Origin of the sequence: Cytobacillus sp. OWB-43, assembly GCF_034651445.1 — a bacterium.
Taxonomy (GTDB): domain Bacteria; phylum Bacillota; class Bacilli; order Bacillales; family Cytobacillaceae; genus Cytobacillus; species Cytobacillus kochii.
The window spans coordinates 361,940-477,282 of the sequence record NZ_JAYEFF010000003.1; the positions used below are offsets into that span (position 1 = coordinate 361,940).

Sequence of the window (115,343 nt, forward strand, 5' to 3'; positions counted from 1 at the left end):
CGGATTGGCGGGTGTCATTATATATGGTTGTGTGCGAGATACAGCAGATATAGCATCAATGGATATTGGTGTATTAGCAATTGGTAGTAGTCCATTAAAAAGTAGAAAAGCTGGCAAAGGAGATAGGGATACGATCGTGACATTTGGGGGGCTTGATTGGTTGCCAGACGAATATGTATACGCTGATGAAGATGGTGTCATTGTTTCAGAAAAGCCATTGTTATAAAAGGGAATAATAAAAATAATCCTTGGTCTTGCCCCTTTCAAGTAGTCAACATAAAAAAACAAATCAAAGAACGCGTGTCGATAATATTCAATAGGCACGCGTTTCTTTATCTCCTTTTGTAATCGTAATAGTAAATGTAATCCTCGGGTAGTTTGTCTCCTGCCTCCCAATTACTTATATACAGCTATGCGGTTTTTTTAGGGTGAGGTGAAAAGAGTGATTCTATACAGCCTTCCTTTGCGTGAGTGGCTGCTCTTAATTTTGTAAATCCCCCTAATCGGCAGCTGAATAGCTTTAAGTTATATTCAAAGCCTTGATTTGAACGAAGAACAGCTAATGTAAGTTAAATCATTTCTGTTGGATAGCTTTCGAATGATGAGTGGTATGTTCATTGCCGTCATTAATCTGTGTAATTAAGCACCCACATTCATTTAAATCGGCAGGGGACGGCTGTTTTAGGTTTCTTTGGCATAGAAAAAATCCTCCAAGTAGTATTCTAATCTTCATGGAATCATGAAGGTTTTTTATCTACTTGAAGGGGACATGAACATTCGTTATTTAAGAATTTAGGCTGTCACTTTTAATCCCCAGAGGGTATAAAATAAGGTCGGATAATAATTCTCCGTTTTAAGTATCTCCGTTTGCACGTATTTCTTTTGGTAATATCTTTGAAGCGTTGGGAACATGGCGTGGTGAAGTCTCAATTTCGTCTGAAGATTTGATTACAACAATCATTTGACCACCATAAACGTGTGCGCTTATAAGTAAAGGAAACTCATAAGGGTTTGTAAAGGTAAAGTCTGGTCCATACCAACTTACTGTTGCGTCTCTTCCTTTTGGTACATAAGGGACTCTTTTGCTATGGGAGAATCTCTCGCCAATTTCAACACCGGCACGATCGACGGCATTAAATAGTGTAGAAGAGACCTGGCATATCCCGCCACCAATATCTTCAGATAGTTCCCCTCTTACAATTACGGGCGCACGTAGGTATCCTTTATCCTTCGTTCTTCTCCCAACAACCTCATTAAAAGAAAATGTTTCTTCAGGAAAAATGACATAATTATTAATAGCCTCAGTAGCTAATGAAATATTATGAGAGCGATTTTGATTATTGCTATTAAAGTAAGTGACATACTGTCCAATTGTTTTCACATTGATTTGACTGATTAAGTCTTTATCCACTCTTGCTGGTACAGATATAAGAGGAAGCTGGATAGTTGAGACTCCTTTGGAGAAATAATAACGAAAAAATTGATTCTTGAATTCTTTACGGTATAAACGCTTTCCTTCAATTTCTGAGATAATCATATTTCCTTTAATATAGGCGTCTTTAGGGGCAATAAATGTTTTTTTATCGAGATCTTCCATAAATGTCTCGAATTTTTTCATTTCAATAAATGGCAAATTGGACTGTGGAATAGCAAAGTCCTCTCTCTGTATTTGTGTAATTACTTTATCTTCTTTTTTAATTGTGAATATGGAATCATCATTGATAGGTGAAATCATTAACAAAAATGAAAGCAACCAAGAATGAGACATTGTCACACCTCCCAATTGTAGTATGAACTTAAATTAGTTTTACATGTATAGAATAAAATGGACTCAGCTCTCGTTCAGACTTAAGTCTTAGAGCAAAATCAAGCTGTGGCACGTTATGTACGATCTTATAAATAGGTAAGATAAATAGTGAAAGGAGGATGAGAAATGAAAAAATTTCTTTTAATCATAGCAGGTGGAATTGCGGCAATAGTTGTATTGGCGAATTTAGGTTCACTTATCGCATTAGCGATTACAGCTGCATTACTTTATTTAGTATTTAAACAATTTATCAAAACAGATGGTTGGGAAAAAGTAGCTTGGGGTACTGTAGGTGTCGTTTTACTATTGTTCTCTATCAGTAATATCCCAGCAATTTTAGCTGTTCTAGCTCTTTATGTCATTTACCTGATTTATAAAAATTGGAATAAAGAAAAGCCAAAAACAAGACAAAGTGATGATCCATTTGTGAACTTTGAGAAGCAATGGTCCGATCTTCATAAATAAGCTTTGAAACAATAGGAGGAGACAATATGGTAAATCTATTAACAAGAATTAAAAACACGATTGTAACAGATATCAATGAGGTGCTCGACAAAAAGGAAAGTAAAAATCCAATAGCGTTATTAAATCAGTATTTGAGGCAAAGTGAGCAAGAAACAGAAAAAGTGAAAAAATATATCGAAAGACAATTTAAGCTGAGAGAAGAATTTCGTAAAGAACTTGCCCATGCCATGGATATGGCTACTAAAAGAAAAGGACAGGCGGAAGTTGCTGAACGAGCGGGTGAAGAGGAGCTAGCAACATTTGCGAAGACAGAAGCACAGTACTTTTCTGAAAGAGCAGATAAATTACAAACGATGGTGGCAGAAGCATCAGAGGAGCTTGGAAAGTTAGAAAGACAGTATGAAGAAATGAAGCATAAACTAAAGGATATGCAAATTCGCCGGATGCAATTAATGGGGAGAGAAAATGTAACCCGTGCCCAAGTAAAAATGAATAAAGTATTAGGAGAAGAACACTCCCACCAAACTGCTTATGATAAGTTTAATGATATGGAGAAATATATTTCAGAGTTAGAACAAAAAGTGCAAAATCAATACTTCCATAATCATATTGATAAAAAAATTGCTGATTTAGAATTGAAAATGAAAAAGGATGATTCCTTGCAGTCATAAAAACATGGTATGCTAAAGATAATTGACCGAGAAACAAGCATTGAAAGGCGTAAGGCCGACTTGCGCCTTTTTAAACAACATGATTAGGAGGGATGTCACATGTTTGAAAAATGGAATGAGGACTATAAAATGTGGATATTCATTGCCTTGGCAATGATTATTTTAGAAATGTTCTTTTTTAATCATGGGCTGATCTTCTCAATTATCATTGAAATTGGTATGATCTATATTGGTCGTAAATGGATGCCGAAGACTAGGGGCAAGGTCCTTTTTTGGCTAGGGATTTTACTTTTTGCGATTACTATTTTTAATATGATGGCATTCAAGTTGTTAATCCTTGCACTTATTGTTCATTTTGGTTATCAATTTTACTTAACGAAAAAGAAACCAAAGAAGGTTCAGCCTAGAGCAGAACAGCGGAAAGCAGATGAGCGAAAAGAGGCTGTGGTTCAGAAGAAGAACTTATTAACGAATAAAATCAGTGGGCATCAAAATACTTCTGAAGAGGTATATGAATGGGGAGATATAAATATCCAATGTGGCTTAGGGGATACTGAAATTGATTTGAGCTATACGGTATTACCTAATCAAGAGAATATCATATTTATCAAAAACCTTATTGGAAATGTACGCATATATATTCCTTATGATGTAGAGGTGTCAATCAATCATTCTGTTATTGTTGGCTCTAGCCAAATTTTCGATTTGGTAGAGAAAAGAGCTTTTAACCGCAATTATATTTTTGAGACGGAAAATTATAACCAAACTGAACAAAAGGTGAAAATCGTCACCTCTTTAATTGTGGGTGATATAGAGGTGAAGCGCTCATGAATATGGCTCAACGTCAGATCTTATATGGAGTGCTTCTTTCATTACTATTACTTATCAGCATGATGTTGTCGTTTTATTTTGTTTTCCCTATTCGCCTGATTGATTTCTGGCATTTTAAAGTAGTTGATATTCCCTTTGCATTGTTTGCACCAATGATAAGCATCTTATTAGGTGTTTTTTATGGGTTATTATCTGGTTATAGATGGCAGAAGCAACTGAAAGAGATGGAAGGCTGGCTTCATGAGGTAGAAGAAGGAAGAGTACTCACGGTTAATCATGAGGAAGTAAGTGCTGATGTTCAAAACATATATCAAAGAATGATTAAAATACAGAAGCAAATATCAGAACAGGCAAAGTATACGCAACGGCTCGCAAATGAAAAAGCGAAAGATATTGATAATCGTATGCAAGAAATTATATATGAAGAAAGAAATCGTTTGGCAAGAGAATTACACGATTCAGTCAGTCAACAGTTATTTGCTGCATCTATGTTAATGTCAGCGATTATGGAACAAACAGAGGAAAAATCGGCCAATGAGGTTAAGCAATTGCAGTTAGTAGAAGGGATGATTCACCAATCCCAGCTAGAAATGCGTGCTTTATTGCTTCACCTACGCCCTGTTGCCTTAAAAGGAAAAAAGCTAATAGAAGGTATCGAGGAACTGCTGCTTGAGTTAAAACAAAAAGTCACAATGAATATCAAATGGAGAGCAGAGGACTTTTATTTAGATAAAGGGATTGAGGATCACCTTTTTCGCATTCTACAAGAATCTGTTTCCAATACTTTGCGTCATGCAAAAGCAGACACCTTAGATGTATTACTTATTCAACGTGACGGATTTGCTATTCTACGTATTATTGATGATGGCATCGGTTTTAATGTAGATAAGGCAAAAGCAGGTTCATACGGTATTCAAAATATGTATGAAAGAGCACTAGAGATTGGTGGTACATTAAAAATGATCAGCCTTCCTAATAAAGGAACAAGATTAGAAGTAAAAGTACCAATTATTGAAGGTGGAGGGGGCGATGAAAAATGATACGCGTATTATTTGTAGATGACCATGAGATGGTGAGGATTGGTGTGACCGCTTATTTATCAGCTCAACCTGATATAGAAGTAATTGGCGAGGCGGATAACGGTAAACAAGCGATCGAGCTGGCAATGGAATTACGACCTGATATTATTCTAATGGATCTAGTGATGAAAGAAATGGATGGGATTGAAGCGACAAAGCAAATTGTTGAGCAATGGCCAGAAGCAAAAATAATAATTGTAACGAGCTTCTTAGATGATGAAAAGGTTTATCCAGCACTTGAGGCAGGAGCTACTAGCTATATGTTAAAAACATCAAAAGCAAGTGAAATTGCTCACGCGATTCGCAGAACACAACAAGGAGAATCTGTTTTAGAACCTGAGGTCACTGGAAAAATGATGTTAAAGATGAGAGGAAAAAAAGAACAACCTCTCCATGAAGAATTAACCAGTAGAGAAATGGAAATTCTACTTCATATGACGCAAGGAAAAACTAATCAAGAGATTGCTGATGAACTATACATTGCTTTAAAAACGGTTAAAACACATGTAAGTAATATCTTAAGTAAACTTGATGTCCAAGATCGCACTCAAGCCGTAATCTATGCATTTAAGAATCATATAGTGAAAGAATAGTTTAGAGAGAGTTTTGTGATGAAGCTCTCTTTTTTTGGTCTTAACCTGATTGGTGTAGAGATGCATTTATCTTAACTCTAAGTCAAATGTTGATGTCCTTTTAGTCAATTAATAAAGGGAAAGGGATATTGAGCTAGCTTTTGCACTGCTATTTACTGGGGATTTTTAATAGGATAGTTAACTTAGAAAATTTTACTCAGAATAAACGAGCAAGGGTACTTAACCAAGCCTACATTCATAACAGTGAGTAGATTATCATGATATTTATAAATTTGAAAGTAGCCAATGTAGATGGGTATATTAGCCTTTTCCCACAGCACAGAAAATCAAAAAATCGATAAAATATATGTTTGAAAATGATTGTTATTTTAGAATATTTCATTTAAACTAGTAGTAACTGAATGGAAAAAGGAGGTGTAGAAGAGATGAGAGGAACTGTTTTAACGCGTGGAAAATGGCTTGAACATTTAACTATTTTCTGTGCAATTTTTGGCGCAATGACTGCTAACGGGATACGTCTGTCCTTTTATAACAATTGCATAGCTAAAATAAGCAGTGAAACATCTCTTTACACCCGTCAAAGAGCACAATCATAATACTGAATATTTTCTTGTATGGATACAGGTGAGTATTTATATTTAAATGAGAAAAGGGTCACAGGAGAAGTTTATTCTCTGTGGCCCTTCTTTTCATTTAATCAAATTTCTGTCTAGCTCATGTTGCTTACGGTGGTAGGAAAAAATGAGCTTTAACGCTGACAAGTGACGAAATGAGCTATTCTTAATATGGAGGAAAATGAAATGATAACGAGCGGACAAAATATAACGAAATTGTACGGTGGTGATACAGTCTTCACTAATATTAGTTTTGACATACGGAACCACTCGCGAGTAGGTATTGTTGGGAGAAATGGTAGTGGAAAGTCTACGTTATTAAAAATCATGGCTGGGGTAGAACAACCTGACCAAGGTCAAATACATTGGCGTAAACATATTGTGATTGGCTATTTACATCAAATACCAGAATATAATGAATCAGTTATTGCTTTGGATGTAGTGGAGGAAGCCTTTTCTAATTTACTTGGGGTAAAAAGAAAACTAACAGATATGGAACAAAAATTAGCTCAATCACACACCTCGAATGGGGTTGAACAACTACTCAATGAATATGGGAAGTTACAAGATTATTTTATGAATGACGGCGGCTATGAAATAGAAGGAAAAATAAAAGTAGTCATTAATGGACTTGGTATAGAAACATTAATGGAGAAAAAGTTTCAAATGCTTAGTGGTGGAGAGAAAACAAAAGTTTGCTTAGCCAAAGAGCTACTTAAGAAACCAGATTTATTATTATTGGATGAACCGACAAATCATCTTGATCTCCAAGCTGTTGATTGGTTAACAAGTTTTATTAAAGATTATGAGGGGACAATTGTTATGGTTTCACATGATCGGTACTTTCTCGATCAAACTGTGAAGATGATTATGGATTTAGAAGATGAAGAATTAACGAATTATCATACCAATTATTCTGATTATGTAAAAGAAAAGGAAAGTCGACTATTACAGGAATTTCAAAAGTATGAAGATCAACAGAAGAAAATAAAAAAGATGAAAGAATCGATAAAAAGGTTAAGAGAGTGGGCAAATCAAGCCAACCCACCTAATGCCGGGCTCCATAAAAAAGCAAGTAGTATGGAAAAGGCACTAAATCGGATGGAAAAGATAAAAAAACCCGTTTCTCATCGCAAACTACATTTGCATTTGGCAGCAGAAGAGAGAAGTGGGAAAGACACGTTAGTTATAGAAAATATGACAAAGTCTTTTAGTGGAGAGATTGTGTTAGAAAGTATTGACATGCATTTACGTTTTCAAGATCGTGCAGTGCTTGTTGGAGAAAACGGCAGCGGTAAAACTACATTAATAAAATTAATTTTACAACGTTTACTTCCAGATGAAGGAGAAGTGCGAGTAGGTAGTAATTGTAAAATTGGCTACTTAGCTCAACAAATATTTACAGAGAGAGAAAACCAAGAAAAAACCGTACTACAATTGTCAAGGAAATACATGCTGTAGCGGAGGGAGAAGCGAGAGGGATTCTCGCAAATTTTCTTTTCTATGGTTATGCCGTTCATAAGAAGGTGAAACAGTTAAGTGGTGGTGAGCGCATGCGACTGCGTTTAGCACAACTCATGTATCAAAATGTGAATTTTCTTATCCTTGATGAACCCACAAATCATCTCGATATTGAATCGAGAGAAGTACTTGAACAGGCACTGCAGGAATTTCAAGGAACCATTTTAGCTGTTTCTCATGATCGTTATTTCATCGAGCTATTATTCAACCAAACGTATATATTGAATCAGAGAAGGCTTTCCTATTTTAATGGTTCATTCACATATGCATGGGAAAAGTGGTGCAACCAAATTCAACAGTTGGCACCTCCAATTAAGGGAGCGATAAAAAAGGTTGAAAGGGAAAGTACAGTAAAACAAAATATTCATCAAACAGATGATATAGAAGAGGAATTGGAAAAGCTAGAAGAAAGATTACAGATAATAGAAAGAAAGATGATGACTGGTGAAGCCTTGAGCATGTTGCAAGACTTACAATATGAGAAGGAACAATGTCAAATAGAACTGGATTACTTATATAAGAAGTGGTCAGCATCTTTATTGGAAGAATAGATAGAAAGGTCGGTACTATCTGTGCCAGTTATACATGGGTAGCATGCAAGCTGAAGATTGGAAATCAGACTGACTATACCTGTGTATATGGATAAAAATCAGCAAAAAGTGTTGACGTAAGAAACATCGCCACACATCCATTGTCCATTTATGGTGTGTAGGCAGTTGATGGATTAGCAAACAGAATATCACATTAAAAAGGGTTGTCCAAAAAGTCACTTCTTCGACTTTTGAGCAACCCTTTTACTCTTTTCAAAGCCTTCGTATAGGACAAAGATACTAAAAATGAAGTGTTCAATTTACAGAATTATCCATGAGGTTTCTTACCCTTTTTCTTCATTAATATTTGATGAAAGACAAAAATATCCCTTCTCTAGCAAATGCAAGTGAACCGCCCCTGCAGTGGCTATATCGACTTTATCTACCATTCATTGTTCCATATGTATGTCCCTTTTTTAGGTTAGAAAAAAACAAAAATAGAGTGAAGTGATCAGCAAACAAATATTCAACTAGGTTAATAATTTTAAGGGTTGTCTCATAGGATAGAAGAGATTATTTATTTGTGGGAACAAAAAGGAGAGGCGAAATGAACAAGTTCTTCAAGGGATTGCTTTTATTAATTCTAGCGGCTTTTGCAGGTGAATGTATTGAATTTCTGATTAATATGGTGCTTGCTAGGCAGTTAGGTGAACATGGTTTAGGGCTTTATATGTCTATTCTTCCAACCATTTTTTTGATTGTTTTATTAGCTAGTTTTGAAATGCCTGTTTCCATCTCTAAATTTATTGCAGAAAAGGATAGAAAATATCACTATAGTATGCTCAATCATGTGATTAGAATGACGGTTATCTTTTCACTTATATTAATCCCGTTAGCATCAGCGATTCTCCCATTTATTACTGTTTTTGATGATTATCATCCACTATTAAGGTGGATGGCTATTATTCTCATACCGATTATTTCATTTTCTTCTATTGCTAGAGGTTATTTTATGGGCAACGAACAAATGGGGAAGATTGCTTCTGCCAATTTTTTGAGAAAATTCATTCAGCTTTCATTGCTGGTATTACTTTTTCATTTGTTTCGCTTTGAAACGGAAACGGCAGTTTTTATAGCTGTTTGTACATTTGTTGGCAGTGAAATAGCGATTTTTGCTTACTTCATTCATTTATTTGTCATCCAGTATCAAAGGATGAAGAAATTGCCGTTTGAGCCGATGTCTGGTATGAGTGTGTGGAAAAACTTGATGGGGGTGTCTATCCCTACAACAGGTCTACGGATATTTCATGCTTTAACCCATGCGATCCAACCATTTTTAATAAAAGCAGCATTGCTAAAGTCTGGAATCAGTACGGATATTGCCACTGAACATTTTGGGATGGTTGCAGGTGTAGCAATGACAATTGGAATGTTTCCCGCTTTTATTGCTCATTCCTTTATGGTTATGCTCATTCCTACTGTTTCAAGAGCATATGCTGAAGAGAAGCATAATTACTTACGGCGGTTACTTCAACAAGTATTTTTTATCACCTTCTTGTATGGCGTTCCTTCTGTTACCATTTTTTATTTCTTTGCCGAACCTTTAACTAGTACATTTTTCCATTCGATAGAAGCAAGTATATATGTGCAATTACTGTGGCCATTCTTTCTGTTACACTTTTTTATTTTCCCTATGCAAGCATTTCTTATCGGTTTGGGGCTTATGAAAGATGCCTTTTATCATGCTGTGTGGTCAACACTTATATCTTTTGTTGCGATGTATGTATTTGGTTCGATGGAAAGTCTGCAAATGCATGGCGTAATTTTAGGCATAAATATGGGAGCCATTTTATTAATGTTCATGCATTACATGACGATATGTAAGAAGATTGGTGTTACTTGGTTTCTTACAAAACAAACAAGTTTTTCTTAAAAAAATAAAAAACACTGTAGGGGAAGAAGATCTATCATTCGTCTATTAGGGTAAGAAAAGAAATAAAGGAGGAAAGGGTAATAGACCCAGATGAAGTATGGAAGCAACAATTAACTACACATTCGAAAATTATGTGAGCGAGTATGCTCAATCATTATACAGATACATTTATTCTTTAATTAAACATCCCCAAAGAGCGGAGGATTTACTCCAAGAAGCCTTAATTTCAGCTTATTTAGCTTTCCCTTCCTTGAAAGAAGAAACAAATATTAAAAATTGGCTATATAAAATTGCATTAAACAAATGTAGGGATCAATGGAGAAAACAACAAAGTGAACGACAATTTTTAGAAGAGAGGCTACCTGCTCTATATGAGGAAGCCAAATCTCCAGGGGCCGATGAATTGTTTGTTAAAAAAAGTAATCGAGAAGAAGTAGAGAGGATTATCTTTTGTCTACCTGAAAAATATAAAGAACCACTATATCTTTATTACTTCGAACAAATGTCATTAAAGGAAATAAGTGAAGCAACAAAGCTACCTCTCTCGACAATTAAGACAAGGTTGAGGAGGGGGAAGGCAAAACTTCACCCAATGATTGTAGAAGAAAAATAACCTAAGGAGAAATCCCTAGGTTATTTTTCTTCTTGTTGATTATTATAATAATTAACGGAAGTCATAGCACCTTCACTGACCATTTCATTATCGCGGGTGTCTTGTGGATCGGGATGTCCGGCTTTCATTTCATATTGATTCTCACTATTAGTTGGAAGATAACTTTTCATTTTATGTGTGAGTGTCTGTAACTTTTCACGATTTTCCTTCTTAGCAAGTAATAGTAAACTTGTTACGCCAACTCCTGCAATAATAAAGTTCTTTGGACGAGATTTCATATTAACTCCTCCTTCATTTTATGGAAAGTTTATTTCTTGCATGTATTATAATTACCCGTTTTATTTATATATAAACATATGGTTTTGTTATGTTCATTTTCAGGGAATGTTAAAGTAGGAGGGTGAGAATGAATGGATACAAAAGAGATGAATAATTGGCGATGGCTTAATTTTTTTGAACCAGAAGCAAACAAACATCTAGAATTCCCTTTTTATAAAGAAGAGATAGAAATGTGGATTGAGCATATTTCCTCGCAAGAATCAAATCATCTCCATTTGCGTTCAACGGAAGGGAAAAGCTACATTTGTGGATCGCTCATTTATGAACAAAAGCTTAATCAACAAAATGAATATAAACTTCTCCATTATTTTCTAACAGAACATGTATTGATAACGAGTGAATTTGAACAGGATAGTCATATTAATGATGATATGATGGAAGCTGAAAATGCAGTTGCTGGTTTCTCTATTCTTTTAGCTGAGATATTAAAGAATAGTATTAAAAGAATTGATGATTTTGAGCTGAAATTAAACGATTTACTTTGGGAAATCAAACAAAAGAACAGTATTGATCGATTAGAAGAAATTTTTCAGTTAAGGCATGAAGTGTTAGTTTGGAAAAACTTTATGATTCCAATTATAGAATTATCGTTTGGTTTGGAAGAAGCATTTTCAAGAGAAATTGTTGAGACAAAGCATTATAAAAATATGAGAAAAAGATTAGAGAGAGGAAGTATGTTAACGAAAGAGTATATTGAAGAAATTGATCATCTTGTACATTTTGAAGAAATGGTATCCTCCCATAGGGGAAATGAAGTCATAAAAACTTTAACAGTTATTACGACACTATTTACACCAATTAGTGCATGGGGAGCTCTTTGGGGTATGAATTTCACATTTATGCCGGAATTAGATGAGAAATGGGGTTACGCAGGTGCATTAATCGTTATTATTCTATCTACTGTAGCTGTTTATATGTTGCTGGTGAAAAAAGGATGGACAGGGGACACACTCAGGCCAAAAAAGAAGAATTCATTTTTTAAATAACGGTAATGAGGTATGATATATAAAGGTATCCTTTGATACTTTTATGAAGGGAGAAAATAGTGTGAGTGAATCAAAGTTTTGTAAAGAATCATATGTTGTAAAAACAAGTATTGTTCAACCACCAGATACAAATGGACATGGGACGCTGTTTGGTGGGAAGTTAATGGCTTATATAGATGATATTGCTGGGATTGCAGCTATGAGGCATTCAAGAAAAGCGGTTGTAACAGCGTCAACTGATTCAGTTGATTTTTTACATCCTATTTACGCTGGTAATGCGGTTTGTTTAGAAGCATTTGTTACATATACAGGCAGGTCCTCAATGGAGATATTTGTAAAGGTTATTTCAGAAGATCTCTTAACAGGAGATAGAAATATTTGTGCACTATCTTTCCTTACAATGGTAGCACTTGGTGAAGATGGGAAACCAGCACCGATTCCTAAAATTGTACCAGTGACTGACGAAGAAATGAGTTTATATGAAAGTGCAAAAGAAAGAGCGGAACATAGAAAGCGTAGAAGGAAGGATAGCGAAAAAAGGGCACAAAGCTTTGGAACAGAACTACCGTGGAGAGAATAGATTCCTTTCTTTAGTGTAATAACACGGGTTATATGAATGAGTACTAAAAATAGCTTGCCAATTGGCGAGTTATTTTTTATTTGAAAAGAACTTCCTCATGTAAAATAAGAAAAATGAATAATTATTCATTTTAGGCAGGAAGATTCATTTACCACATAGAATATTAATAAAGTTACTGCGATGAAATGAAAGATTTCGAGGACAATTAGATACTGAAATCATTACCGCTATACTGTAATCCTATTGAAAAATCATGTGAATTTTAGAGTAACGAATTTCTTTCTATTTTATGTTTGCATTTCCATGTCCTTGCTACAGCTTAAGGTATTTTATTGATAAAAGGGAGGCTTAACATGTCTGTATTACTTGAACTTGAAGAAATGACGGATAAAATGAATAATCAACCAGAGTATATTGTAAATGAAAAAAATAGAGTGTTTCAAGTGGATTTAAAAGAAAGTGGCCCCATTCAAATTGTTTTATGCGATGGAAAGGTAAGTGTAATTGAAGGGGAAGCTGACGATCCTGCGGTTAAATTAAGAATGAGTGATAGTCACTTTTCTAGTCTATTAAAAGGTGATTTAAACACGACGGTAGCGTTTATGACAGGTGGTTTAAAGGTTGAAGGTAATGTTGGGTTAGCATTGAAGCTTCAGGAAATATTAAAAAAATATCAATCTTTATAAGAGGTAATGTTTAAGGCAGGCGTTCAAGTAAACACCTGCCTCAAACTCATTTTAATTGTAAGACCATATGAATTTCATCATAATAATGTCCGACCACTTTTAAAGCACGAGGTTCATGAGCATATGAGCGAAATCCTAGTTTTTTGTATAATTTTATTGCAGGTTGATTATCAGCCATGACAGTTAAATGTAATTGTTCAATAGTCGTACTACCTTGTGCTTTTTCTATGACCGTGTTCATTAATTGTTTTGCCATCCCAAGCCCTCTAAATTCCTCTCGTACAAATAAACCAACGATATGTGCTTTATGGCGCATTTTTAATTTACTTTCATATAACAAAGTGATGATGCCGCCTAATTTACCTTCATGAAAAGCACCGTAAGTGATTGCTTGACTAGAGAGCAATTTCTTTTCGATATCTAGTATTGATTGCTGTACTTCTTCTTCAAAACTAGAGGCAAAACTTTCTGGATGTTCTTTAAGTCCAATGAGACGTATTTGTTTGAAACTTTCGGCATGTTCTTTATGTAAAGGTATGACTTTCATTTTATTCTCCTCAACGTTTATAAAAATTATGATAGAGCTCGTTTCTTTAAATGAAAATTAGGGTACTAATAATAACAGCAACTTACGGGATGGGGCATGGTAATGAAAGGTAGAAGAAGAGTAGAGTTTTTATTTGTATTCATTCTGATGGTTACATTATATATCGGACTTTTTATGGCAACAAGTATAATGACTACGATAATGTGCCTTGTATTTTATAGTTTGGCAATATTAGTGATATGCTATTCCATTATGCTGGAAGATCGAACCCCACAGCATACATTATTATGGATGTATGTAATCGTATTCTTTCCGGTGTTTGGATATTTATTTTATTTATTTTCAGGGCAATTATATATGAAAGGGTATTTATTTAAAAGTAAACGTAGCAGAGATAGAGATGAATGGAAACGCTTAATGCATAGAGAAGAAGAACAAGACATATCATTCCTCCAAGATGGCCAGCTTCGATTTGCGGAATTTGCTAATCATTCATCATTAACTCCGATAAGTACGAAGTCTAAAGCAACCATTTTAAAAAACGGTGATGAAACTTTTTTTGAAATTAAGAGAAGGCTGTTACAGGCAAAAAAATTCATTCATATGGAATATTACATTTTTCGTTCTGATCGCTTAGGAAAAGAAATAATGAAGATATTGATGGATAAAGCCAAGCAAGGAGTAGAGGTGTTATTTATTTACGATGCAGCTGGGAGCTTAACACTGCATGCGGAAGATATCAACCAGATGTTAGATGCTGGCATCCGAGTAAAACCATTCTCGCCTTTAAAGTATGGTTTTTTTAATCAGAAATTTAATTTTAGAAATCACCGTAAGATTATCATCATTGATGGAGAAATCGGCTTTACGGGTGGATTGAATGTTGGAAATGAATATTTGGGTGAAGATAAGCAAATTGGATTTTGGCGAGATACCCATCTTTTATTAAAGGGTGAAGCTGTCTATATACTACACACGATATTTTTATTAGATTGGGAATATGTTGCTAATGAAGAGGTGTTGGATAAATATCGTAATGATAGGAAGCCTATACATAAAAAAGATGATGTGGTAGACGGAGCGCTTCAGGTCGTTGCCAGTGGACCAGATACGCAACAGGGTATTATGGGGGATTTTTATTATTCGATGATTTCGTCTGCTGATTATTCCATTTGGATTGCTACCCCTTACTTTGTACCAGATGAAGCCATTCGTACGGCATTAAGAGTAGCTGCGGCAAAAGGGATTGAAGTGAGAATTCTCGTCCCTGAAATCAATGATAGTTTTTTTACGCAATATGCTAGCCGTTCTTATTTTTCTGAACTTCTTCGCTATGGAGTAGAGATCTATTCATATAAAAAAGGTTTTCTTCATCAAAAAATAATTATTATTGATGGGAATTTAGCCAGTATTGGTACTGCTAATATGGATATGAGAAGTTTCCATTTGAACTTCGAGGTGAATGTTTTTCTTTACGGGACAAGTTCTATTAGAGATTTAGTTGCTCATTATGAAGATGATATGAAAGATAGTTTTAAAATAAGTCCGGTACAGTTTTACAAAAGAGGATTATTAGAAAGAACAAAAGAGTCATTTGCGAGATTATTTTCTGGTGTACTTTAATTCGGAACATTGTTTTGAACTGTTCGTAATCATATGAAAGAATCGGAAGCTGGTTCTTAAATGCAAAAAGAAGAGCATCCATTCTTTCTTTGCTTTTGATATTAAGTTTAACTGGCTAGAATACAGTTAAGATTTATTTGAGAAGTTACATAGGGGAGTAGGTATCAGCTCGAATTGAAACAATAAATAGTAACATTTTTAACGTTGCTAAAATGGTTTCTTTACTTTTAAGCAAATTATTATCGTTTTCACTAACAATCCAATAGAATGGAGATATTAAATATTGGGGGTTCGCCATTGGAACTTATAGCTAGTCTTACTTATATAAAAGTTGTGCGTAAAATTGATTGGAATGTCCAAAAGTATGAGGAAATAGAAAGTGAAATCAAACTTTTCGATGAGAAAATTATATGGAGTGAAGACGAAATAGATATCCAAGCTGTTTTTGATATTTCATTTAGAGAATCGAAAAAAAAGCTAGGTACATTGTATTTACATACTAATCGTGGTGTATATCCTTTTTATATGAAAGATGTACCTAAGCATTTTATAGAGCAATATCGAAATCTAATTAAAAAATAACTAAGATTGGATTCCTCTTCATACAATCCTTGTTCCTTATTAGAGATTATTCCTTCATTTACCTATTTTAAAAATGTCCACGAGAATACTAACGTTTTCACTTATCAATAAACTACCCTTTATTTAACTCTGCGTCCATGACCAATCGTTTTCTATAGCTAATCTTTGAAAGAAACAGTCCAAGTTCATATAGTCCAATTAATGGAAAGAGTACAAGTATTTGTGAGAAAAAGTCTGGTGGCGTAATGAGTGCAGAAACGACAGCAAGCACCACATATGCGTATTTTCTTACTGACTTTAGCATTTCAGGGGATACGACCCCGATATTTGTGAGAAAAACTAGTAATAATGGAACTTCAAATAGAAATCCAAACGGAATAGTAGAAATCAATAAAAATGAGAAATATTCTCGAGCAGTAATCATCATAGAAAAATTACTTTCGCCAAGGTGCATGAGAAAGCCATAAATGGTTGGGAATACAATGAATAAACCAAATGATAAGCCAATGGCGAAACTACAAATAATTCCTGGAATGAACATGATCGAGATTTTTGCTTCTTTATCATTCAATGCAGGTCTAATAAATAGCCATGCTTGAAACGCAATGAAGGGAAGGGAAATGCCGAGGCTAATGCTACCGGCAATCCCTGTGTATAGTCTAATTACATCTAATGGCCCTAGCATGACGAGATCATAGTCATTAGCTAGAATGGGAATAAGGTGGTTAATAAACACTAAGCAAAGGATAAAACAAAAGGTAAAGAAGACAATCGATCGAATGAGCACTTTTCTTAAATCAGTTAAATGCTCCACTAGTGTTTGGTCATTATTCTCCATCTTTACGCCTCCATCACAGATGTTATTTAGATTCCTCTTCATTTTTAGCAGCCACTGTTAATGTTTCCTTGTCGCTATCGTCCATAATTTCTCTTGTCGATCTTTTAAATTCAGCTAATGTTTTTCCGAAAGCTGAGCCAATTTCAGGTAGTTTTTTTGGTCCAAATATAATCAAGGTGATGACAAGGATAATGATTAAACCTGGTATTCCGATATTTGTTAAACCCATTACAAATCAACCCCTTTCCTACTAATTAGGCGAGCATGCCACCTTCTTTGCTATATTTGAGGATACCTTCTGCTGCTCTGAATGCGAGTGCACCGACAGTTGCCGTTGGGTTATAGCCCCCATTATGTGCAAAAGCAGAGGCACCTACAACAAATACATTCTCAGCATCCCACATTTGCAGATAATTATTAACAGCAGATGTTTCCGGTTCAGCGCCCATAATAACACCACCTGTATTATGAGTTGTTTGATATGGCACAATATCATAACTTTCAAGATTCGAACGTTCATTTACTTTATCTGCGCCCATTTCAAGCATAATTTGATCTGCAATTTTGCCGATATAGTTATAAAGCTCTTTATCTTGTTTTGTAAAGTCGTAAGTTAAGCGAAGCAATGGTAAACCATAAGCGTCTTTGTACGTCGGATCAAGGTCCATAAAGTTATGTTGTACAGGCATGGAAGCCCCTTGTGTTCCAATATTGAGTGATCTTGTAAAATACTTGATAGATTGTGCTTTAAACTCAGCTCCCCAGTTTGGTGTACCAGATGGAACGGTATTTGAGCCAATCGGTCGTTTACCTGATTGATTAATGGAGATAGAGCCACCATGGATAAAGTTTAGATCTGAGTGATCGAAGTTATCACCATTATAATCATCAATTGTTGCACCTAATGCTCCTGCCCCCATGAAAGTGTTAAAGCGTTCTTCTTCAAAAAAGCCTGTAGAGCCAGGGAGAATCTGATAACAATAGTTCTTACCAATCACACCAGTCCCGTTTTCCGGGTTATAGGCTTTGCCTATTTTTGAATGTAGAAGTAGTTTCGTATTATTCATGACATAGCTCGTAAGAACGACTGTATCAGCCGGTTGAATGAATTCTTCTTTCGTTAATACATCTACGAATTTCACACCTGTTGCTTTTCCACCTTCATGTATGATTTCAGTTACATTAGCAAAATTGCGTATATCTACATTGCCTGTTTCCATAGCATAAGGAATGACGGCAACAGTTGGGTCTGCCTTTGCACCGTATTCGCAACCAAAACGTTCACAAAATGCGCAATATTGACAGTTAGCAATCTTTGCACCGTACATGTTCTCATATGGTTCACTTAAATTAGCTGAAGGCATATGGTATGGATGCATACCTAATGAGGTTGTTGCATCTTTAAACCGTTTGGTTAATGGTGTCTCTTTCATCGGTGGTGTTGGATATGGATTGGATCGTTCCGGTCCAAAATGAGCCTCTTCACCACTAATACCAGCGACCTTCTCATATTTATCAAAATATGGTTCCAATTCGTCGTATGTAATGCCCCAATCCTGAATTTGTAATCCTTTGATTTTACTTTCACCATATTTTTCAATTGTTTTTGATCGTATTTCAAAATCATAAGGCAAAAAACGGAAGGATTGGCCGTTCCAATGAACACCAGAACCACCAGAACCCTCACCTAATAGGAAAGAACCAAGTTGACGCATGGGAAGGGCCCTTTCCTTTTGGTTATTACGGAAAGTTAAACTTTCCTTTGATAAATCTTGCATTAATTCATAACGAATAGCATAACGAAGCTCATCGTGTACGACATAATAATCTTTCAAGCCTCTTTCTTTACCTCGTTCTAATCCAACAACCTTTAATCCTTCCTTACCAAGCTCGGCAGCAATAATGCTACCAGCCCAGCCCATACCGACGATGACGACATCGGTTTTAGGTAATTTTTCAGCCATTGTATTTCCTCCTATTCAATCCACTTATTTTGTATAAGAATGTAGGGCTTGTGGTTCAATTTCCATAAATTCATCTGATTCAATTTTGTCGTAATAACTCATTTGATGCCCAGGATAGTTTTTCATTTTCCAGCCTTCCATATTAATATTTCCTCCATATGCAGGGTCAGCATATACACCTTCAATCGTGGCTGCTCTGAGAATATTAAAAAAGGTTTTGGATGTTACTCCTTTGAGCTCAACCTCATCATTTTGGAAGGAAGTTAAGATAGCATCTTGTTGTTCGCCTTCCAAGTCAGGGAAATTCTTATCGTGTTTTTCATTAGCCACTTTTTGCAGTGCCTTTATCCCGGTATCAAATACTTCATGTCTCTTAAGAGGGGATTGATAACCTTGGAAGTTAGAGCCTGGAAAGAATGGTCCTTGCATATATTCACGAGCATTGTTCCCCCAAGAACCAGCGAGCGAGTGATCTATATAATAGGCAACGCCTAATTCATCAGCTCCTGGACCGTTATCATCACTTGGGAAAATTCTTTCAGAAGCAGCGACTAAAACGGCAAACATTTCAGGGTTTGTAAAATAAAGAGGTGCTTGTAGATAGCTGGTTCCTTGATGTTCCCCTTGTGTATTTGTACCTTCTTGCTCATCATTCATATTGGCACCAATGAGCCCACCGATAATTCCTCCACCGACAAGTCCACCTGCTACGTATCCAGAGTTTCTAATAAAGCGTCTTCTTGACATTTTCTTTTCAGAGTGTTGTTCTGCCATTGGAAAAAAACCTCCTTTTTTCGTATTATGTTTATAAAGTGTTCCGATTATCCAGATTTATTCATTTTTGGGCATAAAAAAAACGACAGAAAGTAATCTGTCATTGTCGTTCTTCGTTTTTATAATGTTACTTGTTATTTTCTATCTTTCAGTAAACCAATTAGTCTAAGTAAGTTTAAGAAGAGATTAATAAAATCTAAATACAAATTCAAAGTGTAAGTAGGGATTTGACTTTTTTTAATACCGTATTTTTTCAAACGGTTAAAGTCATATAGAATATAGCCACTGAATATGAGAACACCTATAAATGAATATATGAGTAGTGAAGTGTCATCTAATGGCCAAAAGATTCGAATGATAGCAATAATGATAAAGGCAAGTAATGCAATTGATAATATACCGCCTAAAAAACTAAAATCTTTCTTTGTAATAGTGGCATAGCTCGCAATAAAAATAAAAATGATAGTTGTTGCTATGAGTGTCATTAGTATCGTTTGCATACCTATTGAAGACACATATTGATGTAGAATTGGATAAATAGACAAGCCAGATATAAAGGTAAATAAGAATAAGAAAAAGTAGGAAATCCCCTTTTTTCGTCTAAGAAAAAAAGCGATGATTAACATAATTACTTCAATTATCTTGATCGGTAGAAAATACTGGCTTGGAACAACTGTACCAAGAAAGACCCCAATAGTGGCAATAGCAAGAGAAATCATAAAAATAATAATAACACGACGAAAATATTGTTTTTGAATAGATGATGGCATTGGACCACTTCTTTCTATATAAGATTAGCTGTGTGAATAGATGCATGAGCATTTATGTGGCAAATAGGAAAAAGAACAAATGATATGATGAGATGTCTATCATTTGTTCTTTTTGCCACTCATATAAATATTCCTAGATTTTATTTAGGACTCATGATTTTGTTTTTTTGTTATATCAAGTGAGTTCTGCTCTTGTTTTTGCAACAAGTCACGAATTTCGATTAGTAATTCTTCTTTTGCATCTTTTTCTGGCGGTTCAGGCGTACTCTCTTCTTCTTTCTTCCTAATTCTTTTATTCATAAATTGGACAAAAAGAAAAATGGAAAAAGCGACAATCAAAAAGTCGAAAACGGTTTGAATAAATTGTCCATATAGTATAACAGATTCCCCAAATGGAGGGGAATAAGAGAGTTTTGTGAAATCGACTCCACCGATAAAGATTCCAAGAATAGGCATAATCAGATCATTCACTAGAGAAGTAACAATTTTTCCAAAAGCTGCCCCTATAATGACCCCGATTGCCAGGTCTAACACATTTCCTTTCATAGCAAATTTCTTAAATTCTTGTAACATAGCAAAAAATCCCTCCAAATCAAAAAGTAGTTCTTATGTTGAATTCTTTAAGAAACATTGTATATAAATATTTAAACATAGTAAACGGGAGAAATCAGGACATTAAGTTTACTTTACGATTATTTATTCTGTTTGTAGTATTGTTTCAGATTTGTTACAATTTAGAATGTCAATAAAGAAATGTATGATAGCTTAAAAATAGAATTGACGACTAGTCTTTCATAAAAAGGACTTTACTTAGAATATTAAGCACTTGGCAAGGGCCAAGTGATTTTTGTTGATAGGGAGATTTAAATGAAGAAATATTTATATATATTAATGTTAACTACTCTCATGTCTGGTTGCATGAATGAGTCAAAGGTGAATAAACAAGAAATGGAGCCAAGTTCAACTGTTGCTCATGAAGCGGATGAAGTAGAAAAACAACAGGTGGCAGTCCTTGAAGAAAATGCCATTTACGAAACAACAATGGTGGATGGGGAAAAAAGTTATGAAGTATATATTTCCTCAAATCAAGATGATAGCAATCAATATTCATTTTTTGTTGCTGAAGAGAACGGCAAAATGGCATATAGCCAAGAGCTTGCCTATGAGAAATTCAATAAAAATAATATCTATTCACTGAATACAAATAAACAAACTCTTATTATATTATCACTTGAAAAGAGTGAGGAAGTATCGTCACTTCGAGTTATTTCAATGGACCAAGGGATATTAAGAGAGGTACCGATTGAAGGTGGAGAATTGCTTAACTTAACAGATAGAAAACTTAAATCCTTAAGTCAAAATGTCCTTCAATCGGCCTATCCGGTTAATCAAAATGAATCGATTTTTCTCAGCTGGGAATTACAAAATGATCCATTAGTCCTTTCACTCCATGATGAAGCAACGGTAACTGAAGATTCTGGTGCTTATCAATCATTATTAGATCAGTCTTGGATGGATATTTGGAGCGAGACGGAAGAAGTGTTTTATCCTTATGAAAATATTGAGTTGACTAAAGAAGTAATTGAAAGAGCGAAAATGGGTATACCTATGGGTGGCCCTTATCCAATTGGTACGAACATAGAAGACATTAAAAAATCTAACCCTTATTACATTCAAGAGGGAATACTTCATGGTCAACAGTATTTAATGTATCCAGAAACAATCTACTACTATAACAGAGAAGATGGGGCTGTATCTACAGTTGCCATCCCAGGGGAAAGATTACAATCTTCATTAGCAGATCTCAAGAAGTTATTAGGAGATCCAGTTAGACAAGAAGAGGAGAACGGTTTAATCTATTCTGAATTTCTTGCTGATAAATATGTTCTTAAAACCTATACGGATGAATCAGGAGAGATCAAGCAAATCTCATTAAGTAAGCAATAAAACATTATATTTTGATCATAGGTAGGCTGCGAAATTTTTAAAAACAAGATAGTAGCAGCCTATTTGTGCTGCCTAAATTCAAAGGATTCTGGCATGGTAAGTCACTCAGAAAGAATAAAGAGAGTGAGCGCTTTGTAAAATGGATTAGCAAGTCATTTAGAGAGAAAAGAGAGAGTGAGCGCTTCGCAAAAAGAGTTTGCAGGTCACTCAGCAAGAAAATAAGAACGGAGCGCTTTGAAAAATGGATTAGCAAGTCACTCAGAGAGAAAAGAGAGAGTGAGCGCTTAGTAAGAGGAGTTAGCAGGTCACTCAGCAAGAAAACAAGAACTGAGCGCCACGCAAAAGGGAACAGCAAGTCACTCAGAGAGAAAGCAGAGAGTGAGCGCTTTGTAAAGGGATTAGCAAGTCACCCAAAGAGAAAGCAGAGCATGAGCGCTTCGCAAAAAGAGTTAGCAGGTCACTCAGCAAGAAAACTAAAACTGAGTGCTTTGCAAAAGGAGTATGCAGGTCACTCAGCAAGAAAATAAGAACTGAGCGCCACGCAAAAGGGATTAGCAAGTCACTCAGAGAGAAACTAGAGCATGAGCGCTTCGCAAAAGGAGTTAGCAGGTCACTCAGCAAGAAAACAAGAACTGAGCGCCACGCAAAAGGGATTAGCAAGTCACTCAGAGAGAAAGCAGAGAGTGACCGCTTCGCAAAAAGAGTTTGCGGATCACCCAGCAAGGAAACTAGAACTGAGCGCTTCGCAAAAGGGATTAGCAAGTCACTCAGAGAGAAAAGAGAGAGTGAGCGCTTAGTAAAAGGAGTTTGCAGGTGACTCAGCAAGAAAACAAGAACTGAGCGCCGCGCAAAAGGGAACAGCAAGTCACTCAGAAAGAAACCAGAACATGAGCGCTTCGCAAAAGGGATTAGCAAGTCACCCAGAGAGAAACTAGAGTGTGAGCGCTTTGCAAAAGGAGTTTGCAGATCACTCAGAAAGAAAACAAGAACTGAGCGCCGCACAAAAGGGATTAGCAAGTCACTCAGAGAGAAAGCAGAGAGTGAGTGCTTTGCAAAAGGAGTATGCAGGTCACTCAGCAAGAAAATAAGAACTGAGCGCCACGCAAAAGGGATTAGCAAGTCACTCAGAGAGAAACCAGAGCATGAGCGCTCCGCAATAATCTGTTCCTCAAAAAGCAATATTACTTAGAGTAGTAGGAATAACAATAAAGTATGATTCACAAAAAACAGAATGCTCAGGGGGCGTGCTTGCTCATTCACAAAAGATATTGTATCCCCAAAAAATCACGAAAAGTAGACCCAAACGCTAGCGTTTGGGTCTGAAGAGTGCACACGCAATATTTCTTTGTTAAAATGCCCAATCTCCTTTACGGAATACAGGCTCAGTTGTACCATCTTCAAGGATACCGTCAATATCCATTTCAGAGGAACCGACCATAAAGTCTACATGGGTGATACTTTCGTTTAATCCGTTTGTTTCTAGCTCTTCACTATTCATTTTTTTGCCACCTTCTACACAGAAGGCGTAGGCGCTGCCGATAGCGAGGTGATTCGATGCATTTTCATCAAATAATGTGTTATAGAAAAGAAGGTTTGATTGAGAAATTGGTGATTGAAATGGTACAAGCGCGACTTCACCAAGATAATGAGAGCCCTCATCTGTCTCAACTAGTTGTTTTAAAATAGCTTCGCCTTCCTCAGCTTTATAATCAACTATTCTTCCATCTTTAAAAGTAATGGAGAAGCGGTCAATAATGTTACCACCATAACTAAGTGGTTTTGTGCTTGCGACAGTGCCATTTACACCATATTTATGTGGCACTGTGAACACTTCCTCTGTTGGCATGTTTGCCATGAATTCATGACCGTTTTCATTGACGCTTCCAGCACCAACCCATAAATGTTTTTCTGGTAATTCAATCGTCAAATCTGTTCCTGGTGCGGTGTAATGTAATTTTTTATAACGTTTTTCGTTTAAGTATTCTACTTTTTCATGTAATGTTTGATCATGATCTTTCCATGCTTGGATAGGATCATCTAAATCAGTTCGTGTTGCTTTAAAGATAGCATCCCATAGTAAGTTGACTCGTTCCTCTTCTTTTGCGTCAGGGAACACCATATTCGCCCAAGCTTGAGAAGGTGCGGATATTACTGTCCAACTTACTTTATCTGTTTGCACAGCTTTACGATATTTTGCTAATGCTTGACCTGATGCCCTTTGGAATGTGCTGATTTTCTCAGGGTCAATTCCTTTCAGTAAGTCAGGGCTAGAAGAGACAATCGCAATAAAAGCTGCTCCGTTTTCTGCTAATTCTTCCGTTTCACGCGCACGCCATTTCGGATACTCTTTAAAGGAATCAATCGGTGCTAATTCATACTTTGTACGAGAAACAATATCATCATTCCAGTTCACAATAACTTGATCAGCACCAGCTTCATAAGCATTTTTTACAATTTTTCGAACCAATTGGGCAGAATCAATAGAAGTATTGATGACTAATGATTGACCTTTTTGAATATTGACACCCACTCTAACTGCTAATTCTGCATATTTGTCGAGCTTTTCTTCAAAAGTACTCATACTATGTACACTCCCTTTGTCAAAAACTTCTTACTTATTGTAACTTTTCTATAGGAAAAAAGAAACTTTTTATCTTTATGACAAGATAGAGGGAAGAACTACACGGTTTACATGGTAAAACATAAGCAAGAAGTTGTTCATGATATAACAAAAAAACTGCCAAAACAGCAAGATTCTTACTGGATTGACAGTGTATGTTTACTCTTTATCTTCCATTGCTTGTTTTAACAAGTCACCAAGGCTCGTACCGAATTGATCATTTTTAGCAGAGTATTTCTGAACAAGCTTTCTTTCTTCACGTTTATTGACTTTTTGTTTCTTATCTGCCGCTTTTTCAACCACATTACATTTGCGACATTGGAAGTATGTGCCAGCTTTCCCGTTGTGAACTTCCATCTTTTTATGACATTGAGGACAACGACGATTAGAAAGCTTTGGATCTTTTCTTTTTCTGAAGTTACAATCCAGACTCGAACAAACGAGGATTTTCCCATCTTTCGTATTCCGTTCTTTTAAGAAAGAGCCGCATTCAGGACATTTCGATCCGGTTAAGTTATGGGCGCGGTAAGATTTATCACTTTTCTTTACTTCGGATACTATTTGCTTCGTTTGTTGTCTAATTTTCTTTAGAAAGTCATCACGTTTTGCTTTTCCATGTGCGATGGCTTCAAGTTCTTTTTCCCACTTAGCTGTTAATGCTGGGGATGTTAATTCATCATTTACAAGATCCATTAACTGCTTCCCTTTTTGGGTGGAATGAAAGCGCCCGTTATGTCTTTCTACTACTTCTGATGAGATAAGTCTTTCGATAATTTCGGCACGCGTTGCAGGTGTACCTAAACCAAATTTTTCCATCCCTTGTAACAGATCGGCTTCACTTAAGCGAGCAGGGGGCTCTGTTAATTTTTTTATCGTCTCGACTGTATGAACTTGCAGCTGTTTCCCTTGTTGTAACTGATTCAACGCAGTCTTTGAATTTTGTTCATTCGTAGATGAATGGAGCGTTTTAAACCCTAAGTCAATGATATGGGTTTCTTTAGCTACGAACGTTTCACCAGCTATATCTAACTTTAATAGTACACTTTCATATTGATATGGCGGATAAAATAAAGCAAGGAATCGCTTAGCAATGATATCAAATAATTTTTTCTCATCTGTTGATAAATCACTGAGATGTACTCTTTGTTCCGTTGGTATGATAGCATGATGATCCGTCACTTTACTATTATTAAATACCTTTTTGGCTAGTACCTTACTCTTTTTCGCAAGCAAAGGTTTTACTTCTGTACTATAAGAACCAGCAATTGCCTCTAATCTTTCCATCATTGTACTTTCCATATCGCTTGTTAAATAACGAGAGTCTGTACGTGGATACGTTACGATTTTATGTTGTTCGTATAATTTTTGCAGTACAGATGATGTTTTTTTAGCTGAGAAGCCGAATTTTTTATTGGCATCGCGTTGTAGCTCAGTTAAATCATATGGAAGTGGTTGTGCTTCACTTCTTTCTTTCCGAGTAATCGATTGCACTGTTGCTTTTGCTTTTGCTGTTTGTTTTTTAATCGTTTCAGCTTGATCACTATTAAAGATTCGTTTCTCACCATTGTTTTCCCATTCTGTTTCTAATACGCCCACTTTTGCATGAATCATCCAATAATCCTGTGGGGTGAATTTCTGGATTTGTTTCTCACGATCCATAATAAGGGAAAGCGTTGGAGTTTGCACTCTACCAGCAGAAAGAGGTTCTTGATACTTCGTTGTTAATGCACGTGAAATATTTAATCCGATGAGCCAATCTGCTTCAGCTCTGCAAACAGCAGAATCATATAAATTTAAAAAGTCTTTCCCTGGTTTAAGGTTTTTAAATCCTTGTTGTATTGCTCGATCGGTGACAGATGAGATCCAGAGGCGGTGGATTGGCTTTTTCCATTTAATCTTCTCTAAAATCCATCTAGCAACTAACTCACCTTCACGCCCAGCATCGGTTGCGATAATAAAGTCTCCTACATCATTTCGCTTGGAAAGATGCTCGACCGTTTTAAATTGATGACTTGTTTGCTTCATTACCTTGATGCCCATTTTATCAGGAATAATTGGCAGGTCTTCTAGTTTCCATTGTTTGTATTTGCTATCGTAATGTTCGGGCATCTTGAGTTCTATTAAGTGACCAAGCGCCCATGTAACAATATAATGCTTGCCTTCTATATAGTTTTTATGCGACTGATTGCATCCTAATACTCTGGCTATTTCTCTGCCGACACTTGGTTTTTCGGCTAATACTAATGATTTCATATTTTCTCCCTTCCAAAAAAAACAATCTCCTAAACTAAAGGGTCGTTAATTATTATAGCGGAAAATGGAATGAATTTATATGGGTTGCTCTAGTGCTTTATTTTGCTAACATGGTAACCAGGTAGAATATGGTAAAAATCAATTGACATGAGTAAGCACCGCTTTATAATATAGATATAAGACAGATCAAATAGGTGAAGTATCATGAACGTAAATAAGAATAATTTTATTTTAATAAAAAGACCCAAGTATCATTTCGGTGATACTCGGGTCTTTTCTTTATTTTGCTAATGTGATAAGGAGGTAATAAGATGATTGAATTAACAGGGGAACACCTGACGATAGAGCAAGTGAAAGCGGTGGTCTTTCACGGAGAAGAAGTTAATATTGCCCGTATGAGTATAGAAAATGTAGAAAGAAGTCATATGGCTGTAAAGAGAATAGTTGCGGAAGGTAAAACTGTATATGGGATTACGACTGGTTTCGGAAAGTTTAGTGATGTTCATATTGATCGCAAACATGTAGAGGAGTTGCAGATCCATTTAATACGCTCTCATGCATGTGGAGTGGGTGAGGAGTTCTCAGAGGAGGTCTCTCGGGCAATGTTATTGTTAAGGGCTAATGCGCTTATAAAAGGGCATTCAGGGGTTCGTCTTGCATTAATTAATAGACTACTTACTTACCTTAATCAACGTATTCATCCTGTCGTTCCTCAGCAAGGATCCTTAGGTGCGAGTGGTGATTTAGCACCACTATCCCATTTAGCACTTACACTAGTTGGTGAAGGTGAAGTCTTTTTCAATGGACAAAAACAAAAGAGCGCAGAAGTACTACAGGCATGTGATCTTACTCCGCTGACTTTAGAAGCAAAAGAAGGTCTTGCGTTGATTAACGGTACGCAAGCTATGACCGCTCAAGGAGTTATCGCCTATATTGAAGCAGAAAACTTAGCTTTTGAAAGCGAAAAGATTGCAGCTATATCGGTAGAAGCATTAAATGGAATAATCGATGCATTTGATCATAAAGTACATGAAGCTCGTGGTTATCCTGAACAAATCGCAACAGCAAAACGAATGAGGTCATACTTAAGTGGTAGTAAGTTAACTACTGTTCAAGGAGAAATGAGGGTCCAGGATGCCTACTCTATAAGATGTATTCCGCAAGTGCACGGTGCTACTTGGCAAGCACTTAACTATGTGAAAGAAAAGCTCGAAATTGAAATGAATGCTGCAACAGATAACCCTTTAATCTTTGATGATGGAGAAAAAGTAATTTCAGGCGGGAATTTTCATGGTCAACCAATTGCGTTAGCTATGGATTTTTTGAAAATTGCGGTTGCTGAGTTAGCGAATATATCTGAAAGAAGAATAGAAAGGTTAGTTAATCCACAACTCAATCAATTGCCCGCTTTTCTTAGCCCAGAACCGGGGCTGCAATCAGGTGCCATGATTATGCAATATTGTGCAGCTTCACTCGTGTCAGAGAACAAGACACTGGCTCATCCTGCTAGTGTTGATTCTATTCCTTCTTCTGCTAATCAAGAGGATCACGTAAGTATGGGAACGATTGGTGCAAGGCATGCCTATCAAATCATAAAAAATGTAAATAAAGTTATCGCAATTGAATTGATTTGTGCTATGCAAGCGGTTGAATTTAAGGGAATAGATAAAATGGCTAATCATACCCGCTCACTATATGAACAAGGTCGAACAATTGTACCAACAATTAACCAGGATCGTATTTTTTCTAACGATATCGAAAATTGCACAGAGTGGCTAAAAATTAAAGCTTATCATTAACTTTTTTTATAAAAAAGGCTGTAAGCCCTAAGGTTACAGCCTAATAAAAATATTAACGGTTTTCACTTTGTTCAATGCGATTTTTAAAGGCTTCTTGAACGACTAAAAACTCCTCGTCTTCTTGAGCTTCAGTTGATTTTTCTTTTTGATATTGTTCATTAAACGCACCTGGATGCTGTTTGTTCTTATGATTAAAATGTTTACCTCTTGACATAGTGAATCGCTCCTTTCCATTTTATATTTCCCTTCATTCGTTAGGGATATGTAACTGCATGGAGTATAATAAGATGAAGATGAGGTGATAATTTAATGGATTTATTCTCAATTTTAGCAGAAGAGAAAATCAAACAAGCGCAAAGACAGGGAGAGTTTGCTCATTTAAAAGGGCATGGTAAGCCTTTACCGAAAGATGAACTAAGCGGGGTACCAGAATCTCTAAGAATGTCTTATAAAATAATGAAAAATGCAGGATATACAACAAAAGAAATTGATCTTAGGAAAGAGATGCTAACAATTGAACAATTAATTGCAAGTTGTGAGAATGAAGAGAAAGAAGGAGAACTAAAAAAAGAGCTGAATGAAAAGAGGTTAAAATTTCAAGCATTGTTATCAGAAAGAAAAGTGGCAACAAACACACAAATTTTCAAAAATTATGAACAGAAAATCGAAAACAAGCTTTTTAAATAACCATACAAAAATGATGCTATTCATTCATTTTTGTGTGGTTTTTTTATGTATATAAACACAAAAAGACAAATAGGATAAAAGACCTTATTAAGTTACTTCAATTACATAGAAATATGTCGAAATAAAACAAAGAAACCAGTATCTGATAAAAAAGTAATGAGTAAAAAGTTTTGAAGTAAGTATTTTTTGAAGTAGGTGTGATAAGGATGGATAAAACAACTTGGATAGGTGTCATATTAGGAATTATTGCAGTTGTGTTAGGTATGTTTCTAAAAGGAGTAGGACTGGGTGTATTAGTAAATCCCGCTGCCGTTATGATTATTATCGTTGGAACAGTAGCGTCTGTTTTAATCGCTTTTCCAGTCTCTGAAGTGAAAAGAATACCTAAAATAATGAGCGTCATATTCAAAGAAAGAGAGACATTACCGATGTCTCAAATTATTAGCCAATTTGCTGATTGGGCTCAGCTTGCACGAAAAGAGGGGTTGTTATCATTAGAAGTAAGAATAAATGAAATCAATGATCCCTTTTTGAAGAATGGTTTATCACTAGCAGTGGATGGACAGAGTGCCGATTATATTAGAGACGTATTAAATGAAGAAATTGATGCAATGGAAGAGCGCCATCAATCGGCAGCGCAAATATTTTCTCAAGCAGGAACATATGCCCCCTCACTAGGTGTATTAGGTGCAGTAATTGGATTAATTGCGGCATTAGGAAATATGAGCGATATTAACGCTTTAGGTGAAGCAATAAGTGCTGCATTTGTGGCAACGATGTTAGGTATCTTTACGGGATATGTATTGTGGCATCCATTCGCAAATAAGTTAAAGAGGAAATCTAAAATAGAAGCTAAACATAAGAGGATGATGATAGAGGGGATTTTATCTATTTTGGAGGGAGAATCTCCACGTGTGATTGAACAAAAACTATCTTCCTACTTACCAGGAAAAGAAAGAAAAGAATTTCTAGATGAAGGAAGCAAAGAATCATGACTAGAAGGAAGAAGAAGAGTCACGAAGATGAGCATGTTGATGAATCCTGGTTACTGCCTTATGCGGATTTACTTACATTATTAGTTGCTTTATTTATCGTCTTATTTGCTTCTAGTGCAATCGATGTTCAAAAGTTCCAAAAAATGTCCACAGCTTTTAATGAAGTTTTTTCTGGAGGTAATGGTGTAATTGATTTTCCTAGCCCAATGCCAGAAGGAAGTATGGCCCCTCAAAAAAAAGAAAGTGTGTCAGCTAGTCAATTGTCTGGTCTATCTGATGAAGAACAAGATACTGAGGAACTTAAAAAGTTAAAAGCCAAAGTTGATCACTATATTATAAGTAATGATATTACTGATAAGTTTGAAACGGAGCTTACAACTGAAGGCCTGCTTGTGACGATTCGAGATAATGTATTATTCTCTTCAGGTAGTGCAGAAGTGAGAACTAGAGATATACAAACAGCAGAAGAAATCTCTGATCTACTTGTGATGAACCCTCCAAGAAATATTATTATTAGTGGCCATACGGATAATATACCGATACGAAATGCTAATTTTGAGTCAAACTGGGAACTAAGTGTAATGAGAGCTGTCAATTTCATGAAAGTGCTTTTACATAATCCAGAGCTTAATCCTGAATGGTTTAGCGCCAAAGGGTTTGGTGAATATAAACCTAAAGAATCGAATGAAACGGTTACGGGAAGAGAAAGAAATCGTAGAGTAGAAATTTTAATACTTCCGAGAGAACTGACAACCAACAGATAAACTTTGAGAAAGTTTATCTGTTTTTTTATGAGAAATAGTATAGCTATAATTAGAATTTGCAGAAATATCAAACTATTGTTTATAATATAGACAAATGTTCTCAGGAGGGGGAGCCATTGAATGAAAAAGAGCAGCAAATTTTAAATTCCATAAAAGATAATCCTTATATTTCACAGTCTGAGCTAGCAGACAGCTTAAGCATTTCTCGTTCTACCGTCGCAGGCTATATTTCCTCTCTTACAAAAAATGGCTATATATTAGGTAGGGCTTATATTTTACCAAAGCAACCATCTATTTTATGTGTGGGCGCTGCCAATATTGATAGAAAATTGCAAGCTGTGGACGGCTTAGAGGAAGGGACATCGAATTCTGCGAAAACTGAACAATCAGGAGGAGGGGTAGCAAGGAATATCGCGGAGAATTTGGCTAGACTTGAAATGTCCGTTTCTTTATTATCTGCTATTGGTGAAGATCACGAAGGTATATGGTTGTTAGATCGCCTAAAGCCACTAGTAGATACAACACCTTCGATAATTATACCTACTTGCCGAACAGGAACTTATACAGCAGTGTTGGATAAAAAGGGAGAAATGAAATTAGCATTATCTGATATGGGAATTAACGATGACCTCGATGTGGAGATAATTGAATCACGATGGGGGTATTTTACTTTGGCTAAAATGGTTGTTCTAGATACGAATTTCCCAAGTGTTATATTGACAAGAGTAATAGAAAAATGTAAACAATTCAACACACCATTATGTATTACAACAGTATCTACATCGAAAATAAAAAGACTCCCTGCTCAACTATTAGGTGTGAGTTTTCTTATTGCCAATAAAGATGAGGCAAGTTTGCTTTCAGGAGTAAAACTTACAAGTGAAGGAGATTACTTTAAAGCATGTGAAATCATTTTAGCAAAAGGTGTAGAAAGAGTGATAATAACGAGAGGGGAAAATGGCCTTGTTTTCGCCACACAAGATGGAGAGGCAGGAGCTATTATGCCCCCTTTTGTTCATGTCGTTGATGTAACAGGTGCTGGAGATGCCTTAGCATCAGGAATTATTTATGCACATCATAAAGGAATGCATATAGAAGATGCTTGTAAAATAGGAATTATCTGTGCAAGTGTAACGCTTACAAGTAAGGAAACGGTTCATCCACAATTAAACCCAAAGAAACTACAACATGCCTTTCAAGAATATTTTTAGAGGAGTTGTTACAAATGAGAAAAGATTGGTTAGATTACTCTGATGAGGTGATCGAAGCAAAAAAACAGTTAAAACCAATTGTCGCACTAGAATCAACAATCATCTCTCACGGTATGCCTTACCCTCAAAATGTACAAACAGCCAAAGAAGTTGAAATGATTATCAGGGAGAATGGGGCAATCCCAGCAACCATTGCTATTATAGAAGGTAGAATTAAAATCGGACTATCAGACGCAGAACTTGAACTACTTGCAACGAACGATTCAATTATGAAAGTTAGCAGAAGAGATTTTCCCTATGTCATTGCAGCGAAGAAACATGGAGCGACAACTGTTGCTGCCACGATGATTTGTGCAGAACTAGCTGGGATTGAAGTTTTTGTAACAGGTGGTATTGGTGGTGTCCACAGAGGGGCAAGTGAAACAATGGATATATCAGCCGATTTGCAGGAATTAGCAAAGACAAATGTCGCTGTCGTTTGTGCCGGTGCTAAATCGATTCTGGATATTAAATTAACAGCTGAATATCTAGAAACATATGGTGTCCCAATCATCGGTTACCGTACAGATAAGATACCCGCTTTTTATACGAGAAAGAGCCCGTATAATGTCAATATTCGTGTAGATGAGATAAAAGAGATTGCTGAAATGATGAAGGTAAAGTGGGGACTAGGCTTAAATGGAGGGCTAGTTATTGCTAATCCAATACCAGAAGCAGATGCTATGAATGAACTGGAAATGAATGAGATGATTGATCAAGCTCTTGTTCATGCAGAAGAAGAAGGTATCTCAGGGAAAGAGATAACACCATTCCTCTTATCTATGATTAAAGAATTAACCGGTGGTAAGAGCTTGGCAGCCAATATTGCATTAGTTAAGCATAATGCCGAAATTGGGGCAAAACTTGCTATGCAATTATAATTCAAGATATAAAAGTATCCAATTTTAAAAATCAAAGAGGAAGCTGAACATCAATCAAACTTTTAAAGGAGGAATTGATGTTCGGTTTTTTTATTTGTAGGTATTTTTTGACTCAAAAGTTCCGATTTTTTCCTCTATTCTACAAGTTTCATTATACACTTGTCGTTTTTTGATTGAAAATGAAGAAAAAAATTAGCAGATTTTAGAATGAACTAGTAGTAAAATGTAAATATCTACAATAGTCTGAAAATAAAGCGGGATTTATTGCAAAATAGGACTAATTGAGAATATGCTTCAAGTCTAAAGGGGGATTTAATTTGGAAAGGTCTTTAGTTATAGAAACACTAGATGAAGAATGGCTTGCCCTTATTGAAGAAGCAAAACAATTAGGTTTAAATAAAGAAGAGGTGAGAATTTTTCTACAAGCTAAAGAAGAGGAATAACATGACATTGAGGCCTCCGAATTAATGAGCTTACAAGATTATGGTTAAAATGGAATAAAAAAAATATAAGAAGAAAAAAACCTCCGATAAACGCGAAGATTATCGGAGGTTTCATTCATATCTCTTTTTATCTTTATAGATTCGTTTGTAAGCTTGTCTTATTTATTTCTAGTCTTCCACTTATTAAAGTCGAGAAACTCCCGAAATTCTTCTTTTGAAACCCCAGATTCCATCGCTTCTTTGACTATATTTATCCAATCAGTATCTAATTCTTCTTTATTAATTTGATCATGGATAAGGTGATCAACAGGTACATTGAGTACAGCTGCGATTTTTTCGAGGAATTGAATGGAAGGGTTCGTTTGTAAATTTCTCTCTAATGAGCTTAAGTAGGATTTAGCTACTCCTGCTTGATCTGCAAGCTCTGATAAAGACATTTTTTTCTCTTGTCTTAATGCTTTGACTCGATTACCAATCATCACGTTCACCCTATCTATCTTTGTTGTTAACAGTATCATATCAAAAAAAGAGAATCCAACCGCTTATGTCCGTAAATTGTAATCGCTTAGTCTTTTAATTGTAATAAAAAATTTTTAATCATTACATTACGGAGCTGCCGATATAAATGAGACTGTATAAACTGAATAGATTGAATTCTTACCGTTCTAAAAGAATTTTAACAGAAAATAAATATCAAGTATAGTTGTAGGGCATGTTTTCTTTAATATATTAATTAACATACATATATGTTTTAAGGGAAGACTTTCAGGGAACGGACATAATATAACCAACAATTTAAACCATAAAGGAGAGATAGTAAATGAGTAAAAAAATTGCTTGTCTAATTACCGATATGTTTGAGGATTCTGAGTATACAGAACCAGCAAAAAGTTATAAGGAAGCAGGACATGAGGTTATTACAATTGAATCAGAGGCTGGTAAAGTCGTAAAAGGGAAGCAAGGAAATGATCAAGTGACGATTGATAAAAGTATAGATGATGTGAACGCAGATGAGTTTGATGCTCTCTTTATTCCAGGTGGATTTTCTCCGGATATGTTAAGAGCAGATGATCGCTTTGTTCAATTTACGAAAAAGATGATGGATGCGAAAAAACCTGTTTTTGCTATTTGTCATGGACCACAATTATTAATTTCTGCTAAAACATTAGAAGGTAGAGGAGCTACAGGCTATAAATCCATTCATGTAGATATGGAATATGCAGGAGCTAAACTTCAGGACAAAGAAGTAGTGGTTTGTCAGGATCAACTTGTGACGAGCCGCACACCTGATGATATTCCTGCCTTTACAAGAGAGTCTTTAAAATTACTCTGATAATTTAAGAAAAGCAATCGTTGCATGATTTTTGTAAAACTTTTCATTCAGCGCTAATATTAATAAGTAGAGTATAATAACTTTTAATATAACAGTGACTGAAAGAAGGTTTTGCTATTGATCGTGTTGAAATCACCTAGAGAGATTGAAAAGATGCATGAAGCAGGTAAGGTACTTGCTGAATGTCATAAAGAGATTGCCATGAGAATTAAACCGGGTATAACTACATGGGAAATTGAAGAATTTGTTGATGCCTATCTGAAGAAAATAGGGGCTACACCTGAGCAAAAGGGCTATCGCGGGTATGAGTATGCTACTTGTGCCAGCATTAATGATGAAATTTGTCACGGATTTCCGAGGAGGGAACCATTAAAATCAGGCGACATTGTAACGATTGATATGGTGGTCAATTATAATGGAGCTCTTGCAGATTCAGCTTGGACGTACGGCGTTGGAGAAGTGAGTGAAAAGGTATCTACCCTATTAGATGTCACAAAGGAATCATTATATAAAGGAATTGAGCAGGTGAAGATAGGCAACCGAATTGGAGATATTGGTTATGCGATTCAACAGTTTGTTGAAGAGAAAGGATTTTCGGTAGTAAGGGAATTTATTGGTCATGGGATAGGGGCAAGCATCCACGAAAAACCGGATGTTCCTCATTTTGGCCTCCCTCATAAAGGACCGAGAATAAAAGAAGGTATGGTATTCACCATTGAACCAATGGTGAATACTGGAATGCATCATATGAAGATGGATCAAAATGGCTGGACTGCGCGAACAGTTGATGGTGGTTTATCAGCTCAATATGAACATACAATTGCAGCCGGTAAAGATGGAATCACGATTTTAACTGAGCAATAAAACAAAAAGCAGCTGCAAATCATGCAGCTGCTTATAATAAGGACTTATTTATTCTTGCGCAAGTTTCCTAATTCTTCAGCGATTGCTTGCATTTCATTAGGACTGAAATGATTTTTTTTCATCACTAAATCGTAAATATCTTTTAGTTCTTCGTACATTTCTTCGTCAAAATGAGAAGATTTAATGGCGCCAATATTTAATACTTTTAGTTTTTCCTTGATTTTTTCGATCATATAATCGACATTTTCAGTTGATTTCTGTGATAAATTCACTTGATTTCCCCCCATAATACATCAGTAGTATAATCTTTCCATGGTTAAAGTGAAAAGTCAACCATTGATAGGTGCAAAGCTTGCATGTTTTTAGAGAAAAAAAGAAAATAAAGTATAGGTAGATTAAAAAGAATAAAGGAGTGAGGAAAATGGGAAAATCATTGTTTTGGAAAGGTGTTGTCCTTGGAGCGGTAGCGGGCGGTGCGCTCACGATGCTAGACCGTGATACAAGAGAAAATGCAAAATCTAAATGCAGAGAAACGACAGAAAGTGCAAAATATTACATAAAAAATCCCGATGAAGCCGTTCAACAAGTGAAAGGTGTCTCTTTAAAAGTTAGAACAGCAGCCCAGCAGATCGGTGAAGATGTGGCTTTCTTAACGACCACAATTGAGGATATTAAAACAAAGGCAATTGAAACAAGAGAAGCCTTAAATGACCCTAAAAGTGAAGTAGAGGTTTCAGAAGCGACGTTAGAAGGGAATGTTAGGAATAACTAACAAGGTTTGGGGGATCGCTGATGAAACAAGTCACTACTTTTGGAAAGGAACTATGGGAGCAAATAGATAAGGATGATGTTTTCGGCGTAGCTGCACAATTGGCCTACTTCTTTCTCCTATCACTTTTTCCATTATTAATTGTTTTGATATCATTGCTGCCTTATTTACCGATTACTCAAGAGGATATATTTGCTATCGTTAGAGATTTCGCACCAAAAGAAATTATGTCATTATTGGAAGACAATTTGAGTGCCGTCACAACGAAAAATGGGGCTCTGTTATCAATTGGTATTATCGGTACATTGTGGTCCGCGTCCGCCGCGATAAATGGCATTATGAGGGCTTTTAATAAGGCGTATGATGTCGTTGAAAGTCGATCATTTATTGTTGCAAGAGGCATTGCTATGCTTTTAACTATTTCTATGGTTTTTGTTTTCTTAGTAGCATTATTATTACCTGTGTTTGGGAGACAAATTGGTCTATTTATCTTTGATGCATTTGGATTGACTGAGCAATTTTTGAGCATATGGAATGCACTTAGATGGCTGGCGAGTCCGCTTATCATCTTTATTATCTTTAGTGGACTGTACTGGTTTGCTCCTAATAAGCGTTTAACGAATGTGACAGTTATCCCAGGTTCACTTTTTGCTACAATTGGCTGGATTCTATCTTCCTATGCGTTTTCATATTATGTGAGTAATTTTGGAAATTACTCGGCCACATATGGGAGTATTGGTGGAATCATTATATTAATGATTTGGTTTTATTTAACGGGTATTATTATTATGATTGGTGGAGAAATAAACGCATTGTTAAATAAATACAGCAAAGTGAAAAACACATAGTAAAAGTTACCTGATTGTAAGGTGCATCAATGGACAACCTAGGCTTAAGGAGGGTGATTACATTGACTGCAAATAAAGATGGTAACACAAAACAAAAAGGTAAAAATAAACCTAAACAAAAAACATCTAGTTCGGCTAATAAGCAAAACGGCTATCATTAAATAAAGAAGCAGCTATCCATTCACACACTTGGATAGCTGCTTTCTTTTAGTTCTTCAACAACCTTAAGCTATTTAATATCACTAAAATGGTTGAGCCTTCGTGACCGATTACACCGTAAGGAAGATCTAATATCTGTAGAAAATTAGAGCAAATTAACAGCATAATAACTGATATAGAGAAAACAATATTTTGTTTAATAATGGTGTTCATGCGTTTGGATAGGGCAATTGCATGAGCGATTTTAGGAAGATCGTTTTTCATTAAAACAATATCTGCTGTTTCTAATGCGACATCGGTTCCTTCACCCATGGCAATCCCAACATTTGCAGTCGCAAGTGCAGGCGCATCGTTAATTCCATCTCCAACCATTGCTACTTGTTGATACTGATTTCTTAATTCCTTAACATGATCCACTTTTTTTTCTGGCAAACATTCTGCAATAAAGTCTTCTACATTTGCTTCAGTAGAAATGGCTTGAGCGGTTGATTGGCTATCGCCTGTTAACATGATGGTGTATATACCTTGATCATTTAATTGTTTAACCGCAGCTTTCGTTTCTTGACGAACTTGATCCTTTAATGCGATTAATCCACACACCTCATGATCGCGTTCAAATAAAACGATCGTTTTACCATTCGAAGCTAATGTTTCTTGCTGTTCTTTTAATTCTGGCGCAAGTTCGTTATTGTTCAAAATAAATGATGGTTTACCAATTTTCCAAGTGACGCCGTTAATCACTGCTTTAATGCCCCATCCTGGTACATCTTCGATTGATTCGGGCTCTATAAGGGGAGAGCTCTGCTCTTCTTTTGTATACGAGACGATGGCAGTAGCAAGTGGATGGTTTGCATGGTTTTCAATTGATCCAACAATGCGTAAATAATCATCACGATGCTGAGTGTGTAGTGTAATAAAATCTGTTACTTCTGGGCGTCCTTTAGTTAAAGTACCTGTTTTATCAAACGCAATGGCTTTAATATGGCCTAAGTTCTCTAAATGTACCCCGCCTTTAAATAAAATTCCCTGTCTTGCTCCATTTGAAATCGCAGACAATGTAGCCGGCATAATAGAGGCGACAAGTGCACAAGGTGAGGCGACTACTAGGAGAATCATGGCACGGTAAAATGTTTCGTTCCAACTCCATCCAAGTAAGAAGTGTGGGAGAAATAGCATGAGTGCGACGGTCAGTAGTACAATTTTTACATATTTCCCTTCGAAATTCTCTATAAATAACTGACTAGGGGACTTTTCACTTTGTGCTGATTGGACCAGTTGAATGATCTTTTGAAAAAGAGTTTCATCCGCTTTTTTTGTGATTTCTACTTTAATGGCTCCATTCATATTGACGGTGCCGGCATACACTTCTTCAGATAACCCTTTTGTTACCGGAATCGATTCACCAGTAATCGTTGCTTCATCTATAGTTGTTTGTCCGTAGACAATGATTCCATCAGAGGGAACGCGTTCCCCTGGTTTAACTAGAATTTTATCTCCGATTTGTAGTGTAGAAACGTGAACAAGTTCTTCACCATCCTCATGAATTAATAAAGCTTCTTCAGGTTGCAACTCCATAAGGCTAGAAATTTCTTTTTTACTTTTATTCATTGTATATGTTTCTAGTGCGCCACTCATTGCAAAGATAAAAATAAGAATGGCACCTTCAATCCAATAGCCAATGATTGCGGAGCCGATTGCGGCAAAGATCATCAGCATTTCAACGTTTAATTCCTTATTAGCAATCGTTTCTTCAATACCTTCTTTTGCCTTCGCAAAACCTCCGATTATAAAAGATAAGATAAAGATAGTGATAGAAGTTGTTTCATAGCCTCCTTTACTAAGTAACCAACCGATAAGAATAAAAACACCTGAAGTAATTGCGGCTATAAGCTCGATATGTGGTAGTAACTTTTCGAATAATTGACTAGATGATTGCGATTGTTTTTGTACTAGGACATTTCCTTCCATATTTTCATTTCCTCCATTCTCATTGAGAAGAATAATCAACATCATTACCCTTAAAAACGACGAAAGCTGCCACCATATAGGTGACAGCAGAAAAAGTGCCGAATTGATAATATTTAATTGCTTTAATTTTACATTATATTGTAACTTTTGAAAAGGGTTATTCTCTATATTAGACGTTTTTTAACATAATTTAACTGTGAAACAATTGCTTGCTCATCTTATGGCGACCAAAATAAGCGATAATCGTAAAATTGATGAGCATCATCCCACTAATAACGGCGAAAAAGCTTAGTGATTGTATATATTGAATAAATAAACCGCCTGCGTAGGGTCCAATAAGACTGCCTAAGCTAAAGGCAACACCACAAAGAAGATTTCCGGTAGGTAAAAGCTGAGTGGGAGTTAAATCTGTCATATAACTAATTCCCAATGAAAAAGTACTTCCTACAGCCATCCCTGCTAAAAACAGTAGCAACATTAGAATGTTGACATTCTGTTCAAATATCGCAGCAGAAGAGAAAAGAATAAAGCCACAGAATAAAATAATCATTAAAATATTTCTTCGTCCATAGCGGTCACTTAACATCCCTAAAGGCAACTGAAAAATAATCGCTCCGACAGCAAATGAGGTAAGTAATAACGAAACTGATGAGACTTCTATTCCCATGCGCACAGCATAAACAGGGAAGCTCCCATTTATTGACGATTCTAAGAATCCGTAACTAAATGGTGGGATAAAGGCAATCCAAGCATAAGTAGATACATCGTAAAAACGATGGAAAGTCCCTTTTAGTGATTGAACAGCGATTGTATGCTGTGGTTGCTCATTATCAAGAAAGAACACAAACCCCCATGCAATAAAACAAAAGAGGGAAGAAATAATAAATGGAAGAGATTCACTTATATGAACTAATGGTGTCATTAGTGGTCCAACAGCAAACCCAATCCCAAAGAATAATCCGTAGATGGAAATATTTCTCCCTCGATTGCGTTCAGGAGAAAATGACGTTATCCATGTTTGTGTTGAAAAATGGAGGGCGTGGTCGCCGATTCCAATCAATAACCTTAAAATAAACCAAAACCAAAAACTCTTCCATAGTGGAAATAATAAGAGGGAAGTAGCTACTAGAAGTCCCCCGATAATAATGACTGGTTTATATCCATATTTTCTTAGGGGATATTCCATGAAAGGTGAAATAAGTAATATACCAATATATAAACCTGCTGCATTTAAGCCATTTAAACTTGAAGATACACCATCACCTTCAAAAATAATAGCGATGAGCGGTAATAGCATTCCTTGACTAAAACCTGATATCGCAACAATGAATACTAAAATCCAAAACCTTACTCTTAGTTTTTTGTCCATAAAATAACCTCAATAAATGAAAATAATAAATCTTCTACCACAATAGATATTATATGTGAAAGATAAAATTGACAAGAGAATAATCATAATCTTTTCATAACAATCCTTAAAAATGTTTATCTTAAGAAAAGTAAAGCGATTTTTTTTGAGGAGGATGGGATGAATAAAGTATTTGCTATACTCGTATTTATTGGCGTACCGTTATCCGTAATAGGAAGTCTTCTACATTGGTCAAGTACATTGATGTTCATTATTTATTGTGTTGCTATCATTGCCTTAGCTAGTTTTATGGGACGATCGACAGAAAGTTTGAGTATTATTGCTGGTCCTAGAATAGGTGGATTGTTAAATGCGACATTCGGCAATGCGGTTGAATTAATTATTGCGATTTTTGCATTAAAAGAGGGATTAATTGGTGTTGTTTTAGCATCATTAACAGGAAGTGTATTAGGTAACTTATTATTAGTAGCCGGTCTTTCCTTTTTTATTGGAGGTATAAAGTTTAAAAGGCAAAGCTTTAATATCCATGATGCACGCCATAATGCGGGCTTACTCATCTTTGCAGTCATTGTGGCTTTCGTTATTCCTGAAATATTTTCAATGTCAATGAATGAAGAAAAGACGATGATCTTTAGTATTGGAATTAGCATCATCCTGATGGCTTTATACTTAGCCGCATTATTCTTTAAATTAGTTACACATAGAGGTGTGTATAATAAAGGAGATGAAGACGGAAAGAAGAAAGTGGAGGAAGTACCAGAATGGAGCAAAGGAAAATCCATTTTAGTATTAGCTCTTGCTACATTAGCTGTAGCCTATATTTCTGAAAATCTTGTTCACACCTTTGAGGAAGTAGGGAAGACATTTGGTTGGTCGGAATTGTTTATCGGCGTCATTATCGTTGCAATTGTAGGGAATGCCGCAGAACATGCTTCCGCTATTATTATGGCTGCGAAAAATAAAATGGATATTGCCGTAGAGATTGCCGTTGGTTCTACTTTACAAGTAGCTATGTTTGTCGCGCCCATACTTGTCCTTATCTCGTTACTTTTCCCTGTAGCGATGCCGCTCGTATTTACAGTACCAGAATTAATCACGATGGTATCAGCTGTTTTTCTAATGGTGGTTATCTCCAACGATGGTGAGTCTAATTGGTTTGAGGGTGGCACCCTTCTAGCAGCTTATTTCATCATCGGTATAGGATTTTATTTACTATAATAAAAAAACGACTCCTAGGTTAGCCGGGAGTCGTTTTGAAATATTTCGAATAAAAAGGAAGCGCTTGCAATTTTATTTTTAACTCATTAAGTATTTAATCGAGGACTGCTAGTGTGCATTCGCTTGAATTCATTAACCACTCCTTTATGGTGTTTGTTCATAAATAAAGCGAATCGTAATGAAGCTGCCCTCCTTTCGAGTGAGTGTATAAATAGTATAAAATATATAAAGACTTTTGTAAATATTCAAAACATTACAAAAATGTTACTTTTTTATTTTCCTTTATGGATAATATTCACATCATACGAAAAAACTAATGCATATAAGTTTGAAAGGAGTAAGAGAAATGAAGAAATGGCTATATGCTTTAGTATTGATGACCATTGGGGTGACATCCTTTCAATCAGCGATATCTGCTGAAGGAAAAATAGAAACAAAGGGGGAGACGATAGAGATACCAAGTTCTGTTCTAAATGTAGAAAAGGACAATACGTATCCAAACCCTGCTCAAGATTTACCAACATTACAGCCGAGTGAATTAACACAAGAATTAATGGAGACATCAAGAGTAAAAATAGATAACCCTGAATTAATACGTATGTTAAATGAAACAACAGTAAATAGTACACCTTTTGCCATCGGATACCGTGCGATTGTTTATTTAGGTCAATGGCCACTCAATTATCAATCACAAGAAACATCACCTAATTGGGAGTTTCAAAAGATCAATACGAACTATTTTGATAATCGCGGGGGAGATGCGGTCTATCAAATGAATTATGTTCAAGAAATGCAAAAGGTAGTGAAAGGTGGACTTACATCTAAGGTTCCACATGCGCAAGATGTTAAAAAGATGATGTTGTTGAAGGCAACAGAAAAAAGTGGATTACCCTTATCCTTTGAAACGGTTGTAGGGGCAGGAACGAAAAAAGATCATAAATATCATGTTGCAATCAACCGTCTGGGCTACCTATATGCATACGCACCTGCTATTAATGAAAAAGGGAAAGTTACTTATGGTGAAGTTTATATAATGTTGAAAGGAAGCAAAAAAACCTTAGTAGTGAAAAATATCACTTCTCAAGGAATTGGCGCATGGATTCCAATACAGGATCATGTCTCATTTGGCTTTATTGTTTCGGAACGACCACGTTAAATAGAAAAGTGCGCCATTTATATTGGCGCACTTTTCTATTTTTTAACTGAGATATTTGCTTTTTTAGTTTGGAAGTCTATTTCAGGGTAATAACTGTCTTTTACTAACACATTTGGCCCTAAACATCTTGCTTCACTACAATGGCAATTTAAAGACTTAGCAAGCTTTGTTTCCATCCACTTATCGAAAACAGATGGCAGTCCATCTGTCTGTATATTCCCTAAAGGAGGTGTATCACCAAAGTCCGTTACAATTACATCACCTGTAAAAATATTTACATTTAGTCTTGAACGACCATCAGGATCATTTCTGACAGTGACATTCTGTTCATTATGAAGACGTTGTAATAAAGCTAAGTCTTCTTCATTATTGCTGCATGGATAAAACGGCAATGTTCCAAACAACATCCAAGTATCTTTGTCTCGAATATCCAGGAGGTGATGGATTGCTTGGCGCATTTCTTTTAATGATAAAGTTTCGAGAGTAGATGCAAAATCTGAAGGGTACATTGGATGAACTTCATGACGTTGACAATGCATTTCTTCGGTTATTTGCTTATGGATTTTCTCTAAATAGGGTAATGTTCTTTTATTTAACATTGTTTCAGCAGAGACCATTACACCAGCTTGTACGAGTTCTTTACTATTCTCGATCATACGATCAAAGAGTACCTGTCTTTGCTTTATGGATGGTTTTCTTTCCATCATAGCAAAACCACCCTCAATAAATTCTTCTTCGGTACCCCAGTTATGAGAAATATGTAAAACATCTAAATAAGGGATAATGCTATCATATTTACCTCTATCTAATGTGAGGTTAGAATTAATTTGTGTTCGAATACCTCGTTCGTGAGCATACTTAAAAAGAGGAATCACATAGTTATTAACTGATTTCTTCGATAGCATCGGTTCGCCTCCCGTTATAGAGAGTGAACGCAATTGTGGGATTTCCTCTAAACGTTTGATTAATAAATCAACAGGAAGTCCATCAGGATCTTTTGGCTGCAGAGTATACCCAACAGCACAATGCTCACAACGCATATTGCATAAAACCGTAGTTGTAAATTCAATATTGGATAAGGTTAATTTTCCATAATCATCGATATCCATATAAGCTTCCCAAGGGTCATAACTTGGTGAAATTGGTAACGTTTGAGATATCATTTAAAAAACTCCTTTAAGTAAATCTGTAGTCATTATTCATCTAACGTAAGCTTCTGTCAACCTTTAATGAAAAATAAACCTTTATTGCAGCTCTATTGCATTTCATGTAGGATTAAAGTTGTGTAGAGAAAGGAGCGAATACTGTGGGCAATTCAATTACTGATAAAGACAATCAAGTAGCTTTCTTAAAGCAACGTCTTCATATGTTTATGGACGTATTAGATGCGATAGAACCTGAAAACACGGAGTTAGAGGATGTTGATCGTCTCATCGAAATGATCGATGATCTTGAATCTAAAGTAAGGGAATTTAATCATAGAGATTAAAAAGAAGTGGTGAAACCCTATGAAAAAAATTGGGTTTCACCATTTTTTTGTTTCTACAGTTGGTCTTTTCTTGACTAAAGAATGAGTATATAATGGTATACGATAATGATTCTAATTTTTCGCAAAAGAAATTGATCGGTCGCAAAGGGAAAGGGGAACTTTGAGAAATGAATATGGAGCAATTCCAAAAAAGTATGTACGACTTAATTGTAGAAACTTCGACGAATTTACCAAAGGATGTTCGTCGGGCAATTAAGGCAGCAAAAGAAAGAGAAAGTGCTGGTACGAGATCAGCGATGAGTCTGGCAACAATTACAAATAATATCTCTATGGCAGATGATAACGTATCGCCAATCTGTCAAGATACAGGATTACCGACATTTAAAATCAAAACACCAGTTGGCGTTAATCAACTAAAGATTAAAGAAGCAATTAAGAATGCTATTGCAGAAGCAACAAATGATAGTAAATTGAGACCTAACTCTGTTGATTCCTTAACAGGTGCTAATAGTGGAGATAATTTAGGTGGTGGCACACCAGTTATTAAATTTGATCAGTGGGAAGAAGAATATATAGACGTTCGCTTAATTCTAAAAGGCGGCGGTTGTGAAAATAAAAATATACAATATAGTTTGCCTGCAGAACTAGATGGTTTAGGAAGAGCTGGACGCGATTTAGATGGTATACGTAAATGTATAATGCATTCGGTTTATCAAGCACAAGGACAGGGATGTAGTGCAGGGTTTATAGGTGTAGGGATTGGCGGAGATCGTTCATCTGGTTATGATTTAGCAAAGGAACAACTGTTCCGTTCTGTAGATGATGTAAATCCAAATGAAGATTTACGAAAACTGGAGGAATATGTTCTTAAAAATGCAAACGAGCTTGGAATTGGGACAATGGGATTCGGAGGAGAAACGACTTTATTAGGATGTAAAGTTGGTGTGATGAATCGTATTCCTGCTAGCTTTTTCGTATCTGTAGCCTATAATTGCTGGGCATATCGTAGACTTGGGGTAAAAGTAAATCCTGACACAGGTGAAATTAATGAATGGCACTATCAAGATGGTGAAAAAATTAATTTTGCTGACGAAGCAGCGCAAGAAACAGCTGCAACAGCAGAAGCTGAACAAGAAACAAAAGTTGTTACGCTTCAAGCTCCAATAACAGAGGAACAAATCCGTAAACTTAAAGTTGGCGATGTTGTTCAAATCAATGGTCGGATGTATACAGGTCGTGATGCGATCCATCATCATTTAATGGAGAACGATGCCCCTGTAGATTTAAATGGACAAGTAATATATCATTGTGGACCAGTAATGATGAAAGATGATCAAGAAAAATGGCATGTAAAAGCAGCAGGTCCAACTACAAGTATTCGTGAAGAACCATATCAAGGAGATATTATGAAGAAATTCGGTATTCGCGCCGTGATTGGAAAAGGCGGTATGGGACCGAAAACATTAAAAGCGCTAGAAGATCATGGTGGAGTATACTTAAATGCAATTGGTGGAGCAGCGCAATATTATGCTGATTGTATTAAAGAAGTAGAAGGCGTTGATTTAATGAACTTCGGTATTCCAGAAGCCATGTGGCACCTACGTGTAGAAGGATTCACAGCAGTGGTTACAATGGATTCTCACGGAAATAGTCTTCATAGAGATGTAGACAAATCCTCGTTAGAGAAGCTAGCGAAATTTAAAGAACGTGTATTTTAATTTGTTTTTGAGACACCAACATATAGTGGTGTCTCTTTTTTTATGTGAATAATTATTTTGGAAACTTTTAGCGCTCGTAATTTATTGTTGCTAGCAAAGAATAAGAAAAAAAGAAGGAGAAGCGCTATGAAAAAATTGATGATATTAGTAAGTAGCTTTCTGTTTATCTGTTCAATCCCTGTCTCAGCAAGTGAATTCAGCCATGCTCCTATCCATTGGGGAATTAAAAAAGCACAGAATGAATCACCGGCGGAAGCGGGAAAAATGCTTGATAATCTTCTAACAAAGCATCAATCTGTTTATAAGGGAGATCCGACTAAAAAAGAAATTTATCTTACTTTTGATAATGGGTATGAAAATGGGTATACGGATAAAATTCTTGATGTGCTTAAAAAAGAAAAAGTACCTGCGACATTCTTTATTACGGGTCATTATATTCATACGGCACCAGATTTAGTAAAAAGGATGGCAAGGGACGGACATATAATCGGCAACCATTCTTGGACTCACCCAGATATGACAAGGATCAGTCGCGATAAATATAAACAAGAATTAGAAAAAGTGAGAGCTGAGACAGAAAAGTTAACAGGTGTTAAACATATGTCCTATTTAAGACCACCTCGTGGTATTTTTAACGAACAAGGATTGGCTTACGCAAATGAATTAGGCTATACCCATATCTTTTGGTCTCTAGCCTTTGTTGATTGGAAAACAGATCAACAAAAAGGCTGGAAATACTCCTATGACAACATTATGAGGCAGATTCATCCAGGAAGCATATTATTATTACACACAGTATCAAAAGATAATGCAGATGCTTTGCAACAAGCAATTGTGGATTTAAAAAAACGAGGATATGAATTCAAATCGTTAGACGATCTCATGTGGAGCCAAGCCTTGGATAGCTCTTACTTATATTAACAGTCACCACCTACAATGAACTTCATTGTAGGTGTTTTGATTTATAAAGAAAGAAAAATGGCAAACAGAGTGCCAACGGGATTAATAAGGGTGAAAAGGGAAACGGTGAGCAAACAACGAGTCTCTGGATAAGCCATGAAAAAGAGGAAAACAAAGCAAATAGAAAGTGCCCTGGATTTAAAAGCCATGAAAAAGGGGAAAACAAAGCAAATAGTGAACTTCTTGAATCTTGAATCTATAAGCCATGAAAAAGAGGGAAACAAAGCAAACAGAAAGCGCTCCGGATCTATGAGCCGTGAAAAAGAGAAAAACAATGCTAATAAAGTTCCATCAAAATTTATAAGCAACATAAATAATAGATGCAGTATTCATCATTTATTAAGAAGTAAAAATCCCCATTAAATCATTGTAAAATTCTTGTTATAATTATAAATAAGAACAGATATTCGTCTTGATAGAAGACAGTTGAAAAAGCTCATAAAAAGATCCTTAGTATAATACGAGAAAAAACAGTGAAGGATGAACGGTGAATGGAGATAATAAAAGAAATAGGTGGACCCTATAATTTTGATGCTGTTTTAAGTCGCTTATCAAGTGACCCGCTTATTTGGGTGAATCGAGACAAGAGAATGTTAAAGGTACCCCTTAAGTTACAAAATGAATCCGTCGTCGTTACAATCACAGGCTTGGGTACAACGAACAAACCTAAATTTCTAATGACAGGATTAAATGAAGTAACAAAAGAAGAAGCGTTGGTTAGATTAACAGATATTTTTCGGTGGAATATTCCCTTAGCAGATGTTCATCAACATTTTTTAAAAACGGATTTGCGCCATGTTTTTCTCGCTCATTATGGAACACCTTTTGTGTTAGATTTTGATTTATTTGGTTCGCTCCTCAAATGTATTGTTCATCAACAATTGAATATGAAATTTGCTTATACGCTTACAATGAGGTTTGTGCATAAGTTTGGTTATGAGAAAGATGGTGCTTGGTTTTATCCTGATCCTGAAACAGTAGCTAATGTAACAATTGAAGATTTAAGGGCATTACAATTCAGTGGTAGGAAAGCAGAGTATGTTATTGGGATTGCTAAAGAGTTATCAGAAAAGCAATTATCTTTATTGCAACTAAAAGAACTGTCAGATCGTGAAATTCATGATAAACTGATTAAATTAAAAGGCGTAGGTCCATGGACAGTGCAGAATTTTTTGATGTTTGGTTTAGGGAGAGATAATCTTTATCCAATGGCAGATATTGGCTTGCAAAATGCGTTAAAAAAGCTTTATCAATTAGAGCAGAAGCCTTCCTACGAACAAATGGAATTATATGCAAAAGACTGGACGCCTTATTTAAGCTATGCCACCTATTATTTATGGCGTAGTATCGAATAACTGTGGAGTGATTATTTTTGAATAAACAAACGAATCGTAAAAAAGAAACTGCCGTTCAGTTAAAACTCAAGCAACGGTTTCCTTTAACAATCAAAAGGTTAGGTATTAACGGAGAGGGTGTCGGATATTTCAAAAAGAAAGTGGTCTTTGTTCCTGGTGCCCTGCCTGATGAAGAGGTTGTGGTAGAAGTCACAAATGTTCAACCGAAATTTTCAGAAGCAAAGATAAAAAAAGTTAGGAAACCTTCTCCCTACCGAGTAGAGGCACCTTGTCCGTTATTTGGTGAGTGTGGCGGATGTCAGTTACAACATCTTCGCTATGATCGCCAGTTAATAGAAAAAAGGGATATGGTTATTCAATCACTTGAGAGACATACCAAAATAGATCCAAGCACCATTCAAATAAAACAAACAATCGGAATGGAGGACCCTTGGAGATACCGGAATAAAAGCCAATTTCAAGTAGGGATGAAGCAAGGTGAAGTGATTGCAGGATTATATAGCATGAATTCACATCAGCTTATTGATATTGATGAATGCATCGTGCAGAAGCCAGAAACAATATCTGTTACAAATACGATGAAGCGTATTCTTCAAGATTTAAACATTAGTGCTTATAATGAACGCACGCGCAAAGGTGATATCCGTACAATTGTGACGAGAGTGGGTGTGAAAACTGGGGAAGTGCAAGTTGTGCTCATTACAAGACAAAAAGAGCTTCCAAAGTCTTCACTAATAGTAGAAGAAGCTACCAAGCGGATTCCGAATTTACGTTCGATTATTCAAAATGTCAATGGCCAAAAAACATCTCTCATTTTTGGGGATGAAACCATACCACTTGCGGGTGAAACGTTTATATATGAAATGCTAGGGGATATCCAATTTGAATTATCTGCACGTACTTTTTTTCAACTCAATCCAGAGCAAACCGTCAAATTGTATAATGAAGTCAAAAAAGCAGCAAATCTAACTGGTAAAGAAACGATTGTTGATGCGTACTGCGGAGTAGGAACAATTGGATTATGGTTGGCAGATCAAGCAAAAGAAATACGTGGAATGGATATTATAAAAGAATCAATCACAGATGCAAAGAGAAATGCAGCTAAACATGGAGTGAAGCATGCTAAATATGTAACGGGTAAGGCTGAAGAATGGTTACCTAAATGGGTGAAAGAAGGCTTTCGTCCAGATGTTATCGTTGTCGATCCCCCAAGAACAGGTTTGGATCAAGCATTATTAAAAACAATCCAACAAGTCAAACCTAAAAAATTGGTTTACGTGTCTTGTAACCCATCTACACTGGCAAAAGACATCGATTTTCTCCACCGTCAATATAAAGTAAAAAGCATACAGCCGGTAGACATGTTTCCCCAAACGGCACACGTGGAATGTGTCGTCTTATTAACCTTGATATAACAGAGTGATTGGCAAGGAATTGATGTGATTAATCGCGTTTTAACTACGTCAGAATGACCACATCAACTTCTTGCTTTTTTAGTGTGTAGCGACCGTATATTAACTTATTACAATTTTAATACTTCATCAAACTGTGCAATTCTTACCTGCATGTCATGAGTAATTATGATTAAACATGTCTAATGGTCATATACGAGAGCCAGAACCAGAGCCAGAACCAGAGCCAGAGCCAGAACCAGAGCCAGAACCAGAGCCAGAACCAGAGCCAGAGCCAGAACCAGAGCCAGAGCCAGAACCAGAGCCAGAACCAGAGCCAGAGCCAGAGCCAGAACGGTTATCATTAGCTTTTGATCCTGGGTTTCTACTTAGGAATTCCTCATTTCCAGCGTCTTTTGCCTCATTTAGAAGCTTTTTTACGTCTTCTTTTCCCATCTATAAAAACCACCTTTCATTATAATCCTTAATATTTAAGGTAGTTTATTTTATGAAAAAATTTTTCATTGGTTCTAAACTTCCAATTAATTAATGATCATTTGCATTATTTTTTTCATATGATAATGGGTAAAGTGAGGGAGGCGAGGATATAAGATGCAGACGAATACTGTACCTACATTAAGTATTTCTATGCAACCAGAACTGATGGAATTTTTAGAAAAAAATATTTGGCATGATGAATTAATTCCTTCTCAATTAGTTATAAACAATCATTCATTTGATATCGGTATTAGTTATAGAGGAAATCATACACGTAAATTAAGAAAAAAATCTTACAAAATTGATTTTGGAACATATAATGAGGAGTTTCTTGGACGTGAAATTCACATTAATGCAGAGTATTGCGATCCTTCTTTCATTCGAAATAAGCTATCTTTTGATTTTTTTAAGAAGATTGGGATCAATTCACCTGATTGCAGGTATGTTTTAATTGAGATAAATGGAAGGTCCTCAGGAATTTACTTACAGCTTGAATCTGTTGATGATTACTTTTTACAAAAAAGACAACTTTCATATGGGCCTATTTATTACGCAACGAATCATCAAACTAATTTTTCTTTGTTAACCACGAAAGGTGAGCCTAAATCTTCATTAATTTCAGGGTATTTGCGTAAAATTGGGAATGTTGAGGACGATTCTGATTTAGAAAAGCTAATAATAAAAGTCAATACGATACCACGTAATGAGTTTGGCAAAGAAATAGTAAAGTACTTGGATGTCAAAAAATATTTAATTTGGCTGTGTGGTGTGATTTGCACACAAAACTACGATGCTTTCATTCAAAATTATGCCCTTTATCGAAATGGAGAATCAGGATTGTATGAGATGATCCCATGGGATTTTGATGCAACATTTGGAAGGGATTGGAATGGAGGGGTTATGAAGTTTAATCGAGTTCCTATCGAAGGTTTTAATACACTCACGGCAAGACTTCTTGATGTAAAGGAATTTCGTGTTCAATACCGCATTCTTCTAGAAGAGATATTAGAGAATTACTTTTCAGTTTCGGAATTTGAACCAAGAATTATCAATCTTCATAAATTATTGCGTCCCTATATAGCATTAGATCCATATAAAAAGGATGCTATCGATTTATTTGATAAAGAACAAGAATTTATCCTGCAATTTATTTTAAATCGCAATCAGTATCTTAGAGATCATCTTAAAGATCTGGAATAAAGGGAAAATATTATTTCATGCCTAGACTCTCAGTATTTTAGATGGGAGTCATATTAGTGTGCAAAGGTAGTTAATAAACAGGGTATGAAAGTTCCCATGGAGTCAAAGTCGAGCATGTCTCGTCGTGTTATGCAGGATTTGAACGCAGCCCTGGACAAATCCTCTGTCTGAGATAAGAGGTATATTGTTGAACTAGTTTGCAAAACAAAACAAGGTTGAGATCAGGCTGCGGAATCTCTAAATATTTTGTTAAGTTCATTCGTTTTGTAGTACACCAATAAGGTATGATGGGACATTTAATTGCAGGATAACTCGAGCAATTCAAACAAGGACTATTCATCCTCTTTTTTAGAATTGCTCATTAATTTTTGAATAAGGTTTAAATATCCTTTATCCGTACCGATGTCATAGCGTTTTGCAGATACTTCCACACCGTAGCACTTTTCTAACTTTAATAATTTTTGGATTGCATCCGTTAGTTGAACTTCACCTCCAACTCCTTTACCTCCTTTTTCTAAATATGAAAAAATAGATGGTTCAAAAATGTATCTCCCACTTACGGCTAACTTAGATGGGGGAGTGGAGCGAGGCTTTTCTACAATATCAGAAATTTCATAGGTATTATCTTGCAAATCAATCGCTTTCACTACCCCGTAGTTTTTTAATAACTTTTCATTCAATTTTTCCAGAGCTATTACTGTAGATTGATAATTTTCGTATACGTCTAAAAGCTCTCGTAAAGCGGGCTGGCCACTTTGTAGAAATATATCATCAGGAAGAAGAACAGCAAAGGGATCTTTACTTGCAAATCTTTTACCTAAGAGTATTGCTGTACCTAGTCCATCTGCAAAGGGTTGGCGTACATATTGAATAGAAATAGCGGGCCCGACAATTTTATTCAATAAATGCTGTTTTCCTGTCTTTTCTAAAAAGGCTTCATATTCTAGAGATCGGTCAAAATAATCTAAAATCATATTTTTATTACGGGATACCACTATTAAGATTTCTTCAATTCCTGATTCAATGGCTTCTTCAATAATATATTGTATGGCTGGTTTACCTGCGATCGGGAACATTTCTTTTGGAAGCACCTTTGTTATTGGCAAATTTCTTGTACCGAAACCTGCAGCAGGAATGATTGCTTTTTTTACTGTCTTCATCATAACCTCTCCTCTTCACTTTCTATATATTAATCTAATATATTTTACTTGGTAATTTGTCCAATAAGAAAAGGTACTTAACCATATAGTTTTTGTTTTTTTACCATTTTCATCTTAAATATTTTTCCCACTTTCACGTTTTGTTTGAAGCTAAATAAGATAATGATAAATTGAATGTTTTTAACATGAGCAAGTAAGGATGATAATGGTGAAAATATGTGTCATTGGTACAGGGTATGTTGGTTTAACAACTGGTGCTGTGTTGGCAGACTTAGGTCATGAGCTTTACTGTGTTGATAAGAATAAATTGATAATAGAAAAATTAATTGAGGGAGAAATCCCTATTTATGAACCAGGATTAAAGGAACTGATTGTTCGAAATAAAAAAAGAGGTCTTCTTCATTTTTCAACGGATATCCAGCGTGTGATAAAAGAATGCCCAATTCTTTACATCACAGTCGGTACTCCTACAAAAGAAGATGGGAGTCAAAATCTAACTGCGATTAACGAAGTCATTGACACCTTGGTACAGACGATAACCTCTCATAAAACAATCATTATTAAAAGTACGGTACTACCAGGTACCAATGAATGGATTCATCAAACATTAATAGAAAAAGGGATCGACTCGCGTATGTTCGACGTTGTATCCAATCCAGAGTTTCTTAGAGAAGGAAATGCTGTATTTGATATGATGAACCCAGATAAAATTGTTGTGGGTGGAAAAAGCCCTCAATCTATTAAAATAATTCAAACTCTCTATGAGAAGTTACAAGCACCTTATATTATTACTTCATTAACAGGAGCAGAGATGATTAAATATGCCAATAATGCCTTGTTGGCAACAAAAATCTCATTCATTAATGAAATCGCCCGTATTTGCGACGCCTATAATGTGGAAGTAACGCATATTGCAAAAGCGCTAGGGACAGACAATAGAATTGGTCCCTATTTTTTGAATGCAGGATTAGGTTATGGTGGGTCTTGTTTTCCAAAGGATATTCGGGCATTAGAATACGCTGCCAAACGGAGAAATGTTAATCCTGAGATGTTAAGGGCCGTTCAAAATGTGAATGACTCTCAAATTGATTTGTATATTGATAAATTAACAAATCAATTAACAAACTTGGATGGGAAAAAAATAACCGTTTGGGGCTTAGCTTTTAAGCCCGACACAGATGATATACGTGAATCAAGGTCATTATTATTAATTGAGAAATTATTGGAAAGAGGGACAGAGGTCCACGCCTATGATCCTATTGTCAATTCTTTTGAACCTGCCATTACCATTCATCATGATATGTATGAAGCTATTAAAGGAGCAGATGCATTAATTATTGCAACAGAATGGAACCAGTTTAAAACCGTAGACTGGAAAAAGGTAAATGAGTTAATGAAGGGAAATATTTTAGTGGATGGACGGAATATCATTGACCCTAAAGTCGTAAGAAAACATCAACTTCAATATATTGGGGTGGCTAGACAATGAGGATTATCGTAACAGGAGCCGCTGGGTTTATCGGTTCTCATTTATGTGAGAGGTTATTAAGAGAAGAAGAGAATGTTGTTATTGGCATTGATGGTTTTATAGACCCATCCAAGAAGTCAATTAAACTAAGAAATATAGAAAATCTGTTGATTCATCCACGTTTTCAATTTATAAATAAGAATTTACTAGGCATTGATTGGAGTGAAATTCTTGCCAAAGATGATGTGATATATCATTTAGCTGCTGTGCCTGGTGTTCGTTCAAGCTGGGGTAACAATTTCAAGTTGTATGAGGAAAATAATATTCTTGTCACCCAACGGCTATTAGAGGCTTGTAAGAATGTCTCTTTAAAGAAGTTTATTTACGCCTCCACCTCTTCTGTATATGGAGAAAAGGTTGGTATGGTTTCAGAAGATTGCCCACTTTCACCACTTTCTCCTTATGGTGTAACGAAGCTAACAGGAGAGTATTTATGTAAGGTATACAGTGAAAATGATGGTCTTCCAATAACTATTCTTCGATACTTTACTGTTTATGGACCTAGACAACGGTCTGACATGGCATTTCATCGATTTATCGAATGCATTTTAACGAATAAACCTATTCCAATATACGGTGATGGCAAACAAACACGTGATTTTACGTTTGTAGAAGATTGTGTAGAAGGAACTTTTGCTGCTCTTTATGCAGAGGATACCCTTGGAGAGACAATTAATATTGGTGGTAAAGAACGGAAATCTATATTGGATGTCATTGAAATATTAGAAGATTTAACAGGGAAAAAAGCAACCGTGGAATTTATTGGAGAACCGCGCGGGGAACCGCGACATACTTGGGCAGATATTTCAAAGGCATTGAAGATTCTGCAATATAAGCCAGCTGTGCCGTTAAAAGAAGGGCTTCTCCGAGAAATAAATGATTTAAAGATTATTTATAAGGAGGAAGAGTAATGAGGCTTGCTTTAATTTGTACAGAAAAACTCCCTTCTCCTGCTATAAAGGGAGGTGCAATTCAAATGATGATTGACGGTGTAGTTCCTTTTCTCAGTAAAGAAAATAACTTAACTATTTTCTCTGTCACCGATCCATCTCTACCTGATTATGAAGTACGTAACGAAGTGCAATACATTCGGTTACCATCTGAAAGTTATGAAATTGATATTGCTAAAATACTTACTGAAAAAAGGTTTGACATTATTCATGTTTTTAACCGTCCATTAAATATTCCTCTCTATAAAAAAGCTTCCCCTTCAAGTCAGTTTGTTTTAGGACTTCATAATGATATGCTTTCTGAAAAAAAGGTATCACTGGAGAATGGAAAGGAAATTGTAAACTCTGTTGAAAGGATTGTTACAGTTAGTGAATATATAAAACAAACTGTGGTGGAGAGGTTTCCAGAAGCAGAATCAAAAACAAAAGTAGTTTACTCAGGAGTAGATCTAGTAGAATATCCTCCAGTCTGGTCAGAGAAAGGAAAACAAATTAGAGAAGAATATCGACAAAAATACAATATTGGAGATAAAAAGGTCATATTATTTGTTGGAAGACTCACTAAAAATAAAGGACCTCATCTTCTAATATCCGCCTTTAAAGCTATTGCTAAAAGATACCCTCATACTTTACTTGTGATTGCTGGGGGAAAGTGGTTTAGTGATGATGGAATAAATAACTATATTCGTTATTTGAAGAAACTAGCCGAACCGTTAGGTGACAAAGTTATTTTCACAAATTTTATTCCTGCAAGTGAAATTTCTAACATCTTTTTAATGAGTGATATTTTCTGTTGTTCTTCCCAATGGCAAGAACCCTTAGCTCGGGTTCACTATGAAGCTTTTGCTGCTGGTATCCCTATAATATCAACAAATAGGGGAGGAAATGCAGAGATAGTTTCTCATAAAGAAACGGGTTATTTAATTGAAAAGTATGATCAAGCTAGTGAATTTGCAAAAGGAATTAATTTCTATTTAAAGAACCCGGATACTATTAATAGCATTACCCGAAATGCAAGAGAATTAGTGGAATCTAATTTTCAATTTCATCATGTTGCTAGCCGGTTAACCAACGTTTATTCTGAGTTGATTCCAAAACAAAACAATGATCATTATCGTAAAATGTTTCGGTCGCCACTCTTTCGATTCTAATCGATTAACAAAAAAGAGGGTGAGTAAGGTTGCTAGCTAACCTTTTGCTCACCTTTTTTATTGTTAGTAAACATGATGTTAATAATGACAGTTAAAAACAAAATTTTGCGACCGATAAAAACTGTTGGTGTGTAGGTGATCAGGTGATTTTAAGCATCATTCGTCGGTCATATTCTAGCAAGCCTTCTTGTACATAAGCAATAACTTTTAAAGAATATCATTTCTAAATCTAAAGGCAAACTGACTTTTCATTGTGTTTAATCTTTAAACAGTAGGACCCTTATTCCTAATTTTATCTTGTTACAGTCACTTTACCATATCAGAAGTTTTCCTTATTTCTATTTAAATAAAGCCGTTGAAATTTTATGATTGTAAAATTTCAACGGCTTCGTCATTTTCGAGGAAGTTTCTCTACCTCAACGTTGATTCAGTCTAAGATTCAATAGTTGCTTGCTTTATTAGCTAATATTTCTTTATTAATCCATGGTATCGAAGCAGTAGTAATCTTTTTAATTGGCTGCTTTTGTTTTGGTCGGATTGGTTTTTTCTCTATAGGCGAAATCTTCTCAGCTACAGCTTTTTTGGTTAACAGTTGTTCTTCTTTCTCGCCATTCATGTTAGAAGTACTACTAATGTCAACGTTATTTTTAATTTTATAATCAATCCCGCTCCACACTTGGGAAATATCGTCGATGACTCGATTCCAATTATGATTTTTTTCTACAAAGCTACGACCATATTGACCCATTTCTCTACAGAGAGAAGGACTGGAAAGTAATTTGGATAAATGAGCTACAAATTCTCGAGGGTCATCTGCTTGCTCAACGATAAACCCATTTTTTCCAATCTCGATTATTTCAGGGTTTCCTCCACGAGCAGTTGTCACAATGGGTAACCCAGCCGCCATTGCTTCATAATGTACTCGTGCTAACGGCTCTTCCCATTGAGAAGGACAAACGAATATATCAGCAGTAGCAAACCAGTCTTGAATTTCATCAGGGTGAACAAAGCCAGTAGTTATAACAGGTATAGGAAGGCGTTCTGCAATCGCTTTAATATAAGCAATGTAATCGGTCATTCTATTATCACTAAAGCCTTTACTTCCCATTAAAACCAAGGCCGCATTAGGATGCTTTTTAGCCAAATCTAGCATGGATCGTAAAAGTATATCTGCTCCCTTGTTCACTGAAAGTCGTCCAGCAAATAAAATTACCTTTTTCGATTCTAGTTTGTGTTTTTGACGCATGGAAGCTCTAATCCTTTGACCCTTGACAGAATACGTTGGAACAAATCGCTCTAAATCCACTCCTGAATAAATTGTTTGAATTTTAGGTTGGGCATCGGGGTAAAGCTTTACTATTTCATTACCAATATAATTACTAATGGTAATAATTTTATCTAATTGATCAATTGCTTTCTGGGCTTCTTCAGTATCTATTTTTTCCCTCTTGAACATATCATTGTGCATGCTTAATATGAGTCGTGAGTTTGGTGCCACTTCTCGTATTGGTAATACTAAACGGGGGCGGTTAAAAATGTGAATTAAGTCAAAAGTATTGTTTTTAAGATAATCTACAACACCTTCCCTGTAAGTCTCCAATAATCCTCCTGGAACCCTTACATAATGAACACCATCTTTTATTTCTTTATCGGGTAATGTGTCATCGTTTCTTCCGATTATTGTAATAGAATGGTTTTTACTTAAGTTTGGAATAGCTCCAGCGATGAATGTTTGTATTGCTCCTCCTTTTACCGGTGGAACTGGAAGTTTTTCTGTACAGACTATTAGCACTTTCATTTCCTTTTTCCCCCTCTCCATTCTTTACGTAATTGCTCAAGAATTGGCCATTTGGTCTTATCGATTTCAACGATTCGCTGGACAATAGCATCCAAATCGCTATTTAATGCTATGGTTGGTTCGAATAGCATATCTTTTACATTTTTATAATATAAATTTGGTAATGAGAAATCGATCAAGAGAATCTCAAACAACTCGTCAGTGATAGGGTTAGCTTCATTGTACGCTTCTAGCATTCCTACTATCCAATCAATATCCCACCTTCCTAGATCATCCATAGAACCAGATATGAGTTTGCGTAAATCACGAATAGGCAAATCATAGGCTACACCATCAAGGTCGATAATCCACATACCTCCAGGTCCCATTTGTCCATTCGACCATCCATAATCCTGATGGACTAATCCCCATTCTTTATTTCCCTTTGCGACCAACTGTTGATAAGAGGATTGCTCCAGCATAGTCAATGCCTTTTTTGCTTGCTCCTCAAACATATCAACTGTACTTAAGATCGTCTTACTCGTGGGCATTTCTGAATATAAGTTAGCTACATTTTTAAACCAAGATATTTTTCTCACTACTTTTTTATATGCATTTGGCCATCGTAAAAGTCTTGAAGCATTCTCTGCTCCTTTAGGAGGAACATACCCTTTGGAAAGTTGATGGAACTCTCCAATAGCGTTACTCAATAGCTTTGCTCCTTCAATATCGGCAGATACTTGATATAGAGGTTCAATCCAATCGGCAACAAACCAGATTTTCCCTCCCATTTCCACTATATTGCTACCCGATTTTGTCTTTACAATCGGTGGTATTCTAGCCTTTTTTTCATTAACTAAATATTCCTGTGCACCAATGCTAAATAAACTCCTGGAGGGTTTCCGATGGAGTATTTTTAAACTTTTGGGTCCTATGTTCGTATTGATCTTCCATATAAGTCCACCCTTATCTGCCTTTGTTGTAATAACTTCCATGCTACTCACATTAAAATTGTATTGTTTAATCACTTGTTGAGCCATTTCTTCAATAAATGGTGGCACATATAAATCAGCTAATGTCTCATCTAAATCCCATGGTGTAATAAGCTGCTCCAAACTAGTCATTCCTTTCCTTGGGTAATTTGTCTTTACATCCTATTCACTCAGGTGAAAATAGGTTGGACATTTGTCCATATGAAAATGAAAAATAATGTGTATAAGCCCATGTAATAAAAGTGGAATCAAGAAGGTATTTATTTTAAAGTTTGAATTACTTTCAATTTAACTTGTTCAATTGGAATAAATTTTAAAAAAAGTGTAACGAGTGAAGTAAAAGGGAGCATATGTAATAAGCAATATGGAGAAATTTGGTGATAAGTGGCTATGAACAGAATTTCTTTGTGTGGGATGTGATAAAACACCCATACATTAACGTTAAATGCTTTAGTAAGTTAAGAGTTGTCAAGGATATGTCAGAAGGAGTTATGATACACTTCTTACTTTAAAAATTATGTAACAAAAGAGCATCGGTGTTTTTTATTTAAAACATTGATGCTCTTTTGTTTTTTTATATTTGTAATTATTTTTCCATTATTATCAGTATATTGATAGTTATGTAAGATGTTTTAACATGAGATTTAATAAAAAATATACTGTTATTTTCTTTTGTTAAATAATAAAAAGTTATGGAAAAACAGATATCTATTAAAAATTAATGAGTATAAAGATTTACTAATAAAACTTTATTCTAAATATATTTAATTTATAAAAAATTTAGTCTTTTCATACAATTTCTTATCCACTATAATAAATGACAAGAAAACACTGCGACAACAGTGTTTTCTATTCGAAACAAAAATTCCGTAGTTGGTTTGGTTTAAAAGGTCTGAAAATTTTGAATAAGGGGGAAGGGTAAATGAAGAAAAACAAAAGGGCGTTATTGGCTATTATGTTAGTTCTAAGTATGCTTCTAGCAGCTTGTGGGAGTGGTGGTGGACAAGCGTCAGGAGATGGTGAAGGTGAGTCAATTAAATTAGGTTTTACACTTGCTTTAACAGGCAATTTTGCTTTTATGGGTGAAGGGGTGAAAGAAGGGGTAGAGCTTTTCTTCGAAGAGAATGATTACAAAATTGGTGATAGACCGGTGGAATTATTTTTCGAGGATGATGCTGGAGATCCTCAAAAAGCCTTGAAGAACTATCAACAACTAACTCTGAATCAGGAAGTGGATTTCCTTGGAGGAGGTACAATTGGTAGTATTTCATATGCACTCACAGAAGCTGCTGAAAAAGATAAGCGTGTCCCAATTATTAATGTAGTCGGTTCAGGTAATAGCTTATCATGGGGAGACAAAAGTGATTATGTTTGGCGAATTGGTTTTTCCTCTCTCAATTATGCAGGCACATTAGGGGTTGATATGGCTGAAAATATTGGTAAAAAAGCAGTCGTTATTGCTTCTGACTATGTGGCTGGACATGAACAGGCGACTGACTTTTCTGCGAATTTTAAAGAGCATGGGGGAGAAGTGTTAGATATTCTTTGGGCACCTTCGGGTACTAGTGACTTTTCTTCTTATATTAATCAAATTAAACAGCATGATGCTGATGCTGTATTTATGTTTATACCAGGTGCGGACGGTCCGAGATTTGTGCAACAATTTAAGGAATTTGGATTAGCTAAGAATTACGCTCTTGTCGATGGTGGTTCTGTTTTGAATGCCCCATCAACAGTTGAAGCAGTTGGTGATGCAGTAGTTAATGGTTATACACTGTCTCATTATCATGTGGGTTTAGAAAATGAGTTAAACAAAAAGTTCGTTGATGATTATACCAAGAAGTATGATAAAGTGCCCGACAACTATGTTATTAACGGCTATGATACGGCCAAAGTGATGTCAGAATCAATTCAAAAAGCTGGTAGTACAGAAGTTGGCGATATTATTGAAACTTTAAAAGCTGGTTTGTCATTTGATAGCCCTCGTGGACCAATTGAGTTAGATCCAAAAACGAATCACCCAATCCAAAATCACTATATTTTAAAAGGTGCCGAGAAAGATGGAGAAATCGTCTTTGAACTCGTTCGTACGTATGAAAAAGTGCAAATGCCGGCAGAAGATCCTGGATACGAGAAAGCAAAATAAGATTTAAGAGGGACTCTTTACCTGTAAAAGAGTTGTAAGGGGAAAGGCATGATACTCCATCAATGCCTTTTCCAAAAAATATACAGAGGAAGTTATTTCTTCGTAGTTATTTATTCTGAAGGGAGTCGAACAAGTGGAATTTTTTATTGCTAACACCGTTTCAGGATTGGCGTATGCCATGTTGTTATTTTTAATGGCTGCAGGTCTCTCCATTATCTTTGGTTTAATGAAGATTATGAACCTTGCCCATGGATCTTTTTTTATACTCGCAGGATATGTTGCTTATTCGTTTTCTAGGAGCGGAATGAATTTTTGGTTATCGATGGTTTTGGCAGTCATTGTGATTTCCATTTTTGCTCTAATTATTGAAAAATTACTTATATCGAGAGTGCATGGAAGTGAAACTGATCAGGTGTTGCTAACTGTTGGTCTCGTTTTTGTACTCGGTGATTTAGCGTTATGGATTTGGGGAGGTAATTTTCTCTCTATCCCAGTACCAGCACTCTTTGACTATTCACTAGATTTTGTGGGAATGACATTCCCTGCTTATCGTCTATTTGTCATTGCTATGGGAATTCTGTTTGCTTTCGTTCTTTGGTATTTTGAGGCAAAGACAAGAGTAGGAATGATTGTGCGAGCAGGTGTAGATGATATGGAAATGGTATCAGCACTTGGGTTTAATGTGAAAATCATTTTTTCAGGGGTGTTTATCTTTGGTGCTGCTTTGGCTGCTTTCGGGGGTGTGTTAAGTGGACCTATACTTGGAATGTACCCGATGATGGAATGGGAGATTCTTGTTAATTCAATGATTGTCGTCATTATTGGTGGTTTAGGCAGTTGGAAAGGTGCTTTTATTGCTTCAATGATTGTTGGGTTTGTCGATATTTTCGGAAGAATTTATATGCCTACGTTTGCGATGGCTTTATCTTCATATTAATGGTTGCAATTTTAATGGTTAAACCAACAGGTTTATTCGGAAGGGTGGAATCATGAAAAAAGCATTATTATCAACTATTCTTTTGCTTATCACTGTTTTAATTCTGCCTCACATCATTTCTCCATTTATGGTGTATTTATCAACAGAAATTCTTGTTTTCGCTATTTTTGCAATGAGTTTGGGTCTGATTATGGGTTTTGGAGGAATGCCATCATTAGGACATTGTGCACTATTCGGTTTAGGTGCTTACACCGTTGCTATTTTGAGTGAATATACAGCAAATATCTATTTACTTTTAGGTGCAGCTATACTAATTTCACTTTGTTTCTCACTCGTTACAGGTTATATTGCTATTCGTAATAAAGGGGTATTCTTCTTAATGATTACCTTAGCTTTTACTCAAGTCTTATTTTTAATTACTTCAAGAATGAAGTTCTGGGGTGGAAATGATGGCTATAGTGCAAGTTTGACAGCTAATTTTGGTTTTGGAGAGATTACTTCTAATATCGGTTTATTTTACATGATGGGATTTTTCTTTGTTCTTACTTATTTTCTCTTGAAACTTTTTGTTAATGCCCCAGCAGGCAAAGTGCTAAAAGGCATGATGGAGAATGAAGGCAGAATGATTGCTCTAGGCTATAACCCGAAGACTTATAAAATGTTTGCTTATTTAATTGCCGGTAGTATGGCAGGTTTAGCTGGAGGCTTATACATTTATAAAACACAATTTGTTTCTCCGGCACTGTTCAGTGTGCATATGGGTGCAGAAGTAATGATCATGGTTTTTATTGGTGGTATGGGTACGATTTTTGGTCCGGCATTAGGTGCTGGGGCATTTGTTTTCCTACAAAACTATATTAGTACGATGACAGATCGCTGGCCGCTTATCTTAGGATTATTATTCATAGCAATTGTTCTCCTAAAAAGAGGAGGGATATTGCATCTTCTCCAGTTTGTTGCGACATTTGGCTTAAAGTTATTTAAATCATCTCGGAATGCTCCTGTAGATAAACATGTTAAAGGAAAGGAGCAAGCAAGCTGATGACATTATTGAAAATTGAAGACTTAAATAAATCATTTAAGGCATTGCATATCTTAAAAGGTGTCAATATCGAAGTAAATAAGGGAGAACGTCATGTGATTATAGGCCCCAATGGAGCTGGTAAAACAACTTTATTTAATTGTATTTATGGTACATTGCCATTATCTTCAGGAAAAGTTTATTTAGCGGGCAAGCGTATTGATCATATTCCTTCCTTTAAAAGAACCGAGAAGGGGATGGGGAGAACTTTTCAGAAGAATAATCTTTTTGAGGAATTAACAGTTGAAGAGAATGTACGTTTAGCGATTATGGGGAAAAAGAAATATCGACTCAATATGTTTAAGCCTATGCAAAATTATAATGATTTAGCAGAAGAGTGTCATAGATTACTAGAAGAGTGGGAAATGACAGAGCGCCGTACTGTATTGGTCAAAGAACTTTCCTATGGTGAACAACGTTTATTAGAAATTATTTTATCATTGAGTACAAATCCGGAAATTATACTCTTGGATGAACCGACCTCAGGAATGTCGCCAACAGAAACAAGTAGATTTGTTAAACTAATCAAAAAAATACCTGATCATATTACTTTGGTTATTATTGAACATGATATGGAAGTTGTGTTTAGTTTGGCTAATAAAATCACTGTCCTTCACCATGGGACAGCGATGATGACGGCTAGCCCTGAAGAAATTCGAGGAAATCAAATGATCCAAGAAATTTACTTTGGTGGAGGAGCGTTGAGTCATGATTGAGCTAAAGGAAGTACATTCATATTATGGTCATAGCCATATATTACACGGTGTTAATTTACAGGTGAAGAAGGGTCAGTGTGTTGCACTTCTTGGTAGAAATGGTGCTGGCAAAACAACAACGATTCATTCTATCGCTGGGCTAGTTGTTCCTAAGGAAGGCACCATCCAGTTTAAGGATAAAGAGCTTGTTGGTAGAACACCAAATCATATTTCTAAAGCTGGTGTTGGTCTTGTCCCTCAAGGGAGACGGGTTTTCCCCTCTTTAACGGTGAAAGAAAATTTGTTAATAGCTGAAAGAAAAAGTATATCTAGTGAAAAACAATGGACAATTGAAGAAGTTTATCAATTATTTCCGATATTAAAAGAACGTGAAGAGAATATGGGCAATGAATTATCAGGTGGGCAACAACAAATGCTAGCCATTGGCCGTGCGCTCTTACTTAATCCAGATTTCTTGTTAATGGACGAGCCATCTGAAGGACTTGCACCTGTTATTATTGAACAAATTAAAAATATCATTTTAGATGTCAAGAAAACAGGATTATCCATGCTAATCGTAGAACAAAATATTGATTTAGCCTGTTGTGTGGCAGATGAAGTGATTATTTTAAACAAGGGAGAAGTCGTTTGGCAAGGGCTTCCTGCTGAGCTATTGCATAATGATGAATTATTAAAAGTCCATTTAGGTGTATAAAGTACCGATGTATAATGAAATGGATTAAGTGTATCGAATCAATCACGAACAGTTCACATTTGAACTGTTTCGTGATTATTTTTATACTGTTTCAAATTACCTCCTACCTTATTTGAGCTTTTTACAATCGAAAATGTTCTCTCGTTTTAAAAGGACCTTTGAATAGAAAGTTGAATTTGATGGGTATTTATATTTATGAAAGAATATGGAATTATTTCAAAAACAACCGATATTAATAGTATAATTTACCTATTAAATCATTCGGGGGAAGCATTCATGAGTTTGTTTAAAAAAAGAACGAGTAAAAAGTTAAATGAAGAGGTTGAAGAAGGAAAGGGTGTATTGGACCTTGGTGACGCATCTAAGTTCACACGACAAATGGAATTAATTCATTTAAGTGAAACTGATTTAGGTCTCATAAACAAGATGCAGCCAATCATTCAAACGCACAGTGAACAATTAGTTAATCAATTCTATGATAATATTTACAAAGAGCAATCACTTATTGAAATTATTGAAGATTATAGTACGGTAGAGCGTTTAAAAGGAACATTGAGGGTACATATTGAAGAAATGTTTGCCGGTATAATAAATGAAGAGTATGTGGCGAAGCGGTTACGGATTGCCCATGTACATGTGAAAATAGGCTTACAAACAAAATGGTATATGTCTGCTTTCCAAGGATTATTATTATCGATTATCCAGCTTGTAGAAAAGATGGAACTTACTTCGCGTGATTGCTGTCTTCTAATTGCTGCCGTAACGAAAATTTTTAGCTTTGAACAACAGCTGGTCTTAGAGGCTTATGATACAGAAATAGAGACTTTAAAAGCAAGAGAAGAAGATAAGAAACAAGAAATAAGGGGAAATGTAGCAACAGAAACAGAAACCCTTGCAGCCATTTCTGAGGAAACTAACGCATCTTTCCAAGAATTAATTGCTCAAGCAGAAGAAGTAGTCGAGCATGCTGAGAAGGGGCAAGATTTTTCTCTAAAAGCGAAGGAGTATGCTGAAAACGGCAAGCAATTTATCAATGAACAAGGTGAATTAATGTTGACGATTGTCGACTCTGTTGCAGAAATTAAACAAGATGTTAAAAGTTTATTGTATGTAATGGATGAAATGCATGAAATTACTACAATTGTAACGGATATATCGAGTCAGACGAATTTATTATCCCTCAATGCTGCTATTGAGGCCGCTAGAGCAGGCGAACATGGACGTGGGTTTTCGGTAGTGGCAGAGGAAGTGAGAAAACTTTCGGATCAAACAAGATCGTCTGTAGAAAATGTCTCACAATTAATCGCTAATACAAATGGACAAATCGATAAATTAAGTGAATCACTTCAAGAAGTAAGTAATACAGTCCAAAACGGTCAATCTCATATGAAGGCGACAGAAGAACATTTTGAATATATTGTTGGTACAATGAAAGATACGATGCAACAGAATCAAAAGATTATGGAAGAAATCGATGGAATTGTTAACGTAGTCCATCTTTTAGGAAAAGGGTTTGAAGAGGTAGCGTTTACAGCAGAGAATTTAACCTCAATTGCTCAAGATATGTGATGATTAGAAAGAATCTTTAATGGGTAAATGAAAAGGTATGCTAAATTTTTTATAAAAATGAGGACAGAAGTGTTGTTCAATCCAGTCTAACTTTTTATCTTAAACTGTACAACACTTTCTATCAATAGAATCTGCTCAGCTATTTGGTCCTTTGTCTTTCTTTGATGTTTGGGTGTTTTTTGTAGGAGTTTTTTTAAATAGTATAAATCACGAAGAAAAAGAAGTTGTTCCGCTGTTGTTAACATGATCAACACTCCTATTTATTTCTGTCCTACTTATTTACCCATTTGTGTAAAAATCAAACAAAATTTATTTAAGTAGAAGCTAGGTACACATAGTTGTACCTAGCTTTTATTACTTTTAACAAATGTGTAAATAGCTGTCTTTTTATTCATGAGAAAAGGTAAAAAAGTTAAAATAATAAGAGATAAGCCACTTACTAAGAATATATTTTGAATCCCAAAAAGGTGAATAAGATAGGCTCCCCCAAGAGGAGAGATGAAAATCGTCGAACTTGTTAATGACTGATAAATACCAGCAATGGAACTCACTTCGTCTTCCTGTGGAATTGTTTGTATACAATAGTTAGTAATAATAATAGAAATGCCAGTTCCTATTCCGCACAAGAAACCAAGGAGGAGAATATAGCTAAGGGAAAAGCCCTTTTCTAAAAAACCAAGGCCAGTAAACCCTAAACCAAGACTAAGAAGGGCTAAACTAAGCCATCTCTCTAAGCGCACAAACCTTTCTTTTTTACTAATGATATAGATTGTTAATACTGAACCGCATCCAATGCTTGCAATCAATAATGTCATATATGCAGGTTTTGTTGGCGCAACTAGTTGAAATAGCGCAGGGAATTGTGCATCAACTAATTGGATAATGAACATTCCTACTATATTTAATGATAAGACAATCATTAAAGTTGGAGCACGATATAAACTTTTCCAACTGTTTTTCCATTGATTTAAAAATGTATTGTCAACTGTTTCACGCGGTGATTGTGTATACTTTGCTTTTGTTTGTATGATTTTTCTTAAAGAAAATAATAAACAAGCAGAAATCATAAAAGCGAATGCGTTAAATAGTAGTAAATGTTTTGCAGGTAATAAGGTGAGTAATGCACCACCTATTAATGGTGCAATGATTTTTGCTGCTTGATTCACACCTCCATTCCAAGAAACGGCCTTTAGTTTTAAATGAGCTGGAATGAGCTCATGAACTAAACCTTGTTGAGCAGGAAAGTGAACAGTACCGACAAAAGATCGAAGTGCCAATAAAATGAGTGCTAACCAAGGAGTGTTTGCAAAGAATAGCAAAATTGTAAAGAAAACCGTTACTAAATCAGCACATCCCATAAGGATAATTTTATTGCGCTTTTGTACAAAGATGCCAGAAAATTGAGAAAATAAAACTTGTGGTAAAGCATAAGCAATGGGTATGAAAGCAAGTAGAAAAGAACTCGTTTGCCATACATATCCAAATAGGACCATAATTGCTACCATATCAAACCATTGACCAATCATTGATAGACAATAAGAGATAAATAACCTACTGTATCCTCTGATTTCCCATATGGAACGCGCAACTTCTTGTGGTTGCCATGATGAAGGGAACTGCCGAGTGCGAGTTTCCACTGTACTCAGCAATTCTTCTATTTTGATTTTCGCTATTTCAAGAGTATAATGATCCATGGTTTATAAAACAAGTTCGCCAATATTAGTTGCTATTTGCTCATCATGATCTTGTAAAACATGTATTTCACCTTTAAAAGATTGACTGATCTTTTTCTTTAATATCACTTTTGTTGTTTCATCTACAACTAAAATATCCCCTGCTAAAATAATTTCTGAGATATGGTCAATATCTGCATGAGTTAACGTGTCATTTATTGTTAGTTGATCTTGTATGATTATTGTTGTTTGTGGATCTAACTGCTTAAAGTTAGTCGAAAACCATGTCTCCTCTTTTACTGCTATATAGTTTTTAACATAAACAAAAACTTCATTTTCGAGATTGGCTAATTTTTCAAAAAGAATATCTTCTGTACCTTCTGGGCACAAGATATAAGATAAAGAATGAATAGAAGAGAATGCTTCATTCAATCCTTCTCTAGTTATAGTTGAATCAATAAATATAGGTTTAGTTGTATAAATCGATTGTTGTTTATATCTCTTAATATTATGTTTATTTAAATGGGTTTGAGTTGAGAGTACTTGATAGCCTTTTGGGATAATGTTTTGGTTACCGTTAATACTTAATTTTCCTGAGATTAAAGGTTGTTGAAAATCATAATAACGAATCGTACCGTTAATATCTAACCTCGCGATCTTTTCCTTCAATAATGTTAAATCAACATGCTCATCAATTGTTATTATCCCGTTTACTAATAGATTTGTGCCTTCACGTAACCCTTCTAAATATCCTGTTGTTAAATGAAGGTTTCCATTTTCTAATTTAGGTTCTGGCCCTTCATAACTGACTAATGTACCATTTGTTGTTAATAATTTGGATTGAATAGCGCCGTTCAAGTGAGATGGAGAGTAGATGATACCGTTGACAATAAATGTGATGTTTTTTTGCAGAAGTTCTTCTAGTGTGACATCTACATTCACAATGACTGCTCCATTGATAAACACCGTTTCATTGTCATCTACAATTTTTAAATAAGCAGAATCAACCTTGTAGACACCGTTAGCCATTTTCACATTCTTCTCTACCATAATGGTTTGGCCAATATTTTTTACATTTAATTTTGGCACGAGGTATGCATTCTTTTGTGAATAGACGAGTAACCCTACATTATTAATCTTTTCTATTTCTTGAATGCTTTCCTCAGTTGCTTGGATAAGATTTAAAACCCCGACATTACTATATTTTTTTCCCATTATTATTGTTCCTCCTCTAAGATCTTTCGTAGTTTTTTCATTGCTTTTGCTAAATGATACCTAACAGTTGAAGCTGATAAACCAAGCTTTATAGCAATTTCATCACTTTTTAAACCAATCCAGTATTTTTTGAAAATGATATCACTTTCAATAGCTGATAATTGACTAAGTAACTCTACCGTTTCAATTGAGGTTTTCATAAAGGTAGGTAAAATTACTTCTTCATTTTGGTCAATATTCATTTCTCGTTTGAATTTTCTCCGCTGATCAATCAATTGATTTTTCATGACACGGTAAAACCAAGCTTTTTGCTTATATTTTGGCCAAGAAGACAAATCATCTAAATGCATGGCCTTTTCTAAAGCTTGTTGGATCAAATCCTGTGCTTCATGCTCATCATAAGCAATAGACGAAGCAAATTTATATAAATCATCCCGCAATGATATATAAATAGATTGCAATACAATCACCTTTATTCCATGGAAAAGTAGTTTTTCTTCTCAGCTTCATATAGATAACGAAATAGATGCTACAAATGTTGGTGGAGTATAAAAAAATTTTGAGAAAAGTGCAATTTCAAACAACAGATTTAGAAAAATGGCCTCAGCAACAATGTGAAATATAGGCATTTCATAAGAAGTGAATAGGATAATGTATGGCTCACTCACTCTAGCTGAAATGCTGGCACGCTTCCCGTAGAATCCACGTAACTGCAGGATTATCTCTGTCTTTCTCAACTGGAAAGTACAAAATGAAAGCTTTAGAAAAATGGGTTTTGCCGGTCTCCCTTCATTTTGTACATTCCTAAGTAATGAATGATATACATCGTTCTCTTCACCTTTACAATGGCTCCTTCATCTAGCTTACCATTGGAAACGTTCTTTTTACCTTAAAAGATACATCTTTTATTCGTCTTATGAATAGAACGTATTAATATTTAGAATTTAATAAATATACAAACAATGGTACGATAGATAGTAGTTATCTGATTATTTATTAGCGCGATAAGGGGGTTTTTAAGATGAAGGTTTCACTTTTTGCTACCTGTTTAGTCGATATGTTTAACAGTAAAGCAGGGGTAGCAACTGTAGAATTATTAGAAAGGCTTGGCTGTGAGGTGGATTTTCCTGAAAATCAAGTATGTTGTGGTCAACCATCTTACAATAGTGGTTACGTAAAAGAATCAAGGGATGCAATGAAAAGGATGATAGAAACCTTTAGTCATTCTGAATATGTAGTTTGTCCATCTGGTTCATGTGCCTATATGTTTCATGAATATGAGCATATATTTAAAGACGATCCACATTGGGGGCCACAAGCGAAAAAATTAGCTAAAAAAACGTATGAATTAACAGAGTTTATCGTTGATGTGTTAAAAGTTGAGGATGTAGGCGCAAGCTATCAGGCGAAAGCTACTTATCACACTTCCTGTCATATGACACGATTGTTAGGTGTAAAAGAAGCGCCGATGAAATTATTATCACATGTAAAGGGATTAGAGTTTACAGAATTGCCAAATAAAAGTCAATGCTGTGGATTTGGTGGAACATTTTCTGTAAAGATGGGGGCCATCTCAGAGCAAATGGTAGATGAAAAAGTAGCCCATATTAATGAAACAGGAGCAGAGCTTTTAATTGGCGCTGACGGTGGCTGTTTAATGAATATTGGCGGTCGAATTGATAGAGTGGGCGAACCAGTGAAAGTGATGCATATTGCTGAAGTATTAAATAGTAGAACAGAAAGATAGGGTGATTGATATGCCAATGAGGATTGGAAATGAGCAATTTACTGATCGAGTAGCGTCTGGTTTAGAAAATCGCTTTATGAGAGGGGCGGTTTCAGGGGCGCAAGATCGCTTGGAAGTGCGTAGACAGGATGCAGCAAATGAATTAGGCGATTGGGAAGAATGGCGAGCACATGGGGAAGAAATTAGACAACATGTATTAGAAAATCTAGATTATTATCTGTTTCAACTAAGTGAAAATGTAGAAAAGTTAGGTGGACATGTTTTTTTCGCGCAAACACCAGAAGAGGCTAATGATTACATTAAAGGTGTAATTAAGAAGAAAAATGCTAAGAAAGTAGTAAAGTCGAAGTCAATGGTGACAGAAGAAATCGATCTCAATCATCATTTGGAATCGGTTGGGTGTGAGGTCATTGAAACAGATCTAGGTGAATATATTTTGCAAATCGATGATCATGACCTTCCATCACATATTGTTGCTCCAGCACTACACAAAAATAAAGAACAAGTAAGAGATGTGTTTACCAGGAAATTAGGTTACCAGGGGACAGATAGACCGGAGGAATTAACACAACATGCTAGGAAAATGCTAAGAAATGAATATTTAACAGCAGATATAGGTATAACTGGATGTAATTTTGCCGTCGCTGAAACAGGTTCAATCTGCCTCGTAACGAATGAAGGAAATGCCGACTTATCAACTTCTTTGCCCGATACACAAATAACTGTTATGGGAATGGAGAGACTTGTGCCATCGTTTACAGAATTAGAAGTATTAGTAGGAATGCTTTCTCGTAGTGCAGTCGGACAGAAATTACCAAGTTATGTTACCGTTTTAAGTGGCCCAAAAGAAGAGGGAGCAGTGGATGGCCCAGAAGAGTTTCATTTAGTTATTGTTGATAATGGTCGTTCAAATATTTTAGGTGGAGAATTCCAATCGATCCTCCAATGTATACGTTGTGCCGCTTGTGTAAATGTATGTCCCGTTTACCGTCATGTAGGCGGACATTCATACGGTTCTATCTACTCAGGTCCAGTTGGTGCAGTACTTTCTCCATTACTCGGTGGTTATGAAGAATATAAAGAACTTCCTTATGCTTCCACATTGTGCGGGGCGTGTACTGAGGTTTGTCCGGTGAAAATACCATTGCATGACCTTCTTCATAAACATAGGCAAGTCATTGTTGAAAAAGAAGGAAAAGCCCCCATTTCTGAAAAGTTAGCGATGAAAGCTTTTGGTCTTGGAGCAGCTTCTCCTGCTTTATATAAAATGGGTGGGAAATTTGCCTCAAAGGCTGTTGGGCCATTTTCTGATGGGACAAAGCTAACAAAAGGTGTCGGTCCATTAAAGGCGTGGACGGAAATCCGTGATTTTCCTGCTCCGCAAAAGGAAAGATTCCGTGACTGGTTTAAACAAAGGGGCAAGGAGGAAAAGAATCATGGCGATTGAAAATAGAGATATATTTCTTAAGAAAATTGCAGCACGATTAGGAAAAGAAGAAGTGAGGAAGAAGATAGAAAAACCCGAGTGGAAATATGCCCCACAAAAGCGGGTGTTAAAGGGGGCATCGCAGTCCGAATTAATTTCGGTCTTAAAGAACCAATGCAAATTAATTCACACGGACTTGATTGAAACAAATCTATCAAACTTGCCGCAAACATTAGAAGACCGAGTGTCAGATTACGGCGGTGAATCCATCGTAACTTGGCGTGATAGTAGATTAAAAGCATGGGGAGTAACAGCCAAGCTTGATGAATTGCATAAGCAAGGGGTAGCGTACTATGAATGGAATCATGAAGTTGAAGTAGAAAATATAGCAATAGCTGAAAAAGCAAACATCGGATTAACGATTAGCGAGATTACCCTTGCAGAATCGGGAACTGTCGTATTATTTAGTGATAAATACAAAGGCAGGACAGTCAGCTTCTTACCGGAAAAATCAATTATACTTGTACCTAGAAGTTCTATCGTACCGAGAATGACACAAGCAGCTGCCTATATCCGGGAAAAAATAAAAGAAACAGAAGTAATTCCTAGTTGTATTAACTTTATAACTGGACCAAGTAATTCTGCTGATATTGAAATGAACTTAGTCGTCGGTGTACATGGACCCATAAATGCAACATATATTATTATCTCTGATTTATAAGGTTACTGAGGAACAAGGGAATATGCGAAATGAGAATCCGAACAAATACTAGGGAATAGTGTTTGTTCGTTTTTTTTATGGAATTGATCATTTTTCTTCATTCGGTTGTTTGTTATGATTTTCGTCAATGCGCTTCCCTAGATTTCGTCCCACGCAATTATCATACATAAATACAACTATTAGAAATGGACATATTTTTATCTTCTTTTCCGCCTTTATTTATTTTTTAAATATAATTTTTTGGTTTGTTTCCTTTCTTTTAGTGGTACAGTTATTTTAAAGAAAGAAATCATTGTTTCTTCTTAAATATAGGAAAAAAATAATTATTCGCAAAATAATTTTTATTGCTAATTTATGATATAATGACCATGTAAAAATTAATAGACAAGGAGTAATCGCTATGCTGAAAGATCTATTTATAGGCTTATCTCAAAATCAATTTTTAAATAGTGCAGCAAAAAAATATGGTTTAAAACTGGGTGCTCAAAGTGTCGTTGCGGGTACAAATATTGAAGAAGCGATTGTTAAGATTAAAGAATTAAATGCCCATGGTATCGCATGTACAGTCGATAATCTAGGGGAATTTGTTAATCAAAAAGAGGATGCGACTGCAGCAAAAGAACAAATCTTAGCAGTTGTTGAAGCGATTCATGAGCATGAAGTCGATGCTCATATTTCGTTAAAACCATCTCAATTAGGTTTAGACATTGATTACTCCTTTTGTTTGGAGAACTTAAAAGAAATAGTAAGTAAGGCTCATGAATATGGCATCTTTATCAATTTTGATATGGAGGATCATGGCCGTTTACAACCTTCATTTGATTTATTGGATGAATTATCAAAAAGTTATGATAATATAGGGACTGTTATCCAGGCCTATTTTTATAGAGCAATAGAAGATATAGAAAAATATAAAAATTATCGTTTGCGTATTGTAAAAGGTGCATATAAAGAACCAGCTGAAGTTGCGTATACTGCGAAGGAAGAGATTGATAGCAACTATATTAAACTAATAGAATATCATTTGTTACATGGTAAATTCACGTCGATTGCAACACATGATCATCATGTAATTAATCATGTGAAGAAATTTGTAAAGGAACATGATATTCCAAATGATCAATTTGAATTCCAGATGTTATATGGATTCAGGAAAGAAATGCAATTAGAGCTTGCGAAAGAAGGCTACAACTTTACCACATATATTCCGTTTGGTGATGACTGGTACGGTTATTACATGCGACGTCTCGCAGAAAGACCACAAAACATCAATCTCGTTGCAAAACAAGTATTTAATAAAAAGACAAATACTATTCTTGGCGTTGCTGCTGGTGCATTCTTACTCGGTAGATTATCTAAAAAGAAAAAATAAACTGATATAATAAAAGGTTCCGAATGGGGGCCTTTTTTTTGATCATAGAAAATAGAACATAAGGAAACTCCTATATTTAATAGGGGATTCCTTATGTTAATTTTAGAGCAATTTTTCAATGTCACTCGTTAATTTTTCCGGTTCGGTTGTTGGTGCGTATCTGTCGTATACTTCCCCATTCCGGTCAATAAGAAACTTGGTGAAATTCCATTTAATATTCTTTGAAAGTACACCTTTCTTCTCTTCTTTTAAATAAGAAAACAGTGGTTCTGTGTTATCACCGTTTACATCTATCTTTGCAAACATTGGAAAGGAGACACCATAATTCACTTGACAAAACTCTGTTGTTTCATCGATATTAGCGAATTCCTGGTTGTTAAATTGAGCACATGGAAAACCAAGGATGACAAAGCCTTTATCTTTATATTTTTCATATAGCTCTTGCAATCCTTCAAACTGAGGAGTAAGGCCGCACTTACTGGCAGTATTAACGATTAGGATTACTTTTCCTGCAAAATCTTTTAACTGTTCTGTATGACCATTTGTTTTTTTTACTTCAAAGTCATAAATAGTTTTCATTATTATTCCTCCAAACATCAAGTAGGTTTATTTTAGCCGACTTTATTATTTATAAGTAGGATTCTGCTTGTTCATTGAAAAGCATTGATTCGCTTAATTCTTTTCTTACCCTATTAATATGGTTACTCATTAATTGCCGCGCTTCATTCCCATTTCCTGATGCAATTGCTAAATAAATATCACGGTGCTCTTCCATAGTAGATTTTTCCCGTTTATTGTCTTCTGCAAACCGGTTTGACCTCGTTACTTTTATAGTATTTTTCATATGTTCAGTAAGGTTAGTCATGAGTTTGATAAATATAGAATGGTGTGACGCATAAACGATATGTAAGTGAAATTGAAAATCCGCGTGGATGCCGTCTTCGGGCGTGGATGCCGTTTCCATCGCTAAAAGCGAATGGCGGATATTGGCTATATCTGTTGATGTCGCTCTAGATGATGCCAAACCAGCACACTCCACTTCTAAAACTTTTCGTAAATCTAACATTTCATATATATTTGTCTTTGGATTAGCAGAAAGGATAGGTGCTTCAGAAGTTAAACAATCAACTGATCTAATGTATGTTCCACTACCTTGCCGAATCTCTAAGACACCTTTCATTTCTAAAATTTTCAATGCTTCTCTAATTGATGTTCTGCTAGAGGAAAAGAGAGTTGCAAGTACTCTTTCAGGGGGGAGGCGATCTCCTGATGATAGTTGTTGATTGATAATATATCCTTCTAATTGTTCTGTAATAATCATATGTATTTTTTTCTTTTGCGACATGATTTCCACTCCCTTTCATATCATCATACAAAAAAAGGGAAAATGCAGCAATTTTAAATTTTTAATTATTGATTTTTTTGAATTTTCTTGTACAATGAGAACATGTTAGACCAATTTTCTCAAAATTCAATAATTGGTCTGTACAATTTTGATTTGTAAGGAGAGAGACTAAACAATGAAAACAACAGAGGGCAGTCAAACGAATAATCAAGAATTAGTAAGCGCTTTATTGAGTTTTTTAACAGATGAACAAGTATCTATTAATGAAACCATTCTTGACTTACATAGTAAAGATGAATCCTATCATAAAGGTAGTCATCCTGATATTGTTGTTTATCCCAAAAATGCTAGTGAAGTAAGTCAAATTATACAAAAGGCGGGAGAATTCCAAACGCCCATTATTCCTTTCGGGGTTGGTTCGAGTTTAGAGGGACATGTCATTCCTTACAAAAAGGGAATAACGATGAATTTTACTGAAATGAATAGAATTTTAGAAGTTAAGGAAGAAGACTTTTTAGTAAAAGTTCAACCTGGTGTGACACGTTCGCAACTAAATAAAGAGTTAAAAAAATACGGTTTGTTTTTCCCTGTTGACCCAGGTGCTGATGCTACATTAGGCGGGATGGCAGCAACCAATGCAAGTGGAACCACTTCAGTTAAATATGGTGTAATGAGAGATCAAGTACTAGATTTAGAAGTGGTTTTAGCTAATGGGGAGATCATACATACCGGTAGTTTAGCCGCCAAATCTTCTTCTGGCTATCATTTAAATGGACTATTTGTCGGGTCAGAAGGGACTTTAGGCTGCTTTACTGAGTTGACGTTAAAAGTGTACGGTATTCCAGAATTCCAAATGGCTGGTAGAGCAACCTTTCCTACAATTGATGATGCAGTTGGTGCTGTAGTTGGTATCCTACAAGCTGGCATTCCGATTGGCAGAGTTGAATTGGTAGATGAAGCTTCAATTAATCAAGTGAATCTTTTTAGTGAGACTAATTACGAGATTAAGCCAACGCTATTTTTAGAATTTCATGGTAATGAAGCAGGGCTTCAACAAGATATAGAATTCATGAGAGAAATTGTAGCTGATTTCCATTGTCAAGATATAACATTTGAAACAGATACGGCTGCTCGTAACCTTTTATGGGATGCAAGACATAATTTAGCCTACGCTTATGTACACGGTTATCCAGGAAAGAAAATGATGGTAACAGACGTATGTGTACCGATCTCAGAATTAGCGGGTGCCGTTACTTATGCAAGAAAATGCCTAGATGAGATTAATTTAATTGGTGGCCTGACGGGACATGTAGGAGACGGAAACTTCCATTCGCTTGTGATGATTGATTTGAATAATGAAGAAGAAGTAAACAAAGCTAAACATTTCAATGAACAACTTGTCTTGTATGCTTTAGAAAAGGGTGGCACTTGTACTGGCGAACATGGTGTTGGGGTAGGAAAGATGAAATATCAAGAACAAGAGCATGGGAAGGCATTAGAAGTGATGAGGAACATTAAGAATGTCTTAGATCCAAATCACATCTTAAACCCAAATAAGGTTATTCCTTTTAATTCAGAGGGGGAGAGTTAATTGAAGATTCTGGAAACCGTTAGTAATCTCGCAGGAAAGTATTTTGCTTTTCTTGTTATTATTGCTGCAGTTGTGGCTTATCTCTATCCACCGTTATTCGTAGTCTTCGGTGGATATATCACCTTGTTACTTGGCGTAGTCATGTTCGGTATGGGTTTAACATTAAAACCGGTAGACTTTAAATTAGTATTTTCTCACCCACTCCCAGTTTTACTGGGCTTTGTAGCACAATTTACAATAATGCCTTTGACAGCTTTCGCTATTGCCTACCTTATGCAATTACCGGCAGAATTAGCAGCGGGATTAGTATTATTAGGGTCAGTCCCGGGTGGTACAGCATCTAATGTCATGGTGTATTTAGCAAAAGGAAATGTACCCTTATCGATAACAATGACATCGTTATCCACTTTGATTGCACCAATAGCTACACCGCTCATACTTTTAGCTCTAGCAGGTCAATGGATGCCCGTTGATGCGTGGAGTATGTTTGTATCAATTGTTCAAGTAATTATCGTTCCTATTATACTTGGTTTAGTAGTGAAGAGAATATTCCCGGTTATCGTAGAAAAAAGTATAAACGTTGTTCCACTTATTTCTGTTACAGCAATCATTATTATCGTTACCGCTGTTGTAGGAGGGAATGCTGAGAAAATTGCTTCTTCTGGGCTTTCTGTCTTTATTGCGGTGATGCTCCATAATGCAGCAGGTTTACTATTAGGATACATGGCTGGCGTGCTTTTCAAAATGGATGAAGGTACGAGAAGAGCGATTGCTATTGAGGTGGGCATGCAAAACTCAGGGTTAGGTGTTTCGTTAGCAACTGCTCACTTTGGTCCAGTTGCCGCTATTCCAAGTGCTTTAGGCGCTGTTTGGCATAATATATCGGGTCCTATTTTAGCTACGTACTGGTCAAAAAAACCAGCAAAAGAAAAAGAAGTAATCACTAAACAAACAAAGGTGATTTAACTTATATACCAATAATAAAAGAGCATCCTTTACGGATGCTCTTTTTACAAAACTTGTTTATTGTACAACAGCGATAATTCCTTGCTCATCGTCGAGTACGAGGTTTATACCTGCATATGGATCGCGATTAAGAAATTCATCTAACCATAATCTTAATGCTTCGATCATATTCGCTGTAATCAAGACTTGCTTGCGGCCGCCAACATGAGATTCGGCAGAGAAACCATAATCGTCATCATACATGAGCTCAATTTCGACTTCTTCTAGCTTCACTTGTTTTTTACGAGAAATGTACACACATAATGCATTGACAATATCTTGTTCAGGAATAATTAATTGTTCCATGGATTTGGTTCCTGTTTTTTCTTTTTATCTTTAATCATCGTAAAGATTTTACGAATAATCATAATGACAAAGACGATAGCTAAAACATTGACAAGTAAACCAAGAATACTACCTAACATACCCATATTTCCAAACAGGCCACCAAATAATAATCCCGCTAGTCCACCTAACATAAGTCCTTTCATTAATCCGCCAGAAAAGAAACCACCATTATTCTTTTGTTGTTGATTTGTTGCTGTGTTGTTTTTTTGTTGCTGATTATTTTGAACGTTCGATTGGTTATTATTGTTTGTCGTGCTTTTATTAAAGTTTACACCTTTTTTACCTGATTTATAAGATTTCGCCTCAACAGTTGAAACCTGGTCTTGGAAGATTGTTGTTCCTACTGGTGAAAAGACAAGTGCTGCAGTAAGTATAGCTGCAAAAATTTTCTTCATTATCTATAGTTCCCCCTAATAGTGTATTACTACTTATTATATCAAAATAGGTTAACAATTTGTAAGCAAAATTAGATTGTGCGTTTTTTGACATAAATGATTTAAACGGTTATTCATTGCAAAGATGAAAGAAGTTAGCTATAATTTTCGCGATATAGATAATTTTCAGAAAGGTTGTGTTTGCTTGAACAGATACTCACTTGCGTTTGCAATGGAGAAAGACCAACAAGATCAACTGGCAAAATATCGTAAGGAATTTTACCTGAGAGACGATTTAATATATCTAGATGGAAACTCTTTAGGGTTATTATCTAAAAGAGCTGAAAAATCACTAAATGAAGTAATTCAATCATGGAAGGAATACGCAATTGATGGTTGGACCGAGGGAGGGGCTCCGTGGTATTATATGGCCGAAACAATTGGGGAAAGCTTGGCCAAGCTCGTAGGAGCTAAGAAAGCAGAAGTTATCGCATCTAATTCTACGACAGTTAATTTGCATCAAATATTAGCTACCTTTTTCCAACCAAAAGAAGGTAAAAATAAGATTATCGCGGATGAGCTAAACTTTCCGTCTGATATTTATGCGATCAAAAGTCATCTTCGTATAAGAGGCTATTCAGAGGAACAATTTATTAGTATTCAAAGTAGAGATGGTCAATTTATTCGCGAAGAAGATATTATTGCAGCGATGAATGAAGAAATTGCACTCATTATTTTACCTAGTGTATTGTATCGAAGTGGACAAATTCTCCAAATGAAAAGGTTAGTCGAAGAAGCTCATAAAAGAGACATACTAATTGGCTTTGATTTATGTCATTCCATTGGAGCCATTCCCCATTCATTAACAGAATGGAATGTTGACTTTGCCTTTTGGTGCAATTATAAACATCTAAATGGTGGACCTGGTGCTGTAGGTGGTTTATATATCAATGAATGTCATCATGGAACAGCTCCTGGCTTAGCTGGCTGGTTTGGTTCTCATAAACAGAAGCAATTTGACATGGAACATGAGATGACTGTAGCAGATGACGCAAGTGCATATCAAATGGGCACGCCACAAATTTTAAGTATGGCACCATTATTGGGAGCGCTTTCTATGTTTGATGAAGTTGGGATTAATGCTATTAGGCAAAAGTCTTTGCAATTAACAGATTATATGATGGACTTAATTCACTATGAATTAAAACCTTTTGCCTTTCAACTATACAACCGCACGGATGAGAGTAGAGGGGCACATCTTTTACTTGGGCATAAAGAGGCTGCGAGAATTTGCAAAGCTTTAAAGGAGGAAGGTGTTATTCCTGATTTTCGCATGCCAGATGGAATCCGTTTAGCACCTGTGTCCTTATATAATTCGTTTGAAGATGTATGGCGTGCAATAAACATATTGAAGAAAATCATGGAAGAGGAAACATATAAAAAGTTCGAAAATATACGAGGAGTGATTGCCTGATGGGACATTGGATAGATATTTCTCAGCCACTGCACAATGGGATGGCACATTGGCCAGGAGATGAAGCTTTTTCTTTTAACTTATCTGCAACGAGAGAAGAGACTGGTTCGGTTAATATTGGTCAACTGTCTACAAGTATACATATCGGTACCCATGTAGATGCACCGTTTCATTTTATAGAAGATGGTAAAAAGACAAATGAATTAGATATTAATTTGTATATTGGTAGAGCTAAACTGATTGATTTATCAGGTGAAGAAAGAATCACAACCGCCTTATTAGACCAATTCCCATTACAGAATGTAAAGCGACTATTAATCAAAACGAGTAGTGAGCCTAAGCCAAAGCATTTTCCAACAAGGGTCCCTGTCATCAGTGAAGATGTCCCGTTATATTTAAAAAAATGTGGGGTGGAACTGATTGGTGTTGATTTTCCGTCAGTGGATGAATTGGATAGTAAAGCATTACCTATTCACCATAAGCTCCATCAACATAATATTCATATACTAGAAAATATCGTTGTTCATGATATTGTACAGGGAGACTATGAACTGATTGCTCTTCCACTAAGAATTGAAGGCGGGGATGGCAGTCCAGTAAGAGCAGTAATAAGAAAATTAGAAGGAGGGGGTGCATGATGACAAATAAACAGGGGCAGCCCCCGTTTGAGAATGAAAATGGGATACATACCGCATTCGATGAGAATATGACATATGGTGAATACTTGCAACTAGATCAAGTACTGGGCGCGCAAAAAAGGTTGTCTGGTCACCATGATGAGATGTTGTTTATTATTATTCATCAAGTATCTGAATTATGGATGAAACTTATCTTACATGAAATTCAATCAAGTATTGCAGCCATTGAAGCTGATGACTTGTCGACAGCACAAAAATGCTTATCTAGGGTAACGAAAACACAATCTCAAATTATACAGGCTTGGGACGTTCTATCTACTCTCACACCATCTGAGTATATCGCGTTTCGACCTTTCCTCGGCCAAGCTTCAGGCTTTCAATCTTATCAATATCGTATGATAGAATTCGCACTAGGGTATAAAACACCGCATGTGCTAAAAATCTATCAAAAAGATGCTGACTTGAAAGAAGAGTTGTTGAAATCATATGCAGCAAAAAGTCTCTATGATGTCAGTATCCATTGTTTACAGCGTAATGGATTAACAATTGATGAGACGATACTTTGTAGAGATGTAGAAGATACTTATGAATATAATGAATCGGTTAAAGAAGCATGGAAATCGGTGTATTTAAATAACGAGAAGTATTGGGAGCTCTATGAATTAGCAGAGAAACTAGTAGATATTGAGGATTCGTTTCAACAATGGAGATTTAGGCATATGAAAACAGTAGAGAGAATAATAGGCTTCAAGAAAGGTACAGGTGGCTCATCTGGCGTCGGTTATCTAAAGAAAGTCATTGATCAACAGTTCTTCCCTGAGTTATGGATGATTAGAACAGAATTATAAATGAATAAATAGTAATAGTCCAAAAAGCCCTCTATATCATTTGAAGACAGGGGCTTTTTTCTACTTTTATAGCAAATTGTTACGTAAACGAATGATAAGATAGGAATAATAAATCATTAGGTAAAAAGTAGTGGTTTGTTACAGGTTTTGATTTTTATACTTAAATTTCTGAATATTTAGGTATTTACTCTCTTGTCATATTTTCCTAATATTACTATATTTATTCTTAATTGAAGAACAATTGAAACGAGAAGGGAGGAGGAAGTATTCGAAAGGTCATTTCGGTCATTGGTAATAGTTTATTTGTCCTTCTCATTTTATTAGGTGTTCTTTCTTTATACACGCTAATCACTAGTGACCAAAATCAAGAAAAGCCACCATCTCTATTTGGGAGAAGTCTTCTTATTGTATTAACAGGAAGCATGGAGCCGAGTATCTCACCAGGTGATGTTGTTGTGGTTAAACAATCTACGTTTAATCAAATCAACGAAAATGATGTGATTACATACCGAAATGGGGCAGACTTTGTCACTCACAGAGTAACTGAAGTAGCTAAGGATGAATCTGGCTCATTTTTTAAGACGAAAGGCGATGCAAATAATACTGAGGATGAGACGAAGATACGGTCTGAACATCTAACAGGTAAAGTAGAATGGGTGTTGCCGAAAGTAGGCTCTATTGCTGAATTCTTGATCAGTCCAATTGGTTTAAGTTTGATGTTTTTCATTGTTCTTGCCATTATTTTTTCAGACAAGCTATTTAAAAGGAACAAAAAAATCATAAATGAATTTGAGGGGGAGAAGAGTTGAAAACAAAATTATCGTTAAGTTCATTGGCATTATTATTAATTGCTACAGCTATTTTTGGGACAGTTGCTTATTTTTCTAAAAGCTTTACGAGTACAGGAAACACAGTTCAAGCTGCAAAATTTAATGTGAACGCAGTGAATGAAAGCGGTGAGACAATTGGGGATGGACAATTCTCCTTAGGTGAGAATTTTTACCCAGGGATGGATCCTGTCAAAGTTTATGCTTTTGAAATTCAAAAAAATGATACGAAGGTGCCCGTTGAGTATCAAGTAGATTTAATTCCATCGGGTAAATTATTCCCTGCCAATGGCAATTCGCCAATTGTTTTGTCATTAGAAAGAAAAGTGAATGGGGAGTGGAAGGAAATCGATCATACTTCAACATTTAAACCGACAGTGGATAACGAGCAATTTCGTATTTTCGCAAGGTGGCCACATGGTGATAATGATATTAACTTCCAAGGGAAAACAGGAAATTTAAAACTGAAAGTTGTCGCTACTCAAGTAGATGAAGAGGAAGGACCTCCGTATTATACTGGTTCAATCGCTTTTAAGGCAACACCTTCAGGGGATATCAGAACAACAGCAAATAAAGAAGTGAATTTTTATAAAAATGACCAAGGTAATAAGGTCATTGAAGTGAAAATGGGAGAAGGTAATGGGGACTTCGAGAAAAAGGTCGGTAATTTTACAATAACAGAATCACAAGAGGGTGGCAATACATGGTATAAAGTCGTGACAGATCATGAATATTACGCTGGACCAAAAGTTTGGAAATTAACAGCGGATCGTGTCAATACTTCTCAGGCTGGTGTAATCGATTTTAGAAAAGATACGAATGTTTACCTAACTATTGAATCGCAACAGTTATACAAATGGTTTACTTCAAACTAATACTGAAGGCAGGATAACCAGGGTTACTGTAGAATAGTTAGTTGAGAGAGTAAGAAAGGGGCAAGTTGTTTGTTATTATATGAATCAATATATATCTTCTTTTCAGCCTAATCTAACGAGAAAAGGGGTTAAAGAATGATATATACGAGTAATCTACAAGATATAACGATAGACATGCTATCAGGTTTTTTTGTGGGATGGGGGAATTATCCGCAACCGAAAACGCATCTATACCTAATGCACAATAGCTATAAAGCGATTGTGGCCATTGATGAAACGAACGATAGAGTCGTAGGCTTTATTACAGCTATCAGTGATGGTGTGATCTCGGCATACATTCCGCTGCTAGAAGTACGACCAGACTATCAACAGCAAGGTATTGGAGAAACACTTGTAAAGAGGATGCTACAGGAACTGAGCGATATTTATATGATTGACTTATCTTGTGATGATGATTTAGTTCCGTACTATGAAAGATTCGCCATGACGAAGGGAAATAGCATGATTATACGCAATTATGAGAGGCAGTCTGGGAGAAATATTAATAAAACGATATAAAGAAGTTCTTGCATTAAAACGGGCAAATGCTATTTCAATAGCTTTGTTCGTTTTTTTTTTGTATTGGCAAAAGAATGAAATGGAAGGAGTTTACATTAATGATTATGAACACAACAAGTAGAATATTAGTTGAAAAGTTAATGGTTTCCTGCTTTTTAATTTGCACTGGCGAGTTGTCTTTATTTTCCGAAGGACTTCCAGTATGCTTATGTTGAGAGCAACTGTGAGGAGGATACATATGAAGAAAATCTATAGTGATATTATTCAATTTAGAGGCAATCATTATGATTATGGTTTCTTGCAAGGGGAGTTATTAAAGGACTCATTGTCCGTGAAAAATAGAGAAGACCAGTGGAAGGTAAGGAAGCCACGCTTTACTATCAATGTAGAAGAGGCAAAGTCGATGATTACACACTTTGCTCCAGGTGTTTGGGATGAACTAATGGGTTTACAAGAGGCATTAGAATGGCCAATAGAGCGGGTATTACAAGAATACGGTGGCTATCGCGTGAATCATCATAAATCAGGCTGTTCTATATATATAGGTGAGGATTATTTAATCCGCAATTATGATTATCATCCCAAAACATATGAAGGGCGATATACACTATTCCAACCGACTGATGGAATGGGCTATAGTATGATTGGTCCATCGCAACGAGTAACAGGGCGAATGGATGGTATGAATGAGTGTGGTTTAGCAATGGGCTATAACTTTATGAATAGAAGAAGACCAGGTGATGGTTTTATTTGTTGTATGATTGGCAGACTTATTTTAGAGTCATGTCAAGATGTTGAAGAAGCAGTTGCGATGTTAAAAGAAATTCCTCATCGTCATTCCTTTACTTATGTTGTTCATGATAAGAAGGGAAGAAGTGCGGCAGTGGAAACCACCCCAAGAGAAGTGACAGTGCGTGAAACTCTATCCTGTACAAACCATTTTGAGAAACTCTTATCAGAAAACCGTCATCAATTAGCAGATTCAAAGCGTCGTTTAGCTGTTATGGAAGAAAATCGCGCAGCAATGAGTAGTCCAGAGCAAGCTTTTCAATTGATGAATGGTATAGGTAAAGGTGTATTTTCTGATTTGTATGGAAGCTGGGCGGGGACTATTCATACATCTGTATATTTTCCGCGTAGCCTAAAAGTATGGATGGCATTGGGAGGAAATCAACAACCTTATGAGATTGACTTTGCTTCTTGGCTATTAGGAAAAGAGTTATCAATCGAGAGAATGACTGGTAAAGTGGACACGGATATTCCTTTTCTTCACATGGATGAAGGGGCGAATTGGTTTAAGTGAAATGATAAAAAAAGAAAAAGCCAGTTGTGCAAATGAAGAAATGCTCAAAACTGGCTTTAGGGTGGCCTGTTATGGTACTGATTTTGATTATAATTCTCTTCTCATCGCCTTAAGAACATCCACTTTTGTTGCTCTCTTTGCAGGGCGGAGACCTGAGAATACGGTAACGAGTAAACAAATACCGACACTAATAAGGGTCAGTGACCAAGGGATATATGACAATAATAGTCCTTCTGGAGCTGCCTCATCAAATGCTGTTTGAATAATAAATGGTACAGATAAATTGACTAGGAAGCTGACACCATAAGCAACAATCGTCCCAAAGATGGCGCCTAATAAGCCGATATAAGTACTCTCTAATAAAAAGATATTTTTAATTGTACGTGGATGTGCACCAATCGCTTTCATAATTCCGATATCCGGTGCCCTTTCCGTTACAGCCATTGTCATCGTATTGTATATACCAATAGATGCAATAATCAATGCAATCGTACCAATAAAGATAAGGCCGATTTTCATAATAAGGAAGATGACATTCATTTGTTTCATTTCATTGGCAATCGAATAAATCATATAGCCTTTATCTTCAAGAGTCTTGTTAATTCCTTCTACTTCTTGAACGTTATTTGCGTATACTTTTACATAATCATAGACGTCTTCCGATTGTTTGGCGTCAAGTTCGCCGCCTTCGTACATTTCAGTGGCACCGCGCATAACGCCAGTGAATTGTTCAACTTCTTGTAAGATTTCTTCGGAAATAAAGACATGTGCTTCATATGCCCAATCGCGAGCAGGCTTTTCAGCGATTCCTACAATTTTAACAGAAATGGTTTTCTTCGTTTCTTTCCCATCTGTTAATTTAATGACTTCCATGTCCATTTCTTTATTTAGCAAGTCATCAGTATAGACATAGTCCTCGTTGATATTTCCTTCATCATCGTACAATTTCTCAGGGTTAGCACCGTTTTTAATTAAGCTGTCAGTAAAGTGATAACCGACAACAACTTCATTCTCCCCCTCAGGTAAGCGCCCAGAGGCGAGCTTGAAGTCTGCTTTAATCTCTGATGGAAAGTGTGTGACGATGGCATTCGTATTAGATGTATAGTCATCTAGTTGGAAGAAAGGCATCTGCGCCAATTCATTCCTGCGGGTAACGGCTTCCACTCCGTCCATTTCTTCAAAATAAGTAATATCTTCATTTGTTAGTCCTTGTGAATCTTCTTTCCCGTATATCTCCACTTGGGTAACCAATTGGTTTTGCATCATATCAGAAATAATCGATTTATGAAGTCCGAAGCCGACAGAGGCAAGTACAATTAAGAATGCAACACCAATCGCAGTAGCAAGTACTGTCATAAATAACCTAGATTTATTTTTCTTTAAATTTTGTCTAACGAACTTAAACTGATCTTTAAATGTCATTTCCCTACTTCCTCCAATACATGACCGTCAACAATTTCTATTGTGCGATGACCGAACTCGGCAACCTCTTCATCATGAGTAATGATAAGAAAAGTAATCCCTAATTCTTCATTTAATTGTTTAATGAAAGCGAGTAAGCTTTTCTCGGTGTCACTATCTAGGCTACCCGTTGGTTCATCAGCAAGAATAAGAGGTGGATTCACTACAAGTGCACGAGCAATACTGACCCGTTGTTGTTGTCCGCCTGATAATTCGCTTGGGTAATGGTCCTTGAACTCTGCTAGTCCAACACGCTCAAGTGTCTCTAACGTTTTTTGTTTACGTTCCTTTTCATTCATCCCTTTAAAAGTTAACGGCAATTCAACATTTTGGAATGCTGTCATACTTGGAATCAATTGAAAGTTTTGAAAGATAAAACCGATATGCTGAAGTCTAAAGGAGGCAAACTCTCCTTCAGAAAGCTCCGTCACAGTTTGATTATTAATCTTAACTTCACCATCCGTTGGTTTAATAAATCCGCTAATAATATTTAGTAAAGTTGATTTTCCAGATCCGCTTTTACCTACAATGGATACAATTTCTCCTTTGTTAATTTGGAATGATACATCCTTCAGAACAGGTATGACCGTTTTCTTCTCTTTTTTACCTATTTCAAAAGAATGATAAATCTTATTTACCTCAATCATGCATTTTCCCACCTTTTCTTTTGAATACAACTTAATAGACGTAAGTGAAATGAAGTATCCCTACATATTTATCAAAAAAATCTTTTTTAAATGCAAAAGTCATTCAATTGTTGATAGAGATTGAGTTGAAGTAGTGATGTTGTGATAAACTATTATCATTGAGAAAAAGTTGAGGTGTACGTAATGGAAACGGTGTTGATCGTCGGTGGTGGCATAAATGGTCTGTCAGCTGCCCATGAACTACAAAAATGGAAAAACGCAAACAATCGCGACATTCGCATTATATTAACAGAAGCACAAAATCATCTAGGTGGAAAAATTAAAACCGTTGAAGCGGATGGATTTATGATGGAAACGGGCGCTGATTCTATTGTCTCAAGGAAAGTAATGGGTAGAGAAATCTTTTCAGAACTGAATTTAAGTGATGAGGTCGTTTATAACGGGACAGGTCGCTCTTATTTATTTACCGATGGCGAGATAAAGCCCATCCCAGTTGATGCTGTATTTGGTATACCGACAAGTATCGAGTCATTGGCTAAAACTACATTAGTCTCTGCTGAAGGTAAAGTTCGAGCATTAAAAGACGTTTATCACCATAAGAATCCATTTACAGTTGAAGATAGTATTGGTGACTTTCTTACCTATTATTTTGGCGAGGAATTAGTAGAGAAGCAGATTGCTCCAGTATTATCGGGTGTTTATTCTGGAAAACTACAAGATTTGACGATTTCATCTACCTTACCAGCTGTTTTCGAATATAAAAAGAAATACGGAAGCATTATCATGGGGTTCAATGATCATAAGGAGAAATATCAGAGTAGCGGTGAAAGGAAGTTCCTCTCTTTCAAAAATGGTCTTTCAACAATTATTGACGCATATGAAAAATCTCTTGGGGCAGTGGAAATCAAAAAAGGATACGAGGCACAATCAATACAAAAAGTGAAGCAACATTATAAGGTGAGTTTTTCAAATGGTGAAGTGATGAAAGCAGATCATATTGTCTTGAGCACTCCACATCAAGTTGCGCAACAATTACTTGATGACGCAGCATTGAATCAGTATTTTTCTAACATGAAAAACAGCTCACTCATTAGTGTTTACATAGGATTCGATGTTCCTGATGCGGTCTTACCCAAAGATGGAACTGGCTTTATTACATCAAGCAATAATGAGCTACACTGTAATGCTTGTACATGGACGAGTAGAAAATGGAAACATACGTCTAAAAGTGGGAATCTGCTTGTCCGTCTCTTCTACAAAAGTAGCCACCCTTCATTCGCTAGCGTGAAGGATATGGAAGATACAGGATTACTTGATCTTGCAAGAGAAGATTTACAGAAAAGCTTAAAACTAACAGCTGAACCCATTGTATGGGAAATAACAAAATGGAATGAATTAATGCCTACTTATACACTGGACCACCCGCATTTAATCAAAGGAATTGAACAAACGCTTATAGAAAAATATCCTGGCGTGTATATAGCAGGAAGTTCTTACTATGGTTCAGGGATTCCGGATTGTATGGAGAATGGTATTGAAGTGGCTAGAAGAATAACAGCTACATTGTGAAGAACTAAAAAAACAAGAGGGGGGAGGTTATTCCTCCTTCTTGTTATTTAGTTCTTCCATTTTTTCTTTCTTTTTCTTTTTTAAGCGTTTTTTCTCTTCTTCCATTTTACTCTCAATCCAACGTTTTTCATCTTTTAGTTCTTGTTTGATTAATTGTTTTTGTAACCTTCTTGACATTAGTTTATCTTTGGTTGCGCCTGAAAGCTCTAGTTCTCTTTTTACTTGCTGCAGTTCTTTGATTAAAGATATCGTCATGAGGATCATTACGAACGAAAATGGGAAGGCAGCAATAATCATTGTATTTTGTAGTGCTTGTAGGCCACCAGAATAGAGCAATACAGTGGCGATGGCTGATAGTAAGACACCCCATATGAGTTTATTACGATTCGTCGGATTTAACACACCTTTAACTGATTGCATCCCCAACACAACAGTAGCGGAGTCACCTGATGTAATAAAGAAAATAGCAATCAAGATAAGAGAGAGGACAGAGGTAATAAAACTAATCGGCATCTCTGCTAATGTTCCAAATAGCATTTGCTCTGTAGTCATTGAAGCCAAATCAGCTATCCCTGTCATTTGCATATCGATAGCAGTACCTCCTAAGAAAGCGAACCAAATAAATGTAACAATGGTAGGTACAAGCAATACTCCAATAGTAAATTCACGTATGGTCCTTCCTCTAGATACTCTTGCTATAAATGTGCCGACATACGGTGACCATGCCATCCACCATGCCCAATAAAAAATCGTCCAATTGTTAATCCACTCTCTGCTTTGCTCATTATTGGGTGTTAATCTAAAACTCATCTCTGGCAGTCGTTGTATATATTTTCCAATCGTGTCTGTGAACAAATTTAAGGAATAAACAGTTGAACCAAAAACAATAAAAAAGAGTAGGAGTACGAGCGCAAGTATCATATTGACATTGGATAAGAGTTTGATACCTTTATCAATCCCAGTGGTGGCTGAGATTAAGAAAATGACTGTAATAATGATAATAATCACTAATTGAATGAGAAAAGAATTAGGGATATTCCAAATGTAAGAGATCCCGCCATTAATTTGACTAGCACCAAAACCAAGAGTAGTGGCGATTCCCGCAACAGTGGCAATAATACCGATAATATCTATTAGTTTTCCTAACGGACCATCGGTATTTTTCATAATAGGAGATAGTGTAGAGCTAATTGAACCATCTCCCCCTCGACGAAAATTGAAAAATGCAAGACAAAGAGCAATAATGACGTATATACTCCAACCATGAATACCCCAATGAAAATAGACATACCTTAAAGCATCCATTGCTGCTTGATCGGTACCCGTTTGCCCTGTAGGAGAGTCAATTGCGAAATGAGAAATCGGTTCTGCTGTTCCCCAGAAAAGGAGTCCTGTACCCATCCCGGCACTAAATAAAAGGGCAAACCAAGTAGGATAACTATATTCTGGTTTTTCATCTGACTTCCCCAGTTTTAATTTCCCATAAGGGCTAACAATTAAAAATAAGCAAACACAGACAAAAACCGTGACTATGATTAAATAATACCAGCCAAAAGTAGAGGTGATGGCTGACTGAATAGCAGCTGTATAGTTTTCCATCACTTTTGGAGCGAATGCACCGATAAAAATTAAAACGAGTAAAATACCAACTGACCAATAAAAGACGGCCCCGAATTTCTGATGTTTAGTTTCATTATTCACTGTCATATACCACCTTTTTTATTGTCAAAGCGTAACTCCGGATGATTAAATGGAAGATCCCTACTGTAATTCTTTTACCTTTTCTAGTGTTTCGAATTAATATAAATATTATGTACACTTATCATGTGAAAAATGGTAAGGAATACTGCAGTGATAGGAAGTGTTTGTTCTTTTATGCGACCGTAGTTAACCTATCCAAACAGAGCAATAAATGACAGGAGTAAATAAATGATTCGGTATACAATCGAACCGAAGGAGAAGAGACTATGAGTTGGGTAACAGATATACAAAAAGCGTTGGATTATATTGAAGCAAACCTGTTGAAAAAATTAAACAGTGAGGAGGTAGCAAAACAAGCGAATACGTCTCCTTTTCACTTTCAACGAACGTTTGCCATTTTAACGGATATGACGCTAGGGGAATATATAAGACGACGAAGATTAACGGGTGCAGCTATTGAGCTTGGTAATAATGATGAGAAAATTATTGATATTGCCCTAAAATATGGCTATGAAACCCCAGAAGCATTTACTAAGGCATTCAAGAAGCAACATCATATCTCACCATCAGAAGTAAAGAAATACCGTGGAAAGTTGAAATTATATCAGCCCTTAAAAATACATGTAACATTAGAAGGAGCGGAACCAATGAATCATACAATAATTTCAAAAGATAGCTTTCAAGTAGTAGGCATAAGAAAGAATTATTCCCTTGAAAACGATGCAAACCTAACAGAAATTCCAAAGTTATGGAATCAAGTGAATCAAGATGGGACTTGTGATCGCTTACTTTCATTAAATAATGGCTCAATAAAAGGTGTGCTTGGGGTTTGCGTGGATCATATAAATCATAGGGAAATTGACTATTGGATTGCTGTCAATCATAATGGGCATTCTACTAGTTTTGAAACAATAACGATACCAGCCTCAACTTGGGCCGTATTTCAAGTGCATGGAGAGATGCCTAAAGCAATCCAACACACGTGGAAACAAATATTCTCAGAATGGTTTCCAACGAGCGGTTATAGACATGCGGGAACAGCTGAGTTAGAGGTATATCCTGAAGATGGTTCCAACCGTAGCAATTTTTACTCAGAAATTTGGATTCCTGTAATCAAAGAGTAGTAAGTAAAAAAAGCTGGGTTGTAATTATGAACCCAGCTAAATGATTTAAGAGATTTGCTTGAGGTTTGTGGTTTCCTGCACAAAAACATTTCTTCCAGCCCCGATCCCACATAAAGTAAAAAGAACGGCAATAGTAATAAGGGCAAAAAATGCTGTATGCCATTGGTGAAAAAGGTCATAAAGAAGTCCAAGTAAGAAAGGACCACATGCTGCCAATAAATAACCAAAAGATTGGGCCATGCCAGAAAGAGAGGCAGCCTGTTCACTGTTCATAGATCGTAGACTCATTAATGCTAATGAATGACTTATCGCAGCTCCTAAAGAAAGACCAATGAGGATAATACTTAGAAATGTGATCACCATATTTGAAGTGAGAAATAACCCGCATAAACCTGTAATAAGGGTTGTACCAATCCCTAACCCAATCCATTTTTGATGTGATAATCTTTCTCCTAAAATAGGAATAAAAAAACTCGCTGGTAAACCCGAGATTTGCATGATAGTTAGCATCCAACCACCCATTTCTAACGTGAAACCTTTTATTATCAATATCTCTGGTAACCATGTGGAAAAACCAAAATAGATAAACGATTGCAACCCCATAAAACCGGTGATTTGCCATGCTATTCCCGACCTAAACAATGTAGAGAATGAAAGGAGAGGAACAGGGTTTTTTTTAGGTGTCTTTTTAATAAATGGTATCCATAGAAGACAAGCAAGTAAAACAGGGATTACCCAAATTAGTAGACTGGTTTTCCATGCAATCCCATTGCTAGAAAGTGTTCCACTAATACCTGGTGCAAAGCCAGCAAATACCCCCATTGCTAACGTATATATGCCAGTAATTAGCCCTATTTTTAATGGGAATTGTGCTTTAACAAGACTTGGGAGTAACACGTTACAAATACCTATCCCTAACCCGATCATGAAGGTACCAAGAAATAGTATGAAAATAAAATTAGTAGAGCGCATGAAGACACCTAGACCTATCAGTGTTAGACCGCAGAAAAGCACCCTCTCAATTCCCCATTTTTTTGCAAAAAAAGGAGCAAAGGGGGAGATAGCTGAAAAGGCTAATAAAGGGAGCGTGGTTAGTAAACTCACTGTACTCGTATTAAACTGCAATTCATGTTGTATGTCACCAATAATGGGGCCAACTGAAGTAATCGCAGGGCGTAAATTGAATGCAATTGTGATAATCCCTATAAAAATAAGTATATTCCTACCTTGATCGCTTCTATCTGTCATAATTAACGCCTCTTTTCAAGTAATCCAAGACGCGTTAATTATAATGAATTTTCTGATATTTGTATAGGGCAACGAAATGTTTATCTATTATTTCTTTGTCTTAGGTGGTAATTGGAGGCTTCGTAACAATTGGGTCTCTATACTATTCTGAACAGTATGCTCGATGAAGAAATCACTAATCATTTTCTTATACTTCTCGTCTTCAAACATTTTTTTATTTTGCAATTCCATCTCGGCGAGTCCTTCATATATGGCAATGAGGCAATAGGTATGGTCATTACCGGAAATAGGGCAGAGAATTTCAACCTCGTGACTGTAGTTTTCGTTGCGAAAGCTTTTGATATTAGCGAGATTTTGTATGCCTTCTTGAAAGTTTTCTTGTTTTAGTTGAAATGATTGATATACATAAATACTCATAATGAACATTCCCCAATCTTCTTTTATCAATTTAAACTTCACTCATTTTTGGTCGATATAGAATGATATAGGAGTATTTTGACATTAATATATCACGATTATTCATTTTCTTCTTAGAAACTTAAGCAACGTTAGAGAGTTATGTAGCTTTTGCTCTATTTTTTATCGAAATATCTTTATAAGTAAAGGAAAGTCGACTTTTGCTCAATTGAAGAATTTATGCTTTATGTAAGTGTAAATCGAGTTTGTGCAGCTAACATTGTAGAATGCATAATTGATGACTGAGCAAATCAAATTTGCGCAGCGATCTTTCCGATTTTTACACATGATGACCGACAAATTGAATATGAGAAGTTAACTATCTGAAATCGCTCTGATTGGTATGAGGAAACAGTTGCTACTCACTATTTGTTTATGAAGGAAGAGTTAGGAAGGCAATAAAAAAGCACCTGATGACATCAGGTGCTTTTCCCATGATGGTTATTTCTTAAATACCTTATTTACAAGTTCGTTCATTGACATGTCACTATTTACTTCAAAAGTCCCTGGACGTAGATCATTTTCTAGACCCTTTTTCTCTACGGCATCAAAGAAGTCTTTACCATTTTTAATGATTTTTGCAGACTCAAGTGCATTACCGACGTCGATACTAGTCATACCAGAGGTAACTGTGAGCATCGTACGGTAAACAGCTTTTTCATTTTCATTTTCTTTTGCATCGTTAAGTTGCTTTTTTAGCTTTTCATTTTCTTCTTTAACAGAAGCGATATCTTTCATATCTTTATTAATATTGTTCCATTCTTCTTCACTATGAATAATAAATCCTTGAGATTGTAAGGCTTCTTCCATCTCTTCAGTACTAAGTTCTTCTTTGGTTGCTTCTGCGGGTTGATCGACTTCTTCTGTTGCTTTTGGCTCGGCAGCTTCTGTTTGTTTGCTTTCGGCCGGACTAAGGAAATAAGTAATCCCGAGAATGACTGCTGCGACAATTAAACCACCAGCAAAGCTGCGCATCGTTTTCTCACTCATTGAGCTACTTTACTCCTTTCCGTACTACGTTTTTCGTATGGAGCTAGTAGGTTATTCACTTCTTGTAATGACATCTTTAGTTTTTGAGCGATGCTTTCGTTGGAGTATCCTCTTCTATGTAGGTCAATCATTTCACGTAGAAGTAATCTATGATCCGATTGTACTTCAGATGTACCTGCTTCTACCGCTGTTATCTCAGCATCTATTTCCATGAATTTTACTTTTTGCTGTAGTTGGTGAATTTCATCCATTAAGGAAAAAGAAACCTGGTCAATATGTTGTTCTTGTTCTGATTTCGATTGTTTACCCTTAACAAATGATAAAATGAGCAACACAACAGCTGCACCAAGTAAAATGGCTAATACCCATTCCATCTTATAATTCCTCCTTATATGAAACTATTATCCTGTGATTTTATAATTATACCTTCCTTTTTGTCGAAATACGATTATTTATGTCAAAAATGCCACTAAAGTCATATTTTTGTAACATAAAAACACAGGTTGCATGCTCCTATTATAGTATAAGAGAATGGGGTCTAAATTCAAGCAATGTACAATGAGTGTGTTTTTTTTTGCAAAAGGTTTGCGTCTTTATGAAAGAAAAGGTTAAAATGCAATAAATAGTTTGAAGGAGTGCAACATGAATACATTATTTAATAATCAAGCAAAAGTTTATAAAGAGAAAAATAAAAACAGGGGTCGCTTGCTCATCAAATGCCCTGATCAACCAGGGATTGTCGCCCACATTTCGAAGTTTTTATTTCAACACCAAGCTAATATTATCGAATCCAGTCAATATTCCACTGATCATGAAGGTGGCAACTTTTTTATGCGCATTGAATTTGAGTGTCCTGAACTTCCACAAAAATTTGGACAAATGAAAGAGTCATTTATAAATGTTGCTCAAGATTTTGAAATGGAATGGAAGTTACAACAAAATAGTGAATTAAAAAGAACGGCAATCTTTGTTTCAAAGCAGCTCCATTGTTTAAGAGAGATACTATTAGAATGGCAGAATGGCGACATGATGATGGAAATTCCATTAGTTATCAGTAACCATCTAGAGGCAAAAGAAATTGTTGAGTCATTAGGAATTCCTTTTTACCATATCCCTGCTTCGAAAGAAAATCGTGAAGAAGTGGAAACAAAGCAGCTACAATTACTTGAAGAGTATAATATAGATGTTGTCATTCTCGCTCGTTATATGCAAATTTTGACATCTCGATTTGTTTCTGCTCAAGCTAATAAAATCATTAATATTCATCATTCGTTTCTACCGGCATTTGTTGGTGCGAAACCATATGATCGTGCCTATGCTCGCGGAGTGAAGATTATCGGTGCAACTTCACATTATGTAACCAATGATTTAGATGAGGGGCCGATTATCGAGCAAGATATAAGTCGAGTTGATCATAGGGATGAAGTAGAGGACTTGAAGAGAAAAGGAGCCTCAATCGAACGCAGTGTTCTAGCGAGAGCAGTAAAGTGGCATCTTGAAGATCGCGTGATTGTATATGGTAATAAAACCGTTGTTTTTTAAAAATAAATCGTAATACCTAAATCGGGGAGTTTTCCTCGATTTTTTTATTCTAATAAAACGATGAAAGCGTTTTATTGTTCAAAAAGAATTATTAAAGTAAGTAAATATCCTTATCTTTGCGGAGTTTTAATTGTTAGATTTCCTTACATCATAATTGACAGCTTGTATAAATTGTTTTTCAATATAACTATCATAAAAAAACAGAAAATTATAAATTTTAGGAGGATGATGATGGAGGAGGCAATAAAAATAGCAAGCCATCCAGTTGTGTGGATTATCTCACTTACAGTCATTGGTGTAGTCATTTTCCAAGGAATTAAATTTATTCAAATGGCAAAGAAAACAAGTGAAAGTGTAGGTCTAAGTAAGCAAGATGTTAACAGCGCTTTAAAAGTTGGGATGATTAACGCAATAGGTCCTTCATTTGGGATTGTGGTTGTAGCTGTATCTTTAATTACTTTACTAGGTGACCCTTTAACATTAATGAGAATAGGCATTATAGGTTCTGCTGCTACTGAATCGATGGGCGCTAATTTGGCTGCAACCGCTTATGGAACAGAACTTGGATCTGAAAGTTTTACTGCAGAAGCGTTTGCAACTGTCGCATGGGTTTTATGTATTGGTGGATGTGGTTGGCTACTCTTTGTCTTCTTATTTACTAAATCATTAGCAAAGATTGAAAGGAAAGTATCAAATAAACAACAAGCAGATGGCAAACTCCCCATTATGATGATTGTGTCAAGTGCTGCTATGCTTGCGGTTTTTGGTAACTTTGTTGCAGGTGAAATATTCAAAGGGGTGGAAACAGCTATTGTTGCTTTAACAGCGGCTGCTGCGATGCTAATCGTGAGTTTTATTGCAAATAAAAGTCATCAACTCAAATTTTTACATGAATGGTCATTAGGTGTATCGATTATTGTTGGTTTAACAGTTAGTTATTTTGTCCTTTAAGGAGGGAAAAGTATGGCGGTTTCCGAAAGTAATATAGCAGCTAAAAAAAATGAGGTGATTCATTCATATGAAATGTATACTTTTCATCAAAAATCACATTTCTGGGGACGCCTAACTATTGGGTTGGTCATTGTATTGACTATCTCACTTCCTCTATATCTATCCTTTGTATTAGGTATACATCCCGGTTGGCAACCAATTATTACTGGGTTGATAGCTTATGCTGCCGCCATCGGGTATGCCTGGTTTATGGAGCCAATATCATATTATCCAACTTTAGGGATATCTGGTACCTATCAAGCCTTTTTAACAGGAAATATTGCTAATATGTGCTTGCCTTCTGCTGCGGCAGCTCAAAATGCTGTTGGTGCTGAACCTGGAACGAAAAAAGGTGAAATTGTTGCGGCTCTTGCAATAGGAGCAACATCATTAATGAATATGGCCATATTAATTTTCATTATTGTTTCTGGATCTTATCTCGTATCAATTATTCCGGAATCGATTCAAGGAACATTTATATATATTGTTCCTGCTATTTTTGGAGGTATATTTGCGCAGTTTGCCCTTAAGAAGCCGTTATACGGAGGTATTGCATTATCAGTAGGATTATTTTTAAATCTAATACCTATTCCCACTTTTTTTAAAGGAATTATCTGTATCATCTTAACTATCATCATTTGTATATCATTAGAGAAAAGAAAGTAATTATAAAGGAGGAATTTATAATGATCAAAGAAGAACTTATAGATTGGATAAAAAATAAAGAAGAATTTTTTTCAGATATGGCAAAAGATATATGGAATCATCCACAAGTTGCTTATGAGGAAGAATACGCATCGAATTTACAAAAACAAGTCTTACAAGAAGCAGGGTTTGACATTCGAGAAAACGTAGGAGGAGCACAAACAGCATTCGTTGCCGAATATGGAAGCGGGAAGCCTGTTATTGGAATATTAGGAGAATTTGATGCCTTACCAGGACTTTCACAAGCGGTATCTACAAACAGGGAAGAGATTATTAGTGGTGGACCTGGACATGGATGTGGACATAATTTGTTAGGAACCGCTGGTGTGGAAGCTGTTATCGCGATGAGCGAAGCAATGAAAACGAGTGAAATAAATGGAACGATTCGTTATTATGGATGTCCTGCAGAAGAAGTTCTTTCTGGGAAAACATTTATGGCAAGAGAAGGAGTATTTAATGATTTAGACTGTGCATTAACTTGGCATCCAGGTGTAGCGAATTTTGTTGTCAATATGTCAATGCAAGCAATGGTTTCGGTAGAATATCAATTTAAGGGAATAACTGCTCATGCTGCTGGAGCTCCGCATGCAGGGAGAAGTGCATTAGATGCCGTGGAATTAATGAATGTTGGAGCAAATTATATGAGAGAGCATGTATTAGATGGCTCAAGGATACATTATGTCATTACTAATGGCGGCCTTGCACCTAATATCGTACCTGATCAAGCAAGTGTATGGTATTATTTGCGTGCAACTACGAAAGAACAAGTAGATAGTATGTTCAACCGATTAGAGAAAATTGCACAAGGTGCAGCACTAATGACTGAAACAAAAGTTGAGCATCAAGTGAAGGCATATGCGTACAATGTCTTGCCTAATGACACACTTAATAAGGTAATGTTAAAAAATATGGAAGGTGTGTCTTTTTCATTTAATCAAGATGAATTAAATTTTGCAGAAAAGTTGGTAGCAACAGTTGATAACGAAGTTGTTGAAATGTCCAAGAAGCAGTTCGGTATTGAACTAGAAGATCTATTACCAACGGATAAAAATCATTTCAAACATTTGAAAGGGCAATGTATAGGGGGATCAACAGATGTTGGTGATGTAAGTTGGATTACACCTGTAGGTCAAATCATGACAACTTGTGCACCAGTTGGTGTTCAACCCCATTCTTGGCAAGCTACAGCTTCTTATGGGTCCTCCATTGGACTGAAGGGGATGCATTTAGCAGCAAAATCAATGGCATTAACTTTATTTGATTTATTGACGGATACAAATTTAATCGATGTGGCAAGAGAAGAGTTTGTTAAAGAGACTGCTGGAAAGAAATATGAAGCAGCAATTCCTGATGATTTACGACCACCATCGTTAAAAAGCATGAAAGAATTAGTTCGTATGTAGCAGGGAAGTTGATTGGATAGGAATTATTGTGTAGATAAGCCTTAACAATATTCATTAGAATTGCTAAGGCTTTTTTTGTTTTGATTTCCTCATTCCTCTCCATATTTCTCACGATAATGTGATAAGGCTAAAAGAGGGAAAATGTAACGGTAACTGTGATAATGAAAATAAATCGCACCAGCGAGGCCTTGCCCTGCTGGGTAGTCTTCGCTCCAATCGTCATTGTCCAAAGATGTGAGGAGGTATTTTATGCCTCTTTTAATTGTCTCATCTGGCTTCTGACTTACCGAAATTAATGCATCTATGGCCCATGCAGTATGTGTGAGCGTACTATCACCTAATGGAATATATTTTTTTTGTTTATCACTTAAAGCGGATTCCCCATAACCTCCATCAGCATTTTGAATGGATCGTAGCCAGCTTGTAGCCTTCTTGATCATTTCACTTTTATTATCATATGCAATTGCTGATAATCCCGTAAGAGCTGCCCAAGTCCCGTATATATAGCAAATGCCCCATCTGCCATACCATGAACCGTTCTTTTCTTGGTGTGTTTTAAGCCATTCAATACTTTTGTCGAAATGAGAATGTTGGTGTGGCATTTGTGTGTAATTGCCTAAAAACTCCATGGCTCTTCCTGTTAAATCGGCACTGCTTGGATCGGTGAGAATAAATTCACTATCTTGGATTGGTACTAAAGCTAGTAACTTATTATTGGTATTCTTTTCAAAAGCTGGCCAACCGCCATCATCATTTTGCATGGAAACGAGCCAATTCACGCCTAAATTCCAAGCCTCTTTTATGTTATCATCGATTTTTGCAGAGTTTGTAATTGCACGAAGAGTGGCTGAGGTATCATCAGTATCTGGCTGAAAAGTGTTAATGTTAGAAAATCCCCAAGCTCCTGGTTTTGTCTTGGGATTATGAATGATCCAATCTCCAAATTTATATTGTTGTCTACTAAGTAAATAATTAGTTGCTTTCTTTATCATTGGATCATTTGGTGTTAATCCAGCTTTTTGTAAAGAATAACTGAGCAAGCTTGTATTCCAAACAGAAGCAGTAGTGAATTGGATATGTGTATGACCCTTTACTTTTGTCTTGAATCCGTATAATCCTTTTACCGCATTCTCAATTAACGGATCATCTTTTTTATGTCCTAATGAAAGTAATGCAAACACCATTAAAAATGTCGAGCTAATATAGCCAAATAAGGTCCCGTCAGGTTCTAGGTGATTCATCATATATTGTTTTGCACGGCTCATACTCAGTTGGTGTAACTCTTGTGGTAGGCCTATAATTTTCTTAATACTTGATTTGATTGTTTTGTGTATGGTTCGCCATTCAGAGGAACGGGACCAACTAAAATTTGCTTCCTCTCTCGAAGTGAACAGATCTGATAAATCTGGACTGCTGGCTGTTCGAAAACGAAACTTCTTTTCTGCGATAATCATAATGGGAACTATATTTGCTCTGCCGTATACGGAGATGCTATAGAAATTAATTGGCATGATAGGTTGGATGAGCATTAGTTCAATTGGTAGGGGAAAGAACTTTGGCCATTCATACTGTCCTGTGATGGTAAGAATCAGCTTGGTTAGGAAATGGGTTTCCTCTATGCCACCTTGTTGTAAAATGAATCGTTTTGCTTTTTTCATTCGATCATCTTTTTTATCGATATAACCAGAATACAACAATGCATGATATGCCTCGACAGTTAAGGAAAGACTGCCTCCTCTTTCATCGTAATAATGTTTCCATGCTCCGTTTTCCTCTTGTTTACTTAGTATCCTTTTAACCAATTGTTTTATCATCTCTTCATCATCAATTTCCAAACTTCTTAATAAAATAATCATATACGTATCAGTGGATATACTAGATTCAAAAGGATATTCCCAAGTACCCGAAGTTGTTTGGTCAGCTCTTAAAGTAGTAATTAAATGATTGATTCCATTTGAGACCTTCATGATATTCACCCTTTTCGTTACTTTTCCTAACAATGTAAGCAATATTAATACATGAGTATTCATTGGACAAAATTATCATTCATAATGGTGGTGTTTTCCATATTTTTAATTCATAAATGGCGAAGAAAAAGCTTAAAATCATCTATTACTAGGAGAAAGCTAAAAAAAGAATTAGTGACCTTACTAAAGAAAAACAAGCAGAACACAATAAATGAACTTAATCTTGACGAACAACAGATCCTAGAAAAGATAAACCAACAAACAACAGCTTGTAATCTCAATAATGTGACAAGAACAAATGCTTATCTCGCGTTTTATTTGAAATACCCCCAAGTGCATTGGGCTTTGCTAGCCCATTTCGTCTCCAGAAATGCGGGTTGGAATATGACAGATTTAAAGGGGGATTTATTATCAAAGATATTAAGTGAGACAGAACAGAATGCGTTCTTTCAATTTATGGAACGAGCCAATTGGTTGATTTTTCAAGATGCATATCCACAGTTATTGCTATACGAGGAAAGTGTCAGACAAAGTAAGCCGTTATTTCATTTGCTCTCTCATTTAGGAGTTTCTTCATTTATGCAAGCCGTATGGTCCATTTTTTGGCAGCAAAAGCAATCACATATCCTTACACATGCGCTTATTATTAATGAACAAAACTATATAGAAAAAAGAGTGGTACAAAACCCAATTTTTAAAGAAGAAGTGACTTCAACACTTGAGTTCAAATTACAAGATGTTTTTGCTTTTAACTATATTCTTTTTCCGTATCAGACGTATGGAATATCACAGTTAAAAGGGTTAGTTGTTCATTTATTTACAAAGTTGAATCAGAGAATAGAATTAGGGTATAAATTGTACACACTTCTATACGAAAACCCTTCTCAACTACGAAGCTATGTGAAGTGGGCGAACCAACATCCCCATACAGGGTCAAGAAGTGATTACTGGAGGAATGTCTATTGCGTCGTTCAGGAGGGAATACCGACAAAAACCTATAAGCCAAGAATTGCAGATGGTCATTTAAAAAGCGGTGCGAAAAAGTTATTTAGTCCTGTGCTTGTTCATGTATGGAAAGATACTAGTCATAAGAAGCCGGAGGTAGAAGATTGGTTTCAGAATGAGGGTATAGTAAAAATGCTATTTAAAGAAATGAATGTAAAAGATCATAACGTGAAACTGGCGTATATGAAATCCTTAGAAAGATTGGAGCTAGCAGTTGCTGCGAAAAGTTTATTATCGTAATGCAAAGACATACCTTTTTAATTCAGAGGGTATGTCTTTTTTTTGTACAACAATTTTAAATCTTACCATGCCTAGTAGTTTGACAGTAATCGTTTACCTTAACTTATGTTGAAGAGAAGGGATGAACTAGTTAACAATTATATGCTATTTAAGTGAATTTATAGAAATAAAAGCGCTTTCAAATAAAAAGATTATTAAAAATAATAATAAAAGACAAAATGTTCTTTTAATTTAAAAAGGAGCGTGATACTATTGTAAAATATCAAAATCGAATTTAAAGGAGTGGCATGTATGTCTCAGCTAATGGCTTTTGTAATTGTAATTGGAATTTTATTTATTGGGGATGTGGTAGCTACCAGAACAAAGGCATGGGTGCCATCCATGTTTATATGTGCTTCACTATTTCTCCTTGGATATTGGACGTTCTTCCCTACGGATATTGTTGAAGTGGCTGGTATCCCATCGTCTGTAGCAACATTATTAATGTATTTGCTCATTACTAATATGGGTACATTGCTTTCTTTACGGGAATTAAAGCAGCAGTGGAAAACGGTAGTGATTGCTCTTTCTGGAATCTTAGGCATTATTGTCATTTTATTTACAGTTGGTGTACTACTTTTCGATTTTCAAACAATGGTAGTGGCTATTCCACCACTTGTTGGTGGTGTAGTATCGGCATTATTGATGTCAGACGCAGCTGCCGAAGCGGGACTTGTATCATTATCCGTATTTGCCATTGTTATTTACGTTATGCAAGGTTTTGCTGGTTATCCACTGACATCCTTTGTCTTGAAAAAGGAAGGGAAAAAGCTTCTTCAGCAAGTACGTAAAGGGGAATTGAAAATAAAGGATTCTGTCGAGGAGACAGCAGCCACAACTGAAGAAGTAGAATTAAAGTTGTTTAAATGGCTACCTGAGAAGTACAATACAGACTTTTTTAAGTTTTTCCGTCTAGGTATAGTTGCTTTCTTTGCCTATCTTGTGTCAACTGTATTAACCCCGGTCGTTTCAATTAGTCCGTTTGTCCTCTGTTTATTATTTGGTGTGATTGCTACAAGTTTTGGATTTTTAGAGAAGCAGTCGTTACAAAAAGCAAATGGGTTTGGTTTCGCAATTATGGCATTGATGTTATTTATCTTTGATGGACTAAAGCAAGCAACACCAAGTATGATGCTAGAAATAATTTATCCTTTAATTGCAACAATCGTCATTGGTGTAATCGGTATGTATATTTTCTCAATGATCGTCGGTAAAATTCTTAAGGTAAGTAAAGAGATGGCCTTTGCTGTATCTTTAACCGCATTATACGGATTTCCAGCAGATTACATTATTACCAATGAAGTAATTAAATCATTAACAGATGATGAAGAGGAAAGAAATATCCTCACTAGTCATATGTTGCCACCAATGTTAGTGGGCGGGTTTATAACCGTCACGATCGTCTCGGTTATTTTAGCAGGTCTATTTGTCCAATTCTTATAAATTCGCAATCGAAATGAAGGAGTGATGAATGTTGAGTAATGTATTAACTCGAATTGATCAACATATAAAAACACTTGGTAAGTATACAAGTACGCCCGGAAAAGGTACAACGAGACTTACTTATTCAAATGAAGATTTACAAGCAAGAAACTATTTGAAGGATGTCATGAGAGACTACGGATTAACTGTATCGGAAGATGGTGTAGGGAACATTTTTGGTAAATTGGCTGGAGAGGTGAATGGACCAAGCGTTTTAATCGGCTCTCATTTTGATTCTGTTCCACATGGTGGTGATTATGATGGCCCTGCTGGGGTGGTAGCTGGATTGGAAGTGGCAAAACTATTCCAAGAGAATGGCATTAAACCTAAGTATCCATTGGAAGTTGTGGCACTAGTAGAAGAAGAAGGGTCAAGGTTTGGTGGCGGGTTAATGGGATCTAGAAGTATAACAGGTAAGCTTACAGACCAGACATTTAGAGAGTTGGCGGATTCACAAGGAGTTTCCACAGTTGAAGCGATGAAGAGTATTGGTTTGAACCCAGACCTCGTAAAGAAGCGTGACAGAGATACGATGAAGGCGTACTTAGAACTGCATATTGAACAAGGACCGATTTTAGAAAATGAGAAGACCTCAATTGGTATCGTAGAAGGCATTGTGGGTTTATCACAATTGGAGATAACAATTAAGGGAAAGGCAGGTCATGCAGGAACAACACCAATGGATGGTCGTGCAGATGCGCTTGTAATGGCAGCACATATGATTGCTAAGCTACCTAAGATTGCTGAAACTTACGGAGAGGGGACTGTCGTTACAGTTGGTAAACTATCAGTCTATCCGAATGGAGCAAATGTTATACCTGGGTCGGTTACATTTACGATTGATTTACGGTCAACAGAAGAAGCTAAATTGAAAACTCTACTAGAGGAAACACAAACTTTTATTCGTCAGTTACAAAGTGAGAAAATATCTATCTCTATTGCAGAACAATTATATATGTCACCAACAATATTAGATGATGAGATGAAGAAGCAATTAGAAAAGGGCTGCGAGAACTATAAAATATCTTATCAATCTATTTTCAGTGGGGCTGGACATGATGCCATGGTATTTGCTGAACAAACGAAGGCGGCTATGATCTTTATCCCAAGCAAAGATGGATTAAGCCACTGCCCAGAAGAATGGTCAGACCATCAAGATATTGAAAAAGCAGTATATGTTTTATTTGAAGCAGCAAAACATCTCACGGAGGTGAACTAACATGAACAACTATATTAAAGAGGCAATACTTGCGAGAGCGAATGAAGTGATTCAATTAAGAAGAAAGCTTCATAGTGAGCCGGAATTATCATGGGAAGAAGTAAAAACAACAGAGTTTATTGCTAACTACTTGGAAGATTTACAAGTTCCATATCGGAGAATGAAACCGACTGGTATAGTTGCTGAAATTACTGGCGGTAAGCCTGGAAAAAAAGTAGCTTTAAGAGCGGATATTGATGCCCTACCTGTAGAAGAGCTAAATACAGAATTATCTTACGCATCACAAGTAGAAGGGAAAATGCATGCTTGTGGCCATGATGCACATACAGCCATGCTATTAGTAGCAGCGGATGTTTTAAATAGTATGAAGGAAGAATTAAGTGGAAGTGTTCGTCTTATTTTTCAACCAGCTGAAGAAGCAGCCAGAGGTGCACTAGCAATGGTCGAGCAAGGAGCAATGACAGAGGTTGATCATGTGTTTGGTATTCATATTTGGTCCCAAATGGAGACAAATAAAATTGCTTGTACCGCAGGACCTCAGTTTGCATCTGCTGATATTTTTCATGTAGCTTTTCAAGGCCAAGGGGGACATGGTGCAATTCCACATGATTGTATAGATGCAACAGTGATGGCTTCTTCCTTTGTGCTGAATTTGCAGTCGATTGTTTCAAGAACAATTGATCCACAGCAAGGAGCAGTTGTAACAGTAGGAAAGCTTGAGTCTGGAACTAGATTTAATGTCATTGCTGAAAATGCTAAACTTGAGGGAACCGTTCGTTGTTTTGAACCTGCAGTTAGAGATCACATAGAGGAGCAATTATCTCACTATGCAAATCATGTTGCTGGTCTATACGGTGGCAAGGCAGTGGTTGAGTATACGAGAGGGACCCAAGCAGTAATTAATCATGAGGAGAGTGCTGCGTTAGTCCAAGAGGTGGCAGTCGACTGTTTTGGCCCTGATGTCCTATTTGATGAAAAACCAACAATGGGTGGAGAAGATTTCAGTTTTTATCTGGATTACGCACCAGGCAGCTTTGCGCTTGTAGGAAGTGGAAATAAGGATAAGGATACCGAATGGGCACATCACCATGGTAGGTTTAATATAGATGAAGATGCTTTAGTAACGGGTGCAGAGCTATATGCACAATTTGCCTGGTCTTACTTATTGAAAGTTTAATAAGCTAGCTTCTGTAATCATAAGTAAATCTTAAATGACAATAAAGAAACCAATCATTCAATGATTGGTTTCTTCTTTTCCATTCATAAAGGATTATTATTGTTTAATCCTGAGTTTTGATGGTTGGCTATAATTGATTGTTTGCGCCTCAGTAATTGTAGGTCTATAAATAATTGGCATCGTGTATTAAAGTCATCAAAATTAATCGTAGTTAATTGATGTATTTTCTTTAATCGGTACTTTAGCGTATTTTCATGAATGAACAATTCTTCTGCTGTAGGCTTGAGACGACAGTTATTGAGAAGGTAAGCTTCTAATGTATCAATATAATTCGTATGATTATTTTGATCCTTCGTCAATAAAATAACTAAATCTTCATTACTATAATTGGTTTGTTTATTATGTTGTTCAATGATAGCTAAATAGCGTAATGTTTTTAGTTTTCGATAATTGATTGGAAGAGACTGTTCCTTATTAAAAAACATAGCGGTTTGTAAAACCTCAAGAGCCTCTGTATAGCTTTGCCTTAATTTATAGATAGAAGAATACTTATTTCCAATCCCAACGACCAACGATGTATCTGCATATTGCAAACGTATTGACTGTACGAGGTGTTCTGCATTCTCTTCTAAAGAAACATCTTGTTGATCATGACTAGCAAGCAAAACAATCATTTCTAAGTGGTAGAAGAAAATATAGGCAGACTGAGTCATATTATTGACAGATAATCTTACCGTATTAATGATTTCTTCAAAGTTTTTATCATCGCCTTCTTCCACCTTAAATACAGCAACAATAAAAGCTTTAGGCAATGTAACCTTTGCTGAAGCTGCCTCTACCTTTAATTGATGTTTCGTTTGGAATGAGTCTTCGATGACTTTTTCATAAAAATAATGATCTTCTTCAACCTTACCATCTTTAGCGAGCTTGTCACGATTAAGCAAGAATGCGATATGAGAAGAAGCGGCATCCAGGAACGCTAACTCTTTTTCTTTTAACTTAGGTGCTGTTTCTTGTATCCATATATAACCGTAAATGTCATTTTGATAAATAGCGGAAACAACAACCCGTTTATTCAGTGAAATATCTTTCATTGCTTTTATACGAAAAGGTTTCTTATGCTTAGTTAACTGATCAACGATACCTTCATCTGTAAATCTTTCAAAGATTGAGATGGGCCATTGTTTATTAAAGATGGTTTGCTTATTCACTTCATCATAATCCTCGGTAAAATAAGAACTATAGGCAATTAAAGAAAACTGTGCATCTTCAATAACAACAGGTTTTTTAAGTTGGATACTAATCATTTCGGCTATTTCTTCTATATTGGTAGAGGATTCTATTCTATCTAATTGTAAATCCATGCTTTTATCCTCCTTACGATGGACATTCAAGTCACATACCCCATATTATATTAAAAAAGACCTATGAAAGCCAATAGTATAAAAAAGAGCAAAAAAAAAAGACCTAGGCAACTCGCCTAGGACTTTTCACTCTCTAGAAATTAAGATTTAATCACTCGTTGATATTCATCGAAATCTTCTTCCACTTTTTTAGGTGGTTTGCTCGTTAAAAGGCTAACCACAATTATAGCTAATAAGCTGATTAGGAATCCTGGAATTATTTCGTAAAGGGTATCAGATAAACCTGCTGCTGACCAAATGATGACTGTCGCAGTTCCGAAAATCATACCAGCTAGTGCACCCCAACTTGTCATACGCTTCCAATATAAACTAAGTAATACTAAAGGTCCAAATGCAGAACCAAATCCAGCCCATGCATAACCGACAAGATCTAAGATCGTAGAATTCTTTTCCCAAGAAAGATATAAAGCAATTACCGAGATAATTAAAACTGACAATCTACCGATAAATACCAACTCTTTATCAGTGGCCGATTTACGTAAGAAGGAATTATAAATATCTTCAGTAAGAGAGCTTGATGTTACTAATAATTGAGATGAGACAGTACTCATGATTGCTGCCAAAATCGCTGCAATAATAAACCCAGTAATTAATGGATGGAATAAAATCTCGCCTAATAGTATAAATACTGTTTCTGGATCATCGATTGAATATTGAGTATTATTGAAGAAACCAATCCCAACGAAGCCAATAAACATGGCACCAATAATACAAAATACCATCCAAATCATACCCATCCATGTTGCCTTTTTCACGTCTTTTACTGATTTAATAGCCATAAAACGAACAATGATATGAGGTTGACCAAAGTATCCAAGTCCCCATGCTAATAATGAGATGATCCCAAGAAATGAAGTTCCGCGAAAGACATCTAGTAGAGCAGGGTCAATTTCTTTTGCTGTATCAACAGCGACACCTAAGCCACCAATCTCAGTTAAGGCAACAATTGGTACTAATACTAAAGCGATAACCATAATTAAACCTTGAACTAAATCAGTTAAACTAACAGCAAGGAATCCTCCAAATAAAGTATAAGCAATTGTTACCCCTGCAATAATTAAGAGTCCAGTATGGTAATTAAGGCCGAAGATACTTTCAAATAAGACGCCACCAGAAACCATCCCGGATGATACATAAAATGTAAAGAATACTAAAATAACAACACCGGAAACCATTCGCAATATTTTGGCTTTTTCGCCAAAACGATTTTCTAAATATCCTGGAATAGTAATAGAGTCATTCGCAATTTCTGTGTACACACGTAATCGTGGTGCCACATAAATCCAGTTTAATAAGGCCCCAACTGTTAATCCTACAGCAATCCAGCCCGAACTTAACCCTGTGGCAAACATAGCACCAGGAAGACCCATTACAAGCCAGCCACTCATATCTGAGGCTCCGGCACTAAGTGCAGTTGTTAATGGTCCTAAATCTCGTCCACCTAGCATATAATCATTTAAATTAGATGTTCTTTTATAGGAGTAATACCCTATATAAAGCATACCTAGCATATAAATTGCTATAGATATTATAATTCCTGTTTCCATTCTTTTTCTCCTTCCACATTCCAATACAATTTTTTCTAGTTTAATAATTAACATTCCAAAAAAAGAGGGAATTTATTTATATAGAAAAGACAATAAAAAAAAGACGTACAAATAGGGCTTCTCCCTCAAAATTTTTTTAGAAAGTCAATTATAGTAACTACCCAAATGCTCACCTTATTAATCATATATTTTTATATGAGCTATATCAATATATTTTCAACACAATGATATGGTCATTCTTTTGTCCCATATAGACAAAAGAAGATAATATTTAGTATATTAATGGATTTGTGTACTGAATTTTTAAAATATTTTATTTACAATGCAATATATTTATATTTTAATAGTAATATAGTTTTGAAAAATGAATTAATTTCTCGGGGGGCAAGGAAAATGAGAGGTTTAATGAAAAAATTGGTAGGATTTACAGCGCTTTCAAGTGTGCTTTTTTTAACCGCATGTGGAGGCGGCGGTAATGAAGAATCAAGTGGTACTGAAGGAGGAGAGGTTTCAGCAGACGTTGGAGTGGTCTCCTTTTTAACTGGATCAGGTGCTGCATACGGTGAAGCTATACAAGGTGGTTTAAAGTTAGCTCAGGAAGAAATAAATGCAAAAGGTGATGTGAAAATCAATCTAATCTTTGAAGATTCAGCAGGTAAGCAAGACCAAGCCTTAACTGCTGCTCAAAAATTAATTAACTCAGATAATGTAACAGCAATTATTGGTCCGACACTTAGTACAGAAATGAATGTCGTTGGACCAGAAGCAGACTTAAGTGGTGTGCCGATTATCGGAACGTCTACAACTGCTGAGGGGATCCCTCAGATTGGCGATTATGTTTTCCGTAATTCTATTCCTGAAGCGTTGGCTATTCCTGCATCAATGCAACAAGCAATAGACAAATATGATGTGAAGAAAGTGGCTATTCTTTACGGGAATGATGATGTGTTTACAAAGTCTGGTTATGACACGATGAAGAAAACAGCTGAAGAAATGGGACTTGAAGTCTTAACGACAGAAACGTTCCAAAAAGGTCAATCGGATTATAATGCCCAATTAACGAAGATTAAAAATTTGAATCCCGATTTAATTCTTGCTTCAGCGCTTTATAACGAAGGGGCAGTCATTATGGACCAAGCACGGAAAATGGGGATTGATGTTCCGTTTGTTGGTGGTAACGGATTCAATTCTCCGGAAGTTATCAATATTGCCGGTGAGTCTTCAAATGGGTTGATAGTAGCAACACCATGGTATAGCGAAAAAGAAGATGAAAAGGTACAGGAATTTGTGACGAAATTTGAAGAGGAACATGGTCATGTTCCAGATCAATTCGCTGCTCAAGCCTATGACGCATTATACATTCTAGCAGATGCACTTAAAAATGCCGGAAGTTCAGATCGTGATGCTGTAAGAGATGCATTAGCAAAAACAAAGGATTTTGAAGGAATTCTCGGCAATTTCTCTTTTGACGAAGAGGGCGATGTATTAATGGACCCTACGGTGTTAGTTATTGAAGGAGAAAAATTCGTTGAATTTAAGTAAGAAGAAAAATGTGTTAGAAGGTGAGACACCGTGTTAATAGAACAATTAATTAATGGACTAACATTGGGCAGCATTTATGCAATTGTTGCCCTTGGATTTACTTTAGTATTTGGCGTTTTAGGTATTATCAATATGGCACATGGCGAGATCTTTATGTTTGGAGCATTTATTGGAGTAATGATTACATCGACATTAAATGCGCCTTTATGGGTTGCTTTTCTGGGTGCAATCATCATTACGGCTATTATGGGTTACTTATTAGAGAGGTTTGCTTTAAGACCGTTAAGGCATAAACAAGGTGTATCACATCTAGCCCCACTAATAAGTACAATAGGTGTTTCTATTCTTTTAGAGAACTTATCACACCATCTTTTTGGTGCAGGGAATCATCCATTTAGAACAAGCTTTGCTGAAATCAGTTTTCAAATAGGATCAATCACCGTTTATTTAGTACAAATCGTTATTTTCGTCATTTCTATCGTGTTAATGCTCGTATTAACATTTTGGTTAGGTAAAACAAGAGCTGGAAAGGCATTAAGAGCCACGGCAGAAAATCTAGAAACGGCGAGTCTCTTAGGTGTGGATACGAAAAAAACCATCCTGATGACAGTAATCATTGCTTCAGCCATGGGTGGAATAGCTGGTATATTGGTCGGAATGGCTTTTAACTCAGTAACGCCGCAGATGGGTCTATCAATGGGCTTAAAAGGTTTAGCGATTATCATTCTTGGCGGAATGGGCAGTGTGAGAGGAGCCATGTTCGGTGGCCTCATTTTAGGATTAGCGGAAACCTTCATCGTTGTATACGGAGATTCAGGCTATCGAGATGCTATTGCATTCTTAGCTATTATTATTATTCTTCTCATTCGGCCTCAAGGGTTGTTTGGCCAGAAAATTTCAACGTAAGAAGGTGAACGCAGGATGCTAGCAGAATTAATTAATCCGTACTATTTACAAGTAGGTTGCTTTATTTTAATTAATATTATTTTAGGTATCAGTGTATATATAACACTATCAACAGGACAGTTATCATTGGCGAATGCTGGTTTCATGGGAATTGGCGCTTATACATCAGCACTATTAACGATTCATTTTGAGTTGCCTATTATCATCGGTATTATCATCGGTGCATTAGTTGCCGCTTTATGTGGAGTACTTATTGGTATTCCAACATTAAGGCTTCAGGGTGTTTATTTAGCCATTGTAACCTTAGGTTTTGGAGAAGTTATTCGTGTGATTTTTGTCAATTGGGAAAGCGTAACGAATGGCTCAGTAGGTATATCAGGAATCCCTCATATAGGAAGAGAAATACTGAAAACATTACAAGGATTTGGTTTTCAACCGAGCTCTATTGGATTACAAAATAATCAATTTATATTTTTAAGTATTTTTATCCTTCTGTTATTAATTACCATTTTTGTGATTTGGTTTTTCAGAAGACAGCACCAATCAAGAGTGGGAAGAGCTTTTGCTGCTATCAAATTAGATGAAAAAGCTGCGGAATCAATGGGAATCAATATCACTTATTATAAGGTTTTAGCCTTTGCACAAGGTGCACTTGTTGCCGGTTTTGCCGGGGCAATGTATGCTCATATACTTGCTTATATTAGCCCTGCCGATTTTGCCTATCATCGTGCGGTTGAAATTTTAATCTTTGTTGTGTTCGGTGGTAGTGAAGTGATTTGGGGTCCAATATTCGGAGCATTCTTCTTAACATTAATGCCTGAGGTGCTAAGGTTTATTAGCGAGTATCGTTATATGATTTATGGACTGATTATCATTATTATGATGGCTGTCCGCCCACAAGGACTTATCGATGTGCCATTATTGAAGGCTTTAAGTAAAAAGGGTAGAAAAAGGGGGCAGAAGCATGGTACTGGAAATCACAAAAGTATGTAAAAATTTTGGTGGATTAAGTGCTTTGACTGATGTTACCTTCTCAATAAATGAGGGAGAAATATTTGGTTTAATAGGCCCTAATGGTGCCGGTAAAACAACGATGTTCAATTTGATTACGTCTATGTTTACACCAACTTCAGGACAAATTACTTTTAAAGATGAAGATATTACAACGATGAAATCACATAACATTACCGAAAAAGGGATATGCCGAACGTTTCAAAATATCCGTTTATTCCCTGAAATGTCGGCCCTTGAAAATGTCATGGTCGGGCAGCATTCCCGCACTCGCTCAGGTGTGTTAAAAAGCGTCTTTCGTACAGCTTCACAAAAGAAAGAAGAAGCAAAAATAAAAGGTATAGCAGAAGAACTTTTAGACTTTGTCGGATTATCTACTTTTTCTGATGTTACTTCAGAAAATCTCGCCTATGGACAACAAAGGCGGCTCGAGATTGCACGTGCACTTGCTAGTGAGCCAAAAGTACTCCTGCTTGATGAACCGGCAGCTGGTATGAATGAGACTGAAACAAGCGACCTGTTTGATTTAATTAAGAAGATTCAACAGAAGGGCATAACGGTTTTAATTATTGAACATGATATGCCACTTGTGATGAAATTATGTGATCGCATAGCTGTATTAAACTTTGGCAAGAAGATAGCAGAAGGTACTCCGATTGAGATACAGAACCACCCAGAAGTAATTGAAGCTTATCTCGGTAAGGAGGAGGAAGATCAATATGCTTGAAGTTAGTGGTATTCATGCCGGTTATGGGAAAATTCAAGTGTTAAAAGATGTATCGCTAGAAGTGGAAGAAGGAACGATTGTCACCATCTTAGGGGCAAATGGCGCTGGGAAATCAACCACAATGAAAAGTGTATCCGGATTATTAAAACCTTCGGCAGGGAAGATCTCTTTCCTTGGTGAAGATGTAACGGGGTTACGCCCTGATCAGCTCTTAAGAAAGGGTATTGCCCTCGTTCCTGAGGGGAGACAGATTCTTGCAGGCATGACAGTGCTAGAGAATTTAGAAATGGGTGCTTATCATAGGAAGGATACGGAGATAGACTCAGATTTAAATAAAATGCTCGAGCGCTTTCCTATTTTGAAGGAACGAGAAAAGCAGCTTGGGGGAACATTATCTGGTGGTCAACAGCAGATGCTTGCAATTGCTCGTGCGATTATGAGTAGGCCGAAATTGTTGCTATTAGATGAGCCTTCAATGGGATTGGCTCCACTTGTTGTTGCCGATATTTTTAAAATCATTAAAGAGATTAATCAATCAGGAACGACTGTATTGTTAGTAGAACAAAATGCGAGACAAGCTCTGAAAATCTCAGATAAAGGTTATGTGCTTGAAACTGGAAAAATGGTTGCAAGTGGTAATGCAACAGAGTTATTAAGTGATGCGCGTATTATGGAAGCGTATCTTGGAAAGAAATCAAGTTAAACTAATGTAGTTCAACTTAGCATATAATCACATCCGAAGACTAGAGGAGATCGTTTAAAAAACGGTCCCTCTGGTCTTTTTATTTTGTGAATTTGTCTCAGTTTGATATTTGTAGTGATTATTGTCAATTTATAAAAACAAGTGACAATAAATTGGAAGCGAGATGAAAAAGGAAATTTGGAGATAATGAGAAGGTG

At 36.0% G+C, this 115,343-nt stretch carries 114 protein-coding genes and 1 pseudogene (1 of these 115 cut by a window edge); 76 read left to right on the top strand and 39 right to left on the bottom strand.

Going from position 1 to position 115,343, the window contains the following annotated elements; translation table 11 throughout:
- Window positions 1-226 carry the 3' end of a ribonuclease E activity regulator RraA gene (gene rraA / locus U9M49_RS14465; RefSeq protein WP_095370115.1) on the top strand. The gene continues 254 nt to the left of window position 1, outside the view, so 226 of the gene's 480 nt are visible here — the last part of the coding sequence; its start codon lies beyond the left edge, outside the window; it ends in the stop codon at window positions 224-226.
- Between the two features lie 627 nt (window positions 227-853).
- Here the strand turns inward: rraA and U9M49_RS14470 are convergent.
- Entirely contained in the window at window positions 854-1,768 is a 915-nt protein-coding gene (locus U9M49_RS14470; RefSeq protein WP_322910031.1) for a VanW family protein, read from the bottom strand.
- A 165-nt stretch (window positions 1,769-1,933) separates the two neighbouring features.
- Between U9M49_RS14470 and U9M49_RS14475 the strand changes: the two genes are divergently transcribed.
- The 9 genes and pseudogenes from U9M49_RS14475 (at window position 1,934) to U9M49_RS14515 (ending at window position 10,657) form a co-directional block, all read left to right on the top strand.
- A complete protein-coding gene (locus U9M49_RS14475; RefSeq protein WP_307317545.1) occupies window positions 1,934-2,272 on the top strand; it encodes a flagellar basal body rod protein in 339 nt (112 codons plus the stop codon).
- Window positions 2,273-2,298: 26 nt separating this feature from the next.
- The gene (locus tag U9M49_RS14480) at window positions 2,299-2,943 is read left to right on the top strand and encodes a PspA/IM30 family protein (RefSeq protein ID WP_095370113.1); all 645 of its coding nucleotides are present in this window, start codon (window positions 2,299-2,301) and stop codon (window positions 2,941-2,943) included.
- Window positions 2,944-3,042: 99 nt separating this feature from the next.
- A complete protein-coding gene (gene liaF / locus U9M49_RS14485; RefSeq protein ID WP_095370112.1) occupies window positions 3,043-3,774 on the top strand; it encodes a cell wall-active antibiotics response protein LiaF in 732 nt (243 codons plus the stop codon).
- Window positions 3,771-4,814 carry a sensor histidine kinase gene (locus U9M49_RS14490; protein ID WP_095370111.1) on the top strand — a complete coding sequence of 348 codons (1,044 nt, stop codon included), beginning with the start codon at window positions 3,771-3,773 and terminating at the stop codon, window positions 4,812-4,814. The genes liaF and U9M49_RS14490 overlap by 4 nt, the downstream gene beginning before the upstream one ends.
- Window positions 4,811-5,446, top strand: a complete 636-nt coding sequence (locus tag U9M49_RS14495) for a response regulator transcription factor (protein ID WP_095370110.1) — start codon at window positions 4,811-4,813, stop codon at window positions 5,444-5,446. Before U9M49_RS14490 ends, U9M49_RS14495 begins: the two co-directional genes overlap by 4 nt.
- Window positions 5,447-5,871: 425 nt before the next feature.
- Window positions 5,872-6,042 (top strand): RAxF-45 family protein, encoded by a 171-nt coding sequence (locus tag U9M49_RS14500; RefSeq protein WP_307317536.1) that lies wholly within the window; start codon window positions 5,872-5,874, stop codon window positions 6,040-6,042.
- 189 nt (window positions 6,043-6,231) lie between these two features.
- Window positions 6,232-8,132 (top strand): annotated as a pseudogene (abc-f, locus tag U9M49_RS14505) (ribosomal protection-like ABC-F family protein).
- Between the two features lie 586 nt (window positions 8,133-8,718).
- Window positions 8,719-10,044 carry an oligosaccharide flippase family protein gene (locus tag U9M49_RS14510; protein ID WP_095370108.1) on the top strand — a complete coding sequence of 442 codons (1,326 nt, stop codon included), beginning with the start codon at window positions 8,719-8,721 and terminating at the stop codon, window positions 10,042-10,044.
- Between the two features lie 97 nt (window positions 10,045-10,141).
- Entirely contained in the window at window positions 10,142-10,657 is a 516-nt protein-coding gene (locus tag U9M49_RS14515; protein WP_095370107.1) for an RNA polymerase sigma factor, read from the top strand.
- A gap of 20 nt (window positions 10,658-10,677) precedes the next feature.
- Here U9M49_RS14515 and U9M49_RS14520 read toward each other — a convergent pair whose 3' ends face one another.
- Window positions 10,678-10,935 carry a hypothetical protein gene (locus tag U9M49_RS14520; RefSeq protein WP_095370106.1) on the bottom strand — a complete coding sequence of 86 codons (258 nt, stop codon included), beginning with the start codon at window positions 10,933-10,935 and terminating at the stop codon, window positions 10,678-10,680.
- Between the two features lie 132 nt (window positions 10,936-11,067).
- On the opposite strand from U9M49_RS14520, the gene U9M49_RS14525 reads away from it, so the two are divergent.
- The 3 genes from U9M49_RS14525 (at window position 11,068) to U9M49_RS14535 (ending at window position 13,248) form a co-directional block, all read left to right on the top strand.
- On the top strand, window positions 11,068-11,982 hold the full coding sequence (locus U9M49_RS14525) for a magnesium transporter CorA family protein (RefSeq protein WP_095370105.1): 915 nt from the start codon (window positions 11,068-11,070) through the stop codon (window positions 11,980-11,982).
- 61 nt (window positions 11,983-12,043) lie between these two features.
- On the top strand, window positions 12,044-12,562 hold the full coding sequence (locus tag U9M49_RS14530) for an acyl-CoA thioesterase (protein WP_095370104.1): 519 nt from the start codon (window positions 12,044-12,046) through the stop codon (window positions 12,560-12,562).
- Window positions 12,563-12,915: 353 nt separating this feature from the next.
- On the top strand, window positions 12,916-13,248 hold the full coding sequence (locus U9M49_RS14535; RefSeq protein WP_095370103.1) for an SCP2 sterol-binding domain-containing protein: 333 nt from the start codon (window positions 12,916-12,918) through the stop codon (window positions 13,246-13,248).
- A gap of 46 nt (window positions 13,249-13,294) precedes the next feature.
- Here U9M49_RS14535 and U9M49_RS14540 read toward each other — a convergent pair whose 3' ends face one another.
- Window positions 13,295-13,795, bottom strand: coding sequence for a GNAT family N-acetyltransferase (locus U9M49_RS14540; RefSeq protein ID WP_095370102.1), 501 nt, complete (start codon window positions 13,793-13,795; stop codon window positions 13,295-13,297).
- A 102-nt stretch (window positions 13,796-13,897) separates the two neighbouring features.
- On the opposite strand from U9M49_RS14540, the gene cls reads away from it, so the two are divergent.
- Window positions 13,898-15,418, top strand: a complete 1,521-nt coding sequence (gene cls, locus U9M49_RS14545; RefSeq protein WP_095370101.1) for a cardiolipin synthase — start codon at window positions 13,898-13,900, stop codon at window positions 15,416-15,418.
- A gap of 297 nt (window positions 15,419-15,715) precedes the next feature.
- Window positions 15,716-16,000, top strand: coding sequence for a hypothetical protein (locus tag U9M49_RS14550; RefSeq protein ID WP_095370100.1), 285 nt, complete (start codon window positions 15,716-15,718; stop codon window positions 15,998-16,000).
- A gap of 112 nt (window positions 16,001-16,112) precedes the next feature.
- Here U9M49_RS14550 and tatC read toward each other — a convergent pair whose 3' ends face one another.
- The 6 genes from tatC to mscL all read right to left on the bottom strand — a co-directional run bounded on the left by tatC (window position 16,113) and on the right by mscL (window position 20,919).
- Window positions 16,113-16,838, bottom strand: a complete 726-nt coding sequence (tatC, locus tag U9M49_RS14555) for a twin-arginine translocase subunit TatC (protein ID WP_095370099.1) — start codon at window positions 16,836-16,838, stop codon at window positions 16,113-16,115.
- A gap of 22 nt (window positions 16,839-16,860) precedes the next feature.
- Window positions 16,861-17,067: a twin-arginine translocase TatA/TatE family subunit gene (gene tatA / locus U9M49_RS14560; RefSeq protein ID WP_095370098.1), complete on the bottom strand. Its 207-nt coding sequence runs from the start codon at window positions 17,065-17,067 to the stop codon at window positions 16,861-16,863.
- A gap of 25 nt (window positions 17,068-17,092) precedes the next feature.
- Complete coding sequence (locus U9M49_RS14565) at window positions 17,093-18,802, bottom strand: GMC family oxidoreductase (protein ID WP_095370097.1); 1,710 nt, start codon at window positions 18,800-18,802, stop codon at window positions 17,093-17,095.
- Between the two features lie 24 nt (window positions 18,803-18,826).
- Window positions 18,827-19,576: a gluconate 2-dehydrogenase subunit 3 family protein gene (locus U9M49_RS14570; protein WP_095370096.1), complete on the bottom strand. Its 750-nt coding sequence runs from the start codon at window positions 19,574-19,576 to the stop codon at window positions 18,827-18,829.
- Between the two features lie 134 nt (window positions 19,577-19,710).
- Window positions 19,711-20,346, bottom strand: coding sequence for a Bax inhibitor-1 family protein (locus U9M49_RS14575; RefSeq protein WP_322910032.1), 636 nt, complete (start codon window positions 20,344-20,346; stop codon window positions 19,711-19,713).
- Window positions 20,347-20,490: 144 nt separating this feature from the next.
- On the bottom strand, window positions 20,491-20,919 hold the full coding sequence (mscL, locus tag U9M49_RS14580; protein ID WP_095370094.1) for a large conductance mechanosensitive channel protein MscL: 429 nt from the start codon (window positions 20,917-20,919) through the stop codon (window positions 20,491-20,493).
- A gap of 294 nt (window positions 20,920-21,213) precedes the next feature.
- On the opposite strand from mscL, the gene U9M49_RS14585 reads away from it, so the two are divergent.
- From U9M49_RS14585 to U9M49_RS14600, 4 genes are all read left to right on the top strand, one after another.
- A complete protein-coding gene (locus U9M49_RS14585) occupies window positions 21,214-22,293 on the top strand; it encodes a hypothetical protein (protein ID WP_322910033.1) in 1,080 nt (359 codons plus the stop codon).
- Window positions 22,294-22,358: 65 nt separating this feature from the next.
- Window positions 22,359-22,820, top strand: coding sequence for a hypothetical protein (locus tag U9M49_RS14590; RefSeq protein WP_322910034.1), 462 nt, complete (start codon window positions 22,359-22,361; stop codon window positions 22,818-22,820).
- 54 nt (window positions 22,821-22,874) lie between these two features.
- Complete coding sequence (locus U9M49_RS14595) at window positions 22,875-23,090, top strand: hypothetical protein (RefSeq protein WP_322910035.1); 216 nt, start codon at window positions 22,875-22,877, stop codon at window positions 23,088-23,090.
- 141 nt (window positions 23,091-23,231) lie between these two features.
- A complete protein-coding gene (locus U9M49_RS14600) occupies window positions 23,232-23,381 on the top strand; it encodes a hypothetical protein (protein ID WP_322910036.1) in 150 nt (49 codons plus the stop codon).
- 260 nt (window positions 23,382-23,641) lie between these two features.
- On the opposite strand, the gene U9M49_RS14605 is transcribed toward U9M49_RS14600, so the two are convergent.
- Window positions 23,642-24,874: an aminopeptidase gene (locus tag U9M49_RS14605; RefSeq protein WP_322910037.1), complete on the bottom strand. Its 1,233-nt coding sequence runs from the start codon at window positions 24,872-24,874 to the stop codon at window positions 23,642-23,644.
- Between the two features lie 198 nt (window positions 24,875-25,072).
- Window positions 25,073-27,166, bottom strand: a complete 2,094-nt coding sequence (locus U9M49_RS14610) for a DNA topoisomerase III (protein ID WP_322910038.1) — start codon at window positions 27,164-27,166, stop codon at window positions 25,073-25,075.
- A 311-nt stretch (window positions 27,167-27,477) separates the two neighbouring features.
- On the opposite strand from U9M49_RS14610, the gene hutH reads away from it, so the two are divergent.
- Complete coding sequence (gene hutH / locus U9M49_RS14615; protein ID WP_307319365.1) at window positions 27,478-28,965, top strand: histidine ammonia-lyase; 1,488 nt, start codon at window positions 27,478-27,480, stop codon at window positions 28,963-28,965.
- 52 nt (window positions 28,966-29,017) lie between these two features.
- On the opposite strand, the gene U9M49_RS14620 is transcribed toward hutH, so the two are convergent.
- Window positions 29,018-29,179 (bottom strand): hypothetical protein, encoded by a 162-nt coding sequence (locus U9M49_RS14620; RefSeq protein WP_224935434.1) that lies wholly within the window; start codon window positions 29,177-29,179, stop codon window positions 29,018-29,020.
- Between the two features lie 95 nt (window positions 29,180-29,274).
- Between U9M49_RS14620 and U9M49_RS14625 the strand changes: the two genes are divergently transcribed.
- The 6 genes from U9M49_RS14625 (at window position 29,275) to sinI (ending at window position 33,985) form a co-directional block, all read left to right on the top strand.
- Window positions 29,275-29,652 carry a DUF1992 domain-containing protein gene (locus U9M49_RS14625; protein ID WP_095370089.1) on the top strand — a complete coding sequence of 126 codons (378 nt, stop codon included), beginning with the start codon at window positions 29,275-29,277 and terminating at the stop codon, window positions 29,650-29,652.
- A gap of 206 nt (window positions 29,653-29,858) precedes the next feature.
- The gene (gene motA, locus U9M49_RS14630; protein WP_095370088.1) at window positions 29,859-30,647 is read left to right on the top strand and encodes a flagellar motor stator protein MotA; all 789 of its coding nucleotides are present in this window, start codon (window positions 29,859-29,861) and stop codon (window positions 30,645-30,647) included.
- The gene (motB, locus tag U9M49_RS14635) at window positions 30,644-31,411 is read left to right on the top strand and encodes a flagellar motor protein MotB (RefSeq protein ID WP_095370087.1); all 768 of its coding nucleotides are present in this window, start codon (window positions 30,644-30,646) and stop codon (window positions 31,409-31,411) included. The genes motA and motB overlap by 4 nt, the downstream gene beginning before the upstream one ends.
- Before the next feature lie 116 nt (window positions 31,412-31,527).
- Window positions 31,528-32,622 (top strand): carbohydrate kinase, encoded by a 1,095-nt coding sequence (locus U9M49_RS14640; protein WP_322910039.1) that lies wholly within the window; start codon window positions 31,528-31,530, stop codon window positions 32,620-32,622.
- Between the two features lie 14 nt (window positions 32,623-32,636).
- Window positions 32,637-33,542: a pseudouridine-5'-phosphate glycosidase gene (locus U9M49_RS14645; protein ID WP_095370086.1), complete on the top strand. Its 906-nt coding sequence runs from the start codon at window positions 32,637-32,639 to the stop codon at window positions 33,540-33,542.
- 317 nt (window positions 33,543-33,859) lie between these two features.
- The gene (gene sinI / locus U9M49_RS14650) at window positions 33,860-33,985 is read left to right on the top strand and encodes a DNA-binding anti-repressor SinI (RefSeq protein ID WP_157733760.1); all 126 of its coding nucleotides are present in this window, start codon (window positions 33,860-33,862) and stop codon (window positions 33,983-33,985) included.
- Window positions 33,986-34,143: 158 nt separating this feature from the next.
- On the opposite strand, the gene U9M49_RS14655 is transcribed toward sinI, so the two are convergent.
- Window positions 34,144-34,464: a helix-turn-helix domain-containing protein gene (locus U9M49_RS14655; RefSeq protein ID WP_095370084.1), complete on the bottom strand. Its 321-nt coding sequence runs from the start codon at window positions 34,462-34,464 to the stop codon at window positions 34,144-34,146.
- Between the two features lie 341 nt (window positions 34,465-34,805).
- Between U9M49_RS14655 and U9M49_RS14660 the strand changes: the two genes are divergently transcribed.
- Both U9M49_RS14660 and map read left to right on the top strand, forming a co-directional pair.
- Window positions 34,806-35,318 carry a type 1 glutamine amidotransferase domain-containing protein gene (locus U9M49_RS14660; RefSeq protein ID WP_095370083.1) on the top strand — a complete coding sequence of 171 codons (513 nt, stop codon included), beginning with the start codon at window positions 34,806-34,808 and terminating at the stop codon, window positions 35,316-35,318.
- A gap of 117 nt (window positions 35,319-35,435) precedes the next feature.
- Complete coding sequence (gene map / locus U9M49_RS14665) at window positions 35,436-36,182, top strand: type I methionyl aminopeptidase (RefSeq protein WP_322910040.1); 747 nt, start codon at window positions 35,436-35,438, stop codon at window positions 36,180-36,182.
- 44 nt (window positions 36,183-36,226) lie between these two features.
- Here the strand turns inward: map and U9M49_RS14670 are convergent, their stop codons facing one another.
- Window positions 36,227-36,454, bottom strand: coding sequence for a DUF1128 domain-containing protein (locus tag U9M49_RS14670; protein ID WP_095370081.1), 228 nt, complete (start codon window positions 36,452-36,454; stop codon window positions 36,227-36,229).
- Window positions 36,455-36,603: 149 nt separating this feature from the next.
- Between U9M49_RS14670 and U9M49_RS14675 the strand changes: the two genes are divergently transcribed.
- Together U9M49_RS14675 and U9M49_RS14680 are read left to right on the top strand one after the other, a co-directional pair.
- A complete protein-coding gene (locus U9M49_RS14675; protein ID WP_095370080.1) occupies window positions 36,604-36,954 on the top strand; it encodes a YtxH domain-containing protein in 351 nt (116 codons plus the stop codon).
- Window positions 36,955-36,974: 20 nt separating this feature from the next.
- The gene (locus tag U9M49_RS14680; protein ID WP_095370079.1) at window positions 36,975-37,799 is read left to right on the top strand and encodes a YihY/virulence factor BrkB family protein; all 825 of its coding nucleotides are present in this window, start codon (window positions 36,975-36,977) and stop codon (window positions 37,797-37,799) included.
- 207 nt (window positions 37,800-38,006) lie between these two features.
- Here U9M49_RS14680 and U9M49_RS14685 read toward each other — a convergent pair whose 3' ends face one another.
- Both U9M49_RS14685 and U9M49_RS14690 read right to left on the bottom strand, forming a co-directional pair.
- Entirely contained in the window at window positions 38,007-39,926 is a 1,920-nt protein-coding gene (locus U9M49_RS14685) for a heavy metal translocating P-type ATPase (protein ID WP_322910041.1), read from the bottom strand.
- 190 nt (window positions 39,927-40,116) lie between these two features.
- Window positions 40,117-41,295, bottom strand: coding sequence for an MFS transporter (locus tag U9M49_RS14690; protein ID WP_095370078.1), 1,179 nt, complete (start codon window positions 41,293-41,295; stop codon window positions 40,117-40,119).
- A gap of 159 nt (window positions 41,296-41,454) precedes the next feature.
- Between U9M49_RS14690 and cax the strand changes: the two genes are divergently transcribed.
- Both cax and U9M49_RS14700 read left to right on the top strand, forming a co-directional pair.
- Window positions 41,455-42,513, top strand: coding sequence for a calcium/proton exchanger (gene cax, locus U9M49_RS14695; protein ID WP_095370077.1), 1,059 nt, complete (start codon window positions 41,455-41,457; stop codon window positions 42,511-42,513).
- Window positions 42,514-42,859: 346 nt separating this feature from the next.
- Window positions 42,860-43,669 carry a YfkD famly protein gene (locus U9M49_RS14700; RefSeq protein ID WP_307319345.1) on the top strand — a complete coding sequence of 270 codons (810 nt, stop codon included), beginning with the start codon at window positions 42,860-42,862 and terminating at the stop codon, window positions 43,667-43,669.
- Window positions 43,670-43,704: 35 nt separating this feature from the next.
- Here the strand turns inward: U9M49_RS14700 and yfkAB are convergent, their stop codons facing one another.
- Entirely contained in the window at window positions 43,705-44,832 is a 1,128-nt protein-coding gene (gene yfkAB / locus U9M49_RS14705) for a radical SAM/CxCxxxxC motif protein YfkAB (protein ID WP_307319343.1), read from the bottom strand.
- A 143-nt stretch (window positions 44,833-44,975) separates the two neighbouring features.
- On the opposite strand from yfkAB, the gene U9M49_RS14710 reads away from it, so the two are divergent.
- The 6 genes from U9M49_RS14710 to rlmD all read left to right on the top strand — a co-directional run bounded on the left by U9M49_RS14710 (window position 44,976) and on the right by rlmD (window position 50,606).
- Entirely contained in the window at window positions 44,976-45,158 is a 183-nt protein-coding gene (locus tag U9M49_RS14710; RefSeq protein ID WP_095370074.1) for an SE1561 family protein, read from the top strand.
- Between the two features lie 167 nt (window positions 45,159-45,325).
- Window positions 45,326-46,876, top strand: coding sequence for a fumarate hydratase (locus tag U9M49_RS14715; RefSeq protein WP_322910042.1), 1,551 nt, complete (start codon window positions 45,326-45,328; stop codon window positions 46,874-46,876).
- Between the two features lie 126 nt (window positions 46,877-47,002).
- Window positions 47,003-47,797 (top strand): delta-lactam-biosynthetic de-N-acetylase, encoded by a 795-nt coding sequence (pdaA, locus tag U9M49_RS14720; RefSeq protein WP_095370072.1) that lies wholly within the window; start codon window positions 47,003-47,005, stop codon window positions 47,795-47,797.
- A 135-nt stretch (window positions 47,798-47,932) separates the two neighbouring features.
- Window positions 47,933-48,199, top strand: a complete 267-nt coding sequence (locus U9M49_RS14725) for a hypothetical protein (protein ID WP_322910043.1) — start codon at window positions 47,933-47,935, stop codon at window positions 48,197-48,199.
- A 128-nt stretch (window positions 48,200-48,327) separates the two neighbouring features.
- On the top strand, window positions 48,328-49,191 hold the full coding sequence (locus tag U9M49_RS14730; protein ID WP_307318059.1) for a DNA-3-methyladenine glycosylase family protein: 864 nt from the start codon (window positions 48,328-48,330) through the stop codon (window positions 49,189-49,191).
- 17 nt (window positions 49,192-49,208) lie between these two features.
- Entirely contained in the window at window positions 49,209-50,606 is a 1,398-nt protein-coding gene (rlmD, locus tag U9M49_RS14735) for a 23S rRNA (uracil(1939)-C(5))-methyltransferase RlmD (protein WP_095370070.1), read from the top strand.
- Between the two features lie 186 nt (window positions 50,607-50,792).
- On the opposite strand, the gene U9M49_RS14740 is transcribed toward rlmD, so the two are convergent.
- The gene (locus U9M49_RS14740; RefSeq protein WP_322910044.1) at window positions 50,793-51,038 is read right to left on the bottom strand and encodes a hypothetical protein; all 246 of its coding nucleotides are present in this window, start codon (window positions 51,036-51,038) and stop codon (window positions 50,793-50,795) included.
- Between the two features lie 156 nt (window positions 51,039-51,194).
- Between U9M49_RS14740 and U9M49_RS14745 the strand changes: the two genes are divergently transcribed.
- On the top strand, window positions 51,195-52,280 hold the full coding sequence (locus tag U9M49_RS14745) for a CotH kinase family protein (RefSeq protein WP_322910045.1): 1,086 nt from the start codon (window positions 51,195-51,197) through the stop codon (window positions 52,278-52,280).
- Between the two features lie 332 nt (window positions 52,281-52,612).
- Here U9M49_RS14745 and U9M49_RS14750 read toward each other — a convergent pair whose 3' ends face one another.
- Window positions 52,613-53,440 (bottom strand): UTP--glucose-1-phosphate uridylyltransferase, encoded by an 828-nt coding sequence (locus tag U9M49_RS14750; RefSeq protein ID WP_322910046.1) that lies wholly within the window; start codon window positions 53,438-53,440, stop codon window positions 52,613-52,615.
- Window positions 53,441-53,648: 208 nt separating this feature from the next.
- On the opposite strand from U9M49_RS14750, the gene U9M49_RS14755 reads away from it, so the two are divergent.
- From U9M49_RS14755 to U9M49_RS14765, 3 genes are read left to right on the top strand one after another with little or no spacing between them, the layout of a single operon-like run.
- The gene (locus tag U9M49_RS14755; RefSeq protein ID WP_095370066.1) at window positions 53,649-54,929 is read left to right on the top strand and encodes a UDP-glucose dehydrogenase family protein; all 1,281 of its coding nucleotides are present in this window, start codon (window positions 53,649-53,651) and stop codon (window positions 54,927-54,929) included.
- Entirely contained in the window at window positions 54,926-55,879 is a 954-nt protein-coding gene (locus U9M49_RS14760; protein ID WP_322910047.1) for an NAD-dependent epimerase/dehydratase family protein, read from the top strand. The genes U9M49_RS14755 and U9M49_RS14760 overlap by 4 nt, the downstream gene beginning before the upstream one ends.
- On the top strand, window positions 55,879-57,069 hold the full coding sequence (locus U9M49_RS14765) for a glycosyltransferase family 4 protein (protein WP_322910048.1): 1,191 nt from the start codon (window positions 55,879-55,881) through the stop codon (window positions 57,067-57,069). Before U9M49_RS14760 ends, U9M49_RS14765 begins: the two co-directional genes overlap by 1 nt.
- Window positions 57,070-57,508: 439 nt before the next feature.
- On the opposite strand, the gene U9M49_RS14770 is transcribed toward U9M49_RS14765, so the two are convergent.
- Both U9M49_RS14770 and U9M49_RS14775 read right to left on the bottom strand, forming a co-directional pair.
- Window positions 57,509-58,867 (bottom strand): glycosyltransferase family 4 protein, encoded by a 1,359-nt coding sequence (locus tag U9M49_RS14770; protein ID WP_095370063.1) that lies wholly within the window; start codon window positions 58,865-58,867, stop codon window positions 57,509-57,511.
- Window positions 58,864-59,961, bottom strand: a complete 1,098-nt coding sequence (locus tag U9M49_RS14775; protein WP_416337098.1) for a CotS family spore coat protein — start codon at window positions 59,959-59,961, stop codon at window positions 58,864-58,866. Before U9M49_RS14775 ends, U9M49_RS14770 begins: the two co-directional genes overlap by 4 nt.
- Window positions 59,962-60,760: 799 nt before the next feature.
- On the opposite strand from U9M49_RS14775, the gene U9M49_RS14780 reads away from it, so the two are divergent.
- The 6 genes from U9M49_RS14780 (at window position 60,761) to U9M49_RS14805 (ending at window position 66,981) form a co-directional block, all read left to right on the top strand.
- A complete protein-coding gene (locus U9M49_RS14780; protein WP_322910050.1) occupies window positions 60,761-61,984 on the top strand; it encodes an ABC transporter substrate-binding protein in 1,224 nt (407 codons plus the stop codon).
- A 133-nt stretch (window positions 61,985-62,117) separates the two neighbouring features.
- A complete protein-coding gene (locus U9M49_RS14785) occupies window positions 62,118-62,921 on the top strand; it encodes a branched-chain amino acid ABC transporter permease (RefSeq protein WP_322910051.1) in 804 nt (267 codons plus the stop codon).
- A 52-nt stretch (window positions 62,922-62,973) separates the two neighbouring features.
- Entirely contained in the window at window positions 62,974-63,963 is a 990-nt protein-coding gene (locus U9M49_RS14790) for a branched-chain amino acid ABC transporter permease (RefSeq protein ID WP_322910052.1), read from the top strand.
- Entirely contained in the window at window positions 63,963-64,718 is a 756-nt protein-coding gene (locus U9M49_RS14795) for an ABC transporter ATP-binding protein (protein ID WP_095370061.1), read from the top strand. Before U9M49_RS14790 ends, U9M49_RS14795 begins: the two co-directional genes overlap by 1 nt.
- The gene (locus U9M49_RS14800; RefSeq protein WP_095370060.1) at window positions 64,711-65,412 is read left to right on the top strand and encodes an ABC transporter ATP-binding protein; all 702 of its coding nucleotides are present in this window, start codon (window positions 64,711-64,713) and stop codon (window positions 65,410-65,412) included. Before U9M49_RS14795 ends, U9M49_RS14800 begins: the two co-directional genes overlap by 8 nt.
- Before the next feature lie 276 nt (window positions 65,413-65,688).
- Entirely contained in the window at window positions 65,689-66,981 is a 1,293-nt protein-coding gene (locus U9M49_RS14805; protein WP_095373500.1) for a globin-coupled sensor protein, read from the top strand.
- A gap of 86 nt (window positions 66,982-67,067) precedes the next feature.
- Here U9M49_RS14805 and U9M49_RS14810 read toward each other — a convergent pair whose 3' ends face one another.
- From U9M49_RS14810 to U9M49_RS14825, 4 genes are all read right to left on the bottom strand, one after another.
- On the bottom strand, window positions 67,068-67,226 hold the full coding sequence (locus U9M49_RS14810) for a hypothetical protein (RefSeq protein ID WP_157733759.1): 159 nt from the start codon (window positions 67,224-67,226) through the stop codon (window positions 67,068-67,070).
- A 99-nt stretch (window positions 67,227-67,325) separates the two neighbouring features.
- On the bottom strand, window positions 67,326-68,675 hold the full coding sequence (locus tag U9M49_RS14815) for an MFS transporter (RefSeq protein WP_322910053.1): 1,350 nt from the start codon (window positions 68,673-68,675) through the stop codon (window positions 67,326-67,328).
- Window positions 68,676-68,678: 3 nt separating this feature from the next.
- The gene (locus U9M49_RS14820) at window positions 68,679-69,869 is read right to left on the bottom strand and encodes a hypothetical protein (protein ID WP_322910054.1); all 1,191 of its coding nucleotides are present in this window, start codon (window positions 69,867-69,869) and stop codon (window positions 68,679-68,681) included.
- A 2-nt stretch (window positions 69,870-69,871) separates the two neighbouring features.
- Complete coding sequence (locus U9M49_RS14825; protein ID WP_233435280.1) at window positions 69,872-70,339, bottom strand: RNA polymerase sigma factor; 468 nt, start codon at window positions 70,337-70,339, stop codon at window positions 69,872-69,874.
- Between the two features lie 551 nt (window positions 70,340-70,890).
- Here U9M49_RS14825 and U9M49_RS14830 point away from each other — a divergent pair.
- The 4 genes from U9M49_RS14830 (at window position 70,891) to U9M49_RS14845 (ending at window position 75,135) form a co-directional block, all read left to right on the top strand.
- A complete protein-coding gene (locus U9M49_RS14830; RefSeq protein ID WP_095370057.1) occupies window positions 70,891-71,616 on the top strand; it encodes a (Fe-S)-binding protein in 726 nt (241 codons plus the stop codon).
- A 10-nt stretch (window positions 71,617-71,626) separates the two neighbouring features.
- Entirely contained in the window at window positions 71,627-73,063 is a 1,437-nt protein-coding gene (locus U9M49_RS14835) for a LutB/LldF family L-lactate oxidation iron-sulfur protein (protein ID WP_095370056.1), read from the top strand.
- Entirely contained in the window at window positions 73,053-73,763 is a 711-nt protein-coding gene (locus tag U9M49_RS14840; RefSeq protein ID WP_322910055.1) for a lactate utilization protein C, read from the top strand. The genes U9M49_RS14835 and U9M49_RS14840 overlap by 11 nt, the downstream gene beginning before the upstream one ends.
- A 400-nt stretch (window positions 73,764-74,163) precedes the next feature.
- A complete protein-coding gene (locus U9M49_RS14845; protein ID WP_095370054.1) occupies window positions 74,164-75,135 on the top strand; it encodes a proline dehydrogenase family protein in 972 nt (323 codons plus the stop codon).
- A gap of 102 nt (window positions 75,136-75,237) precedes the next feature.
- Here U9M49_RS14845 and U9M49_RS14850 read toward each other — a convergent pair whose 3' ends face one another.
- Both U9M49_RS14850 and U9M49_RS14855 read right to left on the bottom strand, forming a co-directional pair.
- Window positions 75,238-75,714, bottom strand: coding sequence for a glutathione peroxidase (locus U9M49_RS14850; protein ID WP_307318038.1), 477 nt, complete (start codon window positions 75,712-75,714; stop codon window positions 75,238-75,240).
- A gap of 49 nt (window positions 75,715-75,763) precedes the next feature.
- On the bottom strand, window positions 75,764-76,480 hold the full coding sequence (locus tag U9M49_RS14855; RefSeq protein ID WP_233435279.1) for a FadR/GntR family transcriptional regulator: 717 nt from the start codon (window positions 76,478-76,480) through the stop codon (window positions 75,764-75,766).
- Window positions 76,481-76,655: 175 nt separating this feature from the next.
- Between U9M49_RS14855 and U9M49_RS14860 the strand changes: the two genes are divergently transcribed.
- Both U9M49_RS14860 and U9M49_RS14865 read left to right on the top strand, forming a co-directional pair.
- Complete coding sequence (locus U9M49_RS14860; protein ID WP_322910056.1) at window positions 76,656-78,071, top strand: FAD-binding oxidoreductase; 1,416 nt, start codon at window positions 76,656-76,658, stop codon at window positions 78,069-78,071.
- Complete coding sequence (locus U9M49_RS14865) at window positions 78,072-79,037, top strand: bile acid:sodium symporter family protein (protein WP_307318035.1); 966 nt, start codon at window positions 78,072-78,074, stop codon at window positions 79,035-79,037.
- Window positions 79,038-79,094: 57 nt separating this feature from the next.
- Here the strand turns inward: U9M49_RS14865 and U9M49_RS14870 are convergent, their stop codons facing one another.
- On the bottom strand, window positions 79,095-79,382 hold the full coding sequence (locus U9M49_RS14870; RefSeq protein WP_224935623.1) for a YxcD family protein: 288 nt from the start codon (window positions 79,380-79,382) through the stop codon (window positions 79,095-79,097).
- Window positions 79,370-79,819 carry a hypothetical protein gene (locus U9M49_RS14875; RefSeq protein WP_095370049.1) on the bottom strand — a complete coding sequence of 150 codons (450 nt, stop codon included), beginning with the start codon at window positions 79,817-79,819 and terminating at the stop codon, window positions 79,370-79,372. Before U9M49_RS14875 ends, U9M49_RS14870 begins: the two co-directional genes overlap by 13 nt.
- A gap of 211 nt (window positions 79,820-80,030) precedes the next feature.
- Between U9M49_RS14875 and kynU the strand changes: the two genes are divergently transcribed.
- The 7 genes from kynU to U9M49_RS14910 all read left to right on the top strand — a co-directional run bounded on the left by kynU (window position 80,031) and on the right by U9M49_RS14910 (window position 86,321).
- The gene (gene kynU, locus U9M49_RS14880) at window positions 80,031-81,272 is read left to right on the top strand and encodes a kynureninase (RefSeq protein WP_322910076.1); all 1,242 of its coding nucleotides are present in this window, start codon (window positions 80,031-80,033) and stop codon (window positions 81,270-81,272) included.
- A complete protein-coding gene (gene kynB / locus U9M49_RS14885) occupies window positions 81,272-81,910 on the top strand; it encodes an arylformamidase (RefSeq protein ID WP_095370048.1) in 639 nt (212 codons plus the stop codon). The genes kynU and kynB overlap by 1 nt, the downstream gene beginning before the upstream one ends.
- Window positions 81,910-82,758 carry a tryptophan 2,3-dioxygenase gene (gene kynA, locus U9M49_RS14890; protein ID WP_322910057.1) on the top strand — a complete coding sequence of 283 codons (849 nt, stop codon included), beginning with the start codon at window positions 81,910-81,912 and terminating at the stop codon, window positions 82,756-82,758. The genes kynB and kynA overlap by 1 nt, the downstream gene beginning before the upstream one ends.
- Window positions 82,759-83,045: 287 nt before the next feature.
- Window positions 83,046-83,567 (top strand): signal peptidase I, encoded by a 522-nt coding sequence (locus U9M49_RS14895; protein ID WP_322910077.1) that lies wholly within the window; start codon window positions 83,046-83,048, stop codon window positions 83,565-83,567.
- Window positions 83,564-84,460 (top strand): hypothetical protein, encoded by an 897-nt coding sequence (locus U9M49_RS14900; RefSeq protein ID WP_180316991.1) that lies wholly within the window; start codon window positions 83,564-83,566, stop codon window positions 84,458-84,460. The genes U9M49_RS14895 and U9M49_RS14900 overlap by 4 nt, the downstream gene beginning before the upstream one ends.
- A gap of 135 nt (window positions 84,461-84,595) precedes the next feature.
- The gene (locus U9M49_RS14905) at window positions 84,596-85,018 is read left to right on the top strand and encodes a GNAT family N-acetyltransferase (protein ID WP_322910058.1); all 423 of its coding nucleotides are present in this window, start codon (window positions 84,596-84,598) and stop codon (window positions 85,016-85,018) included.
- Window positions 85,019-85,256: 238 nt separating this feature from the next.
- Window positions 85,257-86,321 carry a C45 family autoproteolytic acyltransferase/hydolase gene (locus U9M49_RS14910; protein WP_307318029.1) on the top strand — a complete coding sequence of 355 codons (1,065 nt, stop codon included), beginning with the start codon at window positions 85,257-85,259 and terminating at the stop codon, window positions 86,319-86,321.
- An 87-nt stretch (window positions 86,322-86,408) separates the two neighbouring features.
- Here U9M49_RS14910 and U9M49_RS14915 read toward each other — a convergent pair whose 3' ends face one another.
- The gene (locus U9M49_RS14915) at window positions 86,409-87,743 is read right to left on the bottom strand and encodes an ABC transporter permease (RefSeq protein WP_307318028.1); all 1,335 of its coding nucleotides are present in this window, start codon (window positions 87,741-87,743) and stop codon (window positions 86,409-86,411) included.
- On the bottom strand, window positions 87,740-88,429 hold the full coding sequence (locus U9M49_RS14920) for an ABC transporter ATP-binding protein (RefSeq protein ID WP_095370041.1): 690 nt from the start codon (window positions 88,427-88,429) through the stop codon (window positions 87,740-87,742). The genes U9M49_RS14915 and U9M49_RS14920 overlap by 4 nt, the downstream gene beginning before the upstream one ends.
- A 183-nt stretch (window positions 88,430-88,612) precedes the next feature.
- On the opposite strand from U9M49_RS14920, the gene hemG reads away from it, so the two are divergent.
- Window positions 88,613-89,998 carry a protoporphyrinogen oxidase gene (gene hemG / locus U9M49_RS14925; protein WP_095370040.1) on the top strand — a complete coding sequence of 462 codons (1,386 nt, stop codon included), beginning with the start codon at window positions 88,613-88,615 and terminating at the stop codon, window positions 89,996-89,998.
- A gap of 27 nt (window positions 89,999-90,025) precedes the next feature.
- Here hemG and U9M49_RS14930 read toward each other — a convergent pair whose 3' ends face one another.
- Entirely contained in the window at window positions 90,026-91,699 is a 1,674-nt protein-coding gene (locus tag U9M49_RS14930; RefSeq protein ID WP_307318024.1) for a BCCT family transporter, read from the bottom strand.
- Between the two features lie 266 nt (window positions 91,700-91,965).
- Here U9M49_RS14930 and U9M49_RS14935 point away from each other — a divergent pair, with 266 nt between their 5' ends.
- The gene (locus U9M49_RS14935) at window positions 91,966-92,823 is read left to right on the top strand and encodes an AraC family transcriptional regulator (protein WP_322910059.1); all 858 of its coding nucleotides are present in this window, start codon (window positions 91,966-91,968) and stop codon (window positions 92,821-92,823) included.
- A 45-nt stretch (window positions 92,824-92,868) separates the two neighbouring features.
- On the opposite strand, the gene U9M49_RS14940 is transcribed toward U9M49_RS14935, so the two are convergent.
- The 4 genes from U9M49_RS14940 to U9M49_RS14955 all read right to left on the bottom strand — a co-directional run bounded on the left by U9M49_RS14940 (window position 92,869) and on the right by U9M49_RS14955 (window position 95,891).
- Window positions 92,869-94,071, bottom strand: coding sequence for an MFS transporter (locus U9M49_RS14940; protein ID WP_322910060.1), 1,203 nt, complete (start codon window positions 94,069-94,071; stop codon window positions 92,869-92,871).
- A gap of 87 nt (window positions 94,072-94,158) precedes the next feature.
- Complete coding sequence (locus U9M49_RS14945) at window positions 94,159-94,488, bottom strand: hypothetical protein (protein WP_095370037.1); 330 nt, start codon at window positions 94,486-94,488, stop codon at window positions 94,159-94,161.
- A gap of 480 nt (window positions 94,489-94,968) precedes the next feature.
- Window positions 94,969-95,517 (bottom strand): hypothetical protein, encoded by a 549-nt coding sequence (locus tag U9M49_RS14950; protein WP_095370036.1) that lies wholly within the window; start codon window positions 95,515-95,517, stop codon window positions 94,969-94,971.
- Entirely contained in the window at window positions 95,514-95,891 is a 378-nt protein-coding gene (locus tag U9M49_RS14955; protein ID WP_095370035.1) for a hypothetical protein, read from the bottom strand. Before U9M49_RS14955 ends, U9M49_RS14950 begins: the two co-directional genes overlap by 4 nt.
- A gap of 268 nt (window positions 95,892-96,159) precedes the next feature.
- On the opposite strand from U9M49_RS14955, the gene purU reads away from it, so the two are divergent.
- The 4 genes from purU (at window position 96,160) to U9M49_RS14975 (ending at window position 100,157) form a co-directional block, all read left to right on the top strand.
- Window positions 96,160-97,059, top strand: a complete 900-nt coding sequence (gene purU, locus U9M49_RS14960) for a formyltetrahydrofolate deformylase (protein WP_095370034.1) — start codon at window positions 96,160-96,162, stop codon at window positions 97,057-97,059.
- Between the two features lie 231 nt (window positions 97,060-97,290).
- A complete protein-coding gene (locus U9M49_RS14965; RefSeq protein WP_322910061.1) occupies window positions 97,291-98,010 on the top strand; it encodes a DUF5058 family protein in 720 nt (239 codons plus the stop codon).
- A 12-nt stretch (window positions 98,011-98,022) separates the two neighbouring features.
- Window positions 98,023-98,715: a small-conductance mechanosensitive channel gene (locus U9M49_RS14970; RefSeq protein WP_322910062.1), complete on the top strand. Its 693-nt coding sequence runs from the start codon at window positions 98,023-98,025 to the stop codon at window positions 98,713-98,715.
- A gap of 20 nt (window positions 98,716-98,735) precedes the next feature.
- Complete coding sequence (locus tag U9M49_RS14975; protein WP_095370032.1) at window positions 98,736-100,157, top strand: amidohydrolase; 1,422 nt, start codon at window positions 98,736-98,738, stop codon at window positions 100,155-100,157.
- A gap of 89 nt (window positions 100,158-100,246) precedes the next feature.
- On the opposite strand, the gene shc is transcribed toward U9M49_RS14975, so the two are convergent.
- Complete coding sequence (gene shc, locus U9M49_RS14980; protein ID WP_307318010.1) at window positions 100,247-102,124, bottom strand: squalene--hopene cyclase; 1,878 nt, start codon at window positions 102,122-102,124, stop codon at window positions 100,247-100,249.
- A 174-nt stretch (window positions 102,125-102,298) separates the two neighbouring features.
- Here shc and U9M49_RS14985 point away from each other — a divergent pair, with 174 nt between their 5' ends.
- The 4 genes from U9M49_RS14985 to U9M49_RS15000 all read left to right on the top strand — a co-directional run bounded on the left by U9M49_RS14985 (window position 102,299) and on the right by U9M49_RS15000 (window position 107,286).
- Entirely contained in the window at window positions 102,299-103,369 is a 1,071-nt protein-coding gene (locus U9M49_RS14985) for a DUF2515 family protein (RefSeq protein ID WP_322910078.1), read from the top strand.
- 291 nt (window positions 103,370-103,660) lie between these two features.
- Entirely contained in the window at window positions 103,661-104,851 is a 1,191-nt protein-coding gene (locus U9M49_RS14990) for a hypothetical protein (protein WP_095370029.1), read from the top strand.
- Between the two features lie 31 nt (window positions 104,852-104,882).
- Complete coding sequence (locus U9M49_RS14995) at window positions 104,883-106,109, top strand: Zn-dependent hydrolase (RefSeq protein WP_416337099.1); 1,227 nt, start codon at window positions 104,883-104,885, stop codon at window positions 106,107-106,109.
- A 1-nt stretch (window position 106,110) separates the two neighbouring features.
- Complete coding sequence (locus tag U9M49_RS15000; RefSeq protein WP_095370027.1) at window positions 106,111-107,286, top strand: amidohydrolase; 1,176 nt, start codon at window positions 106,111-106,113, stop codon at window positions 107,284-107,286.
- Between the two features lie 83 nt (window positions 107,287-107,369).
- Here U9M49_RS15000 and U9M49_RS15005 read toward each other — a convergent pair whose 3' ends face one another.
- Both U9M49_RS15005 and putP read right to left on the bottom strand, forming a co-directional pair.
- Window positions 107,370-108,650, bottom strand: a complete 1,281-nt coding sequence (locus U9M49_RS15005; RefSeq protein ID WP_095370026.1) for a PucR family transcriptional regulator — start codon at window positions 108,648-108,650, stop codon at window positions 107,370-107,372.
- A 140-nt stretch (window positions 108,651-108,790) separates the two neighbouring features.
- Window positions 108,791-110,257: a sodium/proline symporter PutP gene (putP, locus tag U9M49_RS15010; RefSeq protein ID WP_095370025.1), complete on the bottom strand. Its 1,467-nt coding sequence runs from the start codon at window positions 110,255-110,257 to the stop codon at window positions 108,791-108,793.
- A gap of 393 nt (window positions 110,258-110,650) precedes the next feature.
- Here putP and U9M49_RS15015 point away from each other — a divergent pair, with 393 nt between their 5' ends.
- From U9M49_RS15015 to U9M49_RS15035, 5 genes are read left to right on the top strand one after another with little or no spacing between them, the layout of a single operon-like run.
- Window positions 110,651-111,799, top strand: a complete 1,149-nt coding sequence (locus U9M49_RS15015) for an ABC transporter substrate-binding protein (RefSeq protein ID WP_095370024.1) — start codon at window positions 110,651-110,653, stop codon at window positions 111,797-111,799.
- A 30-nt stretch (window positions 111,800-111,829) separates the two neighbouring features.
- Window positions 111,830-112,705 (top strand): branched-chain amino acid ABC transporter permease, encoded by an 876-nt coding sequence (locus tag U9M49_RS15020; RefSeq protein WP_095370023.1) that lies wholly within the window; start codon window positions 111,830-111,832, stop codon window positions 112,703-112,705.
- 15 nt (window positions 112,706-112,720) lie between these two features.
- Window positions 112,721-113,698 (top strand): branched-chain amino acid ABC transporter permease, encoded by a 978-nt coding sequence (locus tag U9M49_RS15025; RefSeq protein ID WP_095370022.1) that lies wholly within the window; start codon window positions 112,721-112,723, stop codon window positions 113,696-113,698.
- A complete protein-coding gene (locus tag U9M49_RS15030; protein ID WP_095370021.1) occupies window positions 113,670-114,443 on the top strand; it encodes an ABC transporter ATP-binding protein in 774 nt (257 codons plus the stop codon). Before U9M49_RS15025 ends, U9M49_RS15030 begins: the two co-directional genes overlap by 29 nt.
- Window positions 114,436-115,146 carry an ABC transporter ATP-binding protein gene (locus U9M49_RS15035; protein WP_095370020.1) on the top strand — a complete coding sequence of 237 codons (711 nt, stop codon included), beginning with the start codon at window positions 114,436-114,438 and terminating at the stop codon, window positions 115,144-115,146. The genes U9M49_RS15030 and U9M49_RS15035 overlap by 8 nt, the downstream gene beginning before the upstream one ends.
- Window positions 115,147-115,343: the final 197 nt, after the last annotated feature.

Excerpts from the sequence above, each read along its gene's own strand:
- U9M49_RS14875 (WP_095370049.1), bottom strand. The coding sequence starts at position 79,819 with ATGAAGAAAATTTTTGCAGCTATACTTACTGCAGCACTTGTCTTTTCA.
- U9M49_RS14685 (WP_322910041.1), bottom strand. The coding sequence starts at position 39,926 with ATGGAAGGAAATGTCCTAGTACAAAAACAATCGCAATCATCTAGTCAA.
- U9M49_RS14515 (WP_095370107.1), top strand. The coding sequence starts at position 10,142 with ATGGAAGCAACAATTAACTACACATTCGAAAATTATGTGAGCGAGTAT.
- U9M49_RS15035 (WP_095370020.1), top strand. The coding sequence starts at position 114,436 with ATGCTTGAAGTTAGTGGTATTCATGCCGGTTATGGGAAAATTCAAGTG.
- U9M49_RS14475 (WP_307317545.1), top strand. The coding sequence starts at position 1,934 with ATGAAAAAATTTCTTTTAATCATAGCAGGTGGAATTGCGGCAATAGTT.
- U9M49_RS14975 (WP_095370032.1), top strand. The coding sequence starts at position 98,736 with ATGATCAAAGAAGAACTTATAGATTGGATAAAAAATAAAGAAGAATTT.
- U9M49_RS14845 (WP_095370054.1), top strand. The coding sequence starts at position 74,164 with ATGCTGAAAGATCTATTTATAGGCTTATCTCAAAATCAATTTTTAAAT.
- U9M49_RS14950 (WP_095370036.1), bottom strand. The coding sequence starts at position 95,517 with ATGAGTGAGAAAACGATGCGCAGCTTTGCTGGTGGTTTAATTGTCGCA.
- pdaA (WP_095370072.1), top strand. The coding sequence starts at position 47,003 with ATGAAAAAATTGATGATATTAGTAAGTAGCTTTCTGTTTATCTGTTCA.
- U9M49_RS14770 (WP_095370063.1), bottom strand. The coding sequence starts at position 58,867 with ATGAAAGTGCTAATAGTCTGTACAGAAAAACTTCCAGTTCCACCGGTA.
- U9M49_RS14740 (WP_322910044.1), bottom strand. The coding sequence starts at position 51,038 with ATGGGAAAAGAAGACGTAAAAAAGCTTCTAAATGAGGCAAAAGACGCT.
- U9M49_RS15030 (WP_095370021.1), top strand. The coding sequence starts at position 113,670 with ATGGTACTGGAAATCACAAAAGTATGTAAAAATTTTGGTGGATTAAGT.
- U9M49_RS14955 (WP_095370035.1), bottom strand. The coding sequence starts at position 95,891 with ATGGAATGGGTATTAGCCATTTTACTTGGTGCAGCTGTTGTGTTGCTC.
- kynU (WP_322910076.1), top strand. The coding sequence starts at position 80,031 with ATGGAGAAAGACCAACAAGATCAACTGGCAAAATATCGTAAGGAATTT.
- U9M49_RS14780 (WP_322910050.1), top strand. The coding sequence starts at position 60,761 with ATGAAGAAAAACAAAAGGGCGTTATTGGCTATTATGTTAGTTCTAAGT.
- U9M49_RS14965 (WP_322910061.1), top strand. The coding sequence starts at position 97,291 with ATGGAGGAGGCAATAAAAATAGCAAGCCATCCAGTTGTGTGGATTATC.
- U9M49_RS14935 (WP_322910059.1), top strand. The coding sequence starts at position 91,966 with ATGAGTTGGGTAACAGATATACAAAAAGCGTTGGATTATATTGAAGCA.
- U9M49_RS14855 (WP_233435279.1), bottom strand. The coding sequence starts at position 76,480 with ATGTCGCAAAAGAAAAAAATACATATGATTATTACAGAACAATTAGAA.
- U9M49_RS14830 (WP_095370057.1), top strand. The coding sequence starts at position 70,891 with ATGAAGGTTTCACTTTTTGCTACCTGTTTAGTCGATATGTTTAACAGT.
- U9M49_RS14570 (WP_095370096.1), bottom strand. The coding sequence starts at position 19,576 with ATGGCAGAACAACACTCTGAAAAGAAAATGTCAAGAAGACGCTTTATT.
- motB (WP_095370087.1), top strand. The coding sequence starts at position 30,644 with ATGACTAGAAGGAAGAAGAAGAGTCACGAAGATGAGCATGTTGATGAA.
- U9M49_RS14565 (WP_095370097.1), bottom strand. The coding sequence starts at position 18,802 with ATGGCTGAAAAATTACCTAAAACCGATGTCGTCATCGTCGGTATGGGC.
- U9M49_RS14795 (WP_095370061.1), top strand. The coding sequence starts at position 63,963 with ATGACATTATTGAAAATTGAAGACTTAAATAAATCATTTAAGGCATTG.
- U9M49_RS14765 (WP_322910048.1), top strand. The coding sequence starts at position 55,879 with ATGAGGCTTGCTTTAATTTGTACAGAAAAACTCCCTTCTCCTGCTATA.
- U9M49_RS14850 (WP_307318038.1), bottom strand. The coding sequence starts at position 75,714 with ATGAAAACTATTTATGACTTTGAAGTAAAAAAAACAAATGGTCATACA.
- U9M49_RS14815 (WP_322910053.1), bottom strand. The coding sequence starts at position 68,675 with ATGGATCATTATACTCTTGAAATAGCGAAAATCAAAATAGAAGAATTG.
- U9M49_RS14990 (WP_095370029.1), top strand. The coding sequence starts at position 103,661 with ATGTCTCAGCTAATGGCTTTTGTAATTGTAATTGGAATTTTATTTATT.
- U9M49_RS14700 (WP_307319345.1), top strand. The coding sequence starts at position 42,860 with ATGAAGAAATGGCTATATGCTTTAGTATTGATGACCATTGGGGTGACA.
- U9M49_RS14655 (WP_095370084.1), bottom strand. The coding sequence starts at position 34,464 with ATGATTGGTAATCGAGTCAAAGCATTAAGACAAGAGAAAAAAATGTCT.
- U9M49_RS14660 (WP_095370083.1), top strand. The coding sequence starts at position 34,806 with ATGAGTAAAAAAATTGCTTGTCTAATTACCGATATGTTTGAGGATTCT.
- U9M49_RS14760 (WP_322910047.1), top strand. The coding sequence starts at position 54,926 with ATGAGGATTATCGTAACAGGAGCCGCTGGGTTTATCGGTTCTCATTTA.
- U9M49_RS14645 (WP_095370086.1), top strand. The coding sequence starts at position 32,637 with ATGAGAAAAGATTGGTTAGATTACTCTGATGAGGTGATCGAAGCAAAA.
- U9M49_RS14470 (WP_322910031.1), bottom strand. The coding sequence starts at position 1,768 with ATGTCTCATTCTTGGTTGCTTTCATTTTTGTTAATGATTTCACCTATC.
- purU (WP_095370034.1), top strand. The coding sequence starts at position 96,160 with ATGAATACATTATTTAATAATCAAGCAAAAGTTTATAAAGAGAAAAAT.
- U9M49_RS14800 (WP_095370060.1), top strand. The coding sequence starts at position 64,711 with ATGATTGAGCTAAAGGAAGTACATTCATATTATGGTCATAGCCATATA.
- U9M49_RS14835 (WP_095370056.1), top strand. The coding sequence starts at position 71,627 with ATGCCAATGAGGATTGGAAATGAGCAATTTACTGATCGAGTAGCGTCT.
- U9M49_RS15005 (WP_095370026.1), bottom strand. The coding sequence starts at position 108,650 with ATGGATTTACAATTAGATAGAATAGAATCCTCTACCAATATAGAAGAA.
- liaF (WP_095370112.1), top strand. The coding sequence starts at position 3,043 with ATGTTTGAAAAATGGAATGAGGACTATAAAATGTGGATATTCATTGCC.
- U9M49_RS14480 (WP_095370113.1), top strand. The coding sequence starts at position 2,299 with ATGGTAAATCTATTAACAAGAATTAAAAACACGATTGTAACAGATATC.
- U9M49_RS14820 (WP_322910054.1), bottom strand. The coding sequence starts at position 69,869 with ATGGGAAAAAAATATAGTAATGTCGGGGTTTTAAATCTTATCCAAGCA.
- U9M49_RS14810 (WP_157733759.1), bottom strand. The coding sequence starts at position 67,226 with ATGTTAACAACAGCGGAACAACTTCTTTTTCTTCGTGATTTATACTAT.
- cls (WP_095370101.1), top strand. The coding sequence starts at position 13,898 with ATGAAAGGTAGAAGAAGAGTAGAGTTTTTATTTGTATTCATTCTGATG.
- U9M49_RS14910 (WP_307318029.1), top strand. The coding sequence starts at position 85,257 with ATGAAGAAAATCTATAGTGATATTATTCAATTTAGAGGCAATCATTAT.
- U9M49_RS14490 (WP_095370111.1), top strand. The coding sequence starts at position 3,771 with ATGAATATGGCTCAACGTCAGATCTTATATGGAGTGCTTCTTTCATTA.
- U9M49_RS14620 (WP_224935434.1), bottom strand. The coding sequence starts at position 29,179 with ATGTCAAGAGGTAAACATTTTAATCATAAGAACAAACAGCATCCAGGT.
- U9M49_RS14675 (WP_095370080.1), top strand. The coding sequence starts at position 36,604 with ATGGGAAAATCATTGTTTTGGAAAGGTGTTGTCCTTGGAGCGGTAGCG.
- U9M49_RS15000 (WP_095370027.1), top strand. The coding sequence starts at position 106,111 with ATGAACAACTATATTAAAGAGGCAATACTTGCGAGAGCGAATGAAGTG.
- U9M49_RS14725 (WP_322910043.1), top strand. The coding sequence starts at position 47,933 with ATGAAAAAGAGGAAAACAAAGCAAATAGAAAGTGCCCTGGATTTAAAA.
- U9M49_RS14495 (WP_095370110.1), top strand. The coding sequence starts at position 4,811 with ATGATACGCGTATTATTTGTAGATGACCATGAGATGGTGAGGATTGGT.
- U9M49_RS14805 (WP_095373500.1), top strand. The coding sequence starts at position 65,689 with ATGAGTTTGTTTAAAAAAAGAACGAGTAAAAAGTTAAATGAAGAGGTT.
- U9M49_RS14940 (WP_322910060.1), bottom strand. The coding sequence starts at position 94,071 with ATGACAGATAGAAGCGATCAAGGTAGGAATATACTTATTTTTATAGGG.
- U9M49_RS15015 (WP_095370024.1), top strand. The coding sequence starts at position 110,651 with ATGAGAGGTTTAATGAAAAAATTGGTAGGATTTACAGCGCTTTCAAGT.
- U9M49_RS14520 (WP_095370106.1), bottom strand. The coding sequence starts at position 10,935 with ATGAAATCTCGTCCAAAGAACTTTATTATTGCAGGAGTTGGCGTAACA.
- U9M49_RS14540 (WP_095370102.1), bottom strand. The coding sequence starts at position 13,795 with ATGAAAGTCATACCTTTACATAAAGAACATGCCGAAAGTTTCAAACAA.
- U9M49_RS15025 (WP_095370022.1), top strand. The coding sequence starts at position 112,721 with ATGCTAGCAGAATTAATTAATCCGTACTATTTACAAGTAGGTTGCTTT.
- U9M49_RS14625 (WP_095370089.1), top strand. The coding sequence starts at position 29,275 with ATGGATTTATTCTCAATTTTAGCAGAAGAGAAAATCAAACAAGCGCAA.
- U9M49_RS14745 (WP_322910045.1), top strand. The coding sequence starts at position 51,195 with ATGCAGACGAATACTGTACCTACATTAAGTATTTCTATGCAACCAGAA.
- hemG (WP_095370040.1), top strand. The coding sequence starts at position 88,613 with ATGGAAACGGTGTTGATCGTCGGTGGTGGCATAAATGGTCTGTCAGCT.
- U9M49_RS14750 (WP_322910046.1), bottom strand. The coding sequence starts at position 53,440 with ATGAAGACAGTAAAAAAAGCAATCATTCCTGCTGCAGGTTTCGGTACA.
- U9M49_RS14680 (WP_095370079.1), top strand. The coding sequence starts at position 36,975 with ATGAAACAAGTCACTACTTTTGGAAAGGAACTATGGGAGCAAATAGAT.
- hutH (WP_307319365.1), top strand. The coding sequence starts at position 27,478 with ATGATTGAATTAACAGGGGAACACCTGACGATAGAGCAAGTGAAAGCG.
- U9M49_RS14610 (WP_322910038.1), bottom strand. The coding sequence starts at position 27,166 with ATGAAATCATTAGTATTAGCCGAAAAACCAAGTGTCGGCAGAGAAATA.
- U9M49_RS14730 (WP_307318059.1), top strand. The coding sequence starts at position 48,328 with ATGGAGATAATAAAAGAAATAGGTGGACCCTATAATTTTGATGCTGTT.
- kynA (WP_322910057.1), top strand. The coding sequence starts at position 81,910 with ATGACAAATAAACAGGGGCAGCCCCCGTTTGAGAATGAAAATGGGATA.
- U9M49_RS14790 (WP_322910052.1), top strand. The coding sequence starts at position 62,974 with ATGAAAAAAGCATTATTATCAACTATTCTTTTGCTTATCACTGTTTTA.
- kynB (WP_095370048.1), top strand. The coding sequence starts at position 81,272 with ATGGGACATTGGATAGATATTTCTCAGCCACTGCACAATGGGATGGCA.
- U9M49_RS14715 (WP_322910042.1), top strand. The coding sequence starts at position 45,326 with ATGAATATGGAGCAATTCCAAAAAAGTATGTACGACTTAATTGTAGAA.
- U9M49_RS14970 (WP_322910062.1), top strand. The coding sequence starts at position 98,023 with ATGGCGGTTTCCGAAAGTAATATAGCAGCTAAAAAAAATGAGGTGATT.
- U9M49_RS14605 (WP_322910037.1), bottom strand. The coding sequence starts at position 24,874 with ATGAGTACTTTTGAAGAAAAGCTCGACAAATATGCAGAATTAGCAGTT.
- motA (WP_095370088.1), top strand. The coding sequence starts at position 29,859 with ATGGATAAAACAACTTGGATAGGTGTCATATTAGGAATTATTGCAGTT.
- U9M49_RS14500 (WP_307317536.1), top strand. The coding sequence starts at position 5,872 with ATGAGAGGAACTGTTTTAACGCGTGGAAAATGGCTTGAACATTTAACT.
- U9M49_RS14915 (WP_307318028.1), bottom strand. The coding sequence starts at position 87,743 with ATGACATTTAAAGATCAGTTTAAGTTCGTTAGACAAAATTTAAAGAAA.
- U9M49_RS14525 (WP_095370105.1), top strand. The coding sequence starts at position 11,068 with ATGGATACAAAAGAGATGAATAATTGGCGATGGCTTAATTTTTTTGAA.
- shc (WP_307318010.1), bottom strand. The coding sequence starts at position 102,124 with ATGAAGGTCTCAAATGGAATCAATCATTTAATTACTACTTTAAGAGCT.
- U9M49_RS14595 (WP_322910035.1), top strand. The coding sequence starts at position 22,875 with ATGAGCGCTTCGCAAAAGGAGTTAGCAGGTCACTCAGCAAGAAAACAA.
- mscL (WP_095370094.1), bottom strand. The coding sequence starts at position 20,919 with ATGTTACAAGAATTTAAGAAATTTGCTATGAAAGGAAATGTGTTAGAC.
- putP (WP_095370025.1), bottom strand. The coding sequence starts at position 110,257 with ATGGAAACAGGAATTATAATATCTATAGCAATTTATATGCTAGGTATG.
- yfkAB (WP_307319343.1), bottom strand. The coding sequence starts at position 44,832 with ATGATATCTCAAACGTTACCAATTTCACCAAGTTATGACCCTTGGGAA.
- U9M49_RS14945 (WP_095370037.1), bottom strand. The coding sequence starts at position 94,488 with ATGAGTATTTATGTATATCAATCATTTCAACTAAAACAAGAAAACTTT.
- U9M49_RS14535 (WP_095370103.1), top strand. The coding sequence starts at position 12,916 with ATGTCTGTATTACTTGAACTTGAAGAAATGACGGATAAAATGAATAAT.
- U9M49_RS14840 (WP_322910055.1), top strand. The coding sequence starts at position 73,053 with ATGGCGATTGAAAATAGAGATATATTTCTTAAGAAAATTGCAGCACGA.
- tatC (WP_095370099.1), bottom strand. The coding sequence starts at position 16,838 with ATGGAGAATAATGACCAAACACTAGTGGAGCATTTAACTGATTTAAGA.
- U9M49_RS14860 (WP_322910056.1), top strand. The coding sequence starts at position 76,656 with ATGAAAACAACAGAGGGCAGTCAAACGAATAATCAAGAATTAGTAAGC.
- U9M49_RS14575 (WP_322910032.1), bottom strand. The coding sequence starts at position 20,346 with ATGCCATCATCTATTCAAAAACAATATTTTCGTCGTGTTATTATTATT.
- cax (WP_095370077.1), top strand. The coding sequence starts at position 41,455 with ATGAATAAAGTATTTGCTATACTCGTATTTATTGGCGTACCGTTATCC.
- U9M49_RS14585 (WP_322910033.1), top strand. The coding sequence starts at position 21,214 with ATGAAGAAATATTTATATATATTAATGTTAACTACTCTCATGTCTGGT.
- U9M49_RS14870 (WP_224935623.1), bottom strand. The coding sequence starts at position 79,382 with ATGGAACAATTAATTATTCCTGAACAAGATATTGTCAATGCATTATGT.
- U9M49_RS14690 (WP_095370078.1), bottom strand. The coding sequence starts at position 41,295 with ATGGACAAAAAACTAAGAGTAAGGTTTTGGATTTTAGTATTCATTGTT.
- tatA (WP_095370098.1), bottom strand. The coding sequence starts at position 17,067 with ATGGGTTTAACAAATATCGGAATACCAGGTTTAATCATTATCCTTGTC.
- U9M49_RS14920 (WP_095370041.1), bottom strand. The coding sequence starts at position 88,429 with ATGATTGAGGTAAATAAGATTTATCATTCTTTTGAAATAGGTAAAAAA.
- U9M49_RS14510 (WP_095370108.1), top strand. The coding sequence starts at position 8,719 with ATGAACAAGTTCTTCAAGGGATTGCTTTTATTAATTCTAGCGGCTTTT.
- U9M49_RS14905 (WP_322910058.1), top strand. The coding sequence starts at position 84,596 with ATGATATATACGAGTAATCTACAAGATATAACGATAGACATGCTATCA.